The sequence below is a fragment of the Paenibacillus sp. LPE1-1-1.1 genome (genome assembly GCF_040676435.1).
GTDB lineage: Bacteria > Bacillota > Bacilli > Paenibacillales > Paenibacillaceae > Pristimantibacillus.
Map to the genome: position 1 here is coordinate 692,060 of NZ_JBEGHY010000034.1, position 115,343 is coordinate 807,402.

The window sequence follows — 115,343 nt, forward strand, 5'->3', positions numbered from 1 at the left end:
GGATCACGGAAGGCATGCTTGGATATGTTCCGGGTACGCAAAAGACGCAAGCCTTGATGGAAAGGAAAGCGATAACGATATATAAACCGGAAATTGGCTTAATCCAGACGCAGCCGGATTCGGAGGAAAAAACGATTAAAACAAAAATTGACGAAATGATCAAAAATGAAAAGGTGAAAATTTATTTGTCCAAAACAGAGGAAGAAGCAATTGCCAATTACGAAAATATGATTAAAACCGCAGAGAGCATGGGCCTGCAAAAGCTGGTGGATTGGGCAAATCAAACGTATCAGAAGAAAAAGGATTTGTTTAAGTAAGAGGGTTGTCCGGTAGAGGCTGTAATTGCTTCTCCCGGACCTTGCTTGCTCATGGTAATATAAAGACAAGACATAGCGATTAAGATCGGAGTGAGTTTGTCCCCATGAGCATTACGCGTAAAATGATTTTGGGATATATCATTCTTATTTTCATTCCGGTTCTCGGCTTCGGGTACCATTACTACACACAAACTTATGGCAATCTGACCAGGCAGTTCGTGGAAAGCCGGCAAAAGATTCTCGAGCAGGCATATGCCAACATGAAAAGCGATTTTATACGCATTCAATCGGTTCAGCGTTTGCTGCAATATAATCCTTATGTCACGGATTATCTGGATGGCGTGTACCAGACCGATGCGGATAGCGTTTATGCGCTTATTCGCTACATTCGGCCGCTGTATACGCAGTCGTTGTTCGCCAATCCTGAGATTGAATCGATTGTCATCTACAAGATGAAAAATCGCGTTTTACCGGTAACGGATCTCTTCCGTGATCAATCTTTGCTAAATGCGCAAATCGAAGAGAAAGTCGAACATTTGAAACCGGGCAAAGGGTTGTGGATACGCGAAGAGCCCGAAGCGGCAAAGCCTGACTTGATCTATTATCAGCATATTTACAATACGCAATTCACGGAAAGAATCGGGCTTCTGGAGATTCGAATTCGTAATAGTCTGATTGGGAATTTTTACGCTGCGGCCGGAGTGGAAGGGAATTGGCACGCCTTCTTGTTGTCACCTGATGGTCGACCGCTTAACGAAGGCGAGGCGGCATCGGCGCTTGACGAACAGACTCTACATCGGTTGGGGCAAGACGATAGTGCATTTTTCATCAATCGAAAGTCGATCGTCAACGGAATAAATATCGATGAACTGAACGTTAGAGTCGTTGTTGCGGGACGAGCCGGCGAAGTTTTTTATTCGATCAAGCAGCGAGAACTTATTTTAGTAACATTAATCGTCCTTTTGTTGGTCGGCTTGTCCGTTGCTTATTACGCGATGGCATCGACCATAACCAAACGGATTCTGAGATTAGCCAGATTTATGCGAACGTTGAATAACGATAATTTGAGACAGCACATCATTAAGCACGACAAGTTGGATGAAAAGGATGAAATCGGTTTTCTTACAGCCACCTACAACTCCATGGTTCAACGCGTGGACGAATTAATCAATAATGCACACCGCGCCGAGCTTCGGAATAAAGAAGCCGCTTACATGGTACTGCAGGCGCAGATCAAACCGCATTTTTTGTACAATACCCTTGAAACGATCCGAATGGTCGCCGAATCGAACAACGACAGAGAGGCCGCGGATATATCATTCTGGTTTGGGAAGCTAATGCGATACAGCCTGTCATCGAAGCAGGACGTGACGACTCTTGAGAGAGAACTTGAAATGATCACCTTCTATTTGAAAATCCACAAGATGCGCTTGCAGGCCAGGCTAACTTACGAAATTGACGTTTCAGTCGAGGCGAAGCATATTGCGTGTCCTCGCTTTATATTGCAGCCGATAGTGGAGAATAGCATCGTGCATGGCGCGTCCGCCGTTCTCCGGCCCGTTCATGTTCGGCTTCAGGTAGAAGAGACGCCTGAAGAAATCCGGATCAGGATAGAAGACAACGGCCCTGGAATTGCGTTAGATAAACTGCTCGCCATTCAAAATCAAATAACGAATGGATCAGAGCTCAGATCGGAAGGGGAAGAAAGCCGGGGTATAGGCATTTATAATGTAAGCGAGCGTATCAAATCATTTTTTCGCGGCACTTCAAGGCTAAACCTTGAAAGCAGGCAAGGGGAGGGGACCTGCGTCACTATCATCATCGATAAAGGGGAGGCGAAGAATGAAAGTATTGATCGTGGATGACGAGCCATTGATTTTGAACGGCATTGTCAAGATCGTCAACGAGTCGATGCCTCTCGGTATGGAGGTTCGAGCTGCTTCCAGCGTGCCCGAAGCGCTTGATGTGATGAAAGCCTATCTGCCGGATGTTACCGTGACGGATCTGCACATGCCCGAGAAGAACGGATTCGATTTGATTGAAGAAGCCAGAGAATCGGGATTATGCGACCGCTTCATCATTTTGACCGGATACGAATACTTTGAATATGCGCGGAGAGCGCTGCGTGCGGGGGTCGTCGACTATTTGATGAAGCCGGTCGATAGGGATGAAATCGCGGAACTGCTGAAACGCATTGCCGAGGAGCTTCCCATCGAGCGTGATTCCAGCGGCTACGCTATTCATGCCCAGCGCATCTTGGCCTACTTGGACAAGCATTATATGCAGGATCTTTCGCTGGAGCATCTTGCAGGGCTGATGGATCTACATCCGCACTATATCAGCAGATTGTTCAAGAAGGAAACGGGAGAAAACTTCGTAAACTACTTGAACGGCCTGCGAATTCGCGAAGCGAAGAAGCTGCTCAACCATCAGCAGCATCTTACGGTCAATGCAATCGGTCAGCGGGTAGGGTTCGAAAGCAATCATTACTTTTCTAAAGTATTCAAGAAATTTACGGGGGTTACCCCCGGCGCCTATCGTGAAGACCGCACTTAAACTTATACGGAATAGAGGTGTCCGGCCATGTTCTAAGACAATCCATCCTATAAAATGAAAATTAGCTCAATTCGCGTTGAGCTTATCCGTGTCAGCGCGAATAACGAGAAACGAACATAAGGAGGAGTAGGACAATGAAACAGCTGCTTTACGGTGTGGCTTATTACGACGAATACATGCCTTACGAACGGCTCGAAGAAGATATACGCATGATGAAGGAGGCAGGAATCAACCTCGTCCGCATCGCCGAATCGACGTGGAGCACGCATGAACCGCAGAATGGCGTTTTCGATTTTTCTAGCGTCGACCGCGTGCTTACCGCGATGCACCGGGCGGGCATTCACGTCATCATTGGTACACCGACTTATGCGGTTCCGACATGGATGGTGAGAGAGCATCCCGACGTACTGGCGGTTACCCCGGACGGTCCCGGTCGATATGGGGCGCGGCAAATAATGGATATTACAAATCCGACGTACCTGTTCTATGCGGAACGCATCATTCGCAAGTTGATCGCGCGCGTTTGCGGCCATCCCGCCGTCATCGGATATCAAATTGACAACGAGACGAAACATTACCGTACAAGCGGTCCGAACGTACAGCTGCGATTCGCGAAATACATCAAGGACAAATTCGGTACGGTGGAACGGGTAAATCAGGAATTCGGGCTCGATTACTGGAGTAATCGGATTAACAGTTGGGAAGATTTTCCTTCGGTTGTCGGCACGATTAACGGAAGCCTGGGGGCGGAATTCGCTCGTTTCCAGCGGCGGCTCGTCACTGAATTTCTGGCATTGCAAGCTTCGATTGTAAACGAGTACAAACGCCCAGACCAATTCGTTACGCATAATTTTGACTTTGGCTGGAGGGACGGTTCGTTCGGTGTGCAGCCGGATGTTGACCATTTTTCCGCGGCGGAAACGCTGGATATCGTCGGTGTAGACATTTATCACCCATCGCAAGACAATCTCACCGGCAAAGAGATTTCGTTCTGCGGCGACACCGCCCGTTCACTCAAGCAAGCAAATTACTTCGTGCTGGAGACGCAGGCACAAGCTTTCCCGAATTGGACGCCATACCCCGGCCAGCTGCGGCTTCAGGCGTTCAGCCATCTGGCATCAGGGGCCAATATGGTCGAGTACTGGCATTGGCATTCCATTCACAATGCTATCGAGACGTATTGGAAAGGACTTCTCAGTCATGACATGGGTCCGAACCCGACCTACGAAGAGGCGATGACAATCGGACGCGATTTCGCGAGGTTGTCTCCGAAGCTCATTAACTTGAAGAAGAAGAACCGTGCAGCCTTGCTTGTCAGCAACGAAGCGTTGACGGCGCTTCAATGGTTCCCTCTGCCCGGAAGGAAAGCCGATTACAATGACATCGTCCGCCTCATGTATGACCGGCTGTATGAAATGAACATCGGCTGCGATATTTTGTCGCCAGATTCGGATGCACTCGATCAATACGACCTAATTGTCATCCCTGCGCTGTATGCGGCATCGGACGATACGCTTGATCGATTGAACCGGTATGTGGAAAACGGCGGACATGTTGTTTACACGTTCAAGAGCGGTTTTGCAAACGAACATATCAAGGTCCGGACGAATGTGCAGCCCGGACGTATCGACGAGGTTTGCGGCATTCGGTACAGCCAGTTCATCCAACCTGATAAGGTGATACTCAAGGGAGACCCGTTCGGGGTAGGTGCGGAGCACAACAAGGTAGAAGTCTGGATGGAGCTGCTTACCCCGACGACTGCGGAAGCGCTCGCTTGGTACGAGCACCCGCACTGGGGGGCTTATGCAGCCGTTACCGAGAATCGTTACGGCAAAGGCATCGCGACGTATATCGGCTGCATGCCGAGCGCTCAAGTCATGGCGAAAGTACTGGAACGGGCCAGCAAGGCAGCAGGACTATGGGGCCCCGAGCAAGATTGTCGCTACCCATTAATCGTGAAGTCCGGAACGAATGAAGCAGGCCGGGAGATTCGCTACTTTTTCAACTATTCTGACGCGTCTATTTCGTTCACTTATTCGTTCGAGGACGGTACCGAACTGCTCTCGAACCGTAAAGTTTGCATAAATGAACAGATCGAACTCGACCGTTGGGGTGTCGCGATTGTCGAAAGTGTTACATCGTAGTCTTAACAAGCAAATCGAAAGCCGCGCTTCTCTTCATAGAGCGCGGCTTTCGATTGTAACTATATATCCATTTCCTGTTGATTTTCCTCGGTAATAAGCACGGCGGGGATGCGAAGTACTATCATGGTACCGACACCTATCTCGCTTGTGATCGCAATATTGTAGTTTCCCCCGTAATGCAAGCGGATTCTCTCTTGAACGTTTTGCAAGCCAAAGCCGCTGCCTCCGGTCTCGCTAGAATTATGTGTAACCGGCAGGTTGCGTCGGAAGTTTTCCAACACTTTTTCAGGCATTCCGATCCCGCCATCCTTCACTTGAATGAGCAGGTCGTCTGCCATTCGGCGAACGCTTATCGTTATGGTACCTCTCTTTCTTCCTTACAGAGTATTCCGTGCAGAATAGCATTCTCAACTAATGGCTGCAAGATTAGCTTCAATACCTTGAATTGCAGCAGTTCTTCGTCCGGCTCCAGGACCAATTGTAATGATCCATTGAACCGCTTATTCTGGATGGAGAAGTAGGCTGAGATCTGCGCAATCTCATCCTTCAAGCTGACTACATCGCTTCCCCGATTTAAGACCGCACCGGCAACAATCTTGTACAGATAGAACTGAAGCGAATATAAATCTTTGTCCTGTATGAAGAAGAAGCTCATCGTCCAGTCATTCCAGTATCCCAAGGCAATGAATAGTCCAATCGAAGCAAGTGCAGGCTTCGCCAGCGGCAGGATCAGACGCAAGAAAATGGTAAAATCGTTGGCTCCTTCCAGCTTCCCCTCGCCGCAAGGAGGTCCACTTAGTCCATTATTATCGAACATCGTCCTTGACGAATTAGATAAGGAACTGGAAAAGAGGAACCTTCGCTTCGTGAGATATGCCGATGACTGTAACATTTACGTGAAAACGTGGAAAGCAGGACATCGCGTAATGGAATCCATTACCGCATTTATCGAAGGGAAACTGAAACTGAGGGTCAATCGAGAGAAAAGTGCGGTAGACCGCCCATGGAAACGAAAGTTTCTAGGGTTTACATTCAGTTGGGATAAGAAGAACCCGCGCATAAAGATCGCAAAACCATCCTTAGAGCGAATCAAAGCAAAGATCAAAGCGATCACCTCACGCAGCAAAGCGATCCCAATCGAGATGCGAATGAAGGAGTTAAATCAATATTTGACAGGTTGGTGCGGTTATTATGCCCTGACAGATACGAAAAGTGTGTTCCGAGAGTTGGATGAATGGACAAGAAGAAGACTTCGGATGTGTGTCTGGAAGCAATGGAAGCAACCAAAGACGAAGGTTAGAAAACTGCTGTCGATGGGAGTCCCGAAACAGAAAGCCTATGAATGGGGAAATTTGAGGAAGAAATACTGGCGTATCGCGTGTAGTCCAATTCTCCACCGATCACTGGATAACCAATACTGGGTATCCCTTGGTCTGAGAAGTCTCACGGACAGATACGATCAATTGCGGAATAGGACATGTACCGCCGTATACCGAACGATACGTACGGTGGTGTGAGAGGTCGGGGGCTAGGCGCCCCCTCCTACTCGATTGTAATATTTGATAAGGCGAATCTTTTTGTTGAGCTAACGGGCAGTTTAGTGCAGTAGCTGCCAATAAAATAAAAATCAATCTAGTAGCCGTCTTAACCGTTCCATCTACTCATCGCTACCCCCGATCAAGGTCAGGAATAATCCCTGATTGTACGGGCCGTCATACGTGTTTTTTCCCTCCTTCTAATTTACCATGTGTCATTTGTTCCCCTTTTGCAGAAATTTCAGTTTGAGGTTCACCAGTGCAATGCCTGCGATAATTAGAACGAGTCCCGCCACCAGTTTGGAAGTGATCGTTTCACCCAAGAAAAGGACACTGGTCACGATCGCAATGAGAGGGACTAGAAAATTAAACGAACCGACTTTGCCAGCTTCGCCCGATCCGACAAGCAGAAAGAATACGAGCCAGGTCAAGGCTGTACAGAAAATCGAAATAATCGACATAGACGAAAGGAATGACAGATTCCAAACGATATCCGTCCAGCTTTCAACGGTAGAGCCCGCAACCAACAATACGATTCCACCAAAGATCATCTGAACAGTGACCAACCAGACGGCATCGACCCTTGTCGTGGTTTTCTTTATATAGATGGTACCGAATGTCCAAGTGATCGTGCTGGCTAAACCGAGCAGGATGCCGACGGTCGAAATACTACCGGAGCCTCCGCTTACGCTGACGACAGCGACTCCAAGAAAGCCAAGAATCAAACCGACCATTTTCAAACTGGTCATGGATTCGCCCAGCCACAACCAAGCACCTACGCCGAGCAGAACAGGCTGCAAGAACACGATCGTCGAAAACAGTCCGGCTGGCATAGCCTTCAGTCCGTATGTTTGAAAGACGAAAAAGAGAATAATATTCAGCAATGCGGAGATTAGGTAGATGTACCAAGTATGCTTCAGATTAAGCTTTTTGTAGCGGGGTAAAGCGAAAGGAAGCAATATGAGACCCCCAATAAAGATCCTCAAGCCGGCGAAAAGCAACGGTGGCGCGAATTCGAGCGCATATTTGGAGAGCGGCCAGTTCACCCCCCACATTGTAACTAGAAACGTTAAATAAACAATAGTACGTGTTCGCGAAAGTTGCATCATGTGTCTTCAGCTCCTGTTGTGGATTTGTATTTATCATGATACAATGCCTCATAAGATAAATGAAATGAATGTTTTCTATAGAGGTGATATCAAAATTGTTATGACACATTCGCAACTGATGTTACTCGTGAAAATCGCCGAGACCGGCAATTTTACAAAAGCTGGGGAGCAATTGAATATGACGCAGCCTGCCGTAAGCCGAGCCATCTCCACGCTTGAATCGGAATTGGGGGTCATCCTCATGATTCGGGATAAGAAGAAAGGGATCATTCTCACCGATATTGGGAAGCGCCTGACTGTCATATTCAGAGAGATTTTGCACGGATACAATAAGGTGGAGCAGGAGGTAACGGCCGAGAAAGGGTTTGAAGTCGGCACCGTTCGCATTGGGACGTTCCCGATCGTGTCCGCACACTTCTTGCCGAAAATATTAAAGGTGATCGGGGAGAAGCACCCTGGGCTGAAGTTCGAACTGTACGAAGGAACTATTGACGAGATTAAAGAATGGCTGTCTTCTAGAATAATCGATGTTGGATGGATTATTCCGCCGAACGGTGAATTGGAAGGGATTCCGTTCTTTAAAGACGAGTTGTGTCTGCTCCTTCGAGACGATCATCCGTTGCAAAGCAGCCCGAAAATCCATATCACCGATCTCGACAAAGAACCTATGATTGTATGCAAAGGCGGGTTTGTAACGCCGATTTATGAGCTGTTTCAGCAATTCGGAATCGCTTTGCGCGTCAAATATGACGGCCACAACATAACCACGGCGTTGAGCATGATTCAAGAAGGGCTGGGCGTCGCGATCGTATCGACAACTTCGTTGTCGTTGTCGGTGCTGCCGCCTAATGTACGCGTCCGGACAATTGAACCGCAGCCGTTCAGAGAGATTTACTTGGCGGTTCCGTCTCTGAAGGAGGCTCCTCACGGGGTGAAGCTGTTCCTGCAAACCGCAAGGGAGCTTTATTTATCCGGTGACCGGAACCACTAATGTGCAAATTTTGCATAGAGTATTAGCTTATCTCGCTAAACTAACGGGACACGATAGCTGAAAAACAACACCGCGCCTGCCGGCCAAATATGAAGTGACCCCTTAAAGTTAGACAATATTTTTATGCAACCTGTTGGGCATGAGTTCGGTATTGTACCGGGCTCATGCCTTTTAATTTTGACTTGAAGCGTTTGTGATTATAGTAATCAATGTATCGTGCTAGTTCTTGCTTGAAGTGATCTACACTTTCAAACTCATTAAGATAAAGAAACTCTGACTTCATAATGCCAAAGAAGTTTTCCATTACTGCGTTATCGTAACAGTTTCCTTTGCGCGACATGCTTTGGGTAATTCCTTGTTTCTTCAAAGCATGTTGATACTGCTTCATCTGATAGTGCCAGCCTTGATCCGAATGCAGGAGGAGTTCATCCTCGTCGGATAAGCGTTTTAAGGCCTTATTTAGCATCTCAGAGACTAATGAATAGGTAGGACGAGTCCCTATTGTGTAGGTGATAATTTCACCGTTAAACAAGTCCAGAACAGGTGATAAATACAGCTTCTCACCAAACGACTTAAATTCCGTAATATCGGTAACCCACTTCTCATTTGGCCTATCTGCTTGAAAATTACGATCCAGTGCATTAGGCGCAATTTTGCCTACTGTTCCTTTATAGGAACGATATTTCTTCATACGCACCACTGATTTCAAGCCTAATTCTTTCATGATACGCTGCACTTTTTTATGATTAACTCGGTGTCCCCGATTAAATAGTTCATCACGGATACGACGATAGCCATAACGTCCCTGATGTTCCTCATAAATGGATTGAATAAGGAGTTTCAGGTCTGCGTCTAGATCGGGCTTGTCAAACTGCTTTACCCAGTAATAGAAGGTACTACGTGGGACTTCAGCGAGCTTTAGCAATTCAATCACCGGGAATTTGAGCCTTAATTCATAGACTACTTGCGCTTTGTCTTGTTTGGTGATTTTTCCTTGTTTTGAACTAAGGCATTCAACTTTTTTAAATAGGCGTTTTCCATACGCAAACGTTCTAATTCAGCTTGCAGAGCTTCAACTGAGCCCTCGGCAGGTTCTTGTTTCTTCTTAATGTTTTCGTTCTTATCTGTCAAGAGTGGACGCCCCTTTTTCTTTGATTTCAGGGCGTCCATCCCATGTTCATTAAATTGACTGCGCCATTTTCTAATGATCCCAGGAGAGGATATATTGAAAATGACAGCAGCTTCATTTGGTGACGTCCCATTCTCGTTCATATAGTTGAGTACGTCTAGTTTAAATGGCATGGTGTAAGCTGTATAGCTCTTTTCAAAAGTTTCTATGCCGTGATATTCGTATTGCCTAATCCACATACGTAAAACTTCATGATTTATCCCTAATGATTTCGCAATGCTTTTGACCCCTTCAGCACCATTCTGATACCGATGGATGGCCTCCAATTTCTCAACTAAACTGAATTTAGGTAAAAAAACTGCACCTCCTTTGTTAGGCGTGTCTAACAAATGGGGTGCAGTTCAATACGATCGGCTGCCTTTTGTTGAGCAAACGGGCAGTTATCCTCAACACAGAAAGTGTGAGTAATGTTAATATTAGGGATGTGAGGGAGGTTGTAAATATGTTTAACTTAATATTAGGAGTGGGAGTTTATTTTTTTGCAATTTTGCTTATGAGTTATTACTCTATAGGGGTTGGCTTTATACAGTCTATACAGATGGCATCTCTAATCACAATAATACATATTTTAATTCTTTTTATAGATAGGCTCTACAAGAGGGAAACTAATAATGGTGGAGAAGAATAATTGGGCAAATTCATAGGGAAGTGCTACGGTAACTACTCCCCTTTCATTAAGCTATCGGAGAACGTTAGTTCTATACAGAATAACTAAGACGAGGCTGCCGGCAGGAACGGTGGCCTCATTAGGCTATTGGGCAGAAACCGAGGGATGGGTAACGAGAACTTAAAGCGAGGGATTAACATCGATTCTATTGGGCGAAGCCCATTGACCCGGGAAGAAGCGCTTTAAGCCTAATCCATTATCGGGACCCGAAAAGACCACTGGAATGATCGAGAACGACCGACAGGCAGCCGGCTTCTCGCCAGCTGCCTGTCGTCGTGCTATTACGGTTCCGGCGGCGAGGCGTTCATTGCGGCGCAGTCCCGACGAACTCCTGCATCAGCTGATTGAACTTATCGCGTTCGTCGTAGAACGAGCCGTGGCCGCTGTACATGAACGGCACGAGCCGCGAATGGGGAATTTTTCGATGCATCTCCTCCGCCTGGCTGAACGGAATGACCTGGTCATGAATGCCGTGCACGATCAGCGTCGGCACCTGGATACGAGACAGGTCAACATTCAAATCGAAGTCCCGTAGCATGACGATGATCGCGGCCGTCGACCAGCCGGCGGCTTGCATGCCCATCCGATTGAACCAGTCCGAGAATGGCTTTGTGATGTACCTGAAGAAGAAAATGTCCGTCACGCCGAGCATCATGTTCGCCCGGTCGTTCAACGTCTGCTTCAGCAACTGTGCGGCCGTCTCCTTGGTGAAGCCGCGCGGCGCCGCCGCGTCGATCAGTACGAGCTGGGATACGCCGCCGCCATTGTACCGCACGACGTATTTGATCGCGATCGCGCCTCCGGTCGAATGTCCGGCGAGCACGAAATCTTTCAACTGCAGCGCATCGACGACGGCGCGGATATCGTCCGCAAGCCGCTCTAAATTATAGCCGCCGTAGGGCCGGTCCGACTTGCCGAAGCCACGCCAGTCGATGCCAATGCAGCGGTAGCCCATGCCCGGCAGCACGTCGAACTGATATTCGAACTGGTCATGGCTGAGCGGCCAGCCATGAAGAAACACTATCGTCTTGCTTCCCGTCGGGTTGATATCCTCCACGTAGAGATTTACCCCCGGCTCTACTGTTACGTAGTATCCCACCGTCAATGCCTCCACGAATCAAAATCCTATCCCGATATGATACGCGCTCAGCGCCCAAACGTGAATGCCCGAGCGGAAGCGCGGCGGTCCCGGTTCGTTGATTCTATAGACTAGGGATTCTCGCCATCATCTCGATCCCCTTGTTCTTCTCGCTGAAGACGTGCAGCGTACCCCCGAACGATCGGATGATCTGAAAGCCATATTTAATTTGAGCAAAAGGTAAACCGCTGAATAAAACTACAATATTGCTGACGAAGTGGCGATTATTTGTACGTAAATAGTAATTTATTGCAGTTCCTCTCACGGAGTCGGCGACATGCCAGCAAATGAACTAATGGGAACGATAGCACAATATAAGGGGCTTCCGAGAACTGTCTACTTTATTAAGCTAACAGACAATTTGGCTCAATACAGGAGGGGGGGGTGGCAAAATTACTAAGCTAAGAGAGGTGAAAATGATGAAATCAATTCTAGGGATTGTTTTTTATTTTTGTGCCATTTTGCTTCTGGTTTATTATTTTGTAGGGGTTAGTTTTATTAAGGCTATACAGATGGCAGTGCTTATAACCATGGTACATATCTTAATCCATCTCATAGACAGGTTTTACAAGAGAAAAGAGAGACGTAAGGGACGTAACTGAGGGGAGCAGTATTTCCTTTTTCATTACGCTAACGGGCAGATTTGCTTAATGAAATTATGTTAAAATTACTCCTACATCATGAGAGGAGTTACAGAAATGAAAATTAGTAAACACAGTGCTGAACACTATATTTGGGGCGACAAGTGCGATGGTTGGCATTTAGTAAAGAATCAAGATTTAAGTGTAATCCATGAAAGAATGCCAGCACATACTTCTGAAGTAAAGCACTATCACCAACAATCACGTCAATTTTTCTTTGTTTTAACTGGTACAGCTACCATAGAGATTGATGGCAATGAGATTGTGCTCAATACACAAGAGGGAGTAGAAGTGGCTCCTTTGGTACCCCATCAAATGTTCAATAAGTCAAATGATGAGATTGAATTTCTTGTAATTTCTCAACCTATAAGTAAGGGCGATAGGTTCTTAGTCGATTAAAGCTTTAAGCTAACGGATAACGATAGTTCAATTCAAGACATGTAGACAGCTGGTCAGTTCGATCGGCTGTCTTTGTTGAATTAACCGGTGGGTTGTGGAGTGTTACTAAGAATATGCCTATAGAAAACCCTTTTCTCTCAGTAATTTTTCTGTGGTCTCCCACAACTTGTGTTGCATTACTTTATCTCCTCCAGGAGATACTGGTTCGATTGATTGTCCGGTTCCGACATTAAAGTATCCACCCGTCTTTCTTTGATATTCCGGATCAACAATTAATCGGGTTATAATATCAGTTCCTTTTCGCGGATCTCCAAGGCGCAGGGCTTTAAACAATCGTTCCAGGACGGGGGCGAACCAAAGTTCTCGTCCGAGTCCGGTAACATTAAATCCAGGATTCAGTGCATTTACGCAGATACCCGCACCTGACCACCGCCGTGCAAGTTCAGCTGAAAACATAATATTTAATAATTTTGTTTTTCCATAGATGGGGGATGAGCCGCGAGCGGTAAATGGAGTTGTATCCGTTAAATCCTCTGGTAACTTCAAAATACCATGACGGCGTGAAGCTTCAGAGGAAACATTGACAACTCTAGCCTGACTCGAGTTTTGCAGGGAAGGTTTTAGTATCTGTGTTAAAACCCAGGGAGCGAAATAATTGACGGTAATCATCTCAGGAAGACCCTCGGGGGTGATGCGTGGCTTAAAAGCATGAATCCCCGCATTGTTCAACAGCACATCAATTTTAGGATAGTTGGCTGCTATTTCTCTCCCAACCCGTGAAACGTCCTTTATTGACGTAAAATCTCCATAAAAAAAATCAATCTTCGCTGACGGTGCATGCTCCTCAATTTGTTTTCTCGTGATTTCAGCGCGTTCTTTACTTCGGGCAGTCAAAATAAGATCAAATCCGCGTCTTCCTAATTCGAGCGCGACAAGCTGCCCAAGTCCGCTGGTGGCACCCGTAATGACAACATTTTCTTTTTTATCCATCGTCATTTCACCTTCCTATGATACACTTTAAAAGTGACTAATCAGCAAAATTTAGTTGATATATGTCCACTATAATAATTTAATTGATATATGTCAATCATTTTAAAGTTATGATATAGTCCTAGAGAAAGGGGAATGAGAATGAACGAGCATAAATCAATAAACGAATCTAGGGAGAAACTTGAGATTGAATTAGGTGAACAGCTTAATGCTCTCATTAGTTCTGCACATGCATTGAATGTAAAAGCCGCTGCTAAATTCGATTCCTCCATACAGCCTGCCGCCTTCCATATTGTTCGCTGGCTGTATTCCTATGGCGCCACTAATGCAGCCACGTTAGCTGAATCAACGGCAATGGATCGAAGTTCGGTCAGTCGCCTCGTCAAACAACTCCAGGATCTGGGATATGTAAATCGAGAAGCGTCGCCTAATGATGGGCGGGGAGTTGTATTATCTCTTACCGAGTATGGGCAACAAAAAATTATAGATGCGCTAAAGGAAAAAGAGTCTGTGTACTATGAACGGCTTTCGGACTGGAAAGATGCAGAACTTCATGATTTTATCCAAATGCTGAGGCGCTTTAATGGGTTTCGTTGTTGAAGTGTAACCCTTAAAGAAACAACTAGCAGTCGTAAGAGTTGAGCTAAGGGAAACGATAGTTGAATGAAAACAGCGTAAACCAGTCCGTTTAAGGGGGCTGGTTTTTTCGGTACATAAGATAAGTTATTTACTGAAAACGCAGTTACGCTAACGGGCAGCATTCCTATTATGAAGAAATACGAGGTTTGAGAAATAAAAAGACTCCTTGGTATGATGTATGTGGGTCCCAGATGCTGGCCAGCGAACGGATCCAAATACAAACCAAGGAGACTACAAGATGCATTCTACTCAAAATGAACGAATTAATCAAATCACTTCTTCTACTTTAATTGTCGGTGTCGACATCGCAAAATTTAAACATGTGGCACGGGCGCAAGATTACCGCGGGGTCGAGCTCGGAAGGCCAATTACGTTTGAGAATAACCGAGAAGGCTTTTAATTGTTCGTTAGCTGGTTCCGGAAGATTGCGACGGAGCAAGGGTTCAAGGACGCCATAGTCGGCATGGAACCCACCGGCCATTACTGGCTGAACCTCGCGTATTACCTGGGGGAACAACAAGTTTTATGCGGCGTAGTTAATCCGCTCCACGTGAAGAAAAGCAAAGAATTGGACGACAATTCGCCGACCAAGAACGACATCAAAGATGCCAAAGTCATCGCACAGCTTGTCAAAGATGGAAGATACGCCGTACCCAATCTTCTCCAAGGCAAATATGCCGAACTAAGGGAAGCGATGAAAATTCGCGATCATCTGTCGACTGACCTGCGAGTGGTGCAAGGTCGGGTTCATAATTGGTTGGATCGGTACTTTCCAGAGTTTCACACGGTGTTTAAAGATTGGGAATGCAAGTCTGCACGCCAAATGCTTAGCCTTTGTTTGTTGCCGCATGAGCTGGTTGCTCAGTCAGAGGAAGCTTTGCTAAGGCATCTCAGAGAGGTGGCTAAGCGAGGCCTCGGCATGGAACGTATGAGGTGTTTGAAAGCAGCTGCAGGTTGTTCTGTTGGCATACGAGAAGGTACAGAATTAGCAAAGCTCGAGCTTAAGCTACTGTTAACACAGTACGAGTTGCTTGAAAGTAAGTTTGCAGAGCTTGAAGCAAAGTTGGACGAGCTTCTGGAGCAAATCCCTCATGTGAAGCAAATTATGGCCATTAAAGGAATTGGTCGGGATAGCATAGCTGGTTTCCTCGCCGAAGTCGGCGACATCGAGCGTTACCGACATCCTAAGCAAATCATAAAGCTAGCGGGCTTGAACTTAAAAGAAAATACGTCCGGTAAACACAAGGGACAAACGAAGATCACGAAGCGCGGTCGTAAGCGACTACGAGCGCTACTATTTCGAGTCATGATGCCGTTGGTGGCAAAGAATCGCGCCTTTAAAGCATTGCATCAGTACTACACCAAACGGCCAACCAATCCATTGAAAAAGATGCAATCGCTCATAGCGCTTTGCGGTAAGTTAATTCGAATTCTCTTTGGTGTCCTGAAAAAGGGGCATCGGTTTAGTGAAGAAAAGATGTTGCAGGATATCCCGCGGTTCACGGAAGTGTCGTTAGCAGCTTAGACTTCATTGTTAATTCATAGAAGACGAACGTAGATAAGAAAGTTACAGACAATTGAAGCACGGATGAGTCGGAACAAAACTAACATACGGACGAAGATCCTGTCGGGCAGCATATCCGACCTCCACCTCATGGACAGGTTGAATGAAGGAATGTGGGAGCGTAGACTCTGTGAGACATGGGAGGGTTAACCACCATGAGGCTATGTGGAGATCCAAAGGTGCAACCATATATCTCCAGAATGTCCACTTTTTAAAGTGAGTGGTCTGAGTGGATGTATTTTTCTGATTTCTTCGTACCCATATTTTTCATCTTCTACAACCTTGTTCCATTCATTGTTTGTCTTGTACTAAAGAAAAACGTTCAAAATCTAAGAAAACAAGCGCATTTAAGAGGAAAACGATTCTCCATAGAGGGAGTTTAGTGTAACTTTTCAGTGAATGTTGCGTCATAAATTTAAACGGTTCGGCATGAGTAGTGTTACAGGAGGTGATTGTTTTGCGAAGAATCCTTTTGATTATCATATTCGGTTTTATTTTATCTGCATGCGGAAATAAAACAAGTTCAGATTTAGAGAACACCTCATCTCAAGTGATCGATCCCACTGTTGTTCTATTAACAGATACTGTAGGTAACCCAAACACGTTAAAAATCTCTTCAATGCTCTCGCAAGATCGCGCACTTGCATCTGCTAAGGAGTACGGTCCCAGGACTGGAAAATGGTTCGAGGGAGAAAATGGCTTTAACATCCTGACTTCCACCCCATCCCCAGTAAGACAGGCAGGAACTGATGTAGGAACCGGATTCAGTAAGGTTCCAGAAGGGCGCTCTGTTCGTTTTCAAATTACAAGTCGAGACAAGGAGGGGAATCGGGTGGAGCTTTTGAAGGAGTATATGGTGAACAATCGTAATAACGATACAAGACAACTAGATTTCACTTACCAGATGCCCGAACAACCCGATACAAATTATCTGTTCAGCATAGAAATTCTATCAGCTGAGAATGTTGTAGAGGACACGTTTCTTACTCCACTTTTTGTGCCAGCACATGAACTTAACGCACGCCTTTCCGTTAAACCGCCGGCAGTAGGATCTGATCAAACCGCATTGACCCTCTATAATGCAGGTCCGACCAACCTGTATTTTGGATATGGATACGCGATCTACCGAGAAGAACCTGAGGGATGGACCCTAGTTCCTGATGACAGATCTGTAGAAACCATCGCGATGCAGGCAAGACCTAGTGAATCTTACGTGGAAAAGGTTGTTTTACCACAAAAGATTGAACCAGGAAGGTATCGACTGGTGAAGAGTTTCAATGGATTCATGACGGATATAAGTGTGAAATTGGCTGCAGATTTCGAAATTCAATAAGAAAGTCAAATTAAAAATTAATGTATGCACTGAACTAACAGGATAGATAGTTGAATAATACACATGAATGAGCAGGCTCTGTGAGGGTCTGCTCATTTTATTAAGCTAACGGGCAGTTTACAGTAACGAAACTGATACATTTTGGATTCCGAAACCGTCTTTATACTGAAGTAGCGAAAGGAGGGGGGGCTTAGGCTAGCATGGAAGGATAATATTGGAACAAACGAAAATAGAAATTTTTTAAAAGGAGAATCGAGATGAGGCTGTTTGAACTTTTGCTTTTTTTGTCAAACATCGGCTTGTTTGCATTAACCGTCCTATTAAAAAAAGGACTGCGTAGAATTCCAGTATTCGTTGCAAGCGGGATCGCCACACTTTTACTGGTCATTCATTGGACGGTGGAAGGATACAGAGTTCAGCTATTTTTCCCATATTGCATTACGATCATTTTTTTAGCTATTTCAGGTTATAGCCATTTTAAAAAAAACGGCCAAAAAAAAATCCCACGATTCATGTTGGGTTCAGCTAATACCGCTATAGCGATAATGCTGGTCGTCACAGCGGGTCTCATGTATGCTTTTCCTGTATTTAAACTAACTAATCCGACAGGTGAATTTAAGGTAGGAACGCAAAATTTTCATTTCGTGGATACAAATAGGGAAGAAATTTTCGACGAAGCCAGAGATGGAAAAAGAGAATTGATGGTTCAAGTATGGTACCCGGCTCAAGCTGGCACTGGCAAGCACGCTCCCGTTATTCCCGATACCCAGATTTTACGTTATATGGCCGCGGACTATGGCCTTCCCGGGTTTACTTTTCAACACCTGAAGTACGTATCCAGTCATGCTTATTCGGGGGCCGAAGTCTCCTCGGCACAGACTTCATACCCGCTGATCCTTGCGAATCCCGGCAACGGCTCTTCCAGGTTCCTCCACACGTCGCAAGCCGAAAATCTCGCGAGTCACGGATATATCGTGGCAGTGATCGACCACACCTACAATACATTTGCAACCGAGTTTCCGGACGGTCGAATCACGACCAGCACAACTAACGATTTATTCTCGCCCGACCATGATTACCGGACGAGTAGAGGAAATCGCGACAAGTTAGGAAAAGTTTTAACCGGCGATGTGGCGTTTGCGCTGGACCAATTCGAGCTCATCCAATCGGGGCAGATTCCAAGTCATCTAAAAGGGAGGATTGATCTCGGTCATGTCGGGGTGTTCGGTCATTCCATTGGCGGAGCGACGGCCTATGACGCTTCTTACGATCCGCGAATCGCGGTTGGAATAGACTTAGATGGAGGGCTTTATCGACTGCGTGACAGAGAGGGTCTGCGAAAGCCGTTTTTGTTCATCAACTCGGAAAGCTATTTCGAAAAATTAAAAATGGTGATGGATAACCGGGTCTACACGGATGCAGAGCTAAACCGTATGGGATCAACAAGAGAGTGGGAGGATCAAGTAACGGAAGATAAAAAGTTGGAGCTTGAACGGATGCGTGAAACGGTCGACGAAGGGGGACAAGTCCTCTATATCGAAAATACGGAGCATTTGAATTTTGCCGACGTACAGTTCATTTCTCCGATTTTCAAAATGCTGGGCATTACAGGAAAGATTGCGCCCGAAAGAGCGAACTCCGTTATCAATGCCCAAATGCTGGATTTCTTCGATATGTATCTGAAAAATCAAGGCGGAATCTTAATGAAAGGACCGGATAGCCGCTTTCCGGAGGTGAAGTTCGTAACCTCGCTATAAATTACGGAGCAGGCTACCGGTTTTGATATGCTAATAAGATTGTAGAAATTTTAGACTGAAACAACATCATTGAACTAACGGGGAACGATAGTTGAATAACAAACATTAATGAGCAGGCGCTGCGGCGGCCTGCTCATTGTATTAAGCTAACGGGCAGGTTAGTTTAATGGACAGCATAAAATGGTTGGAGGTATTCGCCCAAAAAAGGAGGCGTTTAGCATAGAGGATAAGTCTCCAAAAAGAGAACTCCAGGAGGACGTTCGTAGTAATTCCAATAACCACTTTCATTACCGGCTGGGAAGGCTATTTGAGATTAAAAGAAATATTTTTTGGAGCTATGCGGAAGGCGATAACAAACTATATTTAGACAAAGTGGGTCACGAAATAGATCCATTTCTCAATAAATAATGAAGAACCTAGATAAAATGAAGAGACCATAGCTCGTTGCTATGGTCTCTGGTCTCTTTCTATGAAGCGGTCAGTAAAATTACTAACTACGAAATTCTCCTCACTTACTTCAACTGTCCGTCAACGCCTACTGCTGAACCGTTTAATCGCTTCCTCGGTCACCGGCGCGAAGAGGTTAACCAGATTGCCGTCGGGATCGCGAAACAGCACAGCACGGTTCCCCCACGGCATCGTGGTTGGTTCCTTTACCCACTCGTCGACAAACGGCTTTAAGCGCTCGTATTCGGCATCGACATCGTGGACGCGGAACTCGATGATGACACTGTGATTGTCGGCCGCCACTGCGGAACCAGCGCCAAACAGTTGCACCGTCTGGGAGTGGCCGATCGCCAGGGTGCACGATGGCACAACGAGTTCGGCAAAGACGGGCGCGGGGCGTTCCGCCGAAACACCCATGACTTTCTCATAGAACTCGACGAGACGATCCACGTCGTCGGTGATGATGCGTACAGAAGCAAAATTCACGAGATACCATCCTTCCTATAATAAATGATACAATACCGTTTCATATCATTTTGGGCCAAAATACTTCGCATTTATCTCCCACTCCTTTACGGTTACTTACTCCGATTATAAAAAAACGCTACTGACAACAGTATGTCAGTAGTGTTTTATTTTTTTTTTTTGCTTCCTAACGGGACACAATAGTTGAATAACACATTTAGGAGCAGGTGCTACGGTAGCCCTGCTTTTTTTATTAAACTAACGGACAAGATTGTTTAATCACCTCGCGAATATCTCTAGTAATGGTTAGTCTGTACGATGAGGAAAATATATGAAGTATGACTATTGGAGGGATACTATGTATGAATTCAGGTCAATCAATGACGTGAATAAAATATTTCAAAAATGTTATTTTTCGGAAGCGGGCGTTAAGCTAACGGGCAGGTTAGTTCCCATATTTAATGAATGCAACAGTGACATATTTGAAGCTATCTATAATTAATTGCTCTAAAGGGAGGTTTAAATTATGATTAAACGACAATCCTTGCTAGCAGTAGCGGACAATAATGTCCATAGGCTTAGGTAGATTAAGCAAGAATGTTTGGAGGTTAATCCGATATGAAAAATTTAAATACACTATTTCGGCAAAGAATTGGAATGTTATCTCATGAAACAATACAGTTTGATAACTTAGATGTTTTTCTTGAAAGAATTGCACGAGAGATACCATTTGAAAATCTTTGTGTCATTGACAATAGTGCAAGAAATATTACGAAAGAGAATTTAATAAACAAAATAATTACTAGAAATGAGGGCGGGCTGTGTTATGAGCTCAATACTATTCTGCATTTGTTCTTAATTGAAAATGGATTTACTTCGACCCTTGTTAGGGGTAGAACATACGACCATAATGAAAAACGGTGGAGTGCCGCTGGAAAGACACATATTTTAAATTTAATCACTCATGAAGATCAACAATATGTAGTTGATACTGGTTTTGGAGCAAACTTACCTTTAAGACCTATACCCTTAAGTGGAAGTGTTGTTGAATCTCATAATGGAGAATTTAGAGTGGAAAAAAACCGTAGTAAAGACGGTGAGTATTTTTTATATATTAGATTAAAACATAGACAGGAAGATTGGAAATTAGGGTATATATTTGATTCCACAGAGGAAGTAAAAGATTTTTCCGTGCTGAATGAAGTGCAGAAGTTAATAATAGAACATCCCGAATCACGTTTTAATAAAAAACCATTAGTCACAAAGATAAATGAACGAGGAATAATAATATTAACAAATACCTCTTTTATCGAATTGAATAATGGTAAAGAAACTAAAAAGGCAATAGATGACACTATATTTAAGAAAATGCTCATTAATGAGTTTAATATCAGAACCTTTGGAAACTTTTCCTCTAAATTAGAATTCAACTAACAGGACACGATAGTTCAAAAAAACACGGAAGCAGCCGACCACAATGGTCGGCTGCTTCATTACGCTAACGGGCAGTATACTTAATAAATTGTGTTCTAACTATAGCTTGGTTAATGGAAAAATTAAACAATGTGAAAAGAAGGGGAGTCAATTATTTTGCAGAAGCTAAATCTCATAGGTTTGATACTTATTATTGCTGCAATGCTGTGTGCATGCTCAAAGTATGTATCCGACCAACCGGAAACAGCAATAACAAAACAAGTTGAAGGAACTGCTTTGCACGTAGAGCCAATCGATTTATTTGCCGGAGAGGCACGGAAGTTCCAACCTTTTCTTGGCACGATGTCGGGTGCAGTGAAATTGAAGTACGGCGGAAACAAAAATGATATTTCTGCTAAAATTGAACTTTGGGAAAACGGAACGAAAACGAAGACATACAGTTCCAATGGCACTTCAATGCAGGATTCACAAAATAAGACAAAGGGAAACGATAGCTCAATGAACACTAAGACACGGCAGCCGACATAATGGCTGCCGTTTTCTCAACTAACTGGAGTAATGCACAATGATGTGCTGAGGAAATCAAATAGAAAATTTATAAATTTGTTAAATTGACTTGAAACTTCTATCCCAACCATTCCCATGTAATTTTTTTTAATTCAATGAAACATTTCCCCATGTTTCAAAGTGTTATGAGTAGAAGGAGGGGAGCAATTGGAAAGCAACGAAATGGGTATGAATGAATACTTAGAAATCTTGGTGAACAAATACGCCGACATGGTGCTGCGATTGGCACTAACCCACCTCGGAAACCTAGCGGATGCGCAGGATGTGTGTCAAGAGGTGTTTATCAAGCTTTTTAAGCACCAACGTCCCTTTAATGATGCCGAGCACGAAAAGGCTTGGATCATTCGAGTGACGATAAATACGTGCAAAGACGTGATCGGAAGTCCGTGGAAGAAATGGTTCTCTCCTGTTGAAGAGATAACACTGCCTATTGAGCATACCGAGAATATGGAGGTCGTGTCCTTTGTTCTTAAGCTCCCTCGGAAATACCGTATGGTTATCTATCTCTACTATTATGAAGGCTACAAAACAGCTGAGATTGCCGAGCTCCTGAACTTAAAAGAGAACACGGTTCGGACACAACTAAAGCGAGCGAAAGAGCTTCTGAAGGAAAAGATAATGGGAGGATTTGACGATGACGATTAGAACGAAGTATGTGAACGGAATGAACGAAATAAAGGCGGACAATGAACTCAAACAAAGAATCATCAACAAATCAATCACGAGTGCCGCTGAACCTCGATCTGTAGCTCGAGCATTTCACAGTAAGGCAGCGATGATTGCCGTTTCCTGCATGATTATATTCCTTCTTGCCGTTGGAGGACCACTTGTACTTCACAATAATGATCAAGAAAATCCAGCTACTTTATTTAGTGGATTCGTGGTTACAGCTTATGCGGCAGACGGCGCTCAAATAGTGGTAAAACCCGATGTAACCTTCCCGCTAGGTCAATACGCAATGTATATGAGCAGTGTGCCAGGCTTTCCTATAACAATTGGTTCAAAAGATGCAGACAAAATTGAAGTGAAAACCTCAGAGGGGGAGCTATTATTGTGGAACCCGGCGGATCCCATTGTGAAATATCAGGGGAAGGAAACGACTGTTAAGTCAGGCGATACAATCTATTGGTCTCCAATGGTAGAAGGCGCCCCGTCACAATCTTGGGGAACCGAAGGTATACTTGAGATAACCGCCTACAAGGATATGAAAAAGCTCGGGAGCGGTAGAATCGAGATCAAAATGGAAGATTACTACATGTACACTGGAAAGTTAACCAATGATTGAGAAGGGTTATTGTGAGCAATAAGACAGGCAATTAAAGATTTAGATTGCCGATAAGCATTAAGCTAAAGGGAAACGATAGTTCATTAAAAACACAGAAGCAGCCGACCACAATGATCGGCTGCTTCATTACGCTAACGGCCAGTTATGCTTAATGAAATTGTGCTAAAATGGAAAAATAATGCATAGGGAGTGGAGAGTTAAATGAGTTCTTTAGCCTTGCTGAAACAATCAAAGACAAAATATCTGTTACTAATACCTTCCTCCGTTATTACTTTTATTGTTCTTTTCTGTTCTTACATTTCGATATTTGGTTTCGAATACCAACATCGCTTCAGGGAAGGGTACATTGGCCCAAGTCCAGGTTCAAAATTGATTGGGGTTGTAATAGTTGCTGCTTATCTCATTCTGACATATATATTAACGTGGTTTTATAATGGGGACATAAGTGGAACTTTCTCGAGGCTAACCAGGTCATTGTTTAATACCTTTATTATCGTTACAGTAGGATGTTTGTCGAGTCTCCCATTGCTCTTTCCTGCATACTTTTCTCTTATAAGCTAACGGGCAGATTACTGGAGCTGATTGGGGGGGATTGGGGGGGAATGGTAATATTATCTTATCGGGGGTAAGGATATTAATGAATGAACTACAAGAACAGTGTATACAAGCAGCCATAGATTACGGTATTGCGGCATACGAAGTAATATCAGATTCAAAAAGAACCAACAAGTTATACGATTTATCAAGAAAGCTCTTCGTTACACTAAAAAAACAGCCTGATGGGATTCAAGGATTATATGAACTGCTTAATCATGAGCATCCCTATGTTAAGTATATGGCAGCTATTTACTTGCTTGCAGTGGACGAACCACGAGCAAAACAAGAAATAAATTATTTAGTTGGCTTCTCAAGACATTTAGATTTCAGTATTAAGTATCTGTTAATCGAATGGGATAATGGTAACCTGAAGGAATACTACTCATAACTTCAACACGTTAGCTCTATGATTACTACGTAAGCTACTGGCGATTTTCTCGATAGCCTATTGAGCTAACGGGTACGATAGTTGAACAAACATGGAGTAGTTTGCTGCGGCAGCTGCTCCCTTTCTTTATTAAACTAACGGGCAGGATAACGTAACAACATTTTATGGTAAAATTGATGGTGGTGATAATTAGAACGATAATTTAGGAGGAAATATGCGGAAGACAGAAATAGTAGCTTGGACTGAAACATGGAATGAGTTGTATGTAATAGAATCCAATTTAATCAGTCAAATTTTTATTAGCGAAATGACTTCTATTCATCATATTGGAAGTACATCTGTCCCGAATATCGGTTACGCCAAACCAATTATTGATATATTGGTTGTCGTTAAAGACATAGAGAAGATTGACTTCTACAATGACAAAATGGCTGTAAATGGTTACTCTGTCCGAGGTGAGCATGGAATTGAAAGAAGACGGTATTTTACAAAGGGTGGGAGTAACAGAACCCATCACGTACATATATACCAGACTGGAAATATAAACATTCAACTACATTTGAACTTTAAAGAATATTTACTTTTACACTCTGATGACGCTAAAAGGTACGGAGAATTGAAACTGAAATTAGCTAATAAGTACCCAGATGATACACATAAATACCAAGAAGGAAAGGAATCTTTTGTTAATGAGTTAGTAGAAAAGTCTATTAAATGGGCTTCGTCTCATAGGTAACAAAAAATATGGTGTTATGGGTGAAATGGGGAAGTTATTAAGCGAACGGGTAACTATAGTTCAATCACAAGAGGGCTGCCATATGGCAGCCCTACTTTCAACTAACGGGCAGTTTACCGGGGTGGACTAGAAAACGGGGCCGCAAGATCAGTCTCAGGAATGGTTACCACTTAATGGTTACGTGCTAAGTAAACGTCTTACAAAATTGTAAGGTAGATGTAAGGCAAATCGATAGCTTAGGTCAGTCTTGCAGGATAATATTGGAAAAAATGAAAATAGAAATTTTTTAAAAGGAGAATCGAGATGAGGCTGTTTGAACTGTTTCTTTTTTTGTCAAACATCGGCTTGTTTGCATTAACCGTCCTATTAAAAAAAGGACGGCGTAGAATTCCAGTATTCGTTGCAAGCGGGGTCTCCACAATTTTCCTGGTCATTCATTGAACGGTGGAAGGATACAGAGTTCAGCTATTTTTCCCATATTGCATAACGATCATTTTTTTAGCCATTTCAGGTTATAGCTATTTTAAAAAAAACGGCCAAAAAAAATCCTACGATTCATGTTGGGTTCAGCTAATATAGCTATAGCGATAATGCTGGTCGTAACAGTGGGTCTCATGTATGCTTTTCCTGTATTTAAACTACCTGAACCGACAGGCGAATTTAAGGTAGGAACGCAAACTTTTCATTTCGTGGATACAATGAGGGAAGAGATTTTCGACGAAGCCAGAGATGGTAAGAGAGAATTGATGGTTCAGGTATGGTATCCGGCTCAAACTGGCACCGGCAAGTACGCTCCCTTTATTCCCGATACCCAGATTTTACGTTATTGGAGATTGTCCAGTAATAGCAAACTCATTTACTGATCTATTAGAACAATTGGTCCAAAATAGCGGAGAAAGGTGGTACTGGCTTAAAGAGGACTTCAGACCACTAGGTGACGCCTACGATGATGTTACTGAAAATGAACCATTGAAGTAACGGGAAACATTAGTTGAGTAACACTCCGCTGATGTTAATGATTCGCAACCGTCGGATCGAGGCTTGCGCCGACGTAGCTTGCGCGAATAATACCTAACTTGAAATCAAATAAAACAGCGAACGCCTCGCAAAGCGCATCGCTGTTTTTTTGTTACACTTCGATATTGGCCGCAATGCTATCTTCCCGGCCATACTCACGGATGAGCGCTGCTACCGCTTGGTGATGCGGATTCGGGCCATAAGCCTCTAGCGCTGTCTTGTCTTCGAATCGGACGCGAAGCAAGAGCTGGTAGCCTTTGTTGTTGTCCGAGAAATTATTTCCTGCGTTCACTTCAACGACACCAGACAAGTGTTGCTTCAGCGCCTTAAATCGCTCCACAATTTCCTGCAGCTGTGCGTGGGTTGTTTGCTCACCGAATTTCACGAGAATAATGCGATCGATCATGTAAAGATCCCCTCTTTCCTCAACATCAATAACTTTAAGCACTATAGCATGAAACGGGCAAGCTTTTCCAGTTCGTCGTGACACTACTCAACACCTTGTTGCGTCATAATTCGGCGAGGTATTGAAGTAACGGGCAGGATAGTTCGGATTTATCGATCTTCTTTAAGTTCTGGCAGGCCGCGCTGCCGGACATGCCTCGTAATCACTTTCGTTATATTGTGACTCGGAGCAGAATGAAACGGACCAGCGTAATGTCGAACGCTAGTCCGTTTCTGTTTGTTCATTTTTCTCCTTTTTGAGCTGCTTTCGCTCAACATGGGCCACTCCCCATTGATGTAAAGTTTCCAAAATCGGAGACAGGCTCATGCCGTATTCCGTGATGGAGTATTCTACTTTCGGCGGGATTTGCGGATAAATGACTCGTTTAACGATCTCTTCCTCTTCCAATTCGCGCAGATGGAGCGTAAGCATCCTTTGAGTGATATCGGGCAGCAATCTTCTTAGCTCATTGAACCGCAAAGGTTTACCTTGAAGCAAATGATAAAGGATAATCGGCTTCCATTTGCCAACGATCGAATCCAGCGCCACAACGAATTGACATTGGACAGGGTTCTTTTGCATACGAAGGCCTCCGTTACAGTACCTTTTTTAATACTATACCACATTATTGTGCGTACTTAAAATATGTAAGTATATATAATATGATTATCCTTGAAAGTATAACTGATTACAGAAGGGAAGTTTTGATTCATGGCAACCGTATTGTACATCACCGCACACCCTCTCGATCCTCAATCATCGTATAGTCTCGCGGTAGGCAAAGAGTTTATCGAAGCGTACCGCGAGGCAAATCCGAGAGATGAAGTTGTTCATTTGGATCTCTACAAAGAGAATATTCCGCAATTTGATGCTGATGTTTTAAGAGGTTGGGAAAAGCTTCGGTCGGGTTCATCTTTCGATCAACTGACTGATGCTGAGAAGTCAAAAGTGGCTTGTCTTGAAGCGATTGTTGATCAATTCGTGGCTGCTGATAAGTACGTATATGTTTCCCCGATGTGGAATTTCACGATCCCACCGGTTTTGAAAGCATACACTGATGCGACTTCAATTCCGGGTAAGACTTTTAGATATACCGAGAACGGCCCTGAAGGTTTGTTGACCGGTAAGAAAGTCTTACACATTCAAGCTAGTGGTTCTGTTTATTCGGAAGGTCCTTTAGCTCCACTTGAAATGGGATACAGCTATCTGAATAAGGTTTTACAGTTCTATGGGATTCAATCTATTGAGGCAATTTTTGTTGAAGGAACGGCATTAAAATCACAAGAGCAAGCTCCAGCTATTAAAGAAAAAGCAATTGCACATGCTAAGGAAGTTGCCAAACGTTTCTAATCGGGGGATCGTTCTCAAACCGGAATCCATAAAAGCAAATTCACCAAAAGTGAAGTAATGCTGCGAAGCTGATTCCGATTACTTTCGGGGGAGCCCCCATTATCCACAGGAAATCAAGTTGCGTATATTTCCCAAATAATAAAAAGCCTGTTGAAGTATTTCAATAGGCTTTTTATTGCGCTAACGGAGAACAATAGCTTAACCAGACATGAACATGAGGACAATCCTCTATACTTCTTGGTACGAAATGCGTCTCTCGGCCAAAGGACGACGTAGCCGTTTCGTCTTGTGGCTGCCGTATGATTCGAATATGATGGAAGGAGGACGTTTCAAGTAGATCGACCTAAGGAGGCGAAGATGAACGAAGCCGCTTTTGATATGAAGTTATTTGAGAGCTACAAGCCGGGGTTAACCTCGTATTGTTATCGAATGTTGGGATCCATTGATGATGCGGACGATGCGGTACAGGAAACCTATATTCGGGCATGGCAGAGCTGGGATCGATTCAGACAGGACTCATCCATTAAAACATGGATCTACCGCATAGCGTCGAACTTATGCCTGGACAAGCTGAGGCAAGCGAAGCGCCGTACGCTTCCCGTTGACCTGTCCGGCCCGGCGATCAAGATTGTCGAACCGAACGAAACGCTGCCAGACTCGTCCTGGATTTGGCCCTCACCCGAATTTGGAGAAAATCCGGAAGATGCTCTCGTTCGCAAGGATACCCTTCAGCTCTGCTTTATCGCACTCTTGCAAACCTTGCCGTCTCGTCAACGCGCGGTTCTTATTCTGAAGGATGTTTTTGAATGGTCTTCGAAACAAATTGCGGAAACGTTGGGAATGTCACCGGCAGCGGCGAACAGCGCCCTGCAACGAGCCAGGGAGACGATGGACCGAACGCGGCTTCGCTCCGACGAATTTAGTAAGATGGATGTCAATCCCGACCAGAATCTCCTCTCGCGGTATGTGGAAGCGTTTGAGCAATTCGATATCCATGCGCTTGTGTCGTTGTTCCATGAGGAAGGTTGTATGTCCATGCCGCCTTTCGCCATGTGGATAAGCGGGCAAGAAAATTTGTCCGCGTTTTTTGCGCTTACGCGCTGGCATTGCGAGGGGTCCATATTTTTGCCAACTACAGTGAATGGCGGTTATCCCGCTCTGGCGCAGTATGTGCCGGGTAAGGAGGCATCCGTACTGGTGCCTTGGGGCATTCACGTGATTGAAGTGAAAGATAATCGGATATTCCATGTTCAAAATTTCATAAATGCAAAATTATTTTCCCGATTAGGGCTTCCGGAACAAATAGACCGATGAATTCGGAGATTGGCATTCGTCTATATTAGTGAGAAACAAAATTCCCGTAAAGAGGTGTCCTTCACAATGGAAACAAGCAATCCAACGAAAGTAACCGTAGAGACCGTCGTTCAAGCCCCTGTAGCAAAAGTATGGAGCTATTGGACCGAGCCGGACCACATTACGAAGTGGAATCAACCTTCCGAGGAATGGCATGCGCCAAGAGCGGAGAACGACTTGCGGGTCGGCGGCGAATTCCTGACAAGGATGGAAGCGAAGGATGGCAGCATGGGTTTTGATTTTAGCGGAATTTACGACAAAGTGAAGCTGCATGAGACGATTGCCTACACATTGGGAGACGGACGGAAAGTGGATATTGCGTTCGTCGATCAAGGCGAGGCCACTAAGGTCGTTGAAATCTTCGACGCCGAGAGCACTCACCCTGTTGAATTCCAACAGGCGGGTTGGCAAGCGATTATGGATAGTTTCAAACGATATACGGAAGCATCATGAGAATAAATCGAGGCGCCCATTAGGGCGCCTTTTTCAACATACAGGATAGTATATGACATCGTCCTACTTTCTTTATATTTCTCAGAACGAAACGCGCTCTGCCACCAAAGGACGGCAGAGCGCGTTTTGCCTTGGATGAAAGTGCTAAACAAAGTGGAGTTCCTGCATTTTAAGTTCTTTGGCAGGAATATAAGTTCCATTTTGCAACAAAAATGGAACTTATTCCGTCGAAATATCAGAATGCAGATGCGAAACGCAAAAAGAAGGGGGATCCAATGAAATTCAACCGATGAGTAGTGTCAGTCGGGCGCATACATGTATTTTCTAACTGGCAGGTTAACGCAACAAAAAAGCTTCATTATTCGTTTTTAATGAAGAGTGGAAATTATGAAAAAGTTTTTAACATATTCCAATTTATAGAATGAGCTGTACAAGCCACGTTCTAGTTGTTAGGGCAATTCTGTATCCATCGTAGATACAGATAGAAAGGTGTGTAAATTTGTTTAAGCTTAACCATGTATCCCGTCCTATTCGCAGCATTTTATTCGTAATCATCATTCTCGTTTTCTCGATTAGCACCGCATCTGTTCTGTTATATGGCGATCACTTTCTGCTTGGGTCTTATGAGAAATTAAATAATGACGACGTGAAGTATGTAAATAGCGCTAAGATTTTATTGAATAAGCACACGATTGCTTATAACAGCGGCGAGGAGCCATCAACTTTCATCATGCCGGGAATGCCGGTCGTGCTGGCTGGTCTCATGCTCATCTTCGGACAAGGAGATGGAGCGGTTGTAGCATTCCGAGTCCTGCAGGTAGCCCTTCAAGCCTTCTCGATCTATTTGATATTTATAGTGGCAAATCAGCTTTTTAATAGTAGAGCAGCTATTATTGCCAGTATCGCAACCGCGCTTTATTTGCCCGATTATTTTTCCTCCGGCGCAATTTTATCGGAAACGATGTTCCGCACCCTTTTCATATTGCTTATTTGCTTCAGCCTTCTCGCCTTAAGGAGCCAGCAAACGAAATATTACCTTATTGCGGCCGTTTTTGTTGGACTAGCTTGTTATTTCAAGCCGCATACGGTGCTTTTTCCCGTTGTCTGGTTCTTTTTATGGCTTGTGCAGAGGGTATCCTGGAAAACGATAGTGAAGCATACGGGAATTATTTCGCTAACGATGATCCTTCTTCTATCTCCATGGTGGGTTCGGAATTATATTACGTTTGATAAATTCATTCCATTCACACAGTCAGCAGGCAATCCGATGCTATTAGGTGCGCTTATCCACTACGGGGCGCCTTCAAAGGCCTTCTTCGACGCCCATCCGGAATACGAGGGTAGCAGTGATAACTTATTTGTAGGCTCAGACGCCGCTCTGGCGGAAACGGCCCAAAAAATTGTGATTTTCGGCTTCCAGCATCAGCCATTGAAATATTTGAAATGGTATACGGTCGATAAAGTATTTGGATTATACGAGGTTCCTTACTATTGGAAAACGGTATTTGGTGTAAATATATGGATCACGGGCATCTATCATGTCGTATTTATGCTTCTTGGAGCAGCCGGGCTGTTGATTATGCTTATACAAGCCCTCCGGCAAAAGAAGATTCCCTATTTATTTTTACTGCTTGCATTGGCCTATTTTACAGTGATCTATGTTCCATTCGTCGCCTTCAACAGGTATGGTTATCCGAATGTGTTTCTTATCTTTCTGGCTGCGGGCTTCTTTATTGACTGGGCCGTTGCAAGGTATCAGAGTAGGAGAGTAAAAGCTTCTGCCACTGTGAACCTTTAAGGGCTTCTACCCAATCGCGCATTCAATGGTCACAGGCGCTACCTCTAGTTTGCCGCATATTTAAACAACAAAATAATAGCTGCAGTATACAACAGTCCTCATCATGAAAGCATGGTGGGGGCTGTTTGACGCTTACCTTTGAATGTTATAACGAAGGTAATAAGATTTAGGACAAAAACAATAAACTAATATCACTAATTACAGTTGAACTAACGGACAGTTTAGCGTGGTACTCCCTTGATCTTAAGGTAGCTAAACCGAGGGACGGGGAACATTAGTTTAAAACAACAAACCGGCCACGGATCTAAGAACTGCGGCCCGTTTGTTGAAGTAATGGGCTAATTAACTCGGATGGCACGATTCCAGAAAAGCCAGCTGGAAACGGTAAAGCTTTTCGGGATAGCATGGGATTTTAGACTTTAGTTTGTGTATGATTATGCCCAAGTAGTAATTGTTTCAACTGGTAAACGGTAAGAAGGATAGCCTTCTTTGGCTGCTTTTCCGATTGAGATCAACATGACCGGTTGGAACCTGTCTTTACTAAGACCAAAAACTTCAGCAATCCGTTCCTTATCATATCCGGCCATCGGGTTTGTGTCATATCCATGGGCACGTGCAACAAGCATGAGTTGCATGGATACGATACCCGAGTCAATCAAGTTCATGTCTCGTAGGTCGGATGCAGATATGTTCGCATAGTAAGATTTCGCTTGTTGCAACTGCATGTCCAAGATGTCCTGTGGCATGTATCCATGTTCAACAGCTTTGCCAAAAATTTCGTCAATATATTCAATGTTGTTAGTATCGTAAAATATCGCAATGACAGCCGAGGAAGTCAGAGTTTGCGTCTGGTTGAAAGATGCCAAGGGTGCAAGTTTTTCTTTGCCTTCAGCGCTGTCTATGACAAGGAAACGCCATGGCTGCATGTTAATAGCAGAAGGGGCGCGGGTAGCTTCCTTTATTATTTCGGTCAGTTCCTCCCGGCTAATTTTCACTTCTGAATCGTAGACTTTGACCGAACGGCGCTCCAAGACGATATCATTGAAATTGTTAGTTTTTTGGAATTTGCCAGTAATTTTGCTCATGTTGTGTTCTCTCCCTCATCTATATAGTTATGAGATTTTGGTCGCTAAACCTCACTATTAGGATTGTAAACTATGAAGTATACTTTATAGCAAGAGAAGCAATGAGGTGAATGATATGAAGATTAGTGAAGTCGCAAAAATGGTTGACCTTCCTATATCAACTATCCGTTATTATGAGAAAATAGGTATTATCACTAATGAGTACATTCGGAGAGAAAAGAATAATTACAGGGAATATGCAATAGAAGTGACTCATTATCTAGAAGTTGTTAAAAAATGTTTAGCTGTGGGTTTTTCAATTAACGATTTAAAAGCCATGATCTCGCGAAATGGAATGTCCAAAGATGAACAAACACTTATTCTAAAGGAGAAAATATCTGAAATCGAAAATGTACAAAAAAAGTTAGAGGATTCCAAAAAAAACCTTTACGAAATTCTTGAATTGGATATTACCTGCGAGAATGGGTTCGGAAAATATTAATTTAAAGATATATGAATTGAACTTACGGGAGACTATGCTCCGTTAGACATTACGGCAGCCGGCTTCACGATCGGCTGCCGTTGTTCGTAGAAGTAACGGGCTGGATACTTCAAATCAAATGAGTCGCTTGACTTGGAGTTTATTCCAAGTGCCATAATGTTGGATATCAATAAATAAAATAACCAAACCTTGTAACGTTCAATATTAATTGGTTTGGTTTTGTTGCGATTCCATTTTAGCTCTTACAGGTTTTGTTTTAATCACTTCGATTCTGCTTGTTAAGAGAAGATAACCGTTTCGTGCCTTTATGGAAGCCATAGCCACGATGTTTCATAGTCATGCAGATCATTTGCGGTGCAGTATAAGAGATGCAAAGAAGGACTCTATACAAAAGATAAAGGAGCTGCCGTGGCAGCTCCTTTTATTTCTTAACAAAATAGGATAGGTACAGATGTACTGCTGAACGTTAAGCTAATGGGCAGGGTAGTTCCAATATATGGTATTATAAGTGTTGATGACAAAACTGCAGCCAATTTTGAGAGAATCTAAATGTTAGGTGAAACGCTCAATAACTCTTGCCGCTCTAATCTTTCCATCTCATCATCATGTAAAGCTGCTCGACGCTTTAGGAGTTCATATGTCTCGCTCCACTCGTCAGGGTATCTTGTCCATTGAATTCGCTTATTCAGCTCTCCAAGGGCATGCTCTACTCTATTTCTAAATTGTTTCCATACCATCTTAGCTTTGTAATAGTCACCGTTATTACGAGTAGCATTCACTACGTCATAACAGAGTTTGTCTTTTTTGGAAATCTCCATACTGATTTCATCAACTTTAAAAAGAATTTCTTTTTTGAGTTTGGCGTCATTCTCCATAGTTGCGATCATTTCGGACATAATAGAAATTATATTGTGATTATTTTGAGCTGAGTGATTAATACTTTCAGCGAGTTGTATAATCATAGATTTTTCCCTCCTAGTAACGGGATAGTTTTAGAAAGAGCTGTTACCATTCTGGTTTTATATAATACTGTTCGTTAGAAGGGACTTTTTTTAGTCACTATGCAAGTGATAAAGAAGTAACTCATTTCTCGATTTCGTTGTGTTATTCAATTAACGGGACACGATAGTTGAACATACAAGGGGGTAGTTTGCCGCGGCATCTGCTCCCTTTCTTTATTAAGCTAACGGGTAGGATTGCTTAATGAAATGTGGAATTATAATTACAATTTGGTATCTGTAGGAGGGTGTTTTGTGAAGGTCAGACTAAGCAAATTTAATGAAAATTGGGTAAGACTTTACCAAGATGAAGCTGATTTTCTAAGAACTATATTTACGGATGAAATAGTACGTTTCGAGCATTTTGGAAGCACTTCAATATTAGGCTTAAAAGCTAAGCCTGTAATTGACATGATGTGTATTGTAAAAGACATTAGCAAGGTCGATTTATATAACGAAAAAATGAATTTGCTCGGATATGATGTAGCTGGAGATTGGGGTATCCCTGGAAGAAGGTTATTCCGAAAAGGTGGTGAAGAAAGGACTCACCACATTCATTTTTATCAAATAGATAACCCACAAATTGAACGGCATCTAATATTTAGAGATTATTTGAGATGTCATCCTGAAGAAGTCGCAAGATACAGTCGGTTTAAGGAAGAATTAGCCGAACGTTTCGAAAACACAAGTGAATATAGCCCAGCAAAAAAAACATTTGTGAGGGAAATGGAACAACTTGCACTATCTTGGTTCAGTAAAAGCCAAGAAAATAATTAATATGTTATTGAACTAACGGCTAGCGAGAGCTCAATAATCATCTGGCATTTATCTTCTTATGTAAGTTAGTATACTTAAGATAAGCTCTTTCTTACCAGGCGGCGATTCTTTATACTATAGAAAAACCTATTTTTGGGAAAGAGGAGGATAGCCATATGCCTAAGATCGTATTTTTGCGTCCACTGTCCCAGAACCAACTTGAACATATTTACACGGTAATTCCCCCGGAATGGGAAGTGATTCATGGCGATAAAGAGCAGTGGACTCCCCATCTGAAGGAAGCTGAGATTATAGTCGGCTGGAACGGGACGGTCGCGGAGCAATGTTTGAATCCGAACGCAAAATTAAGATGGATACAGAATTGGGGGGCAGGTGTGGACGGAATGCCGCTTGCCGAGATGGCTGCCCAAGGGATCGTATTGACAAATGCTAGTGGCGTACACGCTTTTCCGATTTCTGAAACGATATTGGCGATGATGCTTTCTTTTTCCCGAAAGCTTCATCTATCGATCCGCCATCAAATCCAAAATACCTGGAAATCGACGGGAGAATTGGACGAAATTCACGGCCGAACGATGGGCGTGATCGGAGTTGGGGAGATCGGAGAGGAAACGGCCAGGTTGGGCAAAGCGTTCGGTATGAAGGTACTTGGGGTAAGACGATCTGGAAAGCCTTCACAATATGTGGATCAAATGTTCGATAATCTCGGACTCGATGAGGTACTCCGGCTAAGCGATTACATCATCGTTACACTCCCATTAACACCGGAGACCTATCGTTTATTTGGACATAGAGAATTTGGTCTCATGAAAGCTTCCGCACACTTTATCAATATCGGCAGGGGCGGAACGACGGATACTGATGCTTTGCTTGAAGCGCTGCGTGAGGGCAAGATCGCCGGTGCAGGCTTGGATGTATTCGAGCAAGAGCCTTTGCCCGAGACGAGTCCATTGTGGCAGATGGACAATGTCATCATCACCCCGCATAATTCGGGCTCAACGGTGTATTATGATGATAGGGCAATGGAAATTTTCTTGAAAAACATACAGGCATACCTTCATAACGGTCAACCGTCCTGTAATCTCGTGGATTTCGATAAGCAATATTAAACAGAAAAACTATAATTGCAGTGGACACTTCTACCGAGGAGTGTCCTTGCTTTGTTGGCAAAATAAGTCTGATGTCACATGAATTCGTATTTCGCCCTAATAAAGCGTAGTGACTTGCCCAGATATGCAAAGACGTCTAACTTTTATTTAAGGTGTTCGTGATGATATAGCGAATTGAGGCGTTCAAAAATGAAAGGAAAAAATATTAGGGAAATTAGGGTAACTGATTGTCATGATATTTATTTGTTAAACCAAGACTTTAACCCAAATCTATACTTATTTTCTGAAGAAAAGGTAAAAGAGAAGATTGAAAACATTATAAAGAAAACAAAAGATATCATCTTTGTTTATGAACAAAACAACGAGGTAATTGGATATATTCATGGAAGCCCATATGAATTACTATTTTCGGACTCATTAGTAAACGTCCTGGGATTTGTTGTTAAAGAAAAGTATAGAGATCAAGGTGTAGGTAGCATGTTGATTGAGCGTCTTGAACAGTGGGGAAAAAACAGTGGATTTTCTGGGATTAAACTCTTATCCCACCCAAGTCGAATACATGCTCACAGGTTCTACGAACGACATGAGTATATGTTTACAAAGGACCAAAAAAATTTTATTAAAAAGTTCAAATAATACAGATTCATCATTTGATAAGTGTGCAAGTTTGACGGAATAAGAAGCAGGCTTGGAATAATACTACATACGGAAGATATTCAACAGCGAGATCTTATTGAAAAATCGACTTCTTTATACTTTCTTTATAATTGCTAATCATTTTCTTAGTCTTTGCGATTTATTCTATGCTCATACTCAATTTGAAAGGAGAAGCTTATGAGCGAATATGTATTGCGCACCAGAGACACCAGCAAGAAATACGGAGACGCCTACGCCATACAAAACGTGAGCGTAGAAATCAAGCGGGGCCAGATTTACGGGCTGATCGGCTTGAACGGAGCGGGAAAAACAACCTTTATGAGGGCTGTCTGCGGGCTGGTTTCCCTTACCGGCGGCGAGTTGGAATTATTCGGACAAACCGGTGAGAACGCCTTAAGGCTCGGCAGACGGCGTATCGGCCAATCCATTGAAACGCCGGCCATCTATCCGAACATGACCGCCGAACAAAATCTTGAAATCCAGCGCATCATGGCCGGCGTTCCCGATAAGGGCGCCGTTGCAAAGACGCTTGAAATTGTAGGACTGGGCGATACTGGCACAAAGAAAGCAAAAAACTTTTCCCTTGGCATGAGGCAACGCCTGGCACTCGCCATAGCGCTGATTCCCAATCCGGAGTTCCTGATTTTGGACGAGCCCGCTAACGGCCTTGACCCCAAGGGCATCATCGAGACACGGGAACTGCTGCGCCGTCTCGCGCGGGAAAGAGGGCTTACCCTGCTCGTATCCAGCCATTTGCTTGACGAGCTGGCGCAGGTTGCCACCCATTACGGAATTATTGATAAAGGCAGGCTTATCAAGCAGCTTTCCGCGGAGGAATTGGCGCTTGAATCCCGGCAGCATATCCGAATCGTGACGAAGGATGCCGCCAAGGCCATGGCGCTCTTGAAGGAGAACTTTGGCGTAACAGACTGCCAAGCGGTATCTGCAAACGAACTTTGGGTTCGCGAGCAGATCGAACGTACCGGCGAGATGAACACACTGCTAGTCCATCAGGGGATTGTGGTGGAAAGCATCGGCGTCACGGAACAAAAACTGGAAGAGTATTTTTTGAATTTGACGGGAGGGATGAAAGCATGACGACGCTGATTTCCGCCGAATGGTATAAATTGCTCCGCGGCAAAGTGCTCGCCATAATCCTCGCGTGTGTCACCGCGCAGACTGTGATCCAAGTATTGGCGCAGTATACGGAGACGGGAGACCCGCCGTTTCTAGGTCAATTCGGAGTCTTGGTGCCGGCCAACGGGTCCTTTCTCTTGCAAGTGTGGCTCTCGGCTTTTGTGGGATATTTCATTGCTTCTGAATTTCAAAACGGCACGATGAGAAATATTCTTGCCCTTGGCAAGAACAGAACGCATGTATATTTGTCCAAGCTGCTTTCCGCTTGTATTGCCATAGCAGCTATTTATACGACGATCGCTATTGTAGCGACAGCAGGGTTCAGCGCGGTATCCGGTTTTGGCGACATGACATTCGATGAATTTTGGAGCTTTTTCACCTGGAATTTTTTCATGCAGATCCTGTATCATTTAGCCTATGCGGCCATATTTACGATGTTCGCCTTCCTTAGCAGGAGTCTCGGAATGACGATCATTCTGGGCTTTGGCTACATGCTCGTTATGCTGTTCTTCCCTGGTTTTTTAAGCAGAGTGGGATTGGACGCTGCAGAAGAGCTTTTACCTGGCTATTATATTTCCGCGTTTGGTCATTTAAGCGGCGATCCGGTATTTGTCACCAAAGGGATTATAGTCAGCGCTGCCTATTTCGTGTTAACTTGTATTATAGGCTGTATCGTTTTCAATAAATCGGACATCAAGTAAAGATGGTGTTAATGCTGAATGAATGAACCAATTCTTGTCATTGAAGATGATCCGTCAATTAATAGCCTCTTGTGCGAGGCACTGACCGGGGCGGGCTACCGTCCCGAAAGCGCGTTTTCCGGCAGCGAGGCAATCCTGTTGATTCCGATGAAGTCATGGAAATGCGTGATTCTTGACCTGATGCTTCCGGGAAAAACAGGTGAAGAGGTGCTCGCCGAACTGCGCAAAGGGGAAAATATGCCGGTGATTGTGCTGTCTGCTAAAGTGGAGAAAGTAAGCAAATTGGAGCTTCTATCCCAAGGTGCGGACGATTACATAACAAAGCCCTTTGACATTGATGAATTGCTGGCGAGGGTTGCGGCGCAGCTCAGGCGGTTTACCGTATACACGGATAACGAATCCGCAACAACCTTATATTATCTCGATATCCATATGAATTTAGAGACGCATGAAGTAACGGCAGGCGGATTATCCATTCCGCTCACCCAGCGGGAATTTGAAATTTTAGAGCTCTTCCTGCGTCATCCGCACAAGGTTTATAGCCGTATGAACATTTACGAAAGCATATGGAATGAGGAATTTTGGGGCGATGAAAAGACGATCAATGTACATGTGAGCAATCTGCGGGCAAAACTGAATGCCGCATCGCCCCATAAACACATCAATACCATCTGGGGCGTAGGATTCCGGCTCGCAGAATAGGAGGTGGCGGCATGTATTGGCTGATCGGCGTATTGACGTCCATGTGCCTGATTTTCGCTGCGCGTTTCTATTTGTTGCGGCGGGAGATCAAACGGCTGGCCATACAAATCCCGGAACTCGCCGCTAACGCGCATTATGGGCAAAGACTGTATTTGGAAGAAAATGACCAGGGGCTGGCAAAGGCCATCCTTGAAATCAACCGGATGGTGGATGGTTATGAAAATCAGCTCAGGCGAGTAGGCGACCTGGAGAAGAATATCCGGCTGTCCATCACCGGCTTGTCCCATGACTTGCGCACGCCGCTCACGTCTCTGGCTGGTTATTTGCAGCTATTGGATAAGGCTCCATCGCCGGAAAAGCAACAGGAGTATCTTGGCGTCATTTTGGAATCCGTCAAAGTGCTGCAAGACTTGACCGAACGCTTCTATGAATTGACGCGCCTTGAGCTTGATGAGAATAGCTATGACTTTCAGAGCCTGAATTTGGAACATGTCGTTTGCGAGTGTTTTCTAAGGTTTTACGAAGATTTCGCTCGGAAAAACATTGAGCTTAACATCCAAGACGCCGCGAAACCTCCGATTGTCCGCGCCGATCCATTGGTCTTGCAGCGGGTGCTGCACAACTTGATTCAAAATCTGCTGCGGTACGCTTATGGGACGGTATCCATATCCTTTTATGAGAAAGGCGGCTTCCATGTCGTGAAGGTTGGCAATGAAACCGAGGTTCCGTTGCCAAATGACATTGACAGGATCTTTGACCGCTTTCATACCGCCGACCCTAGCCGCAGCAGTCAGGGCACGGGTCTGGGACTATACATTTCCCGCAAGCTTGTAAACGGTATGGGCGGCGTGATTAGTGCCGAAAAGGATAGGCAAAAGCTATTCATAACGGTTATGTTGCCGATGGATCAGGATACAGGAAATAAAGTGATGTAGCATATTTTGCAGGTTGGGGGTAATGCAGCGTACTCAATAATGTAATATCGCTCACTCAACCGCCGAGCCATCCTATTGGTACAGCATCGCTGCACTACCTCTTTAAGTATGGAGCTACATTGCAGAAAGTACAGCAGAAACCTAACATGGATACTCAACTGCTGAGCTACATTGCAGAAAATACAACAGTATGCGCCTATAACACAGCATCTGAGCTGGAAATGATCCTTACTGCTGTACAAAGTACACTGTAGCTGAGCAAAAGTACGTTTGGGTTGAAGATTATATAAAGTACAGTGTAGTCCAATAATATGTCCGTTGTGGCGCACTCAAAAGTGTATTATCGCTCACTCAACCGCCGAGCCATCCTGTTGGTGCAGCAGCGCTGCACCACCTCTTTAAGTATGGAGCTACATTGCAGAAAGTGCAGCAGAAACCTAACATGGTTACTCAACCGCTGAGCTACATTGCAGAAAATACAACAGTATCCGCCTATAACACAGCATCTGAGCTGGAAATGATCCTTACTGCTGTACAAAGTACACTGTAGCTGAGTAAAAGCACGTTAGGGTGAAGATACATTGTATAAATTGCAGTGTAGTCCAATAATAAGTCCATAGTAGCGCACTCAAAGTGCATTATAGCGCACTCAATAATGTAATATCGCTCATTTAGCAGACTTATCACTCTGTTGGTGCAGCAGCGCTGCACCAACGCTTCAAGTAAGGAGCCATCATGGTGATACAGCAGCGCTGCACTACCTCTTTAAGTATGAAGCTACATTGCAGAAAATACAGCAGAAACCTAACATGGTTACTCAACCGCTGAGCTACATTGCAGAAAATACAACAGTATCCGCCTATAACACAGCATCTGAGCTGGAAATGATCCTTACTGCTGTACAAAGTACACTGTAGCTGAGCAAAAGTACGTTTGGATGAAGATACATTGTATATAGTACAGTGTAGTCCAATAATAAGTCCACAGTAGCGCACTCAAAAGTATATTATTGCTCACTCAACCGCCGAGCCGTCCAGGTGGTGCAGCAGCGCTGCACCACCTCTTTAAGTATGGAGCTACATTGCAGAAAGTACAGCAGAAACCTAACATGGTTACTCAACCGCTGAGCTACATTGCAGAAAATACAACAGTATCCGCCTATAACACAGCATCTGAGCTGGAAATGATCCTTACTGCTGTACAAAGTACACTGTAGCTGAGCAATAGCACGTTTGGGTGAGGATACATTGTACAAAGTACAGTGTAGTCCAGTAATAAGTCCACAGTAGCTCACTCAAATATACTTGCAGCTCACTCAAATCAGTCTAATCCTTTATTTTCCTAAGGCACTAACTCCCCCAGATAGGGAGTTGACATTCAGTCCAGTAGTAACTACAATGGTTACAACGGTGGTGATGCTAAGTGAAACAGATTAGTAGCAGATTTTCCATTGCTGTACACATCCTTTCTTTAATCGCCGTTAGCAGCTCCAAAGATTGTACCGGCGATTACATTGCAGGCAGCGTGAATACGAATCCCGTAATCATCCGCAGAATTATGGGGATGCTTAAGAAGGCGGGGTTGGTGGATATTCGTCCCGGAGTAGGGGGAGCTTCATTGCTGAAGGATCGTGATCAGATCACGCTTCTGGACATTTACCGCGCCGTGGAAGTCATCGAGGACGGTCAACTGTTTAATTTTCACGATGAACCGAATCCCAAATGCCCGGTTGGCCGGAACATTGAAGCAGCTCTTCGCACCGAAATGAAGGAAGCCCAAACCGCGATGGAACAAAGGCTGGCTCAAGTAAACTTAAGCCAGTTAGCAGCTCAGTTTGTATAATAAAAAGCTCATAGAGCTTTTTTTATGCCGTCGTTGTAACCAAAGTCATTATAACGACGTGTTAATAATAGATTAGACAAAATGGAGGAATTATTATGAAAATTTTGGTGACAGGCGTAACAGGGAAATTGGGAGCGATTGTAATCGAGACGTTATTGGAAACCGTGCCGGCTAATGACCTGGCCGTCAGCGTTCGTAATCCGGAGAAAGCGGAAAGCCTTCGTGCCCGCGGCGTGGACGTACGCCATGGGGATTTTGACCAACCGGAAACGCTAGACAAAGCGTTCGCAGGTATCGACCGTCTTTTGATCGTGTCCACAGACGGCGACAACGAAACGCGGATTCGCCAGCATGGCGCTGCCGTAGCAGCAGCTCAGCGCGCTAATGTCGGTTTCATTGCGTATACGAGCCTAGGAAATGCCAGCGAGAACCCGATTTTTCTTGCGCCGGTGCATCGTGCTACGGAGGAAGCCATTAAAAACACGGGGATTCCTTATTCCTTCCTGCGCAACAACTGGTACTTGGAGAACGAGATCAGCAGCATTCAAGCGGTCCTCGGAGGTGCGCCTTGGCTGACATCGGCGGGATCAGGCAAAGTAGGCTGGGCAACCCGTCGCGATTATGCACAGGCGGCTGCAGCGGTACTGGCTGGCGAAGGCCACGAGAATACCGTTTATGAGCTGTCCGGAAAGCCTGCTACGCAAGAGGAGCTGGCTGCGATCCTTGCGGGCGTCTTGGGACGTGAAGTTCCCGTTCAACAAGTGGATGACGCCACTTATGCCAGCATCATGGGCAGCGCAGGCGTACCTGAACCGGTTGTTCCGATTTTGGTTGGCATTCAGAGCGCGATTCGCGAAGGAGCCTTGGAAGTCGAGAGCAATGATTTTCAGAAGCTGCTAGGGCGTCCGGCCACTCCGATCGAAGAGGGTCTCCGTCAAATCGTAAGCGAAATCCAATCTTAATTAACGGCGTGAATCAAACAAAAGAGGTTGGTTCGCAAGCGTCTCGGGTGGTAGAGGTTAGAGAGGCTGTCTTCAAGGTATGACCTTGGAGGCAGCCTCTTTGTCTGTATTCTTATAGACATAGTAATTCTGCTTATAGGCGGATGCAGCAGTAACACTAGCGGAGGTAATTTCATACGTATATGTCATGAACGATCAACGGCATAGGCCAGTTCCTGATGCTCTAATAGTAAATATCCGATAAAGACAAAGCCGTTGAAAAAATCATGAGCACATAACGGAGGCTACAGCGATGGATGAGTTTAAAAACGATCTTCAAAATTTGAATATTGACCCTTACAAATCAAGCGGAATGACGCCAAATGCCGGTCAAGGCCAAGTTGATCCTAACAATGCACGGCTTTGCATCGGATTTTGCATCGGATTTTGTATCGGTTTTTGTTCCTGCGGAGGCTGTGCCGGGTGCGGTAACTGCTTCAGGTGCGGAGGGTGTGCGCGCTGCGGAGGCTGCGCTCGCTGCGCTCATTGTTCGCGCTGCCGCTAATGCTGCATAAATAATCAAGCGAATAGTCTATCCTCAGCGCCCCTGTAAGCGATTCAGCTGACAGGGGCTTTTTTTCTGCAATAAGAATTGGCATGACGGACAAATAGCTATACATACCTTTAAATAGTTAGAACGTTTTATGTGAATTCACGATAAGGAGGAATGGCATTTGGATCCTTCTATGCGGCTTAAAGTAAGGGGGGACACTTTTTTTCTCCCGAGCTCTGACGGCAGCGTCTATTTTCGAAACAATATCGGTTCGTTTCGTATGGAAGGCAGCACCATCGGTCAATGGATTGAAAAACTAATGCCGGTATTTAACGGCGAGCATTCGATGCATGAATTGACGGATGGGTTGCCGGACCAATACCAAAGGCATATCTATGAGATCGCGGAAGTGCTGCATGCGAACGGTTATGTCAGGGATGTAAGCCGGGACCTGCCGCATCAGCTGCAAGAGAGCGTACTGAAGAAATATGCATCTCAGATCGAATTTTTGGACAGCTTTGAAGGTTCGGGCGCGTACCGGTTTCAGCTCTATCGACAGTCAACCGTACTGGCCATCGGATCTGGCTCTTTTTTTGTTTCGCTAGTGAAATGTTTATTGGAGTCCGGTTTGCCTCGCATACAAATGCGGATTACGAATCCGGAAACGACGAATCGCAAGCGGATTTCGGAGCTGGCAGAGCATGCCCGCAGATCGGACCAAGAGGTTAAGGTGGACGAGATTGCTTTTCCGCCAAACGGAAACGTGGATTGGCGAACGGCTGTGCAGCCGTTTGATGCGGTATTGTTCGTATCGGATGAAGGCGGCGAGCCAGAGCTGCGGGTGCTGCAACAGATTTGCAAGGAAGAAAATAAGGTGCTGCTGCCGGCGATGATGCTGAAGAAAGCGGGAATTGCAGGGCCACTCATCCACCCGGATTCGGAGGGAGGTTGGGAATCCGCAAGGCGCAGGCTCCATCGCCAGGCGATTGACAAAGATCCGCGGCATCACGTTGTCTCTGCCACGGCAGAAGCGATGCTTGCGAATGTCATCGTCTTCGAATGGCTCAAAACGGTAACCGAAGTTGCGTCGTCAGCGTTAAAAAATAAATTGTTCCTGCTTGATTTAGAGACGCTGGAAGGGAATTGGCATCCTTTTCTCCCCCACCCGCTTGCGAGCGGTCATCCTTCTATCAGCCGAATTGAACAATTGGAATTACTGCTAGAAAGAGAGCCGGAAGAAAAGGCCCAATCATCATTAATTGAAAATTTCAGCCGATTAACATCAAGCGAAACCGGTATTTTTCACATATGGGAGGAAGGGGAATTGCGGCAGCTTCCGCTGTCCCAGTGCCGTGTGCAGCCGGCTGACCCGCTGACGGATGGACCGGCCGACTTGCTGCCGGAAATCATCTGCAATGGCATCAATCATGAAGAAGCGCGTAGAGAAGCGGGGCTTGCAGGCATTGAAGCCTATGTGTCGAGAATGGGCTATCGGCTTATAAGTCCAGCGAAAGAGGGGAAAGAAAGCTCCGACACCGCTCTCCATAGCGAATTCGTGGGCGTTGGAGCGGGGGAGTCGATCGCGGAAAGCATTTGCCGCGGATTGCATAAATATTTGACGGCAGCTCTTGTACGGAAGCTTGAAGCACAAGAGCCATCGGTCCGTTTAGCACAGCTTGTCCAAAATGATGATGAGCGCAGCCGCTTTTATTTGAGTGCGCTAACGACCATGCAGGGTGAGCCGGCGATCGGTTTCGGCGAGGAAACATTCGGATTCCCGGTCGCATGGGTTCGCGCAAACGGCTGCTGGTATGGCGCGGTCGGCTTAAACAAAACGAGGGCGCTGCGTGGCGCATTGCAGCATGCTTTGCTAGAAGTTCAAAATGGTGCTGCATGCGCGACGGCGAATGCGGTCAGCAGGTCTTCTGTGAATGTGACAAAAGGGTCTGCGCTGAACGTAGCCATTCCGTCAAGTGAACCAATCAAACATCGCGAGACTTTGCAATCCGCTCTTGATCGATTAAAACGCAGCCGCAAGCGGCTAATTGTGTTTGATTTTACTGCCGAGGCATTTTTGAAAGAGGAGCTAGCTGGCGCGTTTGGTGTGCTGCTTCAGGAGGAGGATGAAACGTGAGCGCAATCTTGGCCGTTATTGGGGAGGGTCAGCTCGCAGACTTCGTATGCGGTGAATTAGCCGAAGACTATCAACTTGTAAGGCAAAATGATTTTTCAACCGAAGTGCCGGAGACCACTGAGCTTGCACTTGTTTTACATGACGGTTATAACCCATCAGACCATCAGCTCGCGGAGGAGGTGTTTCAACGCTCCGGAGTGCCTTGGCTGCGCGGATTTGTTTCATTCGGGGAGGGCATAATCGGGCCGTTGGTCGTTTCGGGAACGGCGGGATGCTCCGGCTGTGCTGATCTCAGGCGCTTAATGGCGGGAAATGACCGCAAGGAAATGTGGGAAATCCAGGAGCAGCACTACATGCACGGAGGGACCTCGCCCGATATCTGGTCATCGTCTATAGGGCTTTTGCACATGGCTCACGTTATTGCAGCCGAGGTTCGAAGAGTGCTTGCAGGCTCCGTTGCGCAAACGGAAAATCGGTTAATGTTAATCCATCTGCAAACGCTGAACAGCTCGCTCCATTTCTTCTTGCCTGACCCGCTTTGTCCAATTTGCGGGCAAGTCACTAAAGATTCTGCGGCAGCATCGCAGATCAAATTGCAGCCAAGTCCCAAAGTGAGCGAAAACAGCTACCGCAGCCGTTCGATGACGGAACTGAAAGGACTACTCGCAGATGATTATCTGGACGCTCGGACAGGATTTTTGAACGGGAAAATGATCGACCTTTTGTCCCCATTCGCCGATGCTAGCATAAATTTGCCTTTGTTCTCGGGAGATGAGGGCTGCGCTGGGCGGACGCACTCCTATGCGGATAGCGAGATGACCGCCATTTTGGAAGGGTTGGAAAGATATTGCGGCATGTCGCCGCGCGGGAAGCAAACGGCAGTCCATGACAGCTACCGCAATTTGAAGGACCAGGCGCTAAATCCCGTTCTGGTTGGCGTGCATGAGAAGGAGATGTATGAGCGGCCCGACTTCCCTTTCCGTCCGTTTGATCCCGCCAGGCCAATCGATTGGGTGTGGGGGTACTCGTTTTTACAGGAGCGGCCGATTCTTGTGCCTGAGCTGCTCGCCTATTATAGCTCAGGCTGCGGACACGGGTTCGTTTACGAAACTTCGAACGGCTGTGCACTAGGAGGCAGTCTGGAGGAAGCTATATTTTACGGCATTATGGAAGTGGTAGAACGCGATTCGTTCCTTATGACCTGGTATGCGCAGCTGCAGCTTTCACCCTTGGACCCTTATTCGGCCGGCGATCTCGAATTGAACCTAATGATTGAGCGTTTGCGCGAGGTTGCCATGTATGACGTTTATTTATTCAACTCTACGATGGAGCATGGTATTCCAAGCGTTTGGGCGATCGCCAAAAACAGGACGGATACGGGCGTTAACCTGATTTGCGCGGCAGGTGCCCATCCGGATCCGGTACGCGCTGCCAAAGGCGCGATCCACGAGCTATCGGGCATGATGCTGTCGTTGAACGAGAAATTGGAGGAGAATCGGGAGCAGTACGAGCAAATGCTGCATGATCCGTTTCTCGTCCGGCAGATGGATGATCACTCCATGCTGTACAGCTTGAAGCAGTCGGAGGAACGGCTGCACTTTTTGCTCCAAAACGGCCGTCCTTGCCTCACGTTCGAGGAGGCGTTTAAGCCAAAGGCCAAGCATGCGGATTTAACCGATGATTTAAAAGACGTCCTTCACGCGTTACGCGAGTTAAGCCTGGATGTTATCGTGGTGGACCAGACTACGCCTGAGACGCTGCGCAACAGCCTTCATTGCGTGAAGGTGCTGATTCCGGGCATGCTTCCCATGACGTTCGGACAACATCTGGTTCGCTTGACAGGCTTGGAGCGGGTAATGCGGGTTCCTGCGGAGCTTGGATATGCGAAGAAGCCGCTCTCGCCTGATCAGCTTAATGCTTACCCGCATCCGTTCCCATAAGCATGATAGGACGATTCAATGCGGCGTTTCCCTATGCAAGCCTTTTGGGAGGAGAAGGGATGAGTCTGAAAGAATTTCTGCACCAATTGCAATTCGACCCGGATAAGGTGAAATCAAAAGATTGGGAGACCGATTGGGAAGACGCGCCGCTCCCGTATAAGCTTTACCGGGGCTTGCCGTCTTTTCCTCTCTGCGCCGAGGTTCCGCTCACGCTGGCAGGAGAGCGTGAAATGGCGAAGCCGAAGCTTAGGGAGCTTGGCCATTTTCTATGGTATACGTTCGGCCTTACGCAGCTTAGCCAATCCGTTTACGGCCCGGATGCGGGAGATGATTGGGGAAGCTCGCTGCAGCTTTGCAGACGCTTTGTGCCGTCAGGCGGCGGGCTGTATCCAAGCGAGCTTTATTTGTATTTGAAGCTGGAGGAACTGCCTTATGGCGTTTACCATTACGATGCGGCGCATCATCGATTGATTTTGCTCCGCGAAGGCTCATTTGACGATTACTTGAGCAAGGCGCTGGGGAACCGATGCGACCTATCCGCAGCTTTCGGCGTTGCTTTCGTGTCGACGATGTTTTGGAAAAATTACTTTAAATATAATCATTTTTGTTATCGCCTGCAGGGGCTGGACGCCGGTCTGTTAATGGGGCAGCTGCTGGAAACGGCAAAAAGGTTCGGCTTTGAGGCGGGCGTGTGCTTCCAATTTCTCGATCGTGCCATTAATCGCCTGCTTGGTTTATCCGAGCATGAAGAAAGCGCCTATGCGGTCATTCCGCTCTCGAATGAACCGGTGATGAATTGGTTTTCCAACGGGAAGAAGGGAGATGCCGTTGCGGCGGCCGATTTGTGCGAGGAGCTTGCGGTGCTGCAGCATAAGCACTATATGCGCTCACGGAGAGTGTTGGAATTTCCGATGCTCTTGAAGCTGAACGAAGCTTCCATGCTGGATCGTTCCGATTCATTTCATCCGATCGGAATCGAAAAGCAGGACACTGATCATAGCGCTGCGTATATGCTGCCGAGTGTAAATAGGCTGTCTTATGATTTGGCGTCGGTGCTTCAAGAGAGATACTCGCCGGAAAATGAATTCATATTGCTGCAGGTTAGCCAATCTGATCTCGCTGCTTTATTGAATGAGGCTCTGTTATCCTTTAAATACCGAAACGATCTGGACGGTAATCATGATGGTCCGGCGTCCCGCATAACCTTGTATGGCTCCTTTTACGGCGTTGAAGGCATCGCGAACGGCGCTTATCGTTATGATGGCTCGGCGCATGCTTTGCAGCTGCTTCGTGCGGGAGACCATAGGGGCTGGCTTCAGTACGGGATGTCGCTGGACAACGTGAATTTGCATCAAGTGCCGCTTTGCTTCCATATTGCTGGTGATTTGAATTATCAACATGCGCAGCTCGGTTACCGCGGCTACCGGATCCAGCAAATGGAGACAGGGATGCTTGTCCACCGGTTACTGCTTGCGGCAACCGCTTCCGGTTTGGGGGGGCGTCCGCTGCTCGGTTTCGATGCAAACGTAAGCGATGAACTCTATGGCATGGTTTCCCGCGGACTAACGAGCCTGATTCAAATTCCGGTCGGTCACTGCCGGAGCCGCTCTCGGCTTGAGGGTAGCTTGGCGCATTAGCGGTGAAGTCAAAACGGACAGATGGAATGTCGATGACATTCCATCTGTCCGTTTTGGTTTCTGCTTGATAATGGGAGAGCTGCCCGCTTATCTTGGCTGGCCTTTTTGGTCTTTGTCAGCCGGGTAACAGACGACAGGGTAGCAAATAGGATGATGCATATAATGCATATGATGCATATGATGCGGATGAACATAGGGATGAAACGATTCATGATGATAATCGATCGATGTAAAATCCCATCCTTCATGGGGATGATGGTGATCATCATGCATATGGGGATCCCATGACTCATGCATTGCAGGATGGAAGTCATGCATGGGATGGTAATGATCCATCGGGTGGAAGTCATGCATGTGATGATAGTCGTGCATATGGTGGAAGTCATGCATGTGATGATAATCGTGCATATGGTGGAAGTCATGCATGTGATGATAATCAAGCATATGGTGGAAGTCGTCCATGTAATGGAAATCATCCATGTGACTCAGATCCACGCAGCAATGGCAATGGGTTTTCGGAACATTTTCGCTCTTGGCCGGTTTATTTATTTCAGCCTGATTAGGACTCGTGAGATTTTGCTGGTAATACTCCGGCATGGCAGCCGTTGCCGTTTGTTGCACAAATGGCCGATTAGGTATCATGGTGTGCCTCCTTTTTATCATACTTTACAATATGCCTAAATCGATAAAAGGGCACTTATCCCTATAAATTGGGCTTAAGCATCAAGCTTATATTACCTTCTTTATGACTGTGCGTGGAGAGGTGAAAGTATTATCCATGATTTTGCGGAAAAGCTGACTAAGGGAGTCGGCTTTTTTGTCTTTTTAGGAGGGTTCGCAAGCGTTTCGGGTGTCAGAGGTCGTAAACCGCTATACTATAATCGTGGTACATCATTCATTTGAAATACACACAAAGGACACAGACTTACTCTAAAGTAGGTTATGGGAGCAAGAAAAACATAGAAATGCTGACGGAAGCGGAGTGCGGCGCAATGAAACGAACGATATTGCTGGTTGAGGACGATATGCTCATGCGCGAGGTGATAACGGACTATTTTCAGAAGGAGCAATGGGATGTGCTCGAAGCGGAGAACGGGAGAATCGCGCTTGATCTTTTTGAACAGAACGCCGTTGATTTGATTGTCCTCGACATCATGATGCCGGAAATCGATGGATGGTCGGTATGCAGGCGCATCCGGGAAAAGTCGGACGTTCCGATTATGATCATAACCGCCAGAGCCGAGGATGAAGACCATCTGATGGGATTCGAGCTTGGCGCCGATGAGTACGTAACGAAGCCTCTGAGCCCAAGGGTATTGGTAGCCCGCGCTACCGCTTTGATGAAGAGAACGGAAGGCACAGTGGGACGCGAGGGCGATACGCTCGTCTATGGCCAGTTAACGGTGAACAGGGCGGCATATACGGTGTTTGTAGCGGAAAACAAGATCAATTTGTCGCCCAAGGAGTACGAGCTGCTTCTCTTTTTGATCAAGCATTATGGCAAGGTGCTGCCGCGCGAGTATATTTTGGACGCGGTCTGGGGGTACGATTACTTGGGAGATTTGCGCACGGTGGACACCCACATCAAAAAATTAAGAGCCAAGCTGGGAGACGAAGGGCGATCGATTGCCACGGTTATTCGTTCGGGCTATAAATTCGAGTTGGAACGATGAGAAGACGCGGCGTAGCTTTTAAACTGTTCGTTGTCACCTCTGTTCTGATCCTGCTTGTGTTCTCCTTGCTGCTGTTTGCACAAGGCATGTTTTTCGAACGTTTTTACCGCGGGTCTAAGATCAATGTCTTAGAGAAGAGCATGAATCAATTCGTTCAGCAATACAAACAGGTACAATCGAGCGAAAAACAAGTGTCGCGGCTGCTCGGCGCATTCATGAATGAGCATGATACGAGTACCGCCATCCTGAATAGCCGATTTGAACGAACAAGCATACAACCTTATTATCTGCAGCTGGGAGCGGGCAGCAAGACGATTACGATTCAGATCTCCACAGACGGCATGACCATGGATGAGATCCCGCAAGGGATTCAAATCGGCGAGATGCTGGTGGTCGACGGCTTCTTCATGGATGAGAAAGATACCATTATGCTGCCCGTTGCTATCCGGCAGACCGAAACTCCTCTCAAAGAGGGTTTGGTCCGCGTGCAGGGGAAGGTAACGGATCTCATGCTGCCGGAGCACAGGTCTTATAATCCGCTTTATCAGGATGCCCTTGTCGATGATGCGCTTTTGGATTGGCATTCGCAAGCGGAACAATGGCAGTCCGGGCTGCGGAACGGCGAGGTCGTGCAGCTGGAATGGCAGGACAAATGGAGCGGCATCCCCTATACGGTTCTCCTGCGTTCGCTCCCCGAGGGCAGCAAAGGGAATGCTTATTTATTCGTCATGACCTCTATGCAGCCTGTCGGGGAAGCTGTCGGGATTCTCAAGCAATATGTCATTTATTTGGCGCCGGTTATGGTTCTGCTTGCGATTATCCTGTCCTTGGTTTATTCCAGAATTGTCTCACGCCCCTTAGTGCTATTGAGCCGTTCGGCAGCGCGTCTTGCCAAGCTGGATTTTACGGAGCAGCCAGCAATCCATTCGAACGATGAATTCGGGGAGCTGTCCGGAAGCATGGTTGCGCTGTCCCGGAACCTGGATGCGGCCATGCAGGAGCTTACCCATGCGAATGTGAAGCTGCAGGAGGATGTGGAGGAGAAGCTGCGGTCCGAGGAGCTTCGCAAAGAGCTGATCGCGAACATTTCACATGAATTGAAGACGCCTCTGGGGATTGTGAAAGGTTTTGCGGAAGGGCTGCAGGACGGGGTAGCGAGCGACAAAAGAGAACGTTATCTGGCGCTCATCGTCAACGAAACGGATCGGATGAATGCATTAATTATGGATATGCTGGAGCTGTCCAAATTCGAAGCCAAGGCCATCCAGCTGCAGCCGAGAAGCTTAGCGCTGGTAAGCCTTATTCAAAGGGGGGGAGATTCATTCTCGCAGCAATTGGAGATGAAGCAGCTTCAATTGCGGATAAACACGAATGAAGAAGAGGAGAAGCTGCTCGTACTGGCTGATCCGAGACGTCTCGAACAGGTTATTCTGAATTTCATGAGCAACGCTATCCGGCATGCCGCGGAGGACAGTGCCATTATGATCGGCATTAAGCGTTCGTCACCCGGAAAAGTAATAACCGTCATTGAAAACATGGGACCGCCTATTCCCGAAGAGGATATCAGCCGGATCTGGGATCACTTTTACCGGGTGGAGCGTTCACGAGATCGGAAATCAGGTGGAACAGGCCTGGGACTCGCCATTATCAAGCATATTCTGGAGCTGCATGGAAGCGAGTATAGCGTGGCGAACACGAAGCAAGGCGTGGCATTTTCTTTTACATTAGATGAAAGCGGAGGAACAACTCATGACAAAACATAAATATATTTATTTGATTACAACGCTGCTCGTACTGCTGCTGGCCAGCGCATGCGGCAATCCGGCCAAAAACGCAGCATCGGATACGGCTGCTACGGCGTCACCTGAAACGGTGGAAGGAAATGCCGGTGAAGCACCGGTCACGGATACGCCTGCAGTGGAATCCGACGAGCAAATCTTAATTGTCATTGACCAAACGGAGAAGCCGATTGAAGGCAACAGCTTCGATTTTTTTGTGAAGCAGCGTCCGGAAGGTTTCGCGCTTGCCGAAATGCAGTGGGTGTCCAAGGAGAACCTGATCATTAATTCGGTTCAAGAAGCCATTGAACATGGCGGAAACGGTGAAGATGGCTTCTACATTAGCGGTGACGGACAATTCTCCGGCTTCTTCTACCCGGATGCCATGAAAGGTGAGGTAGGGCAAGTTGTGTTCTTGTTCAAGAATGAGCAGGGCAAGGAGTTAACGTGGAAAAAGGAAATTACTTTGAAGTAAACGTCGATGTTCATGTGAAAGTGTAGGTTGACTCTGCTTACTTGTCACACGCGCAGTGCTGTGTGTTGCTGGTGAGGGAGTAGTGTCTGGAGCAAAGGAGTGATCAGAAAGCCATTGCTCCTATAATTGCTTGCTTAAGCCGTATTCTGACTATGACTTATAGAAGAACATCCACATGAATGCCGGGACCTTGCTTAGTCCCGGCATTTGCATTTTAATCAGCTGGTTAAGATCGCAGCGTTTTTGTATCTTCGCTCCATCGTCGTAGAGAATCCGGCGGCTTGGATTTTCATAGATAAGAAGATGAGTGGTTAAGCGTTCCCTACCACTCTCTCTGATCAAGATCCGTTAAGAATCGTCAAAGAGTGCATAAACTGTACATCGAGGTTCAAATTGTACATATGAAGCCCCCATCCGGTTCGTGTTATGATAGAAAATGTACAAAAAGAAAAACGATGTAGGGGGACTCGAATTGAACTGGGGAAGGGGAAACTTTACACGAAGTGTGGCGTTTCGGTGGATCGTGTCGTACGCCGTGATCTTATGCATACCCGTCATTCTTAGTGTAATCATTTATGGCCAAACCAGGGGAATCGTGAAATACGAGATCGAACGGGCGAGCAGCGCCATGCTGCAGCAAGTGAGATATATCGTGGACGGAGAGCTGCTGCAGACGGAGAGTCTGGCCGCGCAGCTAGCCATTCATCCGGATGTCCGGAGATTGCTGACTGTGCCTTCAGAAGAGAGCGCTTACAATATTTATGGAATGAAACAAGAACTGAACAAATTGTTATCCACGAACGATTTTATTAAGGAAATATACCTTTATTCGAAGCCGCTGCAGTCGGTACTCTCAAATGAAACCTATCTTAAGGAACGGATCTTTTACGAGATTAAGCATCAGACGCAAGCGTTCACTTATGAAGACTGGCTTAAGTTGATAAATCGGTTTCAGTCGGGGGAGTATGTGCTGCTTCCGGTCGAGAACCAAGGGAGGATCGAAAATACGCCCGCCTACATTCGGTCGCTGCCGATGAAATCGGCTGCCGATCCGGAGGGTACGCTGATCATGCCGCTCAATGTCGAGAAGATGAGGACTATGCTCGAAACCATTGATTGGGTGGAGCAAGGCCAAGTGTTCATTATGGATTCGAATGACCAAATTCTGTTTCAGAACGCCAAAGAAACGACGAATGAGACTTCGTCGTACCAGGAATGGAACAACCGCGGGACGGGCACCTTTACCGGCACGTTCCAAGGCGTCGAGTCGATGATTACGATCGAATCGTCCGATACGACGGGCTGGAGGTACATCAGCGTGTTTCCGACCGATGTCTTCTGGGAGCGCGCCGGGGCCATTCGGACGATGAACCTATTCGGGCTGCTGCTTTGCTTTGCGATCGGCGGCGCGGTTATTTATTATTTTGCCCGTAAAAACTACGATCCGGTCAAGCAGTTGGTCAGCGTTTTTTCCCGGAGTCCGCTGCAGGGAAAAGGAACGGACTTGGATGAATATACGTTCATCCGGAGAAGTGTGCTCGAGACCATTCGTGAACGGGATGACATGAACAATAAACATGTTCAGCAGCTTCGGGTGTTGCAGGATTATTACCTGGGAAGGCTGTTGAAAGGTCAGGCGGATCGGAACGTCCCGCTAACGGAGTTGGCGAAGACTCACAATTTGACTTGGACAAGCGATCGTTTCGCTGTGCTGCTATTTTATATCGACAGCGACGAGGGAGGAACAAAGGATCTGGCCTTGTCGCAGTTTATTGTGTCCAATATCGTAGCGGATTCGATAGTCGACCGCTTAACGATTCATTTTACGGATATGGACGGGATGCTGGCGGCGGTCGTGAATGTCGATCCGGATCGCGCGGAGCATTGGAAGGACGATATAGAGGACAAATTAGCTCAAGCTTACGACTTTATCACGGCCAGGTACAAGCTTCGTTTCACGACGGTGGGAAGTGAGCTGCAAACCGGCTTGGACGGCATTCATCAAGCATTCCTTCAAGCCTTGGAAGCCCAGGAATATAGGATGGTGCTTGGGGAAGGCATGCTGATCTGGTACGGGGACATCAAACCGAACGAGGGCAGTTATTTCTTCACCGTGAACGATCAGATGATTCTGATCAATTTCCTGAAGGCCGACGAATTCGAGAAAGCGAAGGACATGATCGACAACGTCATCCAGCAAGCGTTCCAGCGGGATATGTCACATGAAATCGCGAAGTGCGTCCTGCTTGACGTAGCGACGACACTGATCAAGACGATTCCCGATCAGGAGCAGGCCGGCATCGCATGGGATGAATGGCGTCCGCTCAAGAGACTGCTGTCATGCTCCACGAAGCTGGAGTTCCAACAAGAGCTTCTCGACATTTTCGATCGGGTATGCGGCGTGCTCCGCAGCAAGCAGAACGTTCAGACGAGTGCCGGTATCGGCGAGAAAGTGATGGCGTTCGTGCAGGAGAACTACAGCGACAAAGATTTAAGCGTGTCGCTGATCGGCGACCGCTTCCGGTTGACTCCGCAGTACGTGTCCCGATTGTTCCGCGAACAGACGGGGCAGGTGGGGCTGCACGACTATATTAGCCAGACCCGCATAGAAGCCGCCAAGGTACTGCTGCTGGAAGGGGCCGGTATCGAGGAGACGGCGGCCCGGGTCGGATTCGCCAGTAGTCATGCGTTTATTCGCGTATTCAAGAAATACGAAGGCATTACGCCCGGTAAATTCAAGACGATCCAATGACGGACCAAGAATCGGAATGTCGCATTGAGAGGAGACGGCTTACATGGTAGCGCGAAAGTTCGGTTTTCTAAGGAAGGGTTGGGTGGCGATCGCGGCCATTACCTTATTGACGTCCGGATGCTTCGGGGGGAACACGGAAGAGAAGCTGTCGACGAATGGGCAGACAGAGACGGCTATTTCTGAAAGCCACAGTCCCGCAGCGTCCGGAGAGCCGTTCCAATATCCAATGCAGGATGCGCCGGAGCTGACGTTAATGACGGAGTTTCCCGACATGGGGACGCCGAATGCGGGACCGATTGACGAAGAATACGAGAAACGAACCGGCATCGCGATTCGGCATCTCGGCGGCGTTCCGATGCAGGATAATAAATTCAAATATCTCCTTGCTTCGGGAAACCTGCCGGACATCTTTATGAATAACTGGCTTCAATTTCCGGGAGGGCCCGAGAAGGCGATCGAGCAGGGGTATATTCTGCCTCTGAACGATGTCATCGACCGGTATGCGCCGAATTTCAAGCGGGTGCTCGAAGAAAATCCCGAGATCGATAAAATGGTAAAGACGGACAGCGGCATCTATTATGCGTTCCCGTTCATTCGTTCGGAGGAGGGCAAGGTATACGGCGGACCGATTATCCGCAAGGATTGGCTTGACGAGCTGGGACTCCCCGTCCCAACGACGATCGACGAGTGGTATACGACCTTAAAGGCATTCAAGGAGAAGAAGGGGGCGACGGCGCCTTTAACGCTCCGAACCTTATTCATGGGCGAAAGGACGGCAGGCTTCGCGGGGGCGTTCGGCGTCATGGGTAATTTCTACGTGGAAGACGGGAAAGTAAAATATGGTTACTTGGAGCCGGAGTACCGGGAATATTTGGCGACGATGAGCAAGTGGTACCGGGAAGGATTGATCGATAAAGACTTTGCCGTTCTGGATTTGGAATCCGTAGACAAGAAGATGACTTCCGGAACAAGCGGTGCGACGGTCGGCTGGTTTTCCTACATTGAGAAATATAATCTTGCGGCGCAATCGGGCGACCCGGCCGCTCGTTATGTTGCCGCTCCCTATCCGACGCTCAGACAAGGTGAGATCCCGAAATTCGGGCAGCTCGACAACGCGTATGCGGGGACCAGCTCGGCGGCGATCAAGGCCACGACGAAAAACCTGGAAGCGGCGGTCCGGTGGCTGGATTACGGCTATTCGGAAGAAGGCGGCCTGCTGAACGCGTTTGGCGTTGAAGGTGTCACGTATACAATGAAGAACGGACAACCGGAGTACACGGATCTGGTCATGGCGAATCAAGGCGGATTATCCGGCGATCTGGTGATGCTTCAGTACGCGCACCAAACGAACTTCCCGATGATCCAGCGCGACTCGCAGTTGGAGTGGAAGTTTGAAGAAACGAACCAGGCCGTTGAGGTATGGCGAAAGACGAAGCATGAAGACTATTTGCTGCCGCCAATTACGCCGACGACGGAAGAGGCCGGCGAGCTGTCCGCGCTGATGGACGGGATCGGCGAGTACGTAAAGGATGCGGAGCTTCGAATCATTCTGGGCATGGATGCCATTGACGCTTACGACGATATGGTGAAGCAGCTGAAGCGGCTCGGGATCGATCGGATCCTGGAAATTAAACAAGCGGCATATGAACGATATGTCAATCGATGACCTCCGAACGCTCGGAGGTCTTTTTTTTGCTATGTAACGCCTGATTAGGGAAACTGTCCCTTCGTTTCAAGCTGTTCATCGCGATTTACTTGTTATCGTACATCATTTCCGTTATTGAACATTGCTGTGCGGGGGGCTTCTCCGATACATTGATGGAGCGATGGAACTCAGGCCACCCTAGTCCGGCCAGGATAAATTTTTTCTTAAGGAAGTGATGACGGAATGGCAGCTCATGCGCAAGACAACAAGGCTGTAGATACAAGTCCGCTGTGGAAACATGTTAGAAAGGAATGGAAGCTGTATTCGTTCCTGATTCTTCCTGTAATTTATTTCATCATCTTCAAGTATACGCCGATGCTCGGGAACATCATCGCTTTCCGGAAGTATAGAGGCGGAACGAACTTTTTCGGGTCGGAATGGGTCGGATTTTCGTATTTCGAGATGTTTATGAAGGACCCTACGTTCTGGAGAGCCTTCTTCAACGATCTGACCTTAAGCGTTAGCTATCTCGTGGTCAAGTTTCCTATCACCCTGCTGTTCGCGCTGCTGCTGAACGAATTGCGGCGAGTCAAGTGGAAGAAGTTTGTACAAACGGTTTCTTACCTTCCCCATTTTATTTCCATGGTCATTGTGGCGGGGATGATCAAGGAGATCGTTTCCATGACGGGACCGATTAACAATATATTGGCCTGGATGGGACTCGGTAAAATATCGTTTATTTCCTTGCCGGAATGGTTTCCGACGATATACGTCACTTCGGGCATCTGGCAAAGCCTCGGCTGGGGAACGATTCTGTATTTGGCGGCGATGACCGCTATCGATCCGTCTCTTTATGAAGCGGCGAAAATCGATGGAGCGAATCGGTTCCGGCTCGCGATGCATGTCACGATTCCCGGCATTCTGCCGACGGTCATGGTACTCCTGATCCTCGATATCGGCAGCATCTTGGGCTCGAATTTCGAGAAAATCCTGCTTTTGTACAATCCTCTGACTTATGAAAGTGCGGACGTCATCTCCACCTACGTCTACCGGATGGGTATCACCGGCAGCAACTTTAGTTATGCGACGGCGGTAGGCTTGTTCGAAGGCATCATCGGACTGATTCTGGTGACGATCGCGAATGAAGTTTCGAAGCGAACAACGAAATCCAGCTTGTGGTAGAAAGGAGCCAAACGAAGTGAATCGAACCTCTTCCTTTAATGCATTCACTGTTGTAAACGGTTTATTCATGACAATAGTTGTCTTATTCACTTTATACCCGTTTGTCTATCTCGTGGCGCAGTCCTTCAGCTCGGAGGCCGCTATCTATGCCGGCAAGGTGACGTTCTTTCCGGTTGAATTTACAACCAAAACCTACGAGGTCATTCTGAGCAAGCCTGATTTCTTCCGTTATTACTGGAATACGATTGTTTATTCCGTGGTAGGCACGCTCATCGCGGTGACCGCGACGGCCGTCATGTCCTATCCGCTTTCAAAAGAGAGGCTGCGCCTCAATAAATTTTTTATCCCGTTCGTGCTGTTTACGATGTATTTCGGCGGCGGTCTCATTCCGAACTACATCCTGATCGCGAAGACACTCGGCATGCGGGATACGATCTGGGCTATCGTCATTCCGGGGGCGATCAGCGCCTTCAATGTCATTCTAATGAAGACGTTCTTTGCCGGCATTCCGAACGAATTGGAAGAAGCGGGACGCGTCGACGGTCTGGACGTGTTCGGGATTTTCACAAGAATTATCATTCCTCTATCGAAGCCGATTCTGGTCACGATTATGCTGTTCGTCATCGTCGGCATGTGGAATAACTGGTTCGGACCTTCACTCTTTTTACAGACGAAGGAGAAGTGGCCGGTCGCCTTGTATTTGAAGCAAATTATCGACAACGCGGTCAGTCCGACCGAGATCGGGGCTACATCCGACCAGGCCAGCCAAATCGCGGCAAGCGTCAAATCGACGGCGATGGTACTCACCTCGCTGCCTATTATTTGCATCTATCCTTTCGTGCAGAAGTATTTTGTGCAAGGGATGATGATCGGGGCAGTCAAAGGGTAATCGATGTCATCGATATAACCGGAAGGGCTGCAGCCGTTTCCGTTATATAAAAAATCGCAGGAACCAAATAAAGGGAGGCAGCGCTATGAAGAAATTCAGTAAAGCGGCATTCATAATGATGCTGGCATTGATGCTTGTGTTTGTGGCAGCGTGTTCATCTAATAACGAAGGCGCGTCGGGCAACGAAACGCCCGCATCGGGCAATGCAGGCGCAGGCGGTGCGGATGCAGCGGAGGATTACGCTTTCGGGGAAGAGCAGACCTTCCACTCCAATGAGCCGGTAACCTATTCCATGATGTACAGCGACCATGAGAATTATCCGACGAAAGAGGACTGGAGACTATGGAGCTCCATTAAAGAAAAGACGAATGTGAGCTTCGACCTGTCCATCACGGCAAGATCGGAATATGAGAATCAAAAATCTCTGCTGGTGAACAGCGGCGATGCGCCTTATATCATTCCAAAAACGTACGATGAGTCCGCTTTCGTGGCATCCGGTCAGATCGTGCCGGTCAGCGATTGGGTGCAGTATATGCCGAACTACATGAAGGCTGTCAAGGATTGGGGAATGGAAGAGGATCTGAAGGCCAAGATGAAGAATGACGGGAAATATTACGTCCTTCCAGGCATGTGGGAGATCGCCGGCGGCGGTTATTCCTATATCGTACGCAAGGATGTGTTCGAAGCGGCGGGCGTGGACGTCGAGGGTGAGCAAGGGAACTGGACGTACGAGGAATTCTCCGCAGCGATGAAGAAGGTGAAAGAGCATACGGGCGCGGAATACGTGTTCTCCGATCAATTCAAAGGTGATTCGGCGCTCAATATTACCGCTGTGCAATATGGCGTTACCGGCGGATGGGGACTGTCGAACGGTCTGATCTTTGACCATGAGAAGAAGCAGTTCACTTTTGCCAATGCATCGGATGATTTCAAGAACTACCTTGGTTATTTCAATAAGCTGATTACCGATGGCATTATGGATCCTGAATCCTTCACGCAAGAAGACGATGCAGCACAAGCCAAGTTCTTCAAAGGCGATACCTACGTGATAAGCGGAATCTATCAGGTGCTGGCGGATTTCAAGAGCAAAATGCAGGATCCGAAAGCCGAATTGTATATGATCACACAACCCGGCGGACCAAAAGGAAAGCTTCAGGTCGAGACTTCCCGTTTGGAGAACGGGGTCATGATCAGCCAGAACGCGCTTGACGATTTGGGCGAGGAAGGCTTTATCAAGATGCTTCGTTTCGTCGACTGGCTCTGGTATTCGGGTGAAGGTCAGACACTCAGCTTGTGGGGCGTAGAAGGCGAAACGTATGATCTGGATGCAGACGGAAATATCGTGCTCAAGCCGGATATCTATTACAACGGAATGAACGAAGGCGCAACGAAGCAGCTGAACGTCGATTACGGCTTCGCCGGAGGGATGTTCGCCTACGGGGGCTCTGCAAAGCTCAGAATGTCCAAGATGACCGAAGGGGAGAAGGACTTCGTGAGTCGCGTCCAATCGACACGGGAGCCGCGCAAGCTGGCGCCGCCGATTATGGGTTCACCGGAGGAAAGCGAACAGATGAATCTCATCTCGACACCGCTTATGGATTACGTGAAAACGATGACGTTAAAATTTATTACCGGTCAAGAAAGCTTCGATAAGTGGGACAACTATAAGGCTCAGGTTGAAGCGAACGGCAGCACGCGTTATACGGACATGGCCAATGATATTTTCGAGAAGACCAAGAGCTTGCTGGGTTATTAATGGTCAAGCGTAAACGGCTGTCGCCGCCCTCAGTGGCAAAAGCTATCGTTTCGCGGAGATATATAAGCACATTTATAAGTGAAACTTATAAATTCTTATATATTAAAAAAGGGCTAGGTGTGCGGTCTTCCGAAGGAGGATGCACCTAGCCCTCTTTTCTAGAAATATAAGCGTGGTTAAGTTTAGAATGGAGGTATTGTCAGGTGGCGGAGATGAGCGAAACAATCGAAAACGAAGCGTGGCTTCGTTATCATGTCATTGAGGATGAAGGGCTGCGGGAGGCGTACCGGGTTCGTTGCTCGGAAATTGCAATCACGGCGCGAACCAAGGTATTGCGCACCGCAGAAAGAGAGCTGGCGGAAGCTGTACAGGCCATGACCGGCTACTCGCCTGATCTCGTTACGATTCGGAATCACCTTGTTCCAAGCGTGATCATCGGGGTCTTAGGCAGCGGGGATGCAAGGATCGACCGCGAAGTAGGCGCTGAAGCCGCAATGATCGGCGACGAAGGGTACGTGATCCGGTCACTGAACGGCCCGGAGGGAGAGGCGAACCAAATCGCGATCGTCGGAAAGTCTGACCGCGGCGCCTTGTATGGTACTTTTCACTTGATTCGGTTGATGCAAATGAGAGAACCGCTCGACAGGCTGCATTTTGTCGAGACGCCCGCTAATGGGCTGAGGATGATCAATCAGTGGGACAACATGGACGGATCGATTGAACGGGGTTATGCGGGGAAGTCGATCTTTTACAGGAACGGCGGTTTCGTGGAAGACTTTACCCGCATCCGGGACTACGCCCGGCTGCTGTCCTCCGTCGGAATCAATGCGATCTCGATCAATAATGTGAACGTTCACCGGGAAGAGACGAAATTGATTACAGCGGAGTATGAAGAGACGCTAACGAAAGTAGCGGACATATTCGGAGAATATGCCATTCAATTATTTCTTAGCATTAACTTCGCGAGTCCGATCGCGGTTGGCGGTCTGCCTACGGCGGATCCCTTGGATCAGGCGGTCAGAGACTGGTGGGCCGAAAGGGCGTCCGCCCTTTACCTTGCGATTCCCGACTTTGGCGGTTTTCTGGTGAAGGCCGACTCCGAATTTCGTCCCGGCCCCTTTACTTACGGACGCAATCATGCGGACGGAGCGAACATGCTGGCCGAAGCGCTGGCGCCGTACGGCGGGCTGGTCATCTGGCGCTGCTTCGTATACAACTGTCTTCAGGATTGGCGCGATCGTTCGACGGACCGCGCCAAGGCGGCCTATGACCACTTTACGCCGCTCGATGGACGCTTCGCCGATAATGTCATTCTGCAGATCAAGAACGGGCCGATGGACTTTCAGGTTCGCGAGCCGGTATCGCCGTTGTTCGGTGGACTCCGCGAAACGAACCAAATCCTGGAGCTGCAAATCACCCAGGAATATACGGGGCAGCAGAAGCATGTCTGCTATCTGGTACCGCAGTGGAAAGAAATTCTCGACACCGATACGCATGCCGCCGGCGAGGGATCGACCATTGCAAAGATGGCGCAAGGCGCCATGCGGGGCCGTCCGTACGGTGGAATTGCGGCCGTGTCGAACATCGGGGACGACGCTTGCTGGACCGGGCATCCGCTGGCTCAAGCAAACCTATACGGATATGGAAGGTTGACATGGAGCCCTTCGTTATCCGCCGAGCAGATCACGTCGGAATGGATTCGGCTTAGTCTCGGCCGCGATAGGGCGGTCGAAGATGTCGTCACGAACATCTTAATGAAGTCTTGGGGCATATACGAGAGCTACACTGCTCCGCTCGGCGTCGGTTGGATGGTGAATCCGAATCATCATTACGGCCCGAACGTAGACGGATACGAGTATTCGAAGTGGGGGACGTACCATTTCGCGGATCACCAAGGCATCGGGGTCGATCGAACGATTGAAACGGGCACCGGATACGCTGCGCAATACCATTCGCCTCGTCGCGAGATGTATAATGCTTTGGAGAGCTGTCCCGATGAACTGCTGCTGTTCTTCCATCATGTCCCGTATACTCATGTCTTGCACAGCGGCAAGACGGTGATCCAGCATATTTACGACACGCATTTCGAAGGCGCGGAAGCGGCGGCGGCCTTGCTGAACGATTGGCTGACGCTCAAAGGCAAGGTCAACGTGAAGGATTTCGAGCTTGTCGCTTCCCGGTTATCAGAGCAGCGCGAACACGCCAAAGAATGGCGAGACATGATCAATACGTATTTCTATCGGAAGTCAGGCATTGCGGACTCGCAAGGCCGCCTAATCTATTGATACAGCACGGACAAGAAATGCGGGGCATCGCAATCATGCGAAGCGCCGCATTTCAATCTTGGAATAGTAGGGTGCAGGCGTAAAATGAATAACACGCTCTATCCCAATACCTATGAAAGCGAGCTGTTCGACCATGAATACGAAATTACTTTTCAACGATGGATGGGAATTTGCCAAAAGCGGCCTGGACGTTACGGACCCTGCCGGGCTGCACTTCGAACCGGTGGATCTCCCTCATGATTGGTTGATCTATAATACATTGGCACTTTACGAGAACGGTATCGGCTGGTATCGCAAGAAATTTAACTGGACACGGCGCGATCGCGAGCTCCTGCTCTGCTTCGACGGCGTGTACATGGATTCTTCCCTATACATAAACGGTCAGCTTGCAGGCGAATGGAAATATGGATACTCTTCCTTCGAACACGAGATTACGGACGCGGCCACCTGCGGAGAAAATGAAATCATCGTGAAAGTCGTGCACCAAAGTCCAAACAGCCGATGGTATTCGGGAGCAGGGATATACCGGAACGTCTGGTTGAAGGAACGGGACAAAAATCACATTCTCACGGATGGTCTGTATGTCACAACCAAGCAGCAAGACGGCGGCTGGTTAGTGGAAATCGACTCGGACTTACAAATCGAAGAAGATGTTCTTCTTTCGCACAATATCATCTATCAGGGCCAGACGGTCGCTGCCGCTTCGGAGCGGGTAACAGCAAGCCGCGGCTCGATCACGAAAAACCGCCAGACATTAACCGTAGATCATCCCAGGTTATGGAGCACGGACGAGCCGACTTTGTACCGGATCGTCACGAGAATGCATCGAGCAGCGTCTGCGGCCGAAACGGCCGAGGGACAGTGCAGCGAAGAACTGGAGCAGATCACCCTGCCTCTAGGCTTCCGGAGCATCATTCTCGACCCGGAGCAAGGACTTCAGGTGAACGGGAAGAAGCTGAAATTGAACGGCGTCTGCGAGCATCATGACTTGGGTGCTCTAGGAGCGGCGTTTAACATCTATGCGCTGCGAAGAAGATTCGGGATCCTGAAAGAAATGGGCGTCAACGCCATCCGTACGGCACATAATATGCCGGCTCCGGAGCTCATGGATCTGGCGGACGAAATGGGACTGTTTGTCGTCACGGAGGCGTTCGACATGTGGGAACGATCTAAGACCACTTACGATTACGCAAGATTTTTCAAAGAATGGGCGTATCTTGACGTGAAAAGCTGGGTGCTGCGGGACCGGAATCATCCGAGCCTGCTGATGTGGAGCATCGGGAACGAGATTTACGACACGCATGCAGACGAACGAGGCCAGGAAGTCACCAGAATGCTCATGGAATACGTATTGGAATTCGATCCGAAGCAGAATGCCCGGGTTACGATCGGGTCGAACTATATGCCGTGGGAGAATGCGCAGAAATGCGCCGATATCGTAAAGGTTGCCGGCTACAATTACGCGGAGAAATATTACCGTAAGCATCATGAAGAGCATCCGGATTGGATCATCTACGGCAGCGAGACCGCTTCGGTCGTCCAGAGCAGAGGGATTTATCATTTCCCGTTCGAGAAATCGATTCTTGCCGACGATGACGAGCAATGCTCCGCCCTAGGGAACAGTTCGACAAGCTGGGGAGCCAAATCGGCGGAAGCCTGTATCTTGGCGGAGCGGGATACGCCGTTTTCTCTTGGTCAGTTCCTGTGGACCGGATTCGACTATATCGGGGAGCCGACGCCGTATCATACCAAGAATTCCTATTTCGGTCAGATCGATACGGCTACGTTCAAGAAAGATTCCTATTACATCTACCAAGCTGCTTGGACCGATTATAGAACGAATCCGATGGTGCATGTCTTCCCGTACTGGGATTTCAATGACGGGCAAATCATCGATGTTCGTGTATGCTCGAACGCGCCCAAGATCGAGCTGCAGTTCAATGGGACTACGATTGGCACGCACGATATCGATCACGAGCATGGGTCGCAGCTTGTTGGTTGGTGGAAGGTTCCTTATGCGGAAGGGGAGACCAAAGCCATCGCCTATGACGATACGGGAAAAGTCATAGCGACCGATGTTCGAAGATCCTTCGGGGATGCGAGCGGTATACGTCTTCAAGCGGATAAAGAGGTACTTGCGGCGGACGGCACTGATTTGATTTTCGTGGAGATCGGGATGTTGGACGATGAAGGTCATCCGGTAGACAACGCGAACAATCGCGTACATGTCGAGGTGACGGGTGCTGGCCGATTGCTGGGGCTTGATAACGGCGACAGCACGGATTTAGATCCGTATAAGGGAAAAAGCAGAAGATTGTTCAGCGGTAAGTTGATGGTGATCATCGGCGCGACGCTGGAGCCGGGCAAAATCCGAATCGAAGTATCCTCCGAGGGTATGCGAACCGAGGCGGCGGAATTCGAGTCGCATCCCGTGAAAAACGGAATTCAGCAAGGGATTTCAGCGACCGCTAGAAATCAAGAGCTGCAGTGCGTGACAGGTGGCTGCGATGAAATTCCGCTTCGTAAGATCGAAATCGTCAGCGACTCGGGACAAGACTTGGATGAATCTACCAAGGAGATAACCGTTCGAGCCAAATTATGGCCGGAAAATGCCACCTATCGAGACGTCGAGTGGCGCGCCGTAACGGACGAAGGTATCGACTCGAATATTGCCAAGGTCGAAGCGGACGGACTTGAGGCGAAGATCTCCGCCATCGGCGACGGTGCTTTCCGTCTGCGTTGTACGACCAAGAACGGCACGGACAAGACGAAGTTTATCTCCCAGTTGGAGTTTAAGGCAACAGGACTAGGAACAGCCTACAAGGATCCCTATGGATTCATCTCGGCGGGGCTTTACGATTACAGTAAAGGCGATATCGGGAACGGCAACGAAAGAGGTGTAGCGACGAGCAGAGACGGCGAGACGCATGTAGGATTCCGCGATATCGACTTCGGTCCGTATGGCTCCGACACCATCACGATTCCAATCTTCGCGTTATCCGGCGAAGAATATACGATGCAAATTTGGGAAGGGATGCCCGGCGAAGAGGCCAGCTCCTTAGTTGCCGACGTGATTTATCAGAAGCCGTCTAAGTGGAATGTATATCAAGAAGAAACGTATCGCCTGACCAAAAGGCTTCGCGGAATGACGTCGATCTGCTTCGTGCTTCGTCAGAAGGTGCACATCAAAGGATTTTCCTTTGAACGTCAGAACCGGGCTTTCGAACGAAATTCGGCGGCGTCCTGCGACCGGATTTACGGGGATGCGTTTACCTTCGCAGATGATCGTGTGGAGGGCATTGGGAATAACGTCTCGCTTGAATTTTCGCAGATGGCGTTTACCGGCGAAGGTGTTTCGAAGCTGGTCGTAAACGGGAGATCGCCGATCGACAAGAATACGATCCATATCCGGTTTGCCGGTGAGAACGGTGAAATCAATCAACTCGTGGAATTTGAGAATTCCGATGGATACGAAGAACGGGTGTTTGAATTGGAACAGGTGACAGGGTTGCAAAAAGTGACATTCATCTTCCTGCCGGGGAGTAACTTCGACTTCGGCTGGTTCCGCTTTATGCGGGGGGTTTGATACAATAGGGGAAGGAGAAGAGGGAATCGGGGAGTAATCCTTGCCCCTCGCTCGTTCCCTTTTTTTTTATGTGAATCGAAATAACCTTACAGAAATGATGTTGATGATGAAAATTGAATTTGAAAACCATACGATCGAATGTAATGTCCTCTACGGATCTAGAAAAAAGCTGTCCATTCATATCGATTCGACGGGCCATATCACCGTGAAAGCCCCTAACGATACAAGTAATGAAACGATAAGGAGCGCCGTGGAACGTCACGGGAAAAGGATTTTGGAGAAATTACAAGCGATTGCGGCTGCCCGCCAAGCACCTAAGACGAGGGAATATCAAGACGAAGGGAAATTTCTTCATCTGGGGAAATATTATTTTCTTCATGAGTTAATCGACACAAAAGAACGCAATGAGGATGAATTGAAAAATAATCTGAAGAAGTTTTATTTCACGAGCTGTAAGAAGATCGTCGCGGAGCGGGTCAAAATCTATCAAGCACAGCTGAAGGTAAAGCCTAAATCGATCGAGGTCGTAGAGTCTCGAACGAAGTGGGGCAGCTGCAGCTCGGATAAGCATTTAACTTTTAATTACCGTTTGGCGATGGCTCCTATTGAAGTGATCGACTACGTGGTCGTCCATGAGCTTTGCCATCTCCACCATATGAATCATGATCGCTCATTTTGGCGGCGCGTCGGCAGTATCATGCCGGATTACAAAGAAAAAGAAGAGTTTCTGGCGAGGTATGGACAAGCGATGACGCTATAGCGGCATAAATGACGAAAAGCTTGGACGATCGGGCATGAAACTGGTATACTTGCCGGGATTGCTCCCGTAAAAGCGATTTCAATTGCCGGATATAGCGGGAGTCCATCTAATATTGGTTGCAGTCAGGAGTGTTAGATTCAGATGAAAAAATATAATTTTATGCGCCCGCTATTTTTGATCGTGATGGCGCTGCTTGTTAAGAGCATGGTTACGAATCTTTGCATGGTGTTCGGGATGGAGCAGGGACCGGCAGAAAATATCGGTTTTATTAGTATGCTTATCACTGCAATCGTTATTTATTCTAGAATTGCCCGGAAACGCCGCAAATAACAAAAGCCTCGAAAGGAGCACCCATGGAAGGAAACAAAATGAATGGATGCTCCATTCGAAAAAAACGAGCTGGGATCATTAGAATGAAAGTACGACAGCGATTGCATCTGTGGAAACGTAAAAACCTCACTTTTATTATTCTTATTGACCGCATAAAGGAGTGAAGGTATAATCCTCTCATTGGAAATGAAAGTGTTTTAATCATTGCGTAAACGATTACGTGTAATCGTTTAACTCGATTAATGAAAGGAAGAAACATATGACCGGCTTTTTAAGAAAAACGCCATCCATTTATCGAAACCGATTTTTTCAGGCCATTATTTTATCCGGCTTATTTTTGCAGATTGGCATCTGGGTACGTAATATTGCGGTCTTACTGTTCGTGATGGAACAGACCGATAAGAATGCGACTGCGGTTTCATTGATATACGTAGCTGAGTTTGCTCCAATCTTTATATTTTCTTTCATCGGCGGAACATTTGCAGACCGCTGGAAGCCGAAGAAAACAATGATCTGGTGCGAATTATTGAGCGCTGGTTCGATCTTACTAGTGTTATTTGCGCTTACTTTTGGATCTTGGAAGGCGGTATTCTTCGCTACACTCGTTTCGTCCATTCTGTCACAGTTTTCCCAACCGTCAGGGATGAAGTTATTTAAAGTACATATTCCCGAGGAACTTATGCAAACAGGAATGTCGATGTATCAGACGATGATGGCTGTATTTATGATATTGGGGCCGATATTGGGAACCTTTATTTATAAACAATTTGAGATTGAAGCGGCTATCGGAGTGATGTGTGTTGCTTTTATTCTGTCAGCTGCGGTGTTAACCCTACTTCCACCAGATCAGGAAGCGCGGGATATACGTAAGGAAACAAATCTCAAGGAAGAGATGGCTTTGGGTTTGCAATACATATTGTCTAAAAAAGTATTGTTGATATTGGGCGGATGCTTTGCGGCCGCGGGGCTGGGAGTCGGATTTATACATCCGATGGCCATTTTCCTGGTGACGGAGCGTTTAGCTTTACCTGAAGATTATTTTCAGTGGCTTCTGGCAGCTAACGGGATTGGAATGGTTGTAGGAGGGGTCCTCGCCGTTATGTTCAGCAAAAAGATATCTCCGCCATTGCTCTTACTATTCGGATTGCTGGTTAACGCATTGAGTATGATCGTTTCCGGGGTTTCAACTTATCTGTGGCTGACGCTTGCTGCACAGTTCTGCATGGGATTGGTCACACCTGGGTTTCAAGTGGCTGTACAAACCATGATACTGAAAAATACAGAGGAATCGTTCATAGGCCGAGTAAACGGTATTTTGGGTCCATTATTTCTAGGGTCTTTCGTGCTGACACTCAGCACGGCGGGATGGATGAAACCATTATTTTCGGTCGTCGGAATGTATGCATTTTCCGGTACGTTATTTATCATCGGCGCTTTGATTAGTTTGCCTTTGTTCCGCTTCCGACCGGATGCGGGGGCATCAGATAACCTGATTGAACAGCCAGTTCAAGAGCTGGAGCAGCCCCTCAATGTACAATAGTTACTATACAATAAGCTCTAAGGGGACTGCCCCATAAGCAGTTATTCTGTTGTTCAGGTGCAGCTGTAAACCCTTGTAAAACAATGACAGACTTATCGTCCAAGATGATAAGTTTGTCATTCCGTTATTTTAAAGAGGGAGCAAGACCCACCTTTGGGCATCAAACGAATTTTGCTCCCAAATTTGCACGTTTGACCCGTTTGCCGTGCCTCCGTTTGCCACATCCAGCGCTTTGCCGCTTGCCGGATTTATTAGCTTGTAGGTGCCGTTGGATTGAAGAGAGATATTCCACTTTTGAGCGTTCAAGCCATTATCCGTCCAAATTTGAACATTGGTACCATTTGCTGTTCCCCCGCCCGCGACATCGAGTGCCTTCCCGCTATTCGGGTTAATCAGTTTGTACGTTCCGTCTGCGTTCATTGTAACTTTCCACATTTGCGGCGCTAGATTGTTATCCGCCCAAAGCTGTACGTTCGTACCGTCCGCGGTACTGCCATTCGCCACGTCAAGGGATTTCCAGCTGGCGACGTTGACTAGCTTGTACGTAGCCCCTGATAGAATAGGTGCCGAGATTTTTTTACCCCATATGGCCGTTCCGGATTGATTTAGTCCAGAATAAACGTACGTAGGGCGGCCCGTCTCCCAATCCCACGCCTCGATGATTTGAACGGTATCGATCCAGTAATCGCCAGGCGCTTGTCCAGGCGCATACCAGTAGAGCTTAAGCGTGCCCGGAGCGGTGAAGGTCCAGTAGTTGGAGCTGGATTCGGTTCCAATTTTGCCGCTAGCCAGAAGGGTGACATTACTCGATCCAATCTTCCCATTATTTGCGCGGTCCAGTATGATCGATTCCCAGGTACCTGCTACGACATTGGAGGAGAGGGAACGCTGCTCTTCGCCGGTAAACCGCTCCGGAGATACGAGAGGCCAGCCGTCAGCAGACCATAACATTTTACGCACATGCAAGTATGTCCAGTCCTTATTGGCTCCGCCGCGTGCGTGATGGATCATGTACCAGCTGCTTCCATCCTGCAGGATCGTGTTATGCCCGGGGCCGTACCACCCGTCTGAGCCTGCGAAGCCGTACCCGCCTAAGATCTTTGTACCAACTTCGGTTTGCGGGGATAAGCTTGTATTTGTCATGGCATTACCGTTGTAGTCGAGGTAGGGTCCCGTTATGCTGGAGGAACGTCCGACCCGGACATTGTAAGTCATATTTGACGTATTGCAGCAGGAATCGTAAGAGACAAATAAGTAGTATTTGTTCTGGGACGCATTATAAACGATATTGGGTGCTTCGACAGCACGATCGACCGAGGTGCTGCGTGCAGCGATCAACGTTCCTTGTCCGGACGCCGCAAACTTTCCTGTAGCTGCATTCAGCTTTGTGACAAAAATACCGCCGAAAAACGATCCGTACGACATCCAGGGCTGTCCAGCGGAATCAATGACAACGTTAGGATCGATTGCGTTAGCGGTATAGGCGTCGCCTTCCTTTGTTTTGAACACTTCGCCTTGATCGGCCCATGGGCCGGTAACCGAACTGCTTGTCGCGACACCGATGTACGAGGTGCGGGTGCCGAAAGCGGAAACGCAATAGTACAGATAATAAGTGCTGCCAAGCTTGACGATTTCCGGCGCCCAGATGACATTGACCCCGCCAGTCCAGTTTTTGGCCGCCGTAGGGACGCCATTCAGTGCATAACCGACCCATGTCCAGTTGATTAAATCGGTTGATTTTCGAATTTGTATGCCGGGTGTAGCTGCGCCGCCAACTTTATAGTCTGTTGAGAATAGATAATACGTGCTGCCTTCCTTGTAGATTTCGGGGTCATGCACATTCGTTATATTCCAAGCCGACTCGTTATTAATGTTCGCTGTATCGTACATCGGGTAGTTCGGGGGCTGGTTGATGGCAGCAGATGTTATACCACAAAAAAATAAAGCGCTTACAATAATAGAAACAAAAACAAGTTTGATTGAAAATAAGGAAGCTGATTTGTTCTTTAACATCATAAACATCCCTTTCTGATTATAAATGGGGTTACAGGGTGAACGGCTAGTTCAAGCATAAGTGATTCTTCACAGCAGAATGTGAACGGTACCAACCTCCTTATGCGTTTAATATATTTATTATCTGATTCGTAAATTTATTATGCTTTAAATGCCATAATCCGTCAATTGATAATTTACCGATTAAATATGGATGAGGGTGGTAACTGCTTTCTCTCCGCAGGTTATTTCATTTAGCACCTTTCCATTCCATTGAGCCGTTGGTATTTCTCGAGTACAATGAGTGAAGTAAAAGGGCCGCGGAATAAGAAGGGGTGTTGGGATGGAAAGTCAGTACGATGAGTTGGCTGCTTACTTTTTGCAGGTGCCGATTGATGTTTTTGGCGTGTATCAGACCGTGCTTCGCGAAGGTACCTACCAAGGACATAAATACCAGCCTACGACCAAGTGCGCGCTGCTGATTGCGTTGAAAGGCGAGGCTGTCTTTGATTATGACGGTACAAGCTACACCCTTTATCCCGGGAAGGCCTTGCTAGGCGGGGCTAACCGGCATTTTGAAATTATCGTTCATACGGCTGAATTCGAATATTTTCTCGTTCATTATTTACCTGCAAATGCAGAACGGGAAAAGCAGGCTCATGTAGAAAAGGTCAGTGAGCTTCACGTCGAGATGGATGCGGCGCTGCTGCAGCTGATGGAACAGCTCAGACGGCTGTCCACGGTTCTTGGCAATATCGAGCTGCTGGAGAAAAAGACGTTATTTTACCGGTTGCTCAATAAGGCGCTTCTGTTCGAACGCTACCAGCAAAATAGCGAGAGCCAGCCAATGATGGAGCAGACGATTGAATATATTCGGCAGCACTATATGGAACCGATCACGCTGGAGAGTTTAGCGGAGCAGCATCGGATGAAGGCCAAATATTTTTCGCATTTATTTCGAAAATACACCGGTATTGGCCCCATTAATTATTTGATTCAATTCAGAATGAACCTTGCGTATGAGCTGCTGATGAGCGCTGAATTTTCGGTGCGTGAGATTTCCAGAAGCGTAGGCTACTCCGATGCTTATTATTTCAGCAGATTATTCAAAAAGCATTACGGGATGTCGCCGACTGCCGTGAAGAACCTCGAAAGTAGAAATAATCCATCCTAGGATCGGGAAATAATCTATTTGCGCAGGATAGGTGCGGTGGTATGATTAACTTCGATAATGATAATCGTTATCACACAATTCGAGGTTAGTGAGAGGAAGAATCCGATGAAGACACGCAAAATACCAATGGCAGCCGTGAGCTTGCTATTGTTTATCGTTATGCTCGTCAGTGCATGCTCCAATGAGGCAAGCCCGAATAACGGGAATAATAAAGCAGCGGATGCACCTGATGCAACGAATGCCAATGCCGATACGGCTGTCAGCCAAGCGTTTCCAAGAACCGTTACAAGCGCTAACGGCGAAGAAGTTACGATTGCCGAGAAACCGCAAAAGATTGTATTAGTGCATTGGGGGTTAACGCAAGATTTGTTAGGCTTCGACCTGCCGTCCATTGCGGTAACGCTGCCGTTCACGGCTAATCCGTCATTCCTAGACACCGAGGTGTACAAACCCTACGTCGAAAAGTTTGATGAAGTGACCGTCGTCGGCGAGAATACGGCGGTTAATTTGGAGGCGCTGCTGCAATACGAGCCGGATCTTATTTTGGCGGGCAGCGTGACGAACAAGGACATTACCGAACAATTGTCGCAGATTGCTCCAACGATCTTGATCGATGAAGAGAAAACGAATGTCTGGACCGATTGGCAGTCAGTCATTACGCAGTTCGGGGTAATCCTCGGGCAAGAAGAGCTGGCGAAACAGACAATTGATGAGTTCACCGCAGAGGTGGAACAAGTGAAGCAGCAGCTGAGCAGCGTGGAAGGCACGGTCGCGTATCTTCAGGTTCGAGATAAGACGATTTGGCTGCAGGGTACCAACTATGCAGGCGATTATTATGAACCGATCGGGCTGAAAGCGCCGGAAGAGGCAAAGGGCGATGGTATTGAGCTCACGCTCGAAGGGCTCGCCGCGATTGATCCGGACCATTTGTTCCTCGGTTATTTTAATTACAATGATAAATCGCTCCCGGCTCTCTCGGATGAATGGGAAAAAAGCGAGGTTTGGAAAAAGCTGAAGGCTGTCCAGAAGGATCAGGTGTATGCCATAAATGGAGAGCTTTCCTATGGATACGGACCGATCAGCAGAATTAATGGCTTGAAGGCCATTGCAGACGCGTTGAAATAAGTAAGCTTAATGCGAGCATCAGGCTTCGCACGGCACAATTAATAGATGAATTAGTTTGCAACAGAAGAGGGACATAGCTCCCTCTTTTTTTTGCGCTCACAAATTTTCATTGACTAACAGGCTGGATAAAATTACAATTAATCTCCTTTGGAAAATAATCGGGAGGTGCGGAATGAGCAAACCGCTGATCGACCCCAAAACACATAAGGACTGGGTAAGTCCCCATTCCCATGCATGGTATGCCCAGCTTGCGAGGTTGACGGGGAAATATTCTTATTCGTGGAACTCTACGTTAACCGAGCCGAACGGCGAATCGATATTTACGGATGAAGTTTCCCGAATGGTTCGCGGCAAGCAAGTATTGGATATCGGATGCGGACACGGGGAGTTTGCCATGCAGTGGAGCCCGGTGGCCAAACAAGTTGTAGGGATAGACATAACGGATGATTTCATTAAAGCAGGGAACAACGCGAATGTGAAAAATGTTTCTTTTGTGCAGGCGAACACTAAAAACACTCTCCCTTTTGATGCAGAGCAATTCGATTGTGCCTATAATCGCAGAGGTCCGACTTCTGCATACCTCGATATCAAAAGAGTCATTCGAAAGGGCGGACGTATTCTTGCTCTTCACCCTGGAGATGCTTTAATGAATGAATTACCTGGGTGGTTTCCTCATTTTTTTGAGCGTCATCCAGAAGGAACTCCGATAAAGGATCATATCACGGAAAGGCTTGATCGCGGCGGCTGCGCCGATGCTGAGATCGAGGCCATAAGAAGCATAGAGTACTTTCATGAACCCGTTGATATCATTAGAATGCGCTGCTTTGGTCAAAAGCCTTCCGTGTTTGAAATGGTGCTAGAGGAATCGCTGACCGAAATGACGCGGATTTTTGAGAAACATGCAACAGAGAAAGGACTGCCGGCAACGTTAGAGAGATACATCGTCCGGGTCCAATTATGAATTGAGGTTACGAAGGCAGCCTTCTTACGAGTGTGGGATAAAGAGCAAATTTTATTTTACCTATTCAAATATTTAGGTGTTAAACTAAGGGAAAGACAAGCGTTAGTAAGGGGCAAAGCAAATGGGAAAAGTACATAAGAATTGTCAAAGCTGCGGCATGCCTTTGGCCAGGGATGAGCAAGGCGGCGGAACGGAAAGAAACGGGGACCGCAGCAAAACCTACTGCAGCCACTGTTATGAGAATGGCGTGTTTACTTTGCCTGATCTTACCGTGGATCAAATGAAGGATCGCGTGAAACAAAAATTGGTCGAGTTCGGTTTTCCGAAGTTTTTAACGGGCTTCTTTACTAGAAACATCCCTAAGCTTGAACGTTGGTCCAAATAGGTTTATGAACGATTAGTACGTACATGGAAGAAGCAGAAGGCGCAGGCGCATCCTGCTTCTTTTTCGTTTGGAGACCGTACTCCCTATTGGGTGAAAATAGATAAAAACAGGTATAATGAATGAAGCCATATTTCTACTCGGAATTGGAGGTTAATCATCATGTCAGCATTTGAACGCATGGATGCCATTGGGAGCATCCATTCGGATATCAAAGTGTTTCAAGCGAAAATAGAGGATACAGAATCGGTATTGCAACTGCTCGTTCGAACGGCGGAGTGGCTGCGGAGCAAAGGATCGAAGCAGTGGAACGGTTTGCTGCATGGCGAGGACTCCCATCAGACACCGGAGGCGGTCAAGCGCGGAGAAGTGTATCTGTTCATGCAGGGCAGCCTATTAACGGGCATGGTGATGCTGATGCAGCAGGAGAGCGCATGGGACCGCGGGCTCTGGGGGGAGGAAGGGCATGAATCCTCGGTTTATTTGCACCGTTTGAATATTAACCGCGAGGCTGCGGGCAAAGGTTTGGGCGAAGCGATTGTTCGCTGGGCCGATTCCGGTATCCATTTTCCGGGGAAAGACCGCATTCGGCTGGACTGCATTGCAAGCAACGCGAAGCTGAACTCCTTTTACCTGCGCTGCGGCTATGAATTTAAAGGCTCTGCCACCAACGACGTCAGTACATTTAATAAATACGAGAAGCTCTGCACGTTCATGTAAAACGATGGCTTCTATGCTGCTTTTGCTTTGGCTGCTTAAAACTTCGTCCAAGAGGGTACATTCATAACAAGAGATTCCAAGGAGGTAGTAACCATGAAGAAAAAAATGCTGTTTACTGCAATCGGGATGGGAGTCACCTATCTGATGAAAAACAAAGATGCCCGTGACAAGCTCAAGCATGCGGTCCAATCTTTTACGAAAAAGAACTGGTAAATCAACCCATTATCTATCCATTAGAAACACTGCCGCTGCCGGATGCCTTGTGCTCCGGAAGCGGCAGTGTTTTTGTTTTGCATGCGAATAATTGGTTTGCGTACAGACCACAATAGGGTTGGCATAAATAAACAGGGAAGGTGTGAGCCGATTGACAAACGAACAGAAAAATCAATCTACGCAGCAAAAGAACCAAGAAGCTAACAAGAATGATAAAAAGAGCAGCAGCAATAATGGCATTGACGATGCAGACATTAAACCAAAGGTCTAATGCTTGACTGGCGGTATCTATTTTAAAACGAGCAGGGACGAAGCAGATGTAACTTACTGCTCCGTCCCTTTTCGGTATTTTAGTTTTGCTAGTTGATATCTCACATTTATGGTAAGATAGCTAAGGACAATAAACCATACACAATCAATGAGAGAAGTGGGGGGCGAAATAAAACCCACTTCTTTTATTTTGAAGACGATATACGCGATATCCAGCAAACAAGGGAGAACATAAATGCCTACAATAGCAGCAAAACCATTTGATGCAGACATGCAAGCCCTCTTAGGCGAGATCGCGACGGCTTACCATGCGCCGGAGCTCAGCAAGAGAGACAGGTCGGAAATACCGGAGCAAATCTACATGATCGAAGCAGAAGATGCGATGGTGGGGTACGGTGTCGTATGGGAATACGAAAACGGGAAACAACTGATAAAGAAGGCGGAAAAAGATTATTTCAGCGATGACGAGAAATATTTGGAGAAGGACTTCTATATCGATATCAAAAACAAGAAGGACTTCATCTTTATCGAAGCGCTCGATGTGCTGAAAGAATTTGAAAGCAAGGGTTATGCCGCTTTTTTCGTGAACTGGCTCAAAGCGAAATACCCGAATAAAAGAATGTATGTTTATTCCTTAGAGAAATCGAGAAATTTCTGGTTTAAGCAGGACTTTGAGGTTTTGGGCAGCACTGTTTGGATGACTTTTAATTAACCGTATGAATAAGCAGCTTGATTAATCATTTATGCTTTTTATAATGAAGGAGACCACATGAATTTTAACGATCTAAAGCTTACCCCCGCGATTTTGAAAGCGCTGGGTAAAGAGAACTACACGGCGCCGACACCGATACAGGAGCAGGCGATTCCGGTAGTGCTGGCAGGCAGAGACTTATTTGGCTGCGCGCAGACGGGAACAGGGAAGACGGCCGCATTTGCCCTGCCGATCGTACAATTATTAAGCGAGCAGCAAAGCAATCCGGGGCGCGTACGCCGTACGCGGTCCCTCATTTTAACCCCAACCCGGGAGCTGGCCCTTCAAATTGCCGATAACATCAAGGCATACGGCCAATTTACAGATATTCGCTGCTTGGCCATTGTAGGCGGCGTGTCGCAAAAGGTACAAGAGCGTGCACTTGAGCAAGGCGCGGATATTATTATCGCTACGCCAGGCAGACTGATTGATTTAATCAATCAGAAGTTTGTAGATTTGCAGGCCGTTCAAATTTTGGTGCTGGATGAAGCAGACCGGATGCTGGATATGGGCTTTATCAACGATGTGAAGAAAATCATTGCAAAAATGCCGAGCAAAAAACAAACCTTGTTTTTCTCTGCCACCATGCCGCCGGAAATATCCAAGCTCGTCAAAACGCTGCTGGTTAATCCCGTAAAGGTGGAGGTTACGCCGGCTTCTACAACCGTAGAGCGTATCGAGCAATCGGTTTATTTCGTAGAGAAAGCTAGCAAGCAGGGCTTACTAAATGAGCTGCTGAAGGATAAGTCGATCACGTCGGCGCTAGTTTTCACACGCACCAAGCATGGCGCGGACCGCGTCGTACGAGGACTGACCAAAGTGAATATTACTGCGCAAGCCATACATGGCAACAAGTCGCAAAACTCCCGCCAGAACGCATTGCTGAACTTCAGGAGCGGGGCAACGAGAGTGCTGGTAGCGACGGATATCGCTGCAAGAGGGATCGATATCGATGAGCTGTCGCATGTGATCAACTTCAACCTGCCTAACATCCCGGAAACCTACGTGCACCGGATCGGGCGTACCGGCCGGGCTGGACTAAGCGGCATCGCGATCTCTTTCTGCGAGACCGAAGAGAAGCCGTACTTGAAGGATATTGAGAAAAAAATCAAAAAAACGATTCCCGTAGCCGTGGATCATTCCGATTCAATGCTGACCATATAGGTAACGACGATAGGCACACTGGAATACAATAATTTGAACTAGGGGTGATCATTTGAGAAAGCAAAAGCCAATGTCATTTGAAGATCTGCTCAAGGAATTGCAAGGTCAAAAAGATGTGCAGGAGGATCCAAGCCATATCTCACTCGAAGCGTTGTTTCATGAATCGTTCATGAGCAAGCATTCCAGCTTTAACAGCTTCGACGCGTTTCTGGAGAAGGGCAACTTCCAAGTGAAGACGCGCGAGGATATTAAGGACATTCCGGATGAGTTTTTTGACCGGCATGTGGCTCGGGAGACGGATTTTCCGAACTGGCAGACGATGCTGGATACAGCGACTAAGGAGTATTCGAGCAAGTAACTTTCCATGTGAAAAAGGGTCAGAGCAGCCTTGGCAAAAGGCGGCTTTGGCCCTTTTTGTGTTTCGGGCGATGCCGCGTGTGTTTAAGTAAATAGGACTATTTATTTCGCGAAATAATACAGAACCTATAAGAGGAGTTGGCAGGATGGGGAGACCAAATAAAGCATATGTTTGGCGCAGAGCGGGGCTGCTTTTAGTGATCCTATTATGCGTAACATTCATCGTATCTGCGTCTAATCCCAATTCACCCGAGGGATTTCTTATTATTGCGCATCGCGGAGCATCCGGCCATGAGGCTGAAAATACGATGGCTGCCTTCGAGGAAGCCGAGCGTCTAGGCTCAGACTTCATTGAATTCGATGTGCAGCTGAGCAAAGATAGAAAGCTCGTCGTTATCCATGACGATAAGGTAGATCGAACGACGAAGCATACCGGAGACGTAGATGATTATACGCTGGGCGAGCTGGAGGATATGGATGCAGGGAAAAGCACGAGCAGCGATAAGAAGGACGAGAAGATCTTGCCTTTACAGGATGTCATGGACCGCTTTGCCGGAAAAATGGCGATGCTGATCGAGATTAAGGATTCGAAGCTCTATCCGGGCATTGAAGAGCAGGTCGCTGAGGTCGTGCGCAGATACGAGCAGCGTTTGAATAGCACGGATTTAAAGGGGACAAGGCATTTAAAGGGCATAGGGGGAGTCGAGAACAGCGTAGGCATCGTCATCCAATCGTATGATTTCGAATCGACGCGTCTCATTCACAACCTGCTGCCGAACATTCCCGTCGCGGCGCTTATCCATGAGGATCAGCATCCATTGTCGGATGATACGCTCGATGCACTGGCATCGTTCACGGCATACATTCATTATCCGAAGGAGCTGCTTGACGAGCAGATCGTTCAGAGGATCCATGACCGGAACCGGAAGGTGATCGCATGGACGATTCAGAACGATGAGGATATGGAGCGGATGAAGGAGCTTGGGGTGGATGGGGTGATTACGGATTTTCCGGGGTGAGTGTGGATAAAAGGTTGAATTTAAGTTGAAAATTTCCATTAGAAAGATGGACTGATGGTATCTAAAATGACTGAGCAGAACTTAAGTCAAAAAAATAGGCAATGCAATCTTGGGCTCAGCCTCGCAGCACGCGGGGTTGAGCCCTTTTTGAGGTTCTCTGTGTCCATCTATTCGGGGCAAGGTTAGTCCACTATCCATTTTGTCCAGCGCGTTTTAAAAGGCAGACTGCCGGCGAATAAATACCTTAACGTATTGTTATCGATGTTTAGTCTTCGTTATATAATCCGTCATCCTGAATCTGTATATTTGTATTGAAAGCGCATACAAAAAAGTTTATTCGGGAGGGTTAAGTATGAGAATGTTCAGAAAACGCTGGCTGGGTCAGGGATTAAGTATCGTGCTTGCTGCAACGATGCTGGCAGCGTGCTCGAACGGCGGCGGACAAACAAGCAATACGGCAGCGGGTAAAGAGAATACAGAGAAAAATAACGTAAATAACGCCGCGCCGGCCGCAAAACCGTTTGAAGGCAAAAGTATCACGGTAGTAACCGCGAACCATCCTTGGGGAGATGCGATTAAACCATTCATTCCCGAGTTCGAGGCTGAGACGGGAATGAAAGTAAAAGTAGAAAGTTATTTTGAAGACCAGTTGACGCAGAAGCTTACAGTCCAGTTCACCACGGGCTCCAATACGCCGGACGTGTTCATGTATCGTCCGCTCCAGGAGGGCAAGCTGTTCTTCAAGAACGGCTGGGTACATCCTTTGGATGACTACGTGAATAAAGATCCCGAATACGATTTCGCCGACTTGTCCAAATCAGCTGTCGGATCGGCGACCGTTGACGGAAAGGTGGCCGGCATTCCAATCATTACAGAGCAGGAAATCTTATACTACCGTAAGGATTTGCTGGAAGCGGCAGGGATCGCGGTACCGAAAACGATTGATGAATTGGTTGCCGCGGTTAAACAGCTTCATGATCCCGGTAAAGAGATGTACGGTTTCGTAGCCAGAGGACAGCGCTCGCCGCTTGTCACACAAGTCTCTTCATTCTTGTTCTCCGAAGGCGGAGATTTCACGAACGGAGATAAGGCGGCGATCAATACGCCGGAAGCGATTAAAGCTTTTACGACCTACGGTACCTTATTGAAGGATTACGGCCCTCCAGGCGTGCTTAATATGTCATGGCCGCAAGCGATCGGCATTTTCGCACAAGGCAAGGTAGCTTTCTATACGGACGCGAACTCGATTTATAAGAACGCAACGGACCCTGCAAAGTCGCAAATTGCCGATAAAATAGGATTTGCACCGTTCCCGGCTGGTTCGGCCGGCTCCAAACCCTATAACATTACTTCTTGGGGACTGGCTATGAATGCGAATGCAGTCAACAAGGAAGCGGCATGGGCATTCATAGAGTGGGCAACTGGCAAGGAAATGGTCCTGAAAACCCAGCAAGCAGGCAATCCCGGAGCCCGTTCTTCGGTATGGGATAACCCAGAGGGTACGACCGGATTTCCGTCCGAGCTGGTAGATGTCATCAAAGAAAGCGTGAAGGGCGGTGTCGACCATGACCGTCCGACCGTCATTAGTGTCGGTGAAGCTCGCGATGCGGTTGGCGAGATCGTTCAGCAGATCATGACTGGAGAGACGAACATTCAATCCGTTGCCGATAAAGCGAATGAAGCCTTGCAAGTGATTATCGATAACGAAAAATCAAAATAAAGGCGAATCGGCCTTACCTTCAAAAGGGTCATTCCGTGGCCCTTTTGATTTATGATTTTGATCTGGGGGGAAGGGGAGTTCCATATGCAGTACAACTGGTTTGACCGAAATTTGAAATGGATCTATACGATGCCAGCAGTACTATTCGTGTTGATCATGATGGTATTCCCGATCCTATATACCGTACGTATAAGCTTCTTTGAGTGGAGCATGTCAGCCATTACGCCTCCAAAGTGGGTGGGGCTCGACAACTATATGACGCTTTTGAAGGATACCCGGTTCTGGGGGGCGGTACGCTCCACGATGTATTTTACGGTTGCGGCGCTTGGTGTTGAAGTCGTGTTAGGGGTTGCCATTGCTTTACTGCTTACCCGGGATTTCCGGGGTAAAAATATGGTGAAAACGGTCTTCCTTCTGCCTATGGTGGCTACCCCGGTTGCGATGGGGCTGGTTTGGCAGTTGATTTATGAGCCGACGATCGGCGCGGCCAACATGATATTGAAAGCGGTCGGACTGAAGCCGCAGCTGTGGCTCGCTTCCCCCGATCAGGCCATTTCTTCGCTCATTGTTGTTGACGTCTGGCAGTGGACGCCGATGATCGCCCTGATTATCATGGCGGGGCTGGCTACGATTCCGACCGACCCCTATGAAGCGGCTGACGTCGACGGGGCCGGCAGATGGAGAAAGTTCATTTCGATTACGCTGCCGCTATTAAAGCCAACTATTATGGTTGCTGCGATGCTGCGCTTGATCGATGTGTTAAAAACATTTGATATTATTTATGCGACAACGCAGGGCGGGCCTAATCTAGCTACCGAGACGTTGAACATTTACGGTTATGTATTAGGCTTTCAATATTTTAAGCTGGGGATGGCGTCCTCGCTTCTTGTCCTATTCTTCGCGTTGGTCATGGGCTTGACGATCGTAATGATCTGGATGCGCAAAAGAATGGAGGGGCGTTATGAATAAGCAAAAGAAGGCAGCAAATCTGATTTTTGGCGGTTTAACCATTATGGTGCTGCTATTATTCGCCTTTCCTTTCTTCTGGATGCTGCTGGCTTCCTTCAAAACGCAGGGGCAAATCATGTCGACGGATCAGTTGTTTGTGTTTAAGCCGACAATGGCCAATTATACGGATGTATTCAAGGAATATGATTTTCTAAAATACATCTTCAATAGTTTCGTGATCGCGCTTGGATCGACGCTGTTCGCCCTGCTGCTTGGGCTGCCGGCTGCTTACGCAATCGCCAGACATAACCTTCACAAGTTAGGGCTTGTCATTCTCGTAGCCCGGATTATTCCCGGGATCACCTTCTTGATCCCCTGGTTTATCCTATTTTCGAAGCTTGAGCTGATAGACACATTCCCGTCTTTGATTCTCAGTCATATGCTCGTGGGACTGCCATTCATTATTTGGATCATGATTTCCTTCTTCGAAGCGCTTCCTACCGAAATCGAGGAATCGGGTCTGATTGACGGTTGTACGCGTCATCAAGTTTTTATGCGAATCATTTTACCGATTTCCGGCCCCGGTATTATTACGTCGTCCCTGCTTTCGTTCATTTTCTCATGGAATAACTTTATGTTTTCCATCATCCTTGCCGGTGATCAAACGAAGCCGCTTCCGGTGGCGGTATTCAATTTCATGTCCTATTCGGAAATCAATTGGGGCGGGCTAATGGCTGCGGCATGTATTATCACCCTTCCCGTACTCATAATCGCACTGCTTGCACAGCGTTATGTCGTCAGCGGTTTGGCGGCCGGCGCCGTGAAGGGTTAGACGCCCTTTGAATTCATTAAGGTTGTTCCTTTGGCATATTTTTCTGCCGGAGGGACAACCTTTTTTCAAAATATAGGAAAGTCAATGTCAAAAGTTTAACGTCTCATGTTTATTTACTTCACGAATGGTTATGGATGTTAAGGATTAGTTATAGCGGAAACATACGTGCTCAGGTAATGTTATGATTATCGAATCGCGACAAGGAGGACCTATCTATGAAGCGATTTCGCAGACTGTGTATGCTTACGGTAATCTGGGCTCTATTGGTTTCCGTTTTGGCGTCAGGGTGTACAGGCATTTCCTACTCCAGAGATAAAAGGGGAGAGTTAGCGCAGCCATTTCAAGGTAAAACCATTACGCTAGTAACGGCTAATCATCCTTGGGCGGATGCGATCAGGCCGCTCCTTCCCGAATTTGAAGCAGCAACGGGCATGAACGTGATCGTTCAAGGATTTTTCGAGGATCAGCTGACCCAGAAGCTTACGCTGCAGCTGACAACGGGCTCCGAAACGCCCGATGTATTTATGTACCGCCCATTGCAGGAAGGGAAGCTTTTTTATAAAAACGGTTGGCTGGAGCCGCTCGATGACTATGCCCGACAGGACGCTGAGTACGCGTACAGCGATTTTTCAGGCGCAGCCATCCGCTCCGCAACCGTAGATGGAAAGCTTGCCGGTATTCCGGTCATTACGGAGCAGCAAATCTTATACTACCGGAAAGATCTTTTGCAGAAGGCTGGAATCCCGGTGCCGGATACGATCGAGGAGCTTGTATCCGCTGTCCGGAAGCTGCATGATCCGGGCAACGGAGTTTACGGTTTTATCGCAAGGGGCCAGCGTTCCCCTTTGGTCACTCAGGTTTCGTCTTTTCTGTACTCCGAGGGCGGCGATTTCACGAACGGGCAGAAAGCGACCATTAATACGCCGGAAGCGATGAGAGCTTTCAGCCTATATGGAGGCCTTCTAAGAAATTACGGGCCTCCGGGCGTAATCAACATGTCATGGCCGCAAGCGAGCGCATTTTTTGCCGAAGGCAAAGCCGCCTTTTATACGGATGCAAATGCAATCTATAAAAGCGCAAGCGATCCGGCGCATTCCAATATCGCCGAACATATCGGATTTGCTTCCTTCCCTGCCGGTAGAAGCGGCTCGAGGACCTACAATATTACATCCTGGGGATTGGCCATGAATCCTAGAGCCGTTGACAAAGAAGCAGCGTGGGCTTTTATCCGGTGGGCGACCAGTAAAGAGATCGTGCTTCAAACGCAGCGCAAAGGGAATCCGGGTGCCCGTAATTCCGTCTGGAACATGTCCGAAGGTACGGAAGGGTTCCCGAAAGAGATGGTCGAGGTCATCAAACAATACGGCGTCGGCGGTGTAGACCACGACCGTCCTACCGTCGTCAACGTGGCGGAGGCACGGGAAACCGTCGGAGAAATCGTTCAACGTGTGATAACGGGTGCTCCCGATCTTCAACAGGCGGCGGACAAAGCCAATGCCGCGCTGCAAGCGTTATTGGATAAAGAAGCGGAATGAGAAGGTGATCGCCATACGTTACAGGATATCGATATTCGGCAAGATCATCATTACGATCATTCTGCTGCTTATCCCCGTTCTGTTCTTATACAGCTACTCCAACCGGATTGCGGGCACTGTAGTAGAGAAGCAGCTCCGCTCTTCCAATTTGAATGAATTATCGTTTTTCTTGAACCGGATGGATTCAAACATTGAAAATTTGTCTCTGTTTCCGGTTATCTTAAGCTACGACCCGCACATCCGGGATTTTATCGGGGGAACCGGCGAGGCGGCCGGCAACCTGCTAAAGGCACAATCCCGCATAACGGAGAAGTTGAGCCTTCAAAGCGTATCCAGCAGCTGGAGCAATGATTTGACGATCGCAATGCCGGAAGGCAAGAAGGTGCTGTCCTCTAATATTTATGTTAACGGTATCGGGAATTGGGATTGGGACGGTCCCATCCGGAAGACATGGGTCTATGGTGAAGATTATTCCCGCGGCTCAACGATCGGCACCTTTATCCGGGAGACTAGCGAACCCGCCAATGCGGCAACCGTAGGACAAGCTGATGCGGTATTTCAGGTCCGTTTCCCGGTGGAGACCATTACTGATCTGCTGGATATTTACCGGAAGGATAAGCTCAGTGATCCCTTCCTGTATCATCCGGATTACCAGCCGATTCGGAATAGCACGCCTGACTTGCTGATCGAAGATCAGATTATCCGGAATGTGCTGAGCAGGTCCTTGACGGATGCAGGTCAGGAAACGACTGCAATCAACAATCAATCGTATTTGGTTAGTTATGTGAAATCACGCCAACTGGGCTGGTATTTGGTGGATTATGTTCCGGTCCAAAGGATCTTGTCTCCCATTACAACGGCACGCAATTGGTTCTACGGTTCAATCGCCTTTCTGCTTATGATCGGTGTCATTGCTTCGTTTCTGCTTTACCGTAACGTCCAGATTCCGATCCAGAAAATGATCAGAGGCGTGAAGCGGATGAGCCGGGGGGATTTATCCTCGCGTATTGAATATGAAGCAAAGAACGAATTTGATGATTTAATCAGGCCCTACAATGAAATGGCCGGCCGCATTCAAGTCTTGATCGAGGATGTTTATACGGAGAAGCTGCGGTCCCGCGAAGCAACGCTAAAGCAGCTGCAGTCTCAGATCAACCCGCATTTTCTGTATAATTCGCTGTTCTTTGTTATCAATTCCGCCATGCTGGAGGATCGCGATGCGGTAATCGCAATGGCCGAAAACTTGGCTGAGTATTATCGGTACACTTCAAGGGTGGAGAATCAGCAGGTTACCCTTCGGGATGAGCTCGATTTGGTACGTCACTACCTGAATATCCATCATTTGCGGATGCACCGTCTGGCATTCACCATAACCGTCCCGGAAGAAATGATGGATGAGCCTGTACCGCGCCTCCTTCTTCAGCCATTGGTTGAAAATGCCATCGTTCACGGTATCGAGCATCAGGTGGAGGGCGGCATTATTACGATAACCGGCGAGCAGAATGACAGGTGGAACCGGATTACCATAGCCGATAACGGAGCGGGGCTGTCTGAGTCCAGGCTGCGCCAGCTGATGATTCAACTGAATGAACCGATGACCGATGAACTCGGATGCGGGACGTGGAACGTACACCGGCGTTTACAATATCAATTTGGCGAAGGCTCGGGATTATCGTTCAGACAATCGCCAGACGGAGGGCTGGAAGCCGTTCTGACATGGAACCGGACGAGTAGCTTTGCGAAAACCAGGCTGGAGAAGGAGGGAGAGCATGACTCAACTATTGATCGTGGATGACGAGGCTCATGTCGTTGACCGGTTCTCCACCACGATCGATTGGAAGGCTATTGGCGTAGAGCAGGTTTTTAAGGCCTATTCCGGACTTGAAGCGCTCACGTTCCTCAGGCAGTTTTCCATCGATATCGTCATCACGGATATTAAGATGCCAGGCATGTCGGGCTTGCAATTAATCGCGGAGATCCGCCGGCTCTGGCCCAAAACCAAATGCATATTATTGTCCGGGTACTCGGATTTCAATTACGCCAAAGAGGCCATTCTGTACCAGACCGAGGATTACTTGTTGAAGCCGGTAAAAGAAGAGGATTTGCTGGCCACAGTCGAGCGGGTTCTTGCAAAGCTGGAATTGGAATGGGAGGAAGTCATCTCTAATCAGAGGCTGACTTATACCTTTAAAGAAAATCTCCCTTTGCTGAGGACGAATTTGCTCCTTGAGCTGCTTCAGGGCCGAAGATTGGAGACAGCAGCCCTGCATGACAAAATGAAGATGCTGGAGCTTTCCGATTATGAATGGCAATCTTTTTCGCTGATGGTGGTACGTTTGGATGAACTGTTTCTCCAGTCTGATCTTCAAGATCTATCCTGGAAGGAATATGCAATCGGTAATATGGTCGAAGAGCTGTTCGGCGGGCGATATGCGATTTGGTATGCCAAGGATGCTCATGATTATCTCGTTTTTGCAATGACGGCAAAACAAAAGGAAGCTGAGGATAACGACACGGTTTGGTTCGAGCGTACTGCGGCTGCACTGCAAACAGCGGTGGGTACGTATCTAAAGGGTAAAATCTCCGTCATGGTCTGTCATAACGGGCGTTTCCCTTATGATTTGGCAGCGCTGTACAGCCGTTCGATTGGAGCCTTCCGCAAACGGATCGGAAGCGAGCAGGAGCTGTTTATGCGGCTGGAAGACGATCGATCGGAAGAGGGGATCGGGTCTCTGAAAAGCCTCTACGAACCGCCGGCATTGATTCATTTGCTCGAGGCAGCCAGGTGGAGTGACATAGAAGAGAAGCTTCGGATGATTTTTGACGACATGGAGGATAGGGAGCCCGGTTCGCAGGAGCATCTCCTTGAGATTTACTTCACGATCGCTTCCGCCTATTCGTATATTGCGCATAAAAACGGAAGGCATTTGTCGGAATTGCTCGGGGCTGAGTACGGGAAAATGACCGAGGGTCTTCCGTTTCGTTCCGTGAATCAGCTTCGCGAATGGTCGCTCCGAACGCTGCACAAGATCCGCGAAGACATGGACCGCGAGACGAAGGATTCAAGGACGAACCTGATCCAGGAAATCCATGCTTTTATTGAACAAAACGTCCAGCAGGATGTTTCATTGCAATCGATCGCCGGTCATGTGTATCTTCATCCGGTCTATGTTTCGAAGGTGTATAAGCTGGAAACCGGAGAAAATTTAAGCGAATATGTGCAGCGTGTGCGCATGAACCAGGCGGAGTATCTTTTGAAGCACAGCGCAGACAAAATTTTTGAAATCGCTGCTAGCCTTGGCTATCAGCGTCCGCATTCCTTTAACTATGCTTTCAAAAAAAAATTCGGCATGACCCCTCAGGAATACAGAGACCGATTCTCTTAAGACCATTTTGTATTGGCGGTATGCGGCTGTAATGGCCTGTACCTGTGAATAAATCATACTTTATTGGGAGGTTTACTTGTGTTATTATTTATCGTTCTAGCAGCCATTGTGGTGCTGCTGCTTCTGATTACAGTTGTGAAGCTGAATCCTTTTGTCGCCCTCATCGTCACGGCGATCGGTACCGGGCTTGCTGCCGGTATGCCTTTGTTCACTACCGAAGATCATACGGGTATCATTGATTCAATCAAAACAGGGATGGGCAATACGCTCGGTTTCCTGGCCGTCGTGCTTGCGCTTGGCACCATGCTGGGTAAAATGATGGCGGAATCCGGCGGCGCGGAACGCATCGCCCGGACGCTCATCCGTCTTTTCGGCGAAAAAAATGTCCATTGGGCCATGATGTTCGTCGCATTTCTCGTCGGCATTCCGGTATTTTTCCAAGTCGGCTTCGTTCTGCTCATTCCGCTTGTATTTACGATTGCCAGACAAACTGGCGTATCACTTGTCAAAATCGGTGTGCCGCTTGTCGCCGGCTTATCGGTTGTACACGGACTTGTTCCTCCTCATCCGGCTGCGATGGCAGCGGTGGGTATTTTCGACGCAGATGTTGGAAGAACCATTTTGTATGCCCTCATTGTCGGGCTTCCGACTGCTATTCTCGCAGGTCCGTTGTATGGCAAATGGATCGGCAACCGGATCCATAAGTCCGTCCCTAAGGAAATGGGCGATCAGCTGACGGAGAACGGTGATACGAATAAGCTTCCTGGTTTCTTCAATACGTTATTCACGATTCTGGTTCCTGTATTTCTCATGCTCATCGCCTCGATCGCGGATTTGGCTCTGGAGAAAGGGACCATCCTGTTTCAGGCATGCAAATTTGTCGGTGACCCGATCGTCGCGCTGCTTATCGCTACTATCTATTCCTTTTTCAGTCTCGGCTTCTTCCGCGGCATGAGCCGTGACCGTATTCTCAAATTTACGAACGATTGCTTGGCGCCTACGGCTACGATCCTGCTCGTCATCGGTGCCGGCGGCGCATTTAACCGGGTGCTGCTCGATTCGGGCATCGGCGATTATATCGCGGAGATTGCCACTGCCTCGCACCTATCGCCAATTCTTCTCGGCTGGGGAATCGCGGCCATGATCCGTGTCGCTACAGGCTCGGCCACTGTCTCGATGATGACGGCAGCAGGGATTGTCGCTCCGATCGCGGCCATTGTGCCGGGTGTAAATGTCGAGCTGCTTGTATTAGCTACCGGCGCTGGTTCCCTCATTTTATCCCATGTCAATGACTCCGGGTTTTGGCTCATTAAGGAATATTTCGGTATGACCGTCAAGGAAACGCTTATGACATGGACGGCCTTAGAGACGATTATTTCCGTTGCAGCGCTTGCGTTTATCCTTACATTGGACTTATTCGTTTAATATCATAGCGGAGACAGAAAGGATAGATGCATGGTGGCTTCAAAATACGTGATAGGCGTGGATATCGGAACGACGAGCACCAAAGCGGTCTTATTCGACACCGATGGCCTATTGATTTCAGCCCATTTGATTGAATATCCGCTTTACTCGCTGAAGCCTTCGATCGCGGAGCAGGATCCCGACGAAATCTTCCGCGCGGTTATCGGCACAATCAAGCACACGTTGCTGAAGAGCGGTGCGGATTCGGAGAATGTGCTGTGCGTTTCCTTCAGCTCTGCTATGCACAGCGTGATCGCCGTGGATGCCCAGGGAAATCCGCTCTCCAAATGCATCACTTGGGCGGATAATCGCAGTGCGGGCTGGACGGAGCGCATTCGAAACGAGATGAACGGCCATCAGATTTACCTGCGCACCGGTACGCCGCTTCATCCGATGTCCCCGTTATCCAAGCTGACGTGGTTACGGCATGAGGAACCGGAGCTTTTTGCCCGGACACATAAATTCATATCCATCAAAGAGTATGTTTTCCATAAGCTGTTCAAGCGGTACGTAGTCGATTATTCTATTGCTTCCGCAACCGGAATGTTCGCTCTCGAAACGTTGAGCTGGGATGAGGAAGCTCTGAATGTTGCCGGCGTTACGCCGGATAGACTGTCGGAGCCCGTGCCTACAACCTTCCGCTTGGAGGGAATGGATGAGCATTGGGCGGCTGAAATGCAGCTCTCCGTATCGATGCCTTTTGTTGTCGGCGCGAGCGACGGCGTTCTCTCCAATCTTGGCGTTGACGCGATCGATCCAGGCACCGTGGCAGTGACGATAGGCACAAGCGGCGCAATCCGTACAGTCACAGATCGGCCGGTGACGGATCCGAAAGGAAGGACATTTTGTTACGCACTGACGGAGAACCATTGGGTTATCGGAGGACCCGTCAATAATGGCGGCATGATTTTCCGGTGGTTTCGCGACCATTTCTGTTCCGAGGAATTGGAAGAGGCTGCCCGGCTGGGCAAGGATCCGTATGAGCTTCTTACTGAAATCGCTTCGCGGGTGAAGCCCGGTGCCGGAGGATTGTTGTTCCATCCTTACCTGGCAGGAGAGAGAGCCCCTTTGTGGGATGCTAATGCCCGCGGCTCCTTCTTCGGGCTGGGTCTTCACCACAGGAAGGAGCATATGATCCGTTCCGTCATGGAAGGTGTGATTATTAATTTATTCACGGTGTACATGGCCCTCGAGGAGCTCATCGGCCGGCCGACAAAAATACAGGCTACAGGCGGCTTTGCCAAATCGGAATTATGGCGTCAAATGATGGCGGATATTTTCGATCAAGAAGTGCATGTCCCGGTCAGCGTAGAAAGCTCATGTTTGGGCGCGGCTATTCTAGGGCTGTACAGCCTTGGCGAAATCGATTCGCTCCATGCCGTGTCGAACATGGTAGGAGGCTCCCATAGGCATATTCCCAATAAAGAAAACAGGCCGGTTTATCAGGAATTGAGCCGTATGTATGTACGACTGTCACGGTTGCTCACTGAGGAATATAGGCACATTGCAGTCTTTCAAAAAAAATGGTTATAGCTTTGCAGTGAAATATTTTCTTGAACGTCAACAGTCAAAAGCATAGTGAGTCAATTGAAGCTTTGCGAGAGCATAGCTTCTTTTTTTTATAGGCTGACGTCTAGTTATCTCCCAGAATGTGGTACGATTATTGAAAAGATCGTATGGCGAGGTGCTCGTTTATGAGGGTATTGTTTTGCTCCGATGTGTTTAATGATCGTCAGGTTGATGCAGGGTACGAGGCTGAATACGAAAAAGCCAAGGAGCTGGGAATTAAGACTGAGCTCCTTTCTTTGGAGCAGTTGCTTGACGGTAACGGTATGAAATCCATCAAGCGTATTCAGGCTGCAGACGAGCCGGAAACCGTGATTTATAGAGGATGGATGATGAAGCCTGAGAGCTATGGAGCTCTGTACTACGCTTTGAAGCAAAAGAATCTCCTACTTATTAACTCCCCGCAAGAATACATTAACGGTCATTACTTTCCGAGATCATATGAAGTCATAAAAGATGCAACGCCTTTTAACTGTTGGTGGGTGGACATCGATTCTCTAGAAGCTGGTTATGACGGCGTTCACGAGATACTGCGAATCTTTGGCAAGAAACCGATGATTATTAAAGATTATGTGAAATCACGGAAGCATCAATGGGAAGAGGCATGTTTTGTGCCGGACGCCTCCGACAGGCAGCAAGTGGAATATGTACTAAGAAACTTTATTGACCGTCAAGGCACGGAGCTTAGCGGAGGCATTGTGTTCCGCGAGTTTATCGAGCTGGAGCAATTGTCGAGGCATCCTCTCAGCGGTATGCCGTTATCGAATGAATATCGGTTGTTTTTGTTAAAGCATGAACTGCTTGCAACTGTAGAATATTGGGATGAAGCGAGCTATCAAGAGGAAAAGCCAAATCTTGAGCCATTTATTGCAATAAGCAAGGGGATTGCCAGTGAATTTTTTACGATGGATATTGCCAGTACCGCAGGCGGTGAGTGGGTTATTATTGAAATTGGGGATGGGCAGGTATCGGGGTTGCCTGACCAGATTGATTTGGAGCAATTTTATAGAAGTTTGAAAGAGCGGATGGGAGACTAAATGGACTCTAATGTTTATAGGGACGACGTGTTGTGGGGAATATTAACATTGCCGGGCATTACAATGTGGAACGTCAGGAAAAATTCCCATATCAAAAGTAATTAATCTAAGTATACATTTAATACTTAATCTTCCAGATCAACAATATCAATAATATCTCTAAGATCGCTAATGTTCAGAGCATCGGCGATCTTTTCTATATGTGAAAAATTGATATTTTCACGTTTTTGATTACATAATTCACTTAAAGCGGCATGCCGGATGTCGGTAATACGTGATAATTCACGTAAGGATATACCTCTATTCTTAGCTAAGCTTTTTATATTTATAACTACTTTTTTCGACATAAATACTCCTTATTGATTCATATTGACTTACGCGTAAGCGTAACATACAATGATGATTATGTTGGTACGTATATGCGTACCGATTCAAAGACATTAGGGAGGTTATATGATGTACCATGTCAATTTTTTATCTGGAGGTATTGCAAGCTGGGCTGCTGGAATGAGGGTTGCAGAAAAATATGGTACAAACAATTTAGTGCATTTGTTTACAGATACTAAAAAACTAAATGATAATCACCCCCATAGGGGGGAAGATGAAGATTTGTATCGTTTTTTAAAAGAAAGCCAAACATTAATTGGAGGAGAATTAGAATGGATATCTTCAGGTAAACATGTTTGGCAAGTTTTTGATGAAACAAGGTATATGGGAAATTCTCGCGTAGATCCCTGTAGTCGGATATTGAAAAGGGAAGAAGCTAAAGCATGGGTGACAAATCGTTATAGAAGTGATGAAGTTGTCCTATATATGGGCCTTGATTGGACTGAAATTCATCGTATAGATAAATGCACAAAATATTGGTACCCATATAAAGTAGTCTTTCCATTAACGGATGAGCCTTATTTATCGAAAGAGGATATGATTAAATGGGTAGAAAGTTATGGGGTAGCATCTCCGAGATTATATTCAATGGGTTTTCAACATAATAACTGTGGGGGATTTTGTGTAAAAGCAGGTATGGGTCATTTTCATAATTTACTTAAGCAAATGCCCGATAGGTATATGTATCATGAAATTAAACAAGAAGAATTATTTTTAGTCCTTAATAAACGAGTTCCATTTTTAAGAAAGTACATTAATAGTAAGCTAAAGTATTTAAGTCTGAAGGAATTTAGAGAAATTGTGGAAGGCGAAGAAAAGACAGCGATTGAATTAGTGGACTATGATGACATAGGAGGTTGTGGTTGTTTTAATGATTTTTAGAACATCTAGATTAGGAACATACATTCGTGTAAATTGGTATTCATTTATTATCTTTTCGTGTATAATTACTCCTGGAGACTATTCTCCAGGAGTAATATTTATATATTACGAAAGGAAGTGACACATATATGGCATATGCAAGACATCAAAGTTTTTATTTGCGTGATAAATGGTTTAGTAAAGGGCTAAGATCAGTAGAACACGATAAAAGATTTTTCTTTAATGAGTTTGCATTTGAACAAATTGGATTAGGTAAAAATATGGTTGAAGCTCTAAAATATTGGCTCTTAGCATTTAATGTTATTGAGGAACGAAGTGAAGAGGGACAAAAAGCACATTATTTAACTGAATTAGGCGAACTCTTATATGGGAATGATAAGTTACTTCAGAAAAATGAAACTTTGGCTATTCTTCACTATAATTTAGTTCAAAACGCTAATGACCAATCAACCGTGTTCCAATGGTATTTCAATATTTATAAAGAGACTTCTGTGAGTAAACCGGATTTATTGAAATCCTTCGTTACATGGGTAGGTCAAAATGAATCGAAAGAGATTTCCGAAAAATCACTAAAACGTGATATTGATTGTTTAATACAATTTTACACAAAAAAACCAGATGAAAATGACCCGGAAGATGTTATTTTTTGTCCTTTTTCAAAACTCAACTTGCTTAAGAGCGAACATTCAGGTGAAGGCTATGATACAGTGAAAAAATTATCATCTGAGGTAAGTAGCCTAGGTACTGCAACTCTATATTATGTTTTGCTTAATCATTGTGTTTTACATGAAATAGATCTATTAAGCGTAGATGAAATAATAAATGGGGATCTACTATGGGGTAAAACTTTTAATTTTTCTAGAAATAAAACTATAGAAGCGTTGAATATACTTTCTAATCACGAAAAATATCCAATTGAGTACGTAAGAACAAACAACTTGGATTATGTAAAGGTGCCACATATTTCACCTATGGAATTTTTGAAGACCGAGCTTTTGAAAGGATGACTGAATAGGAATGGCATTCAAGACAAGCATAAATATTAAATTTGATATCGGCAATAACGAATTTATTAATAGATATATACCAACTCCTTCTCATGCTGAAGCTATGAAAGGAATCTTAGAGGGATTTACCGAGGAAAATGCAAATAGATCACATATTATTGTAGGTCCTTACGGTACTGGTAAGTCACTTTTAGCTAATGTTATTGGTAGTGTCGTTTCAAAAATGGTCGGCCAAAGTGAAATAAATGTATTAACAAAAAAAATTGATCAAGTCGATGACTATATTGCTGAAAAAATTAATATTGCAAGTAATTTAAGTGAAGTTTACCTGCCAATATTACTTAGTGGCAATGAAGGTAGGTTTCGCCAGTCAATATTATCTAATGTAATAAAGAAGTTAAAAGATCATGATGTTGATGTGATTTTACCTGGTTTATCAAATAAGATTATTGAGTCCATAAATGTTTGGAAATCTGAATTTCAAGAGACTTATGTATCTTTTGTCAATAAATTAGAACTTGATGGAAAAGATATTATTTTGTGGATAGAAGAAATTAAAAAGCAAAACCAATTAGAGATTAAATATTTTTCAAATATTTATCCGCTGCTGACTTCAGGAGCTTCTTTTGATATTGATTATGACCATAGCTTCATGTCACAAATGGAATTTCTAGTGGGTCTATTAGAAGAAAGAAATTTAGGGATATTTATTATATATGATGAATTTGCTCGCTTCCTACAAGGTTTAAGTATTTCTAATTTTAATGAAGCAATGCAAGATATTCAAGACCTTGCTGAGCTTTCAAATAGATCGAAGTCCATACATTTTTTGTTAATTACTCATAAGAGTTTACGACAGTATTTTAATACTTCCATCGAAGAAGCATCAACCGAATTTCAGCGTATTGAAAAGAGATTTAGACAATACTTAGTAAAAAGTGATCAGGCAACATTTTTGAGAATTGCTGAGATTATAGTATCTGAAAATATTACAAAAAAACCGGAAATTTCATTAGAAGAATTTTCACATATACAAGGAGTAATGAGGAAATTTCCGCTCTTTCCAAGTATTAACCAAACCGAACGTGATGAAATAGTGATTCGAGGGATGTATCCACTCCACCCAGTATCTTTATTTTTGCTGCCACATTTAACTCGGGTTTTTGGCCAGAATGAAAGGACCTTATTTACATTTTTAGAGAGCCAAGAAACGGGAGGGTTGTTTAATCACATTTCGAAATCGAATAATTATTACTTAACTCATCAATTATTTGATTTCTTTTTTCCAGATACTACAGATTACGGTAGTGATGAAATTGCAGAACATATTCTATTATATAAAAAAGCCATAGCCCGCATGCCGGAAGAAATAAAAAACAAACAGGTAGCTTTAAATTTGATAAAAGTAATTGCGTTGTGGAATCTTTGTGCAGTACAAAATGAGCAAAAGTTGACAACTGAATTTTTATTGTTTGCAACACAAATTAATAAAAACGAGTTAACAGAACTATTTTCTTTGTTGAGCTTAAACAAATTAATTAGATTTAATAGAGTGAATGAATTTTGGGAGTTATTCGCGGGTAATTCAATCGATTTACAAGAAAAATTAGATCAAGAGAAACAATCAACCAATAGTAGTATTACTGAAAAATTTGAAGTTTTATATAAAAATCTTTCTAAGAAGTTTTACTTTCCCGAAGAGTACAACGACGAAAAAGGCATGACAAGGTTTGCTACTATTAAGTTTATTTATGAAACAGATGTAATGGCTGAAGATTTAGGACAAGATAAGAAGTTTTCTGATCTCTCTATTTATTATGTATTACCTAGAGATTATACGAATCCAAAAGTTTTAGAATCTAAACTAACTGAGTTAAGTAAAGAAAGATCTAATATATTTTATCTACATCCGCATTCGATTGAAACAATAACTAATGAAATTAATAACTATTTAGCATTAGATTCACTAAGGAAAAATAAATTACTTCTTGCTGAAGATAAAGGTATTAAAGAAGAACTTGAAATTATGATTAATGAGACTAAATATACATTATCTTCGTACCTTTCTGAGATTTCTAATTTCTCTGATGGTAATCGATGGTATTCGGATGGACAAAAAGTAAATATAAGTACAGAGTTAGAGTTAACGAAAATACTTACAGAAAAGTGTTATGAACTCTACAACAAAACACCGATTGTTTTAAACGATTCTTTTAATAGGGGGTCAATTTCAGGTGCGCAAAGGAATGCGGCAATTCAACTTATCGATCAGATAATAGCAGAACCTACAAACAATCAATTTGGCATTATGGGAAATGGTCCAGAGTATGCATTGTATGCTGCAATATTTAAAAACAATAATGGATTTGATATAAACGTTAACAACCAAGATTATACGAATATACAAACTGAATCTTTTTCACTTCTTAGATTGCATTTAATCGACAAGTTGGAGAATGATACAACAGGCAATTTTCAAGACATTATTAATATATTTATTGATCCACCATTTGGTATTCGAAAACCACTGATTCCTATTCTCTTAGTAGCACTTTTAAGAGATAGATGGAATGAATTTATGTTGTATAGAAATGATATGTTTGTACCAGGAATCAATGGTACAAAATTGATTGATATTATTGTTGAGGTTGGATCAGAAAATTATCAGTATGTGTATGAGAAAATTGATCAAAATCATATTAATTTTTATAAAAAAATTGAAGTAGAGTTTAAAGATTATCTGGAGGACCGATTAAATAATCAATCTAGATTAATATATATATGTGGTACGTTATTGAAGTGGTTAAGATCATTGCCTAGAATTACACAAGCCTCGGATAATGTAGAGGAAGAGTTTAGGTGGATAAGAGAGTGCATCAGACGATCAGAAATAGATCCGCAGCAAAGTATAATTCAAATATATGAACGCTATTATAACAATATTGAAGGGTTATTATTAATTAAACAGTATGCTGAAGAATATCTCTCAAAAGTTAAGAGTGATATAAGTAATAAAGTGTTGTCGATTCTAGACATGGGAAATCAAGAAGAATTAAAGAATTGGGCTATTGAACAGCATGAAAAATTTCAATATGATAATAAGTTAATAGATAAGTTGAATTCATCAATAGTAAAGAATGAGTCACAAGATGGGATAAATCAATTCATTGAAAGTTACATTGGCGTTCGAGTAGATGATTGGTCTGATACAACATACGATTTGTTTATTAATCAATTAAACTATGATTATGAACAAATTAATAAATCTGTAGATGAAGAAGTTATGCAAACCAATGATAATGTTGTTACAATTCAATTGAATAACAGTAAGAAAAGGATTAATATTGTTGATTTATCTGTCAAATCAACAACTGTATATGCAAATTTAGAACGAATGATAAATGCTGCTGGAAAAAATGTGCCGCGGCAAGAACTTGAATGCCTTATTTATAAATTATTTGAAAACTACGTTGTTAAACTGGAGTGATACAATGAGTATTAGTAAGAGAAAAACTGTTCATGTGGCTATGTTTAGTGGTGGAGCTGGAAGTGCATATGTTGCTCATCATATGGTACAAACTTACGGGAAAGAGAATTGTATTCTTTTCTTTACAAATACACTATGGGAAGATGAAGACAATTACAGATTTATGGAAGAGGTATCGAAATACATTGGTGTGGAGATCACTGAGAGATTAGATGGCAGAACACCTGAGGAAGTTTTTTATGACGAGCGATTTCTTGGTAATGCTAGATTAGCTAAATGCTCTGAAGAATTAAAAGTAAGACAAACAATTGTTTTTCTTGAAGACGAATTAAGAAATCAAAAGAATCTAGAACCTATCTTATATTTTGGAATTGGACCTCATGAAGAACATCGAGCAATAAACTTAAAAGAATTTTACGCTCATTTTACCCTCGAACCGGTTGAGACCCGGTTTCCACTTATAGATCTGTTTAGAGATGATTTGGATGCAAAGGGGATTATTAGGGATGAATGGGGTATTGAGCTACCAAGGATGTATAATATCGTAGAACAATTGGCCTCAAACGGGGATAATGCAAATGCAAAAACAGTATTACGAAATGGTATAAAGGGATTTTCACATGCTAACTGCGCTGGAAGATGTGTTCGAGGTGGTTTTCAGCACTATGCTACATTGTATGCCATATGGCCTGAGAGATATCAAGAACAAGAAGAAATGGAAGAGAGATTTCGGGCAACTCTTGTAAAGGATGTCTCTATTCTTAAAAAGAACGGTGGATCATATACAATGAGGAAATTCCGTGAGGTTATGGAAAAAGAAGGTTTTGAGAAATATTTATTTAAAGAAGATGCAGATATTCCTTGTGTTTGTTCATTTTCTTAAAACTAGCATACGAGTAGCTTGTTAAAGCCAGTATTCATCAAAACGGACTCGCAGAAATTAGAAAATAATTAATAATTAAAAAAGTGGCTCGTTCCTCTGAACTGAATGTGATCCATAAGAAGGACACTTTGAAAATAGTGCCTTCTATCGGGTAACAGTTCACTAATGAGAGGATGGGCTTCTTTGCTCTTATTAGCTTAACGTCAACTTTAAAAAGAATGTGGTGAGATAGGACTAAACTCGAATATGAGTTTGACACTAATATTTTTGTATAGAATACCGCGTTATCTTTTCATTTCTGCGTTAGAGTGACTTGCTGTATTATACCGTATCTGAAATTCGACTAGAAGTTTTGTACTAACAGAATGAAACTGAAGTCGACAATACCTTGAACTGTCTTAAGTAGATGGTTATTTAAGGTGAATTAAATAGTTCTACATGGAAGGGTACAGTTACACCTTTCTTCCAATAAAAAACAAGAGGGTGTCCCAAAAGCCTTAAGCTTTAGGGCACCCTCTAATGTTTTAAAATCTGTAAAAAACAAAGAAACCAACCTTTGGTAAAGTGGAGGTACCACCCCACCATCTTCGAAAGGAAGGTTTCTATGTACATTCAATATACCATGGACCAACTTACCCTCCCAATGGATTTGTCAGAAGATATCACGAAAATCACCTCGTTCGTGTCGTGAACGCTGCCTCGAACCGTCTGAGCGATCGCATCTTTGCCGACGCTTATCCCGGCGGCGGCCGAGACAGCTATCACCCGAAAATGTTAACGAAGGTCATCGTTTATGCCTACACCCAACTAGAGGTCGGGTTGCTTTCGCTTGCCCATAATCTACTTAAGCAAGCAGCCATTGACCAGAATAGAAAAATAGCGTTACATGAATAGTCCCCTGTAACGCTATTTTTTCACGTTTTCCAACATTTCTGTTCAAAGCGAGCTATCTCTCCAGCGAGCTTATTACTTTTGGGACAGCCCCTTGTTTTTAGGGTTTGTATTTGTTTTGCGTGGCTCCCTTTTGAGGGGTTTTTACTTTTAAAAAAATATATTCAAGTCTTTAATAGGTGCTAATTTAACTGGTTGATGTGTTATCCATTTATTATATATATTAAGAATATGCTCTTGTTCCTTTAACGAAAGTAGATTGAACTTATCGGGAGAGAAAACAAAATTTTCAGCGTTAATGATTATTAAGTTGGAGATTATATTTTTTTGTTTGTCGATACTTGAATTCAAAATTTGTTTCATTACTTCCAAGTACATATATTTATCTTTATTAAAATAACTCATTAGAACATACGTTTTTCCGTTTTTGGGAAATACATTAAGAAAGAAAGGTGAAATATATTTGTTCGCATTAACAGTGTCATTAATAACCTTACCATTGATGTCTCCTAACAAGAAAAAGGTTGTCGAGGCTGCAAGCGAATATTCCTCTTCAAAAATTATTGTTTCTGTTTTAATTTTGTGGAATTTTTTATGTACAAGGTTCTTATAAAAGATAACTTTATGTTCTTCTAATTTTGCCAAAGTATTAATTAAAGCTATCTCTATTGAATTTGTAAACATTGTATCTGATTCTTGTCCTAGAAACGTTTTCATTCTTAGATTTAGATTTTTTGCACTTTTTTTGATTATGTATGCTCGTGCAAACGATCTATATGCAAATAAGAATTCTTGTTCTCTATCACCGGGAGCGTAGTCATATAGCTCAATTGGTCTAAAGATTAAGCTGTCGTGGTTACTGCAGAAGCCACTAAAAGTAGTTGCTTTACCTCTACCTATTCTCCTTAAGTTTAAGGGGTATTCTATCTTTCCAAAATCAAAATACATCACATCTCCATTATTGGATAATTTATTTAGTATTTTATTGTTTTGGATTGAGTGGGCTTTAATAACTTTATCAGGACAATCAATAGCTAGACATTGTTTATGTGTAGTCTCTTTTCTGTGTTTATTATAATTAGAAAGAAATGAACCGATATTATTCAATGGGCAGTCTCCGTTACTTTTTATTTTATTATATATTATATAGAAAAAAATGTATCGCGAATAATCAAGGAGCTAATTAGTGGGTATATACACGGCGTTGGAAAAGAAGGGAATGGAAGTGATTTGTCGAAATATGTATGGTTAACTAAGATACTTAATTTTTAAAAGGGGTAGTACAAAATGACTATTGTTGAATCAAACTGGATTAGTTTTCTTCGCCAATATGGTCCAATCCCGCGTAATGATAATATGTACGATGAGTCTATACATAGGGTTATGAAACGCAAGAATATAGAACCTATAATAATTGAGTCTGTATACTTGAATGAATTAATTGAAAACTTTAAATCTAATAATCCTAAGTCTGTGATTTTAACAGGTACTGCCGGAGACGGGAAGACTTTTAACTGCAGAGAGGTTTGGCTGGCCCTTAATGGTCTAAAACAGGTATGGCAAAATGATGATAAGGTAAAAGAGCTAGTATTGCCTAGTCTAAAAAAAATGTATGTAGTTAAAGATTTAAGTGAGCTTAAGGACGAAGAACGTGGAATACTTCACGAATTTGTGAATTCGGTGATGAACCCTGATGATAGCAATGTGTTTCTAATTGCAGCAAACGATGGTCAACTAATAGATGCCTGGAAACATATAGAACCTGATGAAAATATAGAATCAGTTAAACTTTGTGTAGAAGACTTACTTGTTAATGAAATTAGGGAAAAAAACGGATATAATTTAAGGCTTTATAATCTGAGTCGGATTAGCGCAGCAAGACTATTTCCTCAGATCGTGGACGCTGTATTGCAACATTCTGGATGGAATGATTGTAATAACTGTTCGTTTAGGGAAAATGAACAAATTGATATAAGATGTCCTATTTGGGAAAACCGAAAGAGACTCGAAGGAGACTCAGACCAACAGCTTATTCGCTCACGAGTTACGGATTTGTTGGAGTTATGTGAGCTAAGCGGGGTACATCTACCTATAAGGCAGTTACTGCTTCTTACCTCAAACATGTTATTAGGGCACCCGGAGGCAAAAGACAGACTTATGACATGCTCTGATGCTTTAAAGATTGTAGATGAGAATAGAACTTCAGATGCTAGTATTTATCGCAATATTTTAGGGGAGAATCTGACGGAAAGACGACGAGAGTCTACAGACGTGTTTTCCGCATTAGGGAGATTCGGAATTGGTTATGAGACAAGTAATACGATTGATAACATTTTAATATTTGGAGAAGATGATCCAGATCTTAATGTATATTACGGAGAGCTCGTTCTAAATGATACATATTACGGGGCAGACCAATCATTTCGAGCAAATCAAAAGGATTATTTAGAGGGAGTAATGACTGACAGTGGCGATTCCTTTTTAGTTTCACTGCGGTCGCAAAGGCAGAGACTTTTTTTTGTGATTCCTCGAGAGAAGGAGGAAGAACTTAAACTCTGGCAGCTTACAACATTTCAGTATGCCGGCGAATTTTTATCCGAAGTATACAAGGTAGCACAATACAGTAGAGTTGCATCTAATATTACGGCACGAATTGCTCAAGGTTTAAATCGTATATTTACGGGGCTACTTGCAAAAAATAACGATGAATTAATATTAGCTACTTCCGGAAGTCACTCGCAGGCCAAAGTGAGTAGAATATATGAAGAAAGTATCTCTGTTCCCAAAAAACGTGGAGAAAGTATGCAGCTTAAAATAAATGATAGAGGTAAACTTGTGATCGAGGTAAAACTCGCATCTTCAGTTGATGCTGTTGAATTACCTTTACAGCTAGTAAGATATGAATTCCTTTCTCGCGTTGCAGAAGGAGCATTACCAGGTAGTTTTTCTAGAGAGTGTTATGAGGATATCTTAGGCTTTAAAAGCAGACTTCTTAAACAGTTAGAACTTCGTCGCAGAATAGATGAAGAAGATGTAGAGAATGATTTGTCATTCAGAATTATTCGTTTAAATCAAGATGGTATTATTAATGATAGAATCGTGGAGGTAACCTACAATGCATGAAAAACTTCCGCGTCCTACTAAAATTGATGCAGATATGTGGGTGGATGAAGCAATCTGGGGGCACCGTTTATATGATGAGCAAACCCCATGGCTTTGTTTTATGGAGTTTTTAAATGTTCTTCAATCTGAATATGAGGTCGGCAGAGGATTTATTGAATTAGAAGCTAATAAATTAGCTTATTCACCAAAGTCTAGATTGTATTTGCGTAATATACTATTCAATAACCCGCAGCTATCCATGATAGCTACTAGATATAAGCATGATGATAAAGAAGCATGGTCACAATGGTTTGAAGTTATGAATAAGGGACAAGCAGGTATTGTTAATGCTGACTTTAGTTACCTTGAAAAGCGATTCTCAAAGTTTGAAGATTTTGCAGCTGTAGTTAACTTTCTAAGAGAGACCACCATTGAAGGTGAAAACAATAAAAGATGGAGTTCACAATTTATATTTCCGTACGGTCCTGATTGTTTGTATGAGGATTTAAATGTTAAAGAAGGCAGCTCCACCAATGACCGAAGATTCTTTGGTAGGACTGGGGAACTATTATACCTAATGTTATCTCGAAGCGGAAAGGGAGATCAAATACTTTCGTTACTTAACAAAAGTGTGTTAAATAAAGCGAATAAATACAATCGTCTAGTTGCAGCATTGGAACCAAAAGATATTTTAACTTCATCAGTTGTTAGATCTGGAGCATACTTACCATACTTGGAATTACCAGATTACCAAATAATTGCTGACGATTGGTTAGGCTTGTTACATAGTAACATACCAAATTATGATGCAATTCCTCATCTTGTTAACATCACTGGATTACACTTCATTATATATAGTTTGAATCGTGCTAGAGCTGTACTAGGGGATCAAGAAAAGCTTACATTTATATTAGAAATTGTTTCACCAAAGAAAACTGTGATACGGGATTTATCTTCCGACTCATTTATAGAACATAATAATTTGTCTCGTCGATCAATCGAAGCATATATAAGAGAAATTGTAAAATCAGATTCATGGGAGCAAGTAACAGATGTCTCTGAAGCAATTACACTACTGAAGAAAGAATACTCTTGGCCTAAAGATAATAAAGAAAATGAAGTTGAGTCTGCTAATTCACCAGATGAATTGTTAAATAAATTTGTTACTGCTGCTGTTAATAGACATAAGCAACATGTTGATAAGTTCCATGGCGTTTGGGGTAAAGAAATCGGACTATCTTCTAGAAGAGGAGCCAGAAGGTTAAGATATGCTCCTCAAGATATGTTGATTAAATCCTTAGTTCTTTGTGTTGTGCCTAAGAGAATGGAGTTTCAGGACTTTTTGGAAAAATTGTATGATAAGTATGGTTTTATAATTGGTGATAAGCAGGCGCAAAAAATAACGGATTCTGGTAGAGCTGATATGGAAGCATTCTCGGAAAATGCAAAGCGACTCGAACAACGTCTAGCAAGCATGGGATTATTACGAAGATTATCTGATGCATGTGCGTATGTAGAAAATCCCTTTGGAATTCTGGAGGCTGAACTAAAATGAATCAACTAGAGCTTATAGGACAAGTAGCAACTGAATATCTCCGCCGACAATTACAGACTAGCTACTCAGAAGAGGGGGTGGCACGTTTTCTATTAGATCGCCTTACAGGCGATCAAGTTTCATTGATTTGTAAAACGATTAGTCAGGATCCATTATTATCATTATCAATAACGATCAAAGTTCCTCGAAAGCTAGTTGAAGGTAGTGGACTGCCTGATGAAATGGTTACAGATGAGAAAACGACTTATTGGAGAAACGCTACGTGTGATAAACCGGCTATTCTTTTAGCGAATACGAACGATGATCAAGGTCAATCTTTAAGGGATATTGCAAAAGTTGGAGCAAGCGATTTAAAGAGTCAGCCAGAAATTTGGGTTCAAGTCGCTGGCAAGGACTTACCACTAACGGATGATCAAAAAAAGTATTGGCATCAATCCTTAAAGGGGTTACAAGAAGCAAGTGAGTGCAGCCTAGAGGAGTTTAGTCAGTTTGTTGTTATGGTACGTGAAATAATTTATGAGAATAGTGTTTCTGTAGTAAGGGCACTGGGATGGGCATTGCCAGCACTTCGCATACCGCGTGATTCTTATTATTTTGATTCAATTCCAGATAATGCATTAGGACATGCAAGTCGTTGGAAAAAAATGTTCTTGGATGCATATAGCAAAAGGTCTTGCTATTTATATAAGCAGCATCCCAACAGACAATTAATAGAGAATAGCGATATTCAGACATCTTATGAAAAAGTAAGAAGCCAAATTGATCCATCTGTTCAACCCATTATGGAGTTGTTCATAGACTCAAATGTCAACTGGTCTACCGCAGCAGAGAATTTGTCCGAATTAGAATGGGAAGCGGATAAAGTAAACCTCTTATTTTTCGAATTAAAACCAATAAAAATCAACTTGGCTGAGCGAACTCGTCAATTATACGAGGATGAATTTCCAAATACGCTAACAGAAGACGAAGTAACTTATTTAAGCAATTTAGATGAGTTTTTAAAAAAAAGAAAAGCAAAAGAAGCTACAGAAGAAGACAAGGAATTTTATGATAAACATAGGCAAAACTTAGAATTAGATAAGTCTTTAAAGGCTGAGTGGGATCGCTATGTTTATGGAAAAGCAATTGAGTGTACTGATTTTTTAGTAGGATTGCTTGAAGCAACTGAAAGACTATTTGCGCAATGCGCCAGCATTACCGGATTGAAATCAATGAAGATACGTACCCAAAAAACTAACAGTAAAAAATCATGGCTGGACCTAAATGAGGATGTTGCTTTATACTTCTGCTCTGCATATAAAGGGCTGGAGAAATTAACTGATTGGCAAGTCAAATGGGAAACCCATTATTTATTTAAATATGATCAGCTTGCTACAGAACGGAAACAAAAAGAAAATAAGAAGAATACTTCTAGCGCTAAATCTGCTATTCAAATTGTGTTTTACATTGAGCTAACTTATCATGACTTGCAGGGAACAACACAAAAAAATGATGTTAAACTCATTTGGCAAGGTGACCCATCAGGAATTGGACTTGAACTTCATGATGATTTAAAAAGACTATCTGAACATCCTTTTTCCTATTCAACTGTTTCCCAAAATCCCGTTAGTAAGAAAGGGAAACTTCAAGGTGTTTCTTTGAGTGATGTTGGCACTTTGCAAGCAGTGTTTGGTCAAGATAGAGGCTCATTAGTTGGTGTTTATGCTAAAACTATTGATCTTCAAAAAGTTTTTATTAGTAATCTTAAAAAGTCATTGGAAGAGGGGCGTCTTTCTCAACGAAACTATGACTCCGTTAAAGAATCATGGACTCAATTTTCTGAAAGATATAAATTGGCTATTAAAGACTGGTTGCAAGAAGGAATTAATGCGGAATCAATAATCGAGCAATGTGACCTATATGATAAATTCCTTCGTACTATACATGAGCATGCTCTAGGGGATATGAATCGAATTAACATCCTTCAGCCTGTTATGAGCATTGGAAATGTAAAGGTAGTTGGAGATAAAAATAAGCCAATGACCATTATATCTCCTTGGCATCCTATGCGCATGGTAGCAAAGTCTGTTAAGGCGCGACAAGTTATAGGTTTAGTTAACTATGTGTTAACCACCGAACAAGTAGACTTTGGTGACCAACGTTTGTTCTTCATGGATTTGAAAGAGGAGATATTAAATTCATACTATCCGGAAGTATCAATAGGGTATAAAGGGCAAGAACCTGTGTTACTTACTGTCACAGATACCCGAAACGACTATACATTAATGGAGTCACCGATTCGTAATAATAACGACATGCAGACAAATGAAGATCCTAAACAAGCAAGTGATAAGTTATTAAAGCTTGTTGAACGTTATTTAGAGCTTCAACCGCATGAAAAAACTAATTTAAGTTTAGTCTTGTACAACTGTGATTCAACTAGATTGCCAGAGACCATTGTAAGTTCACTTGCAACTATGCATGAGACTGAAGAGGAAGTTCGCTGTCAGGTTATTTTGCGACATCGCGATACTAATAAGTTAAATGAATTGTATATGAAGATGGTTGAAGGTACGGATAATGAAGCCGATTCTTTCGTAGTAAGTGAAGTAAGTCGTGATTTTATGGCGAGACTTCGTGTGGGAGTTATGGCACATGAGGCATCTGTATCCGATCCGAAAGATGGGAAACTTGCTGATATTGTGTTCCTTCAAGATGTTATTTCAAGAGAAGCAAGTCTTGAATGGGACCGGGTTGAGATTAGGGAAATGCCTAATCTTCTTGACCATTATCCGCCAAGGTGGACAAAGAGACGCTCAACAGCTAAGGATGAGTTGAAATCAACAGTATATCTCGCGTGTCCAAGCCAACCATCCGTTGGGTGGTCGTACCTTACAACAGTTTATTCTGTAGTAAAAGGAAAAGATGTTAGTGCAGGTTCGTTTTTTTTACCGGCTAGGCAAATATCGTTTCAAAATGAAAAAGTGAAGGCGATATTTGATGAAGCTCATAAACTTGGGGAATGGGTAGTCAATTATGATGAACTATTAGAACGCAGACAATTAAAGAATTTAGGCGTGAAAGTAATTAAATACCAACATAATAAATCACATGGATCCAATATAGTTGTTTCTTCCAAATCAGAGTTGAATTTGCTTTACGTACTAGTGAAAAGACGTTTAAATGCATTGAATTTAGGCTTAAGTGATGTTGAGTTGGTTCAATTAACGGAGCGTTTTATCGAAGAAGCAAATACAATCTCTGGAGACATTGTTCTACGTGCGGCTAAACGTGGAATATTTGCTGGTGAGTTAATTGGGGTTGTACTAAGTAAAGCGATACTCCAGTCTGAAATGGAACCAGAGCAGTCTATTAGCTGGTTTCTTCTGGATGACTATGCTTCTTGGCTTGGTCAAAAAGAAGAACAGATTGCTGATATTTTAGCTCTAAGTCCAAAGATGGTTGAAAATAAACCGCATCTTCAGGTTTTTGTTTCTGAAGCAAAGTACGTTGATGCAAAAGGTGCATCTGAAGCGAAAAAAAATTCATCAAAACAGCTACGTGATACTGTGTCGAGAATGGACAATGCCATATTTGGAAATCCAGGTAGACTCGATAGGGATCTGTGGCTCTCAAGATTAAGTGACATGCTAAATGATGGAATCGAGTTACCACCAGGCTCACCATTCTCAGTTGAAGCATTACGAGAAGGTATTCGTAATGGATCTATCCCAATAGAAATTAAAGGTTATTCTCATGTATTTTTGTCTACTTTACCGGATACTACCTTGGAAAGTGGAAGATTCCCAATCGCCAATGCGAAGAAGTGCTATCAAGAGATGTTTACTAGAGATTTATTAAGAGATTTAGTTTTGGCTTATCATAAAAGAGATTCCATCATCTCGATTCGCCAAAAATTAGATGACAGTAAGCCATGGGAAATGTATGATTCAAGGTTACCGGCTCCGAGAGTTAATTTTATAGCAGCAAGTAATAACGGTGCTTTCTCTAATAGTATTGATGATATGACTAATTCTTTACAATTTGAAGTGAATAAGAATTCTTCTCTTTCTTCGGCAAAAGAAGAGAGAATTAAATCCATGGATGCAATAACTACAGATGAAGGGCATGGATTAGGTAAATCTGATAATACGTTGGCAGATGTAAATAATAATGAAGAAAACAAGATTTTAGTTTCCTGGGCTAATGCTTCATTGTCCAGTTGGATAGAGCAAAACGCTCAGTCTATAGAGGAGAATATTGAAGATCAAACATGGGTGAGTGAGACTGTTAATAAATTACGAATGGCATTAATTAGTTATAACCTGCAAGCTAAAGTAGTTGAACATCGTTTAACACCTAATGCAATTGTTATTAGACTAAAGGGTTCAGACCAATTAAAAGTGGATGATATTGAGAAAAGAAGATCTATTCTTTTAACAACACATGCTCTTAATGTTATCAATATCATGGCACAACCTGGAGAGATAATCGTCTCATTGGCTCGTCCACATAGGCAGGGTATCTCATTGGCAGATGTTTGGAAAGCGAGAAAAGTACAAAACCATGCCTCTGGTTTAAATATGAGTTTCGTTATAGGTGTTAAAGAGATCGATGGTGAAATACTTTATTTGAATTTGGGCGGTGAGTTTGAAGGCGGAGCGCAACATGCGCCACATACACTCATAGCAGGAGCTACAGGTAGTGGTAAATCAGTTCTTTTACAGAATCTAATATTGGATATCTGTGTAACAAACAGTAAGCAATTGGCGCATATTTATTTAATAGATCCAAAATATGGTGTGGATTACATGCATCTTGCTGATCTGCCACACCTAGTCGAAGGAATCATCGATGATCAGAACAAAGCTACACAGGTATTAGAAGAACTCGTAGTTGAGATGAATAATAGGTATCAGAAATTTAAAGAGGTAAAAGTAAATAATCTGATGGATTTTAATGCAAATGCTACTGATGAAGATAAATTACCTTTAATTTTCTTGATTCATGATGAGTTCGCTGAATGGATGCTCGTTGATGAATATAAGAGTGCTGTTTCTTCTATAGTACAAAGGTTAGGGGTGAAGGCAAGAGCCGCGGGGATACATTTGATTTTTGCTGCGCAGCGGCCCGATGCAAATGTTTTGCCTGTCCAACTTAGAGATAATTTAGGTAATCGTTTAATTCTGAGAGTAGAAAGTGTAGGAACTTCTGAGATATCTCTTGGGGAGAAAGGCGCAGAAAAGCTACTTGGGAAAGGGCATTTAGCAGCAAGGCTCCAGGGTGAACCTAACTTGATATTTGCTCAGGTTCCTTTTCTTTCTAATAATCAATTGTTATATTTGAGTACTGTTTTATTCAATAGTAATTAATATGGTAGGGCAACGTCTCATCTTCGATTAAAAGCAGGTTATGAATTTGTAATTATTTCCTTGGGAATGTTTTTCATGATATAATTTTTCATATTACAAACTAAAATGTGAAAGACGAAGGGTGATAATACATCTATGTTAAGAAGTGGGCAGGAATACATGCCCGCTTTTTTTAAAAATAACTTAAATACAATGAAGTATGTTTTCATTAATATGGAGTATCGTAAATAAATATCTTACAATGCAAAATAGACAATAAAAACGTAGCTGTGCGAGTTGGTTTTAGACTTCAATTATAAAATCCTCCATTTAAAGAAGTAACGAATTAATTACTGTGAAACTCTATAAGAGATAGGAGGCAGACGGGTGACACGATTCTCCGCAATGGCTAGAGTATTATCTCACTTAGGTGACCAGTTGATAAGTAGTTCTACAGTAGCCATCTTAGAACTTATTAAGAATGCATTTGATGCAGGCTCTCCTTCAGTAAAAGTCATCATAAATCAGGCTAATCGCACAATGGTAATTGAAGATCAAGGATCAGGGATGTCACGTGAAGATATATTAAATAAGTATCTGGTAATTGGAACAACTGATAGACTTGAGAAAAAAGAACGAATTAAGAAAAGAATGACCGAGCATTTATCAGAAGAAGATGCTAAAAAAGAAGACAATCAAGTACCACTTGGTGAAAAGGGGTTAGGCCGCTTTGCAACAATGAAACTGGCTGAAAAACTAGTTCTATTTACCAAGTCTAAGACAAAAAATGATGGTAGCTTACTTATGATTGATTGGAACAAGTTCAATTACTCTAGCAAAGTTAAACTTGAGGACATTAAAGTACACTTGCTGAATGTTAATTCTAAAAATATTCCTAAAAACTACGGAGAATCATTTGTTAAAATTAAATTGTATGATATTAAAGATTTTTATGATTCGGAAGAATGGAATAAAAAGAGATTTGAGAATTTTTACAAGAAAAACTTTATGAAATATATTAATCCTTTTCAACCAAGTAAAGGATTTCAGATTACATTGGAAATCTATACGGTGGACAATGATTTTTACCGTTATACACCTGAAATAATTGATCGTAAATTTCTTGATCAAGCACCTTATAAAATTATTGGACATATAGAAGGAAGTGAAGTAACTGCACATTACTATATCAAAGGAGAAGACGAACAAGAATTTGTAGGTAAGATGCCAAAAGTAATACAGGAATTGGAGGGTCGCTTGGAATATCCAGAGGATAAGATTGGGCCTTTTTCTTTTGAATTTTACTTTTTTAATCGTAACAGAGCTCGTCTAGACAAAATTAAGGGTTATGAGGATTATGCAGAAAAGAAAAGAATACTTGATCAATATAATGGCGGTATTATGATTTACCGTGACAACTTTCGAGTACTTCCATATGCTGAACCAGGAAATGATTGGCTTGAATTAGATAGTAATGGTTTCAGGGCAAGCGGAATACGGTTTAATACTTTGCAAACGGTGGGTACAATACATATCTCTTCACTAGATAATGGTAACCTTAAAGATCAAACGAACCGAGAAGGATTAGTGCATAACAAAGCTTATGAAAATTTAAAAATAGCTCTTTTGTCCATACTTAAAACTTATAAGAATAAAATAGAAGATTACTATCCGAAAAAGATTGTTAAAAAAGGGCCTGTGGAAACGGAAGATATCCATGAGGCAATAAAACCGTTACCGAGTCGAATTGAACACATGAAAAATGAACTGAGATTGTTAAACGATTTATTGAAAGGTTCTAAAGCATCGATTTTCCAATCAGTAAATGCCTTAAGTGAAAATATCACGGTAATCGAAAGAGAGTACTTAGAGTTAAAAAACTCCGTAAATGAGCTTGATGATAAAATTAAAGACGTTGAAGTACAGCAAAGGAGAATTTTTGATTTAGCGGGGATCGGTATGACTGCTGAGACTGCAGCTCATGAAATGCGAAGTTATCTTGGACGTATAAATAGTTATTTAATAGATTTGAGAAGAAGAACACCTTCTGAGAAAGAGTTTCTCACTAATTTATTGCACAATACTAGGGCGCTTGATTTAGTGGTATCTAGATTAGATCTTCAGTCCATTGCAAAAAGAAGGACTAGGTCGAAAGTGAATTTAGTTTCTATAATAAGTGATATATGTGAAAGTAAATCACTATCATGGGAATTAGAAAAACAGGATAGTATAAAAATAAATGTTACTAGTGAGGGCGAATGTTTCCTCAAGGCAAACCAAGGAATGCTGATTCAAGTATTTGATAATCTGTTAAGTAACTCGTATTACTGGCTACAAAAGCATAAAAAAAGGCATCCGGAAAAGCAGTTGAATGTTCATGTTCATATTAAAGATAATGGGATTGTGGAGTTTTCAGATAATGGTATGGGAATAACTCATGGAGATGCTAGATATATATTTGAGCCTTTTTTCACCAGAAAATTAGATGGAGAAGGAAGGGGATTAGGTTTATATATTGTCTCCGAAATACTAAACTTTCATCACTCCGAAATCATATTATCAGAAGACCAAAACGAGTTTGGGAATTACTATAGGTTCATTATTGATTTTTCGGGAATTCAGGCTTGATACAAGTAAAGAGGGGACGATTGGTTTTGATGGAAGTTGAACAACTAAAGCAAACAATGGAACTAATGGGAATAAACCGAGTTGTTGTTATTGATGATAAACTAAACATCGATCAACAAACTATCATTGATATTCTTAATGGTCAGTTTGATACGCCAGACTTTAATATCAGATTGTTTGTCGAGACTTTGGGCTATTTAATAGATGACTTGAAAGAAAATGAACAGTTCCCACCACTTTTAGTTAAAAAAATTAGTGAACATTTTCCAGGCGTTATTAAATCGGAAATTAGTGAACTACTAGTAATTTTATCTCAAATCTTTGAAAAGGAAAGTATTTTTTTGTTTGAGTGTGTTCAACCTGGTCTTATAATAGATAGCAATACCTTGCTATTTCTCGATTATAAAATCGAGGGCAGTCAAACTAGTTCAGAGCAATTTGCACATATCTTAGCTGAAAAATCGACAACTGACTTAAACCCAAGATGTATTGTTTTCATAAGTAATAATAATTATTTTTCCATTGAGACAGAACGTTATGACATGTTTGATTATAAGCGCCGCACAGAATATTTCAGAGCACTTCGTGGTACGCAAACTGAAAATTATAAAAATACTGTATATGACTACATCTCCAAAGGGAAAATGGTAACAGAAAGTGACACTTATGGTGAACTATACAAGGTGTTTCAAAACTTGTACGGTAGTAGAAAATTCTTTGAATTACTTAATTGCATGGAGGAAATTCTTAATAAAAGTAGTCAGGCTGTCATGGGGAAATTTCACTTGTTAAACGCACGCTCTATTCAAGATATGATAAAAGAAAAAGTAGTAGAAGAGGGAATCTCCGCTCCTACTTTTCTAATCCAATGGATATCAAGGCACATAGCTAAGAAGGTAGAGCAACATAAAGAAACGGGAAATAAAGTTGATCGTATACTGCGAGAAATAAATGAGTGGACAGAGTCTTATTATGAAACGCATGAAGATATTGTACTACGTGAAATATTACTATCAGAAATGTGGGAGGAGGTAAACGAGAGATATCTCCCAGTAGATTTTGGTGATATTTACGAGATAGACTACAACAATGAAAAAAGAAGAGCAATATTATTGACTCAAACTTGTACTTTAGCAGTTCGCAATAACGGAAAAAGAACTGGTCGGGTAGCAATGCTTGCACTTGAAGATAAAGATAAATTGGGAAGAAAGTCCGCTATAACTTTGGACGATTGGAAGGGTGAGAAAATAACATTTGATCTTGATGAAACAGTTAGTATACCAATTTCATTTTTAGATTTAACTTCTTTAAATTCAGACGGTAAGGCTGTTCTGAATTGGGTGGCTGGTACACCACCATTTAGTTGTCCAGATAATGTACTATGGAGTGAAGGGTACAAGTTAATGATGAGTGAGTTTACTCAAGAGACGGCAGAAAAGTTAATAAGAAATAATACTAGACCGATGCATCAAATCGATGAAACATATATGCCATTTACAAACGAGAGTACATCTCAAGCACACAAATATGAGTTTCCGATTAAGAGACTAAGGCGACTGGACCAGCAATATTCTCTTTACGTATTCCAATCAGCACAGTCATGGTGGGGAAGAATTGGTTTACCAGTTAACGTTAATTTTATGGATGACTATAAAGAAACTGAAGGCACAATAAATGCGCATGGTGCGGAATATCAATGTAGTTTCTACATAAAAAGACGACTGAATGATATTGTGGACGTTGGTATTTCTTTAGATGATTTTTCTCGTATCTTAGGAAGTATTTATGAGGATGATGCACCTTTTATTGAAGCATTGCAGCCTGTACTGACTAAGCCAGAACTTGCTCATTTACATTTTACTTCAGGGAAAAAAATATTGTCTCTCAAATTAAACAAAACGGGGCTAGGGTTTCTCGCATCAAACAAAATTTATGTTAAATTAGTGAGTGAGAATCCATGTAAAGTAGATCTAAAGGTCGGAAAAGTTTCTAGGTATATTTTAGATGGCGATGATATTTCCATTAGTGTTGTCGATTTTGTTACTGATTTATCTGGGAGCATTACACTCAAAGTGAAAAAGTCATTACTAGAAGAAAGGAAGCTTACATCATATATTGAGCGAATTGAATATAAAACAAATGAGATAGATGGCTACGGACAAGTTGTAACGTTGTCTCGAAAAGATAAAATATTCGAATATATTATCGAGAAAAATCTTCTGAGGCTTCATATCTCTTTGGAAAGACTTCATCAAGAATCCGCTGCCACGGCGGAAATTGTCCATCCAGTTGAGGATATATAATGGTATTTGTGAGAAGTTCAAATAGTACAATACCCCCCCGCATTGTTTACTAAAATTAACATGCATACGTTAGTTGTCTTGAAGTTTTGCCCTAAGAAGCTGATCTTATGATCAGCTTCTTAATTTTAAAAAGGACAATTTGGAGTCGGGGAGTGGCTTTTACGATCGATGTGGAGAACATGTTATACAGCCCGGATTTGTCTTACTCGGAATGGAAGAGCCATTAATTAAGGCTGGAGAAGGCGGTCCATCAATTCCTAGAGTCATTAGTTTATGGATGAGGGGCGCATTCTGAAAAACGCCATTTCCTCCTATGCTTTTGGCTTGAAAGTTGATGATTCTTCGATTTATAGCGCTCCAACGCTGACGAAGATGGTCACATTTGGCGGGGGGACAACCAATCTGATGAGCATTAACCGTTACAGGAACAAATCACATTTAGCATAAAAAGTACTTAATCTATGCCTTCGGTTCCATTCTAATATGGTTTCTTGAAGTAAGAGTTTGATAAGTTGAACCCTACGGGAGGCAACCGTAATCCAAATCCAAATAACTGTGGAGTTACTAATCTGCTCACTTACCTAGAATACGTGGCATTCAATCAGTCTTTAACGAAGTGTGGACAAATGGAAAACACTAGTACGGTAGTATCGTAGACTGGAAGGTCATGCTCGATGGTAAGCAGTAA

At 44.7% G+C, this 115,343-nt stretch carries 86 protein-coding genes and 5 pseudogenes (1 of these 91 cut by a window edge); 76 read left to right on the forward strand and 15 right to left on the reverse strand.

From position 1 onward, the window contains the following. The 4 genes from MRBLPE1_RS26195 to MRBLPE1_RS26210 form a co-directional block, all read left to right on the forward strand. Nucleotides 1–317, forward strand: partial view of an extracellular solute-binding protein gene (locus tag MRBLPE1_RS26195; protein WP_364151229.1) — the final stretch only. 1,252 nt of this gene lie to the left of the window's left edge; only the last 317 of its 1,569 coding nucleotides appear in the window; its start codon lies off the left edge, out of view; it ends in the stop codon at nucleotides 315–317. A 104-nt stretch (nucleotides 318–421) separates the two neighbouring features. Continuing rightward, nucleotides 422–2,182, forward strand: coding sequence for a sensor histidine kinase (locus MRBLPE1_RS26200; RefSeq protein ID WP_364151232.1), 1,761 nt, complete (start codon nucleotides 422–424; stop codon nucleotides 2,180–2,182). Beyond that, complete coding sequence (locus MRBLPE1_RS26205) at nucleotides 2,160–2,873, forward strand: response regulator transcription factor (RefSeq protein ID WP_114384102.1); 714 nt, start codon at nucleotides 2,160–2,162, stop codon at nucleotides 2,871–2,873. The genes MRBLPE1_RS26200 and MRBLPE1_RS26205 overlap by 23 nt, the downstream gene beginning before the upstream one ends. 134 nt (nucleotides 2,874–3,007) lie before the next feature. Next, nucleotides 3,008–5,017 (forward strand): beta-galactosidase, encoded by a 2,010-nt coding sequence (locus MRBLPE1_RS26210; protein ID WP_364151234.1) that lies wholly within the window; start codon nucleotides 3,008–3,010, stop codon nucleotides 5,015–5,017. 59 nt (nucleotides 5,018–5,076) lie between these two features. On the opposite strand, the gene MRBLPE1_RS26215 is transcribed toward MRBLPE1_RS26210, so the two are convergent. Together MRBLPE1_RS26215 and MRBLPE1_RS26220 are read right to left on the reverse strand one after the other, a co-directional pair. Continuing rightward, on the reverse strand, nucleotides 5,077–5,355 hold the full coding sequence (locus MRBLPE1_RS26215; protein ID WP_364151237.1) for a sensor histidine kinase: 279 nt from the start codon (nucleotides 5,353–5,355) through the stop codon (nucleotides 5,077–5,079). 17 nt (nucleotides 5,356–5,372) lie between these two features. After that, nucleotides 5,373–5,834, reverse strand: a complete 462-nt coding sequence (locus MRBLPE1_RS26220; RefSeq protein ID WP_364151558.1) for a hypothetical protein — start codon at nucleotides 5,832–5,834, stop codon at nucleotides 5,373–5,375. Between MRBLPE1_RS26220 and MRBLPE1_RS26225 the strand changes: the two are divergent. After that, a pseudogene (locus MRBLPE1_RS26225) lies at nucleotides 5,794–6,534 on the forward strand (group II intron maturase-specific domain-containing protein); the annotation flags it as partial. The gene MRBLPE1_RS26220 and the pseudogene MRBLPE1_RS26225 sit on opposite strands and share 41 nt — an antisense overlap. A 233-nt stretch (nucleotides 6,535–6,767) precedes the next feature. Here the strand turns inward: MRBLPE1_RS26225 and MRBLPE1_RS26230 are convergent. Then, entirely contained in the window at nucleotides 6,768–7,661 is an 894-nt protein-coding gene (locus MRBLPE1_RS26230; protein ID WP_364151240.1) for a DMT family transporter, read from the reverse strand. Between the two features lie 100 nt (nucleotides 7,662–7,761). Here MRBLPE1_RS26230 and MRBLPE1_RS26235 point away from each other — a divergent pair, with 100 nt between their 5' ends. Continuing rightward, entirely contained in the window at nucleotides 7,762–8,652 is an 891-nt protein-coding gene (locus MRBLPE1_RS26235; protein WP_364151243.1) for a LysR family transcriptional regulator, read from the forward strand. 121 nt (nucleotides 8,653–8,773) lie between these two features. Here the strand turns inward: MRBLPE1_RS26235 and MRBLPE1_RS26240 are convergent. Then, a protein-coding gene (locus MRBLPE1_RS26240) for an IS3 family transposase (protein ID WP_414698926.1) occupies nucleotides 8,774–10,107 on the reverse strand; the annotation gives its coding sequence in 2 pieces (ribosomal slippage) (nucleotides 8,774–9,678 and nucleotides 9,678–10,107; 1,335 coding nt in all). 705 nt (nucleotides 10,108–10,812) lie between these two features. Further along, the gene (locus MRBLPE1_RS26245) at nucleotides 10,813–11,607 is read right to left on the reverse strand and encodes an alpha/beta fold hydrolase (RefSeq protein ID WP_364151542.1); all 795 of its coding nucleotides are present in this window, start codon (nucleotides 11,605–11,607) and stop codon (nucleotides 10,813–10,815) included. Nucleotides 11,608–12,344: 737 nt separating this feature from the next. On the opposite strand from MRBLPE1_RS26245, the gene MRBLPE1_RS26250 reads away from it, so the two are divergent. Further along, nucleotides 12,345–12,686 carry a cupin domain-containing protein gene (locus MRBLPE1_RS26250; RefSeq protein ID WP_364151245.1) on the forward strand — a complete coding sequence of 114 codons (342 nt, stop codon included), beginning with the start codon at nucleotides 12,345–12,347 and terminating at the stop codon, nucleotides 12,684–12,686. Nucleotides 12,687–12,803: 117 nt separating this feature from the next. Here MRBLPE1_RS26250 and MRBLPE1_RS26255 read toward each other — a convergent pair whose 3' ends face one another. Next, entirely contained in the window at nucleotides 12,804–13,676 is an 873-nt protein-coding gene (locus tag MRBLPE1_RS26255; protein ID WP_364151247.1) for an SDR family NAD(P)-dependent oxidoreductase, read from the reverse strand. A gap of 135 nt (nucleotides 13,677–13,811) precedes the next feature. Here MRBLPE1_RS26255 and MRBLPE1_RS26260 point away from each other — a divergent pair, with 135 nt between their 5' ends. The 4 genes and pseudogenes from MRBLPE1_RS26260 (at nucleotide 13,812) to MRBLPE1_RS26275 (ending at nucleotide 18,969) form a co-directional block, all read left to right on the forward strand. Beyond that, nucleotides 13,812–14,276: a MarR family winged helix-turn-helix transcriptional regulator gene (locus MRBLPE1_RS26260; RefSeq protein WP_364151249.1), complete on the forward strand. Its 465-nt coding sequence runs from the start codon at nucleotides 13,812–13,814 to the stop codon at nucleotides 14,274–14,276. A gap of 277 nt (nucleotides 14,277–14,553) precedes the next feature. Continuing rightward, nucleotides 14,554–15,840: pseudogene (locus MRBLPE1_RS26265) on the forward strand (IS110 family transposase). Between the two features lie 496 nt (nucleotides 15,841–16,336). Continuing rightward, nucleotides 16,337–17,212: an immunoglobulin-like domain-containing protein gene (locus tag MRBLPE1_RS26270; protein ID WP_364151252.1), complete on the forward strand. Its 876-nt coding sequence runs from the start codon at nucleotides 16,337–16,339 to the stop codon at nucleotides 17,210–17,212. Nucleotides 17,213–17,469: 257 nt separating this feature from the next. After that, entirely contained in the window at nucleotides 17,470–18,969 is a 1,500-nt protein-coding gene (locus tag MRBLPE1_RS26275; RefSeq protein WP_364151254.1) for an alpha/beta hydrolase family protein, read from the forward strand. Between the two features lie 528 nt (nucleotides 18,970–19,497). Here the strand turns inward: MRBLPE1_RS26275 and MRBLPE1_RS26280 are convergent. Then, a complete protein-coding gene (locus MRBLPE1_RS26280; protein ID WP_364151256.1) occupies nucleotides 19,498–19,902 on the reverse strand; it encodes a VOC family protein in 405 nt (134 codons plus the stop codon). A 597-nt stretch (nucleotides 19,903–20,499) separates the two neighbouring features. On the opposite strand from MRBLPE1_RS26280, the gene MRBLPE1_RS26285 reads away from it, so the two are divergent. The 6 genes from MRBLPE1_RS26285 to MRBLPE1_RS26310 all read left to right on the forward strand — a co-directional run bounded on the left by MRBLPE1_RS26285 (nucleotide 20,500) and on the right by MRBLPE1_RS26310 (nucleotide 24,888). Beyond that, nucleotides 20,500–21,315 (forward strand): arylamine N-acetyltransferase family protein, encoded by an 816-nt coding sequence (locus tag MRBLPE1_RS26285; protein ID WP_364151258.1) that lies wholly within the window; start codon nucleotides 20,500–20,502, stop codon nucleotides 21,313–21,315. A 156-nt stretch (nucleotides 21,316–21,471) separates the two neighbouring features. Continuing rightward, a complete protein-coding gene (locus MRBLPE1_RS26290; RefSeq protein ID WP_364151261.1) occupies nucleotides 21,472–21,843 on the forward strand; it encodes a hypothetical protein in 372 nt (123 codons plus the stop codon). A 186-nt stretch (nucleotides 21,844–22,029) separates the two neighbouring features. Next, a complete protein-coding gene (locus MRBLPE1_RS26295; RefSeq protein ID WP_364151263.1) occupies nucleotides 22,030–22,527 on the forward strand; it encodes a sigma-70 family RNA polymerase sigma factor in 498 nt (165 codons plus the stop codon). Beyond that, nucleotides 22,517–23,167 carry a hypothetical protein gene (locus tag MRBLPE1_RS26300; RefSeq protein WP_364151265.1) on the forward strand — a complete coding sequence of 217 codons (651 nt, stop codon included), beginning with the start codon at nucleotides 22,517–22,519 and terminating at the stop codon, nucleotides 23,165–23,167. Before MRBLPE1_RS26295 ends, MRBLPE1_RS26300 begins: the two co-directional genes overlap by 11 nt. Nucleotides 23,168–23,804: 637 nt before the next feature. Beyond that, nucleotides 23,805–24,152 carry a HEAT repeat domain-containing protein gene (locus tag MRBLPE1_RS26305; protein ID WP_364151268.1) on the forward strand — a complete coding sequence of 116 codons (348 nt, stop codon included), beginning with the start codon at nucleotides 23,805–23,807 and terminating at the stop codon, nucleotides 24,150–24,152. Nucleotides 24,153–24,366: 214 nt separating this feature from the next. Then, nucleotides 24,367–24,888: a GrpB family protein gene (locus MRBLPE1_RS26310; RefSeq protein WP_364151270.1), complete on the forward strand. Its 522-nt coding sequence runs from the start codon at nucleotides 24,367–24,369 to the stop codon at nucleotides 24,886–24,888. Nucleotides 24,889–26,017: 1,129 nt separating this feature from the next. Here MRBLPE1_RS26310 and MRBLPE1_RS26315 read toward each other — a convergent pair. Both MRBLPE1_RS26315 and MRBLPE1_RS26320 read right to left on the reverse strand, forming a co-directional pair. Next, nucleotides 26,018–26,311: a Dabb family protein gene (locus MRBLPE1_RS26315; RefSeq protein ID WP_364151273.1), complete on the reverse strand. Its 294-nt coding sequence runs from the start codon at nucleotides 26,309–26,311 to the stop codon at nucleotides 26,018–26,020. A gap of 261 nt (nucleotides 26,312–26,572) precedes the next feature. Then, nucleotides 26,573–26,932: a winged helix-turn-helix transcriptional regulator gene (locus tag MRBLPE1_RS26320; RefSeq protein WP_056626055.1), complete on the reverse strand. Its 360-nt coding sequence runs from the start codon at nucleotides 26,930–26,932 to the stop codon at nucleotides 26,573–26,575. A 129-nt stretch (nucleotides 26,933–27,061) separates the two neighbouring features. On the opposite strand from MRBLPE1_RS26320, the gene MRBLPE1_RS26325 reads away from it, so the two are divergent. From MRBLPE1_RS26325 to MRBLPE1_RS26340, 4 genes and pseudogenes are all read left to right on the forward strand, one after another. Continuing rightward, nucleotides 27,062–27,700: an FMN-dependent NADH-azoreductase gene (locus MRBLPE1_RS26325; protein WP_364151276.1), complete on the forward strand. Its 639-nt coding sequence runs from the start codon at nucleotides 27,062–27,064 to the stop codon at nucleotides 27,698–27,700. Between the two features lie 348 nt (nucleotides 27,701–28,048). Then, nucleotides 28,049–29,014 (forward strand): annotated as a pseudogene (locus tag MRBLPE1_RS26330) (sigma-70 family RNA polymerase sigma factor); the annotation flags it as partial. A gap of 66 nt (nucleotides 29,015–29,080) precedes the next feature. Continuing rightward, a complete protein-coding gene (locus MRBLPE1_RS26335) occupies nucleotides 29,081–29,506 on the forward strand; it encodes an SRPBCC family protein (protein ID WP_364151278.1) in 426 nt (141 codons plus the stop codon). A 499-nt stretch (nucleotides 29,507–30,005) separates the two neighbouring features. Beyond that, nucleotides 30,006–31,304: a glycosyltransferase family 39 protein gene (locus MRBLPE1_RS26340; RefSeq protein WP_364151281.1), complete on the forward strand. Its 1,299-nt coding sequence runs from the start codon at nucleotides 30,006–30,008 to the stop codon at nucleotides 31,302–31,304. 434 nt (nucleotides 31,305–31,738) lie between these two features. Here MRBLPE1_RS26340 and MRBLPE1_RS26345 read toward each other — a convergent pair whose 3' ends face one another. After that, complete coding sequence (locus MRBLPE1_RS26345; protein WP_364151283.1) at nucleotides 31,739–32,389, reverse strand: nitroreductase family protein; 651 nt, start codon at nucleotides 32,387–32,389, stop codon at nucleotides 31,739–31,741. A gap of 115 nt (nucleotides 32,390–32,504) precedes the next feature. Here MRBLPE1_RS26345 and MRBLPE1_RS26350 point away from each other — a divergent pair, with 115 nt between their 5' ends. Beyond that, on the forward strand, nucleotides 32,505–32,870 hold the full coding sequence (locus MRBLPE1_RS26350; RefSeq protein WP_364151285.1) for a MerR family transcriptional regulator: 366 nt from the start codon (nucleotides 32,505–32,507) through the stop codon (nucleotides 32,868–32,870). Between the two features lie 545 nt (nucleotides 32,871–33,415). On the opposite strand, the gene MRBLPE1_RS26355 is transcribed toward MRBLPE1_RS26350, so the two are convergent. Then, the gene (locus MRBLPE1_RS26355; protein ID WP_364151287.1) at nucleotides 33,416–33,832 is read right to left on the reverse strand and encodes a hypothetical protein; all 417 of its coding nucleotides are present in this window, start codon (nucleotides 33,830–33,832) and stop codon (nucleotides 33,416–33,418) included. Between the two features lie 291 nt (nucleotides 33,833–34,123). Here MRBLPE1_RS26355 and MRBLPE1_RS26360 point away from each other — a divergent pair, with 291 nt between their 5' ends. The 13 genes from MRBLPE1_RS26360 (at nucleotide 34,124) to MRBLPE1_RS26420 (ending at nucleotide 48,933) form a co-directional block, all read left to right on the forward strand. Then, nucleotides 34,124–34,645, forward strand: coding sequence for a GrpB family protein (locus MRBLPE1_RS26360; RefSeq protein ID WP_364151290.1), 522 nt, complete (start codon nucleotides 34,124–34,126; stop codon nucleotides 34,643–34,645). Nucleotides 34,646–34,800: 155 nt separating this feature from the next. Continuing rightward, nucleotides 34,801–35,754, forward strand: coding sequence for a D-2-hydroxyacid dehydrogenase (locus MRBLPE1_RS26365; RefSeq protein ID WP_364151293.1), 954 nt, complete (start codon nucleotides 34,801–34,803; stop codon nucleotides 35,752–35,754). A gap of 189 nt (nucleotides 35,755–35,943) precedes the next feature. Beyond that, complete coding sequence (locus MRBLPE1_RS26370; RefSeq protein WP_364151296.1) at nucleotides 35,944–36,390, forward strand: GNAT family N-acetyltransferase; 447 nt, start codon at nucleotides 35,944–35,946, stop codon at nucleotides 36,388–36,390. A 198-nt stretch (nucleotides 36,391–36,588) separates the two neighbouring features. Next, nucleotides 36,589–37,509 (forward strand): ATP-binding cassette domain-containing protein, encoded by a 921-nt coding sequence (locus MRBLPE1_RS26375; protein WP_364151298.1) that lies wholly within the window; start codon nucleotides 36,589–36,591, stop codon nucleotides 37,507–37,509. Continuing rightward, on the forward strand, nucleotides 37,506–38,249 hold the full coding sequence (locus tag MRBLPE1_RS26380) for an ABC transporter permease (protein ID WP_364151301.1): 744 nt from the start codon (nucleotides 37,506–37,508) through the stop codon (nucleotides 38,247–38,249). Before MRBLPE1_RS26375 ends, MRBLPE1_RS26380 begins: the two co-directional genes overlap by 4 nt. 18 nt (nucleotides 38,250–38,267) lie before the next feature. Next, a complete protein-coding gene (locus MRBLPE1_RS26385; protein ID WP_364151304.1) occupies nucleotides 38,268–38,951 on the forward strand; it encodes a response regulator transcription factor in 684 nt (227 codons plus the stop codon). An 11-nt stretch (nucleotides 38,952–38,962) separates the two neighbouring features. Continuing rightward, nucleotides 38,963–39,886 (forward strand): sensor histidine kinase, encoded by a 924-nt coding sequence (locus MRBLPE1_RS26390; RefSeq protein ID WP_364151306.1) that lies wholly within the window; start codon nucleotides 38,963–38,965, stop codon nucleotides 39,884–39,886. 1,422 nt (nucleotides 39,887–41,308) lie between these two features. Further along, nucleotides 41,309–41,728, forward strand: a complete 420-nt coding sequence (locus MRBLPE1_RS26395) for an Rrf2 family transcriptional regulator (protein ID WP_364151308.1) — start codon at nucleotides 41,309–41,311, stop codon at nucleotides 41,726–41,728. 95 nt (nucleotides 41,729–41,823) lie between these two features. Beyond that, nucleotides 41,824–42,690: an SDR family oxidoreductase gene (locus tag MRBLPE1_RS26400; protein ID WP_364151311.1), complete on the forward strand. Its 867-nt coding sequence runs from the start codon at nucleotides 41,824–41,826 to the stop codon at nucleotides 42,688–42,690. 352 nt (nucleotides 42,691–43,042) lie between these two features. Beyond that, nucleotides 43,043–43,234, forward strand: a complete 192-nt coding sequence (locus tag MRBLPE1_RS26405) for a hypothetical protein (RefSeq protein WP_364151545.1) — start codon at nucleotides 43,043–43,045, stop codon at nucleotides 43,232–43,234. 169 nt (nucleotides 43,235–43,403) lie between these two features. Then, on the forward strand, nucleotides 43,404–45,356 hold the full coding sequence (locus MRBLPE1_RS26410) for a putative thiazole-containing bacteriocin maturation protein (protein ID WP_364151314.1): 1,953 nt from the start codon (nucleotides 43,404–43,406) through the stop codon (nucleotides 45,354–45,356). Next, a complete protein-coding gene (locus MRBLPE1_RS26415; RefSeq protein ID WP_364151317.1) occupies nucleotides 45,353–47,296 on the forward strand; it encodes a TOMM precursor leader peptide-binding protein in 1,944 nt (647 codons plus the stop codon). Before MRBLPE1_RS26410 ends, MRBLPE1_RS26415 begins: the two co-directional genes overlap by 4 nt. Before the next feature lie 59 nt (nucleotides 47,297–47,355). Next, complete coding sequence (locus MRBLPE1_RS26420; RefSeq protein WP_364151320.1) at nucleotides 47,356–48,933, forward strand: SagB family peptide dehydrogenase; 1,578 nt, start codon at nucleotides 47,356–47,358, stop codon at nucleotides 48,931–48,933. Between the two features lie 87 nt (nucleotides 48,934–49,020). Here MRBLPE1_RS26420 and MRBLPE1_RS26425 read toward each other — a convergent pair whose 3' ends face one another. Then, entirely contained in the window at nucleotides 49,021–49,575 is a 555-nt protein-coding gene (locus MRBLPE1_RS26425; protein WP_364151323.1) for a hypothetical protein, read from the reverse strand. Nucleotides 49,576–49,925: 350 nt separating this feature from the next. Between MRBLPE1_RS26425 and MRBLPE1_RS26430 the strand changes: the two genes are divergently transcribed. From MRBLPE1_RS26430 to MRBLPE1_RS26490, 13 genes are all read left to right on the forward strand, one after another. Next, the gene (locus MRBLPE1_RS26430; protein ID WP_364151326.1) at nucleotides 49,926–50,606 is read left to right on the forward strand and encodes a response regulator transcription factor; all 681 of its coding nucleotides are present in this window, start codon (nucleotides 49,926–49,928) and stop codon (nucleotides 50,604–50,606) included. Next, nucleotides 50,603–52,369, forward strand: a complete 1,767-nt coding sequence (locus MRBLPE1_RS26435) for a sensor histidine kinase (protein ID WP_364151329.1) — start codon at nucleotides 50,603–50,605, stop codon at nucleotides 52,367–52,369. The genes MRBLPE1_RS26430 and MRBLPE1_RS26435 overlap by 4 nt, the downstream gene beginning before the upstream one ends. Next, nucleotides 52,356–52,859, forward strand: a complete 504-nt coding sequence (locus MRBLPE1_RS26440) for a hypothetical protein (protein ID WP_364151332.1) — start codon at nucleotides 52,356–52,358, stop codon at nucleotides 52,857–52,859. The genes MRBLPE1_RS26435 and MRBLPE1_RS26440 overlap by 14 nt, the downstream gene beginning before the upstream one ends. 472 nt (nucleotides 52,860–53,331) lie before the next feature. Beyond that, nucleotides 53,332–55,611 (forward strand): AraC family transcriptional regulator, encoded by a 2,280-nt coding sequence (locus tag MRBLPE1_RS26445; protein WP_364151335.1) that lies wholly within the window; start codon nucleotides 53,332–53,334, stop codon nucleotides 55,609–55,611. Nucleotides 55,612–55,654: 43 nt separating this feature from the next. Continuing rightward, nucleotides 55,655–57,277 carry an extracellular solute-binding protein gene (locus MRBLPE1_RS26450; RefSeq protein WP_364151338.1) on the forward strand — a complete coding sequence of 541 codons (1,623 nt, stop codon included), beginning with the start codon at nucleotides 55,655–55,657 and terminating at the stop codon, nucleotides 57,275–57,277. A gap of 222 nt (nucleotides 57,278–57,499) precedes the next feature. Continuing rightward, nucleotides 57,500–58,438 carry an ABC transporter permease gene (locus tag MRBLPE1_RS26455; protein ID WP_364151342.1) on the forward strand — a complete coding sequence of 313 codons (939 nt, stop codon included), beginning with the start codon at nucleotides 57,500–57,502 and terminating at the stop codon, nucleotides 58,436–58,438. A gap of 16 nt (nucleotides 58,439–58,454) precedes the next feature. Further along, nucleotides 58,455–59,327, forward strand: coding sequence for a carbohydrate ABC transporter permease (locus tag MRBLPE1_RS26460; protein ID WP_364151345.1), 873 nt, complete (start codon nucleotides 58,455–58,457; stop codon nucleotides 59,325–59,327). An 85-nt stretch (nucleotides 59,328–59,412) separates the two neighbouring features. Continuing rightward, nucleotides 59,413–61,083, forward strand: coding sequence for a sugar ABC transporter substrate-binding protein (locus tag MRBLPE1_RS26465; protein WP_364151347.1), 1,671 nt, complete (start codon nucleotides 59,413–59,415; stop codon nucleotides 61,081–61,083). A 212-nt stretch (nucleotides 61,084–61,295) separates the two neighbouring features. Continuing rightward, on the forward strand, nucleotides 61,296–63,368 hold the full coding sequence (locus tag MRBLPE1_RS26470) for an alpha-glucuronidase family glycosyl hydrolase (protein ID WP_364151548.1): 2,073 nt from the start codon (nucleotides 61,296–61,298) through the stop codon (nucleotides 63,366–63,368). A gap of 133 nt (nucleotides 63,369–63,501) precedes the next feature. Continuing rightward, nucleotides 63,502–66,954 (forward strand): glycoside hydrolase family 2 TIM barrel-domain containing protein, encoded by a 3,453-nt coding sequence (locus tag MRBLPE1_RS26475; RefSeq protein ID WP_364151350.1) that lies wholly within the window; start codon nucleotides 63,502–63,504, stop codon nucleotides 66,952–66,954. A 106-nt stretch (nucleotides 66,955–67,060) separates the two neighbouring features. Next, complete coding sequence (locus MRBLPE1_RS26480; protein WP_364151352.1) at nucleotides 67,061–67,714, forward strand: M48 family metallopeptidase; 654 nt, start codon at nucleotides 67,061–67,063, stop codon at nucleotides 67,712–67,714. A 141-nt stretch (nucleotides 67,715–67,855) separates the two neighbouring features. Continuing rightward, nucleotides 67,856–68,044: a hypothetical protein gene (locus MRBLPE1_RS26485; protein WP_364151354.1), complete on the forward strand. Its 189-nt coding sequence runs from the start codon at nucleotides 67,856–67,858 to the stop codon at nucleotides 68,042–68,044. Nucleotides 68,045–68,303: 259 nt separating this feature from the next. Continuing rightward, a complete protein-coding gene (locus MRBLPE1_RS26490) occupies nucleotides 68,304–69,584 on the forward strand; it encodes an MFS transporter (protein WP_364151357.1) in 1,281 nt (426 codons plus the stop codon). Nucleotides 69,585–69,713: 129 nt separating this feature from the next. On the opposite strand, the gene MRBLPE1_RS26495 is transcribed toward MRBLPE1_RS26490, so the two are convergent. Next, complete coding sequence (locus tag MRBLPE1_RS26495; protein ID WP_364151359.1) at nucleotides 69,714–71,597, reverse strand: family 43 glycosylhydrolase; 1,884 nt, start codon at nucleotides 71,595–71,597, stop codon at nucleotides 69,714–69,716. 322 nt (nucleotides 71,598–71,919) lie between these two features. Here MRBLPE1_RS26495 and MRBLPE1_RS26500 point away from each other — a divergent pair, with 322 nt between their 5' ends. From MRBLPE1_RS26500 to MRBLPE1_RS26585, 18 genes and pseudogenes are all read left to right on the forward strand, one after another. Then, on the forward strand, nucleotides 71,920–72,750 hold the full coding sequence (locus tag MRBLPE1_RS26500; protein ID WP_364151362.1) for a helix-turn-helix transcriptional regulator: 831 nt from the start codon (nucleotides 71,920–71,922) through the stop codon (nucleotides 72,748–72,750). 105 nt (nucleotides 72,751–72,855) lie between these two features. Continuing rightward, nucleotides 72,856–73,875, forward strand: a complete 1,020-nt coding sequence (locus MRBLPE1_RS26505; protein WP_364151364.1) for an ABC transporter substrate-binding protein — start codon at nucleotides 72,856–72,858, stop codon at nucleotides 73,873–73,875. 172 nt (nucleotides 73,876–74,047) lie between these two features. Further along, nucleotides 74,048–74,836, forward strand: coding sequence for a class I SAM-dependent methyltransferase (locus MRBLPE1_RS26510; RefSeq protein ID WP_364151367.1), 789 nt, complete (start codon nucleotides 74,048–74,050; stop codon nucleotides 74,834–74,836). Nucleotides 74,837–74,957: 121 nt separating this feature from the next. Next, nucleotides 74,958–75,221, forward strand: coding sequence for a zinc ribbon domain-containing protein (locus tag MRBLPE1_RS26515; protein WP_364151370.1), 264 nt, complete (start codon nucleotides 74,958–74,960; stop codon nucleotides 75,219–75,221). Nucleotides 75,222–75,398: 177 nt separating this feature from the next. Beyond that, on the forward strand, nucleotides 75,399–75,938 hold the full coding sequence (locus MRBLPE1_RS26520; RefSeq protein WP_414698927.1) for a GNAT family N-acetyltransferase: 540 nt from the start codon (nucleotides 75,399–75,401) through the stop codon (nucleotides 75,936–75,938). A gap of 718 nt (nucleotides 75,939–76,656) precedes the next feature. Beyond that, nucleotides 76,657–77,133 (forward strand): GCN5 family acetyltransferase, encoded by a 477-nt coding sequence (locus tag MRBLPE1_RS26525; protein ID WP_364151376.1) that lies wholly within the window; start codon nucleotides 76,657–76,659, stop codon nucleotides 77,131–77,133. 57 nt (nucleotides 77,134–77,190) lie between these two features. Further along, nucleotides 77,191–78,312, forward strand: a pseudogene (locus MRBLPE1_RS26530) (DEAD/DEAH box helicase); the annotation flags it as partial. 94 nt (nucleotides 78,313–78,406) lie between these two features. Further along, entirely contained in the window at nucleotides 78,407–78,694 is a 288-nt protein-coding gene (locus MRBLPE1_RS26535; protein ID WP_364151550.1) for a hypothetical protein, read from the forward strand. Nucleotides 78,695–78,839: 145 nt separating this feature from the next. Then, nucleotides 78,840–79,712, forward strand: a complete 873-nt coding sequence (locus MRBLPE1_RS26540) for a glycerophosphodiester phosphodiesterase (protein WP_364151379.1) — start codon at nucleotides 78,840–78,842, stop codon at nucleotides 79,710–79,712. Between the two features lie 352 nt (nucleotides 79,713–80,064). Continuing rightward, the gene (locus MRBLPE1_RS26545; RefSeq protein ID WP_364151381.1) at nucleotides 80,065–81,432 is read left to right on the forward strand and encodes an ABC transporter substrate-binding protein; all 1,368 of its coding nucleotides are present in this window, start codon (nucleotides 80,065–80,067) and stop codon (nucleotides 81,430–81,432) included. An 84-nt stretch (nucleotides 81,433–81,516) separates the two neighbouring features. After that, nucleotides 81,517–82,401: a carbohydrate ABC transporter permease gene (locus MRBLPE1_RS26550; protein ID WP_364151383.1), complete on the forward strand. Its 885-nt coding sequence runs from the start codon at nucleotides 81,517–81,519 to the stop codon at nucleotides 82,399–82,401. After that, nucleotides 82,394–83,212, forward strand: a complete 819-nt coding sequence (locus MRBLPE1_RS26555) for a carbohydrate ABC transporter permease (RefSeq protein WP_364151385.1) — start codon at nucleotides 82,394–82,396, stop codon at nucleotides 83,210–83,212. Before MRBLPE1_RS26550 ends, MRBLPE1_RS26555 begins: the two co-directional genes overlap by 8 nt. Before the next feature lie 215 nt (nucleotides 83,213–83,427). After that, entirely contained in the window at nucleotides 83,428–84,747 is a 1,320-nt protein-coding gene (locus MRBLPE1_RS26560) for an ABC transporter substrate-binding protein (RefSeq protein ID WP_364151387.1), read from the forward strand. Further along, a complete protein-coding gene (locus MRBLPE1_RS26565; RefSeq protein ID WP_364151389.1) occupies nucleotides 84,707–86,542 on the forward strand; it encodes a sensor histidine kinase in 1,836 nt (611 codons plus the stop codon). The genes MRBLPE1_RS26560 and MRBLPE1_RS26565 overlap by 41 nt, the downstream gene beginning before the upstream one ends. Beyond that, entirely contained in the window at nucleotides 86,517–88,133 is a 1,617-nt protein-coding gene (locus MRBLPE1_RS26570; RefSeq protein ID WP_364151392.1) for a response regulator, read from the forward strand. The genes MRBLPE1_RS26565 and MRBLPE1_RS26570 overlap by 26 nt, the downstream gene beginning before the upstream one ends. A 78-nt stretch (nucleotides 88,134–88,211) precedes the next feature. Continuing rightward, the gene (locus MRBLPE1_RS26575; protein WP_364151394.1) at nucleotides 88,212–89,558 is read left to right on the forward strand and encodes a GntP family permease; all 1,347 of its coding nucleotides are present in this window, start codon (nucleotides 88,212–88,214) and stop codon (nucleotides 89,556–89,558) included. A 30-nt stretch (nucleotides 89,559–89,588) separates the two neighbouring features. Beyond that, nucleotides 89,589–91,130 (forward strand): gluconokinase, encoded by a 1,542-nt coding sequence (gntK, locus tag MRBLPE1_RS26580; RefSeq protein WP_364151397.1) that lies wholly within the window; start codon nucleotides 89,589–89,591, stop codon nucleotides 91,128–91,130. 161 nt (nucleotides 91,131–91,291) lie between these two features. Beyond that, nucleotides 91,292–92,200 (forward strand): ATP-grasp domain-containing protein, encoded by a 909-nt coding sequence (locus MRBLPE1_RS26585; protein WP_364151399.1) that lies wholly within the window; start codon nucleotides 91,292–91,294, stop codon nucleotides 92,198–92,200. 125 nt (nucleotides 92,201–92,325) lie between these two features. On the opposite strand, the gene MRBLPE1_RS26590 is transcribed toward MRBLPE1_RS26585, so the two are convergent. Further along, nucleotides 92,326–92,547: a helix-turn-helix domain-containing protein gene (locus MRBLPE1_RS26590; RefSeq protein ID WP_364151402.1), complete on the reverse strand. Its 222-nt coding sequence runs from the start codon at nucleotides 92,545–92,547 to the stop codon at nucleotides 92,326–92,328. A 109-nt stretch (nucleotides 92,548–92,656) separates the two neighbouring features. On the opposite strand from MRBLPE1_RS26590, the gene MRBLPE1_RS26595 reads away from it, so the two are divergent. The 5 genes and pseudogenes from MRBLPE1_RS26595 to MRBLPE1_RS33260 all read left to right on the forward strand — a co-directional run. Then, nucleotides 92,657–93,469: a hypothetical protein gene (locus tag MRBLPE1_RS26595; RefSeq protein WP_364151405.1), complete on the forward strand. Its 813-nt coding sequence runs from the start codon at nucleotides 92,657–92,659 to the stop codon at nucleotides 93,467–93,469. A 128-nt stretch (nucleotides 93,470–93,597) separates the two neighbouring features. Beyond that, complete coding sequence (locus tag MRBLPE1_RS26600) at nucleotides 93,598–94,476, forward strand: DUF4007 family protein (RefSeq protein ID WP_364151408.1); 879 nt, start codon at nucleotides 93,598–93,600, stop codon at nucleotides 94,474–94,476. A 10-nt stretch (nucleotides 94,477–94,486) separates the two neighbouring features. After that, the gene (locus MRBLPE1_RS26605) at nucleotides 94,487–97,963 is read left to right on the forward strand and encodes a hypothetical protein (protein WP_364151410.1); all 3,477 of its coding nucleotides are present in this window, start codon (nucleotides 94,487–94,489) and stop codon (nucleotides 97,961–97,963) included. A 4-nt stretch (nucleotides 97,964–97,967) separates the two neighbouring features. After that, nucleotides 97,968–98,846, forward strand: coding sequence for a hypothetical protein (locus MRBLPE1_RS26610; RefSeq protein WP_364151412.1), 879 nt, complete (start codon nucleotides 97,968–97,970; stop codon nucleotides 98,844–98,846). A gap of 604 nt (nucleotides 98,847–99,450) precedes the next feature. Further along, nucleotides 99,451–99,653: pseudogene (locus MRBLPE1_RS33260) on the forward strand (IS1182 family transposase); the annotation flags it as partial. Nucleotides 99,654–99,887: 234 nt separating this feature from the next. Here the strand turns inward: MRBLPE1_RS33260 and MRBLPE1_RS26615 are convergent. Then, nucleotides 99,888–100,844: a hypothetical protein gene (locus MRBLPE1_RS26615; RefSeq protein WP_364151415.1), complete on the reverse strand. Its 957-nt coding sequence runs from the start codon at nucleotides 100,842–100,844 to the stop codon at nucleotides 99,888–99,890. A gap of 180 nt (nucleotides 100,845–101,024) precedes the next feature. Between MRBLPE1_RS26615 and MRBLPE1_RS26620 the strand changes: the two genes are divergently transcribed. From MRBLPE1_RS26620 to MRBLPE1_RS26640, 5 genes are all read left to right on the forward strand, one after another. Beyond that, the gene (locus MRBLPE1_RS26620; protein WP_364151418.1) at nucleotides 101,025–102,860 is read left to right on the forward strand and encodes a hypothetical protein; all 1,836 of its coding nucleotides are present in this window, start codon (nucleotides 101,025–101,027) and stop codon (nucleotides 102,858–102,860) included. Then, nucleotides 102,853–104,394 carry a hypothetical protein gene (locus tag MRBLPE1_RS26625; RefSeq protein ID WP_364151421.1) on the forward strand — a complete coding sequence of 514 codons (1,542 nt, stop codon included), beginning with the start codon at nucleotides 102,853–102,855 and terminating at the stop codon, nucleotides 104,392–104,394. The genes MRBLPE1_RS26620 and MRBLPE1_RS26625 overlap by 8 nt, the downstream gene beginning before the upstream one ends. After that, complete coding sequence (locus MRBLPE1_RS26630; protein WP_364151424.1) at nucleotides 104,391–109,745, forward strand: FtsK/SpoIIIE domain-containing protein; 5,355 nt, start codon at nucleotides 104,391–104,393, stop codon at nucleotides 109,743–109,745. Before MRBLPE1_RS26625 ends, MRBLPE1_RS26630 begins: the two co-directional genes overlap by 4 nt. 366 nt (nucleotides 109,746–110,111) lie before the next feature. Then, on the forward strand, nucleotides 110,112–112,352 hold the full coding sequence (locus tag MRBLPE1_RS26635; RefSeq protein ID WP_364151426.1) for a sensor histidine kinase: 2,241 nt from the start codon (nucleotides 110,112–110,114) through the stop codon (nucleotides 112,350–112,352). Between the two features lie 26 nt (nucleotides 112,353–112,378). After that, nucleotides 112,379–114,655, forward strand: coding sequence for a hypothetical protein (locus MRBLPE1_RS26640; RefSeq protein ID WP_364151428.1), 2,277 nt, complete (start codon nucleotides 112,379–112,381; stop codon nucleotides 114,653–114,655). The last annotated feature ends 688 nt before the right edge of the window (nucleotides 114,656–115,343 follow it).

Excerpts from the sequence above, each read along its gene's own strand:
- MRBLPE1_RS26200 (WP_364151232.1), top strand. The coding sequence starts at position 422 with ATGAGCATTACGCGTAAAATGATTTTGGGATATATCATTCTTATTTTC.
- MRBLPE1_RS26205 (WP_114384102.1), top strand. The coding sequence starts at position 2,160 with ATGAAAGTATTGATCGTGGATGACGAGCCATTGATTTTGAACGGCATT.
- MRBLPE1_RS26210 (WP_364151234.1), top strand. The coding sequence starts at position 3,008 with ATGAAACAGCTGCTTTACGGTGTGGCTTATTACGACGAATACATGCCT.
- MRBLPE1_RS26215 (WP_364151237.1), bottom strand. The coding sequence starts at position 5,355 with ATGGCAGACGACCTGCTCATTCAAGTGAAGGATGGCGGGATCGGAATG.
- MRBLPE1_RS26220 (WP_364151558.1), bottom strand. The coding sequence starts at position 5,834 with ATGTTCGATAATAATGGACTAAGTGGACCTCCTTGCGGCGAGGGGAAG.
- MRBLPE1_RS26230 (WP_364151240.1), bottom strand. The coding sequence starts at position 7,661 with ATGATGCAACTTTCGCGAACACGTACTATTGTTTATTTAACGTTTCTA.
- MRBLPE1_RS26235 (WP_364151243.1), top strand. The coding sequence starts at position 7,762 with ATGACACATTCGCAACTGATGTTACTCGTGAAAATCGCCGAGACCGGC.
- MRBLPE1_RS26250 (WP_364151245.1), top strand. The coding sequence starts at position 12,345 with ATGAAAATTAGTAAACACAGTGCTGAACACTATATTTGGGGCGACAAG.
- MRBLPE1_RS26255 (WP_364151247.1), bottom strand. The coding sequence starts at position 13,676 with ATGGATAAAAAAGAAAATGTTGTCATTACGGGTGCCACCAGCGGACTT.
- MRBLPE1_RS26260 (WP_364151249.1), top strand. The coding sequence starts at position 13,812 with ATGAGAATGAACGAGCATAAATCAATAAACGAATCTAGGGAGAAACTT.
- MRBLPE1_RS26275 (WP_364151254.1), top strand. The coding sequence starts at position 17,470 with ATGAGGCTGTTTGAACTTTTGCTTTTTTTGTCAAACATCGGCTTGTTT.
- MRBLPE1_RS26285 (WP_364151258.1), top strand. The coding sequence starts at position 20,500 with ATGAAAAATTTAAATACACTATTTCGGCAAAGAATTGGAATGTTATCT.
- MRBLPE1_RS26300 (WP_364151265.1), top strand. The coding sequence starts at position 22,517 with ATGACGATTAGAACGAAGTATGTGAACGGAATGAACGAAATAAAGGCG.
- MRBLPE1_RS26305 (WP_364151268.1), top strand. The coding sequence starts at position 23,805 with ATGAATGAACTACAAGAACAGTGTATACAAGCAGCCATAGATTACGGT.
- MRBLPE1_RS26310 (WP_364151270.1), top strand. The coding sequence starts at position 24,367 with ATGCGGAAGACAGAAATAGTAGCTTGGACTGAAACATGGAATGAGTTG.
- MRBLPE1_RS26315 (WP_364151273.1), bottom strand. The coding sequence starts at position 26,311 with ATGATCGATCGCATTATTCTCGTGAAATTCGGTGAGCAAACAACCCAC.
- MRBLPE1_RS26320 (WP_056626055.1), bottom strand. The coding sequence starts at position 26,932 with ATGCAAAAGAACCCTGTCCAATGTCAATTCGTTGTGGCGCTGGATTCG.
- MRBLPE1_RS26325 (WP_364151276.1), top strand. The coding sequence starts at position 27,062 with ATGGCAACCGTATTGTACATCACCGCACACCCTCTCGATCCTCAATCA.
- MRBLPE1_RS26335 (WP_364151278.1), top strand. The coding sequence starts at position 29,081 with ATGGAAACAAGCAATCCAACGAAAGTAACCGTAGAGACCGTCGTTCAA.
- MRBLPE1_RS26345 (WP_364151283.1), bottom strand. The coding sequence starts at position 32,389 with ATGAGCAAAATTACTGGCAAATTCCAAAAAACTAACAATTTCAATGAT.
- MRBLPE1_RS26350 (WP_364151285.1), top strand. The coding sequence starts at position 32,505 with ATGAAGATTAGTGAAGTCGCAAAAATGGTTGACCTTCCTATATCAACT.
- MRBLPE1_RS26355 (WP_364151287.1), bottom strand. The coding sequence starts at position 33,832 with ATGATTATACAACTCGCTGAAAGTATTAATCACTCAGCTCAAAATAAT.
- MRBLPE1_RS26365 (WP_364151293.1), top strand. The coding sequence starts at position 34,801 with ATGCCTAAGATCGTATTTTTGCGTCCACTGTCCCAGAACCAACTTGAA.
- MRBLPE1_RS26370 (WP_364151296.1), top strand. The coding sequence starts at position 35,944 with ATGAAAGGAAAAAATATTAGGGAAATTAGGGTAACTGATTGTCATGAT.
- MRBLPE1_RS26375 (WP_364151298.1), top strand. The coding sequence starts at position 36,589 with ATGAGCGAATATGTATTGCGCACCAGAGACACCAGCAAGAAATACGGA.
- MRBLPE1_RS26380 (WP_364151301.1), top strand. The coding sequence starts at position 37,506 with ATGACGACGCTGATTTCCGCCGAATGGTATAAATTGCTCCGCGGCAAA.
- MRBLPE1_RS26385 (WP_364151304.1), top strand. The coding sequence starts at position 38,268 with ATGAATGAACCAATTCTTGTCATTGAAGATGATCCGTCAATTAATAGC.
- MRBLPE1_RS26390 (WP_364151306.1), top strand. The coding sequence starts at position 38,963 with ATGTATTGGCTGATCGGCGTATTGACGTCCATGTGCCTGATTTTCGCT.
- MRBLPE1_RS26400 (WP_364151311.1), top strand. The coding sequence starts at position 41,824 with ATGAAAATTTTGGTGACAGGCGTAACAGGGAAATTGGGAGCGATTGTA.
- MRBLPE1_RS26405 (WP_364151545.1), top strand. The coding sequence starts at position 43,043 with ATGACGCCAAATGCCGGTCAAGGCCAAGTTGATCCTAACAATGCACGG.
- MRBLPE1_RS26420 (WP_364151320.1), top strand. The coding sequence starts at position 47,356 with ATGAGTCTGAAAGAATTTCTGCACCAATTGCAATTCGACCCGGATAAG.
- MRBLPE1_RS26425 (WP_364151323.1), bottom strand. The coding sequence starts at position 49,575 with ATGATACCTAATCGGCCATTTGTGCAACAAACGGCAACGGCTGCCATG.
- MRBLPE1_RS26430 (WP_364151326.1), top strand. The coding sequence starts at position 49,926 with ATGAAACGAACGATATTGCTGGTTGAGGACGATATGCTCATGCGCGAG.
- MRBLPE1_RS26435 (WP_364151329.1), top strand. The coding sequence starts at position 50,603 with ATGAGAAGACGCGGCGTAGCTTTTAAACTGTTCGTTGTCACCTCTGTT.
- MRBLPE1_RS26440 (WP_364151332.1), top strand. The coding sequence starts at position 52,356 with ATGACAAAACATAAATATATTTATTTGATTACAACGCTGCTCGTACTG.
- MRBLPE1_RS26450 (WP_364151338.1), top strand. The coding sequence starts at position 55,655 with ATGGTAGCGCGAAAGTTCGGTTTTCTAAGGAAGGGTTGGGTGGCGATC.
- MRBLPE1_RS26455 (WP_364151342.1), top strand. The coding sequence starts at position 57,500 with ATGGCAGCTCATGCGCAAGACAACAAGGCTGTAGATACAAGTCCGCTG.
- MRBLPE1_RS26465 (WP_364151347.1), top strand. The coding sequence starts at position 59,413 with ATGAAGAAATTCAGTAAAGCGGCATTCATAATGATGCTGGCATTGATG.
- MRBLPE1_RS26470 (WP_364151548.1), top strand. The coding sequence starts at position 61,296 with ATGAGCGAAACAATCGAAAACGAAGCGTGGCTTCGTTATCATGTCATT.
- MRBLPE1_RS26475 (WP_364151350.1), top strand. The coding sequence starts at position 63,502 with ATGAATACGAAATTACTTTTCAACGATGGATGGGAATTTGCCAAAAGC.
- MRBLPE1_RS26480 (WP_364151352.1), top strand. The coding sequence starts at position 67,061 with ATGAAAATTGAATTTGAAAACCATACGATCGAATGTAATGTCCTCTAC.
- MRBLPE1_RS26485 (WP_364151354.1), top strand. The coding sequence starts at position 67,856 with ATGAAAAAATATAATTTTATGCGCCCGCTATTTTTGATCGTGATGGCG.
- MRBLPE1_RS26490 (WP_364151357.1), top strand. The coding sequence starts at position 68,304 with ATGACCGGCTTTTTAAGAAAAACGCCATCCATTTATCGAAACCGATTT.
- MRBLPE1_RS26495 (WP_364151359.1), bottom strand. The coding sequence starts at position 71,597 with ATGTTAAAGAACAAATCAGCTTCCTTATTTTCAATCAAACTTGTTTTT.
- MRBLPE1_RS26500 (WP_364151362.1), top strand. The coding sequence starts at position 71,920 with ATGGAAAGTCAGTACGATGAGTTGGCTGCTTACTTTTTGCAGGTGCCG.
- MRBLPE1_RS26505 (WP_364151364.1), top strand. The coding sequence starts at position 72,856 with ATGAAGACACGCAAAATACCAATGGCAGCCGTGAGCTTGCTATTGTTT.
- MRBLPE1_RS26510 (WP_364151367.1), top strand. The coding sequence starts at position 74,048 with ATGAGCAAACCGCTGATCGACCCCAAAACACATAAGGACTGGGTAAGT.
- MRBLPE1_RS26515 (WP_364151370.1), top strand. The coding sequence starts at position 74,958 with ATGGGAAAAGTACATAAGAATTGTCAAAGCTGCGGCATGCCTTTGGCC.
- MRBLPE1_RS26520 (WP_414698927.1), top strand. The coding sequence starts at position 75,399 with ATGGATGCCATTGGGAGCATCCATTCGGATATCAAAGTGTTTCAAGCG.
- MRBLPE1_RS26525 (WP_364151376.1), top strand. The coding sequence starts at position 76,657 with ATGCCTACAATAGCAGCAAAACCATTTGATGCAGACATGCAAGCCCTC.
- MRBLPE1_RS26535 (WP_364151550.1), top strand. The coding sequence starts at position 78,407 with ATGTCATTTGAAGATCTGCTCAAGGAATTGCAAGGTCAAAAAGATGTG.
- MRBLPE1_RS26540 (WP_364151379.1), top strand. The coding sequence starts at position 78,840 with ATGGGGAGACCAAATAAAGCATATGTTTGGCGCAGAGCGGGGCTGCTT.
- MRBLPE1_RS26545 (WP_364151381.1), top strand. The coding sequence starts at position 80,065 with ATGAGAATGTTCAGAAAACGCTGGCTGGGTCAGGGATTAAGTATCGTG.
- MRBLPE1_RS26550 (WP_364151383.1), top strand. The coding sequence starts at position 81,517 with ATGCAGTACAACTGGTTTGACCGAAATTTGAAATGGATCTATACGATG.
- MRBLPE1_RS26555 (WP_364151385.1), top strand. The coding sequence starts at position 82,394 with ATGAATAAGCAAAAGAAGGCAGCAAATCTGATTTTTGGCGGTTTAACC.
- MRBLPE1_RS26560 (WP_364151387.1), top strand. The coding sequence starts at position 83,428 with ATGAAGCGATTTCGCAGACTGTGTATGCTTACGGTAATCTGGGCTCTA.
- MRBLPE1_RS26565 (WP_364151389.1), top strand. The coding sequence starts at position 84,707 with ATGCCGCGCTGCAAGCGTTATTGGATAAAGAAGCGGAATGAGAAGGTG.
- MRBLPE1_RS26570 (WP_364151392.1), top strand. The coding sequence starts at position 86,517 with ATGACTCAACTATTGATCGTGGATGACGAGGCTCATGTCGTTGACCGG.
- gntK (WP_364151397.1), top strand. The coding sequence starts at position 89,589 with ATGGTGGCTTCAAAATACGTGATAGGCGTGGATATCGGAACGACGAGC.
- MRBLPE1_RS26585 (WP_364151399.1), top strand. The coding sequence starts at position 91,292 with ATGAGGGTATTGTTTTGCTCCGATGTGTTTAATGATCGTCAGGTTGAT.
- MRBLPE1_RS26590 (WP_364151402.1), bottom strand. The coding sequence starts at position 92,547 with ATGTCGAAAAAAGTAGTTATAAATATAAAAAGCTTAGCTAAGAATAGA.
- MRBLPE1_RS26595 (WP_364151405.1), top strand. The coding sequence starts at position 92,657 with ATGTACCATGTCAATTTTTTATCTGGAGGTATTGCAAGCTGGGCTGCT.
- MRBLPE1_RS26600 (WP_364151408.1), top strand. The coding sequence starts at position 93,598 with ATGGCATATGCAAGACATCAAAGTTTTTATTTGCGTGATAAATGGTTT.
- MRBLPE1_RS26605 (WP_364151410.1), top strand. The coding sequence starts at position 94,487 with ATGGCATTCAAGACAAGCATAAATATTAAATTTGATATCGGCAATAAC.
- MRBLPE1_RS26610 (WP_364151412.1), top strand. The coding sequence starts at position 97,968 with ATGAGTATTAGTAAGAGAAAAACTGTTCATGTGGCTATGTTTAGTGGT.
- MRBLPE1_RS26620 (WP_364151418.1), top strand. The coding sequence starts at position 101,025 with ATGACTATTGTTGAATCAAACTGGATTAGTTTTCTTCGCCAATATGGT.
- MRBLPE1_RS26625 (WP_364151421.1), top strand. The coding sequence starts at position 102,853 with ATGCATGAAAAACTTCCGCGTCCTACTAAAATTGATGCAGATATGTGG.
- MRBLPE1_RS26630 (WP_364151424.1), top strand. The coding sequence starts at position 104,391 with ATGAATCAACTAGAGCTTATAGGACAAGTAGCAACTGAATATCTCCGC.